Origin of the sequence: Thermoanaerobacter brockii subsp. finnii Ako-1 (assembly GCF_000175295.2) — a bacterium.
GTDB classification, from domain to species: domain Bacteria; phylum Bacillota; class Thermoanaerobacteria; order Thermoanaerobacterales; family Thermoanaerobacteraceae; genus Thermoanaerobacter; species Thermoanaerobacter pseudethanolicus.
Window position 1 is genome coordinate 1 of record NC_014964.1, and the last position, 115,343, is coordinate 115,343.

Annotated in this window: 128 protein-coding genes, 3 tRNA genes, 1 riboswitch and 2 other annotated features (1 of these 134 running past the window's edge); of the genes, 113 read left to right on the plus strand and 18 right to left on the minus strand. The window is 34.6% G+C overall.

Annotated features, from left to right (window positions below; translation table 11 throughout):
• The first annotated feature begins 85 nt into the window (after window positions 1-85).
• The 6 genes from dnaA to THEBR_RS00030 all read left to right on the plus strand — a co-directional run bounded on the left by dnaA (window position 86) and on the right by THEBR_RS00030 (window position 6,631).
• Complete coding sequence (gene dnaA / locus THEBR_RS00005) at window positions 86-1,417, plus strand: chromosomal replication initiator protein DnaA (RefSeq protein ID WP_009052052.1); 1,332 nt, start codon at window positions 86-88, stop codon at window positions 1,415-1,417.
• Between the two features lie 235 nt (window positions 1,418-1,652).
• Window positions 1,653-2,765, plus strand: coding sequence for a DNA polymerase III subunit beta (dnaN, locus tag THEBR_RS00010; protein ID WP_003867408.1), 1,113 nt, complete (start codon window positions 1,653-1,655; stop codon window positions 2,763-2,765).
• A 20-nt stretch (window positions 2,766-2,785) separates the two neighbouring features.
• Window positions 2,786-2,992: a S4 domain-containing protein YaaA gene (yaaA, locus tag THEBR_RS00015; RefSeq protein WP_003867407.1), complete on the plus strand. Its 207-nt coding sequence runs from the start codon at window positions 2,786-2,788 to the stop codon at window positions 2,990-2,992.
• A 10-nt stretch (window positions 2,993-3,002) separates the two neighbouring features.
• The gene (gene recF, locus THEBR_RS00020; protein WP_012268802.1) at window positions 3,003-4,091 is read left to right on the plus strand and encodes a DNA replication/repair protein RecF; all 1,089 of its coding nucleotides are present in this window, start codon (window positions 3,003-3,005) and stop codon (window positions 4,089-4,091) included.
• Window positions 4,092-4,102: 11 nt separating this feature from the next.
• A complete protein-coding gene (remB, locus tag THEBR_RS00025; protein ID WP_003867405.1) occupies window positions 4,103-4,360 on the plus strand; it encodes an extracellular matrix regulator RemB in 258 nt (85 codons plus the stop codon).
• A 12-nt stretch (window positions 4,361-4,372) separates the two neighbouring features.
• Window positions 4,373-6,631 carry a glycoside hydrolase family 31 protein gene (locus THEBR_RS00030; RefSeq protein WP_012268803.1) on the plus strand — a complete coding sequence of 753 codons (2,259 nt, stop codon included), beginning with the start codon at window positions 4,373-4,375 and terminating at the stop codon, window positions 6,629-6,631.
• A gap of 17 nt (window positions 6,632-6,648) precedes the next feature.
• On the opposite strand, the gene THEBR_RS00035 is transcribed toward THEBR_RS00030, so the two are convergent.
• The 3 genes from THEBR_RS00035 to THEBR_RS11955 are packed head-to-tail and all read right to left on the minus strand — an operon-like array spanning window position 6,649 to window position 8,871.
• Window positions 6,649-7,380, minus strand: coding sequence for a type 1 glutamine amidotransferase (locus tag THEBR_RS00035; protein ID WP_003867403.1), 732 nt, complete (start codon window positions 7,378-7,380; stop codon window positions 6,649-6,651).
• Window positions 7,377-8,732: a Mur ligase family protein gene (locus tag THEBR_RS00040; RefSeq protein ID WP_003867402.1), complete on the minus strand. Its 1,356-nt coding sequence runs from the start codon at window positions 8,730-8,732 to the stop codon at window positions 7,377-7,379. Before THEBR_RS00040 ends, THEBR_RS00035 begins: the two co-directional genes overlap by 4 nt.
• 13 nt (window positions 8,733-8,745) lie before the next feature.
• Window positions 8,746-8,871: a hypothetical protein gene (locus tag THEBR_RS11955; RefSeq protein ID WP_012268804.1), complete on the minus strand. Its 126-nt coding sequence runs from the start codon at window positions 8,869-8,871 to the stop codon at window positions 8,746-8,748.
• Window positions 8,872-9,105: 234 nt separating this feature from the next.
• On the opposite strand from THEBR_RS11955, the gene gyrB reads away from it, so the two are divergent.
• Window positions 9,106-11,007 (plus strand): DNA topoisomerase (ATP-hydrolyzing) subunit B, encoded by a 1,902-nt coding sequence (gene gyrB / locus THEBR_RS00045; protein ID WP_003867401.1) that lies wholly within the window; start codon window positions 9,106-9,108, stop codon window positions 11,005-11,007.
• Between the two features lie 14 nt (window positions 11,008-11,021).
• The gene (gene gyrA, locus THEBR_RS00050) at window positions 11,022-13,445 is read left to right on the plus strand and encodes a DNA gyrase subunit A (RefSeq protein ID WP_003867400.1); all 2,424 of its coding nucleotides are present in this window, start codon (window positions 11,022-11,024) and stop codon (window positions 13,443-13,445) included.
• Between the two features lie 25 nt (window positions 13,446-13,470).
• Here gyrA and namA read toward each other — a convergent pair whose 3' ends face one another.
• A complete protein-coding gene (gene namA, locus THEBR_RS00055) occupies window positions 13,471-14,484 on the minus strand; it encodes an NADPH dehydrogenase NamA (RefSeq protein WP_012268805.1) in 1,014 nt (337 codons plus the stop codon).
• Window positions 14,485-14,759: 275 nt separating this feature from the next.
• Window positions 14,760-14,998: a binding site (T-box leader), on the plus strand.
• A 38-nt stretch (window positions 14,999-15,036) separates the two neighbouring features.
• Between namA and ilvN the strand changes: the two genes are divergently transcribed.
• The 12 genes from ilvN (at window position 15,037) to ribH (ending at window position 27,569) form a co-directional block, all read left to right on the plus strand.
• Window positions 15,037-15,540: an acetolactate synthase small subunit gene (gene ilvN, locus THEBR_RS00060; protein ID WP_028986061.1), complete on the plus strand. Its 504-nt coding sequence runs from the start codon at window positions 15,037-15,039 to the stop codon at window positions 15,538-15,540.
• A complete protein-coding gene (gene ilvC, locus THEBR_RS00065; RefSeq protein WP_003869982.1) occupies window positions 15,540-16,535 on the plus strand; it encodes a ketol-acid reductoisomerase in 996 nt (331 codons plus the stop codon). The genes ilvN and ilvC overlap by 1 nt, the downstream gene beginning before the upstream one ends.
• Window positions 16,536-16,554: 19 nt before the next feature.
• Window positions 16,555-17,751 carry a 2-isopropylmalate synthase gene (locus tag THEBR_RS00070; RefSeq protein ID WP_004399490.1) on the plus strand — a complete coding sequence of 399 codons (1,197 nt, stop codon included), beginning with the start codon at window positions 16,555-16,557 and terminating at the stop codon, window positions 17,749-17,751.
• Window positions 17,742-18,995, plus strand: coding sequence for a 3-isopropylmalate dehydratase large subunit (gene leuC, locus THEBR_RS00075; RefSeq protein ID WP_003867394.1), 1,254 nt, complete (start codon window positions 17,742-17,744; stop codon window positions 18,993-18,995). Before THEBR_RS00070 ends, leuC begins: the two co-directional genes overlap by 10 nt.
• Before the next feature lie 2 nt (window positions 18,996-18,997).
• Window positions 18,998-19,480: a 3-isopropylmalate dehydratase small subunit gene (gene leuD / locus THEBR_RS00080; RefSeq protein WP_003867393.1), complete on the plus strand. Its 483-nt coding sequence runs from the start codon at window positions 18,998-19,000 to the stop codon at window positions 19,478-19,480.
• A 2-nt stretch (window positions 19,481-19,482) separates the two neighbouring features.
• Entirely contained in the window at window positions 19,483-20,550 is a 1,068-nt protein-coding gene (leuB, locus tag THEBR_RS00085) for a 3-isopropylmalate dehydrogenase (RefSeq protein ID WP_003867392.1), read from the plus strand.
• A 5-nt stretch (window positions 20,551-20,555) separates the two neighbouring features.
• Window positions 20,556-22,226, plus strand: coding sequence for a dihydroxy-acid dehydratase (ilvD, locus tag THEBR_RS00090; RefSeq protein WP_041589940.1), 1,671 nt, complete (start codon window positions 20,556-20,558; stop codon window positions 22,224-22,226).
• The gene (gene ilvB / locus THEBR_RS00095) at window positions 22,223-23,887 is read left to right on the plus strand and encodes a biosynthetic-type acetolactate synthase large subunit (RefSeq protein ID WP_012268808.1); all 1,665 of its coding nucleotides are present in this window, start codon (window positions 22,223-22,225) and stop codon (window positions 23,885-23,887) included. Before ilvD ends, ilvB begins: the two co-directional genes overlap by 4 nt.
• Window positions 23,885-23,999, plus strand: a riboswitch (FMN riboswitch). Its footprint overlaps the gene before it by 3 nt.
• Window positions 24,000-24,082: 83 nt before the next feature.
• Window positions 24,083-25,165, plus strand: a complete 1,083-nt coding sequence (gene ribD, locus THEBR_RS00100; RefSeq protein ID WP_012268809.1) for a bifunctional diaminohydroxyphosphoribosylaminopyrimidine deaminase/5-amino-6-(5-phosphoribosylamino)uracil reductase RibD — start codon at window positions 24,083-24,085, stop codon at window positions 25,163-25,165.
• Window positions 25,166-25,175: 10 nt separating this feature from the next.
• The gene (locus THEBR_RS00105) at window positions 25,176-25,799 is read left to right on the plus strand and encodes a riboflavin synthase (protein ID WP_003867388.1); all 624 of its coding nucleotides are present in this window, start codon (window positions 25,176-25,178) and stop codon (window positions 25,797-25,799) included.
• Between the two features lie 37 nt (window positions 25,800-25,836).
• Window positions 25,837-27,027 carry a bifunctional 3,4-dihydroxy-2-butanone-4-phosphate synthase/GTP cyclohydrolase II gene (locus THEBR_RS00110; protein ID WP_003867387.1) on the plus strand — a complete coding sequence of 397 codons (1,191 nt, stop codon included), beginning with the start codon at window positions 25,837-25,839 and terminating at the stop codon, window positions 27,025-27,027.
• 77 nt (window positions 27,028-27,104) lie between these two features.
• Window positions 27,105-27,569 carry a 6,7-dimethyl-8-ribityllumazine synthase gene (ribH, locus tag THEBR_RS00115; RefSeq protein WP_012268810.1) on the plus strand — a complete coding sequence of 155 codons (465 nt, stop codon included), beginning with the start codon at window positions 27,105-27,107 and terminating at the stop codon, window positions 27,567-27,569.
• A gap of 17 nt (window positions 27,570-27,586) precedes the next feature.
• Here ribH and ytvI read toward each other — a convergent pair whose 3' ends face one another.
• From ytvI to THEBR_RS12190, 3 genes are all read right to left on the minus strand, one after another.
• Window positions 27,587-28,651, minus strand: coding sequence for a sporulation integral membrane protein YtvI (gene ytvI, locus THEBR_RS00120; RefSeq protein WP_013570754.1), 1,065 nt, complete (start codon window positions 28,649-28,651; stop codon window positions 27,587-27,589).
• A 147-nt stretch (window positions 28,652-28,798) separates the two neighbouring features.
• Complete coding sequence (locus THEBR_RS00125; protein ID WP_232195923.1) at window positions 28,799-30,184, minus strand: IS200/IS605 family accessory protein TnpB-related protein; 1,386 nt, start codon at window positions 30,182-30,184, stop codon at window positions 28,799-28,801.
• A 307-nt stretch (window positions 30,185-30,491) separates the two neighbouring features.
• Window positions 30,492-30,662, minus strand: a complete 171-nt coding sequence (locus tag THEBR_RS12190) for a hypothetical protein (protein ID WP_003867384.1) — start codon at window positions 30,660-30,662, stop codon at window positions 30,492-30,494.
• 137 nt (window positions 30,663-30,799) lie between these two features.
• Here THEBR_RS12190 and lepB point away from each other — a divergent pair, with 137 nt between their 5' ends.
• The 5 genes from lepB (at window position 30,800) to THEBR_RS00150 (ending at window position 33,438) form a co-directional block, all read left to right on the plus strand.
• Window positions 30,800-31,330, plus strand: coding sequence for a signal peptidase I (gene lepB, locus THEBR_RS00130; protein WP_009052034.1), 531 nt, complete (start codon window positions 30,800-30,802; stop codon window positions 31,328-31,330).
• A gap of 48 nt (window positions 31,331-31,378) precedes the next feature.
• Window positions 31,379-31,569, plus strand: a binding site (T-box leader).
• Window positions 31,570-31,605: 36 nt separating this feature from the next.
• On the plus strand, window positions 31,606-32,877 hold the full coding sequence (gene serS, locus THEBR_RS00135; protein ID WP_009052033.1) for a serine--tRNA ligase: 1,272 nt from the start codon (window positions 31,606-31,608) through the stop codon (window positions 32,875-32,877).
• Between the two features lie 82 nt (window positions 32,878-32,959).
• Window positions 32,960-33,049, plus strand: a tRNA-Ser gene (locus THEBR_RS00140).
• A 33-nt stretch (window positions 33,050-33,082) separates the two neighbouring features.
• Window positions 33,083-33,176, plus strand: a tRNA-Ser gene (locus THEBR_RS00145).
• Between the two features lie 185 nt (window positions 33,177-33,361).
• A tRNA-Arg gene (locus tag THEBR_RS00150) sits at window positions 33,362-33,438 on the plus strand.
• A gap of 84 nt (window positions 33,439-33,522) precedes the next feature.
• On the opposite strand, the gene THEBR_RS00155 is transcribed toward THEBR_RS00150, so the two are convergent.
• The 4 genes from THEBR_RS00155 to THEBR_RS00170 all read right to left on the minus strand — a co-directional run bounded on the left by THEBR_RS00155 (window position 33,523) and on the right by THEBR_RS00170 (window position 36,251).
• A complete protein-coding gene (locus tag THEBR_RS00155; RefSeq protein ID WP_012268812.1) occupies window positions 33,523-34,644 on the minus strand; it encodes a site-specific integrase in 1,122 nt (373 codons plus the stop codon).
• A gap of 63 nt (window positions 34,645-34,707) precedes the next feature.
• Window positions 34,708-35,475 carry a phospholipase D family protein gene (locus THEBR_RS00160; protein ID WP_012268813.1) on the minus strand — a complete coding sequence of 256 codons (768 nt, stop codon included), beginning with the start codon at window positions 35,473-35,475 and terminating at the stop codon, window positions 34,708-34,710.
• 27 nt (window positions 35,476-35,502) lie between these two features.
• Complete coding sequence (locus THEBR_RS00165; RefSeq protein WP_013570755.1) at window positions 35,503-35,856, minus strand: hypothetical protein; 354 nt, start codon at window positions 35,854-35,856, stop codon at window positions 35,503-35,505.
• A gap of 5 nt (window positions 35,857-35,861) precedes the next feature.
• Window positions 35,862-36,251 carry a helix-turn-helix domain-containing protein gene (locus THEBR_RS00170; protein ID WP_012268814.1) on the minus strand — a complete coding sequence of 130 codons (390 nt, stop codon included), beginning with the start codon at window positions 36,249-36,251 and terminating at the stop codon, window positions 35,862-35,864.
• A 151-nt stretch (window positions 36,252-36,402) separates the two neighbouring features.
• On the opposite strand from THEBR_RS00170, the gene THEBR_RS00175 reads away from it, so the two are divergent.
• The 5 genes from THEBR_RS00175 to THEBR_RS00185 all read left to right on the plus strand — a co-directional run bounded on the left by THEBR_RS00175 (window position 36,403) and on the right by THEBR_RS00185 (window position 37,772).
• Complete coding sequence (locus tag THEBR_RS00175; protein ID WP_012268815.1) at window positions 36,403-36,612, plus strand: helix-turn-helix transcriptional regulator; 210 nt, start codon at window positions 36,403-36,405, stop codon at window positions 36,610-36,612.
• A gap of 85 nt (window positions 36,613-36,697) precedes the next feature.
• A complete protein-coding gene (locus THEBR_RS00180) occupies window positions 36,698-37,027 on the plus strand; it encodes a helix-turn-helix domain-containing protein (protein ID WP_012268816.1) in 330 nt (109 codons plus the stop codon).
• A complete protein-coding gene (locus tag THEBR_RS12570) occupies window positions 37,027-37,155 on the plus strand; it encodes a hypothetical protein (protein WP_013570756.1) in 129 nt (42 codons plus the stop codon). The genes THEBR_RS00180 and THEBR_RS12570 overlap by 1 nt, the downstream gene beginning before the upstream one ends.
• 66 nt (window positions 37,156-37,221) lie before the next feature.
• Window positions 37,222-37,386, plus strand: a complete 165-nt coding sequence (locus THEBR_RS12195) for a hypothetical protein (protein WP_012268817.1) — start codon at window positions 37,222-37,224, stop codon at window positions 37,384-37,386.
• Between the two features lie 44 nt (window positions 37,387-37,430).
• A complete protein-coding gene (locus THEBR_RS00185) occupies window positions 37,431-37,772 on the plus strand; it encodes a hypothetical protein (protein ID WP_012268818.1) in 342 nt (113 codons plus the stop codon).
• On the opposite strand, the gene THEBR_RS00190 is transcribed toward THEBR_RS00185, so the two are convergent.
• Complete coding sequence (locus THEBR_RS00190; protein WP_012268819.1) at window positions 37,756-38,499, minus strand: hypothetical protein; 744 nt, start codon at window positions 38,497-38,499, stop codon at window positions 37,756-37,758. The genes THEBR_RS00185 and THEBR_RS00190 overlap by 17 nt on opposite strands.
• A 189-nt stretch (window positions 38,500-38,688) precedes the next feature.
• On the opposite strand from THEBR_RS00190, the gene THEBR_RS00195 reads away from it, so the two are divergent.
• The 38 genes from THEBR_RS00195 (at window position 38,689) to THEBR_RS00380 (ending at window position 66,879) form a co-directional block, all read left to right on the plus strand.
• Window positions 38,689-39,057: a hypothetical protein gene (locus THEBR_RS00195; protein ID WP_012268820.1), complete on the plus strand. Its 369-nt coding sequence runs from the start codon at window positions 38,689-38,691 to the stop codon at window positions 39,055-39,057.
• 182 nt (window positions 39,058-39,239) lie between these two features.
• A complete protein-coding gene (locus THEBR_RS00200) occupies window positions 39,240-40,244 on the plus strand; it encodes a helix-turn-helix domain-containing protein (protein WP_012268821.1) in 1,005 nt (334 codons plus the stop codon).
• 46 nt (window positions 40,245-40,290) lie between these two features.
• The gene (locus THEBR_RS00205) at window positions 40,291-40,569 is read left to right on the plus strand and encodes a hypothetical protein (protein ID WP_012268822.1); all 279 of its coding nucleotides are present in this window, start codon (window positions 40,291-40,293) and stop codon (window positions 40,567-40,569) included.
• Window positions 40,570-40,586: 17 nt separating this feature from the next.
• Window positions 40,587-41,273 (plus strand): HD-GYP domain-containing protein, encoded by a 687-nt coding sequence (locus THEBR_RS00210; RefSeq protein ID WP_012268823.1) that lies wholly within the window; start codon window positions 40,587-40,589, stop codon window positions 41,271-41,273.
• Window positions 41,270-41,527: a UPF0175 family protein gene (locus THEBR_RS00215; protein ID WP_012268824.1), complete on the plus strand. Its 258-nt coding sequence runs from the start codon at window positions 41,270-41,272 to the stop codon at window positions 41,525-41,527. Before THEBR_RS00210 ends, THEBR_RS00215 begins: the two co-directional genes overlap by 4 nt.
• On the plus strand, window positions 41,520-41,987 hold the full coding sequence (locus tag THEBR_RS00220; RefSeq protein WP_012268825.1) for a PIN domain-containing protein: 468 nt from the start codon (window positions 41,520-41,522) through the stop codon (window positions 41,985-41,987). The genes THEBR_RS00215 and THEBR_RS00220 overlap by 8 nt, the downstream gene beginning before the upstream one ends.
• Before the next feature lie 59 nt (window positions 41,988-42,046).
• Window positions 42,047-43,084 (plus strand): ParM/StbA family protein, encoded by a 1,038-nt coding sequence (locus tag THEBR_RS00225; protein ID WP_012268826.1) that lies wholly within the window; start codon window positions 42,047-42,049, stop codon window positions 43,082-43,084.
• Window positions 43,081-43,263, plus strand: a complete 183-nt coding sequence (locus THEBR_RS00230) for a hypothetical protein (protein ID WP_013570758.1) — start codon at window positions 43,081-43,083, stop codon at window positions 43,261-43,263. The genes THEBR_RS00225 and THEBR_RS00230 overlap by 4 nt, the downstream gene beginning before the upstream one ends.
• 2 nt (window positions 43,264-43,265) lie before the next feature.
• Complete coding sequence (locus tag THEBR_RS00235; protein ID WP_012268827.1) at window positions 43,266-43,535, plus strand: hypothetical protein; 270 nt, start codon at window positions 43,266-43,268, stop codon at window positions 43,533-43,535.
• Between the two features lie 300 nt (window positions 43,536-43,835).
• Window positions 43,836-44,123 (plus strand): hypothetical protein, encoded by a 288-nt coding sequence (locus THEBR_RS00240; RefSeq protein ID WP_012268828.1) that lies wholly within the window; start codon window positions 43,836-43,838, stop codon window positions 44,121-44,123.
• A 23-nt stretch (window positions 44,124-44,146) separates the two neighbouring features.
• Window positions 44,147-44,476, plus strand: a complete 330-nt coding sequence (locus THEBR_RS00245; protein ID WP_012268829.1) for a hypothetical protein — start codon at window positions 44,147-44,149, stop codon at window positions 44,474-44,476.
• A gap of 46 nt (window positions 44,477-44,522) precedes the next feature.
• Complete coding sequence (locus tag THEBR_RS00250) at window positions 44,523-45,167, plus strand: DUF6710 family protein (RefSeq protein ID WP_012268830.1); 645 nt, start codon at window positions 44,523-44,525, stop codon at window positions 45,165-45,167.
• Window positions 45,168-45,622: 455 nt separating this feature from the next.
• Window positions 45,623-47,035, plus strand: a complete 1,413-nt coding sequence (gene ltrA, locus THEBR_RS00255) for a group II intron reverse transcriptase/maturase (protein ID WP_012268831.1) — start codon at window positions 45,623-45,625, stop codon at window positions 47,033-47,035.
• 320 nt (window positions 47,036-47,355) lie between these two features.
• Window positions 47,356-47,724 carry a hypothetical protein gene (locus THEBR_RS00260; protein ID WP_012268832.1) on the plus strand — a complete coding sequence of 123 codons (369 nt, stop codon included), beginning with the start codon at window positions 47,356-47,358 and terminating at the stop codon, window positions 47,722-47,724.
• Window positions 47,721-48,902 (plus strand): MobP3 family relaxase, encoded by a 1,182-nt coding sequence (gene mobP3 / locus THEBR_RS00265; RefSeq protein WP_013570759.1) that lies wholly within the window; start codon window positions 47,721-47,723, stop codon window positions 48,900-48,902. Before THEBR_RS00260 ends, mobP3 begins: the two co-directional genes overlap by 4 nt.
• Entirely contained in the window at window positions 48,892-50,724 is a 1,833-nt protein-coding gene (locus tag THEBR_RS00270) for a VirD4-like conjugal transfer protein, CD1115 family (protein WP_012268834.1), read from the plus strand. The genes mobP3 and THEBR_RS00270 overlap by 11 nt, the downstream gene beginning before the upstream one ends.
• Window positions 50,725-50,736: 12 nt before the next feature.
• Window positions 50,737-50,979, plus strand: coding sequence for a hypothetical protein (locus THEBR_RS00275; protein ID WP_012268835.1), 243 nt, complete (start codon window positions 50,737-50,739; stop codon window positions 50,977-50,979).
• Window positions 50,980-51,020: 41 nt separating this feature from the next.
• Window positions 51,021-51,878: a conjugal transfer protein TrbL family protein gene (locus THEBR_RS00280; RefSeq protein WP_012268836.1), complete on the plus strand. Its 858-nt coding sequence runs from the start codon at window positions 51,021-51,023 to the stop codon at window positions 51,876-51,878.
• A gap of 5 nt (window positions 51,879-51,883) precedes the next feature.
• Window positions 51,884-52,162, plus strand: coding sequence for a PrgI family mobile element protein (locus THEBR_RS00285; RefSeq protein WP_012268837.1), 279 nt, complete (start codon window positions 51,884-51,886; stop codon window positions 52,160-52,162).
• Between the two features lie 103 nt (window positions 52,163-52,265).
• Window positions 52,266-52,847 (plus strand): DUF6431 domain-containing protein, encoded by a 582-nt coding sequence (locus tag THEBR_RS00290; RefSeq protein ID WP_013570760.1) that lies wholly within the window; start codon window positions 52,266-52,268, stop codon window positions 52,845-52,847.
• 136 nt (window positions 52,848-52,983) lie between these two features.
• Window positions 52,984-54,309 carry an IS481 family transposase gene (locus THEBR_RS00295; protein ID WP_012268839.1) on the plus strand — a complete coding sequence of 442 codons (1,326 nt, stop codon included), beginning with the start codon at window positions 52,984-52,986 and terminating at the stop codon, window positions 54,307-54,309.
• A 16-nt stretch (window positions 54,310-54,325) separates the two neighbouring features.
• Window positions 54,326-55,126, plus strand: a complete 801-nt coding sequence (locus THEBR_RS00300) for an ExeA family protein (RefSeq protein ID WP_012268840.1) — start codon at window positions 54,326-54,328, stop codon at window positions 55,124-55,126.
• 272 nt (window positions 55,127-55,398) lie between these two features.
• The gene (locus THEBR_RS00305) at window positions 55,399-56,025 is read left to right on the plus strand and encodes a TraC-like domain-containing protein (RefSeq protein ID WP_012268841.1); all 627 of its coding nucleotides are present in this window, start codon (window positions 55,399-55,401) and stop codon (window positions 56,023-56,025) included.
• A 14-nt stretch (window positions 56,026-56,039) separates the two neighbouring features.
• On the plus strand, window positions 56,040-57,824 hold the full coding sequence (locus THEBR_RS00310) for a VirB4 family type IV secretion system protein (RefSeq protein ID WP_012268842.1): 1,785 nt from the start codon (window positions 56,040-56,042) through the stop codon (window positions 57,822-57,824).
• A complete protein-coding gene (locus THEBR_RS00315; RefSeq protein WP_012268843.1) occupies window positions 57,824-58,768 on the plus strand; it encodes a M23 family metallopeptidase in 945 nt (314 codons plus the stop codon). The genes THEBR_RS00310 and THEBR_RS00315 overlap by 1 nt, the downstream gene beginning before the upstream one ends.
• A gap of 14 nt (window positions 58,769-58,782) precedes the next feature.
• Window positions 58,783-59,364 carry a hypothetical protein gene (locus THEBR_RS00320; RefSeq protein WP_012268844.1) on the plus strand — a complete coding sequence of 194 codons (582 nt, stop codon included), beginning with the start codon at window positions 58,783-58,785 and terminating at the stop codon, window positions 59,362-59,364.
• Window positions 59,348-59,890, plus strand: a complete 543-nt coding sequence (locus tag THEBR_RS00325; protein ID WP_012268845.1) for an SAF domain-containing protein — start codon at window positions 59,348-59,350, stop codon at window positions 59,888-59,890. The genes THEBR_RS00320 and THEBR_RS00325 overlap by 17 nt, the downstream gene beginning before the upstream one ends.
• 5 nt (window positions 59,891-59,895) lie before the next feature.
• Entirely contained in the window at window positions 59,896-60,612 is a 717-nt protein-coding gene (locus THEBR_RS00330) for a CpaE/TadZ family protein (RefSeq protein ID WP_009052202.1), read from the plus strand.
• The gene (locus THEBR_RS00335) at window positions 60,581-61,738 is read left to right on the plus strand and encodes a TadA family conjugal transfer-associated ATPase (RefSeq protein ID WP_009052203.1); all 1,158 of its coding nucleotides are present in this window, start codon (window positions 60,581-60,583) and stop codon (window positions 61,736-61,738) included. The genes THEBR_RS00330 and THEBR_RS00335 overlap by 32 nt, the downstream gene beginning before the upstream one ends.
• Window position 61,739: 1 nt before the next feature.
• The gene (locus THEBR_RS00340; protein WP_012268623.1) at window positions 61,740-62,645 is read left to right on the plus strand and encodes a type II secretion system F family protein; all 906 of its coding nucleotides are present in this window, start codon (window positions 61,740-61,742) and stop codon (window positions 62,643-62,645) included.
• A complete protein-coding gene (locus THEBR_RS00345; RefSeq protein WP_012269798.1) occupies window positions 62,642-63,367 on the plus strand; it encodes a type II secretion system F family protein in 726 nt (241 codons plus the stop codon). Before THEBR_RS00340 ends, THEBR_RS00345 begins: the two co-directional genes overlap by 4 nt.
• Before the next feature lie 56 nt (window positions 63,368-63,423).
• On the plus strand, window positions 63,424-63,645 hold the full coding sequence (locus THEBR_RS00350) for a hypothetical protein (RefSeq protein ID WP_012268847.1): 222 nt from the start codon (window positions 63,424-63,426) through the stop codon (window positions 63,643-63,645).
• 16 nt (window positions 63,646-63,661) lie between these two features.
• Entirely contained in the window at window positions 63,662-64,045 is a 384-nt protein-coding gene (locus THEBR_RS00355; RefSeq protein WP_244261807.1) for a TadE/TadG family type IV pilus assembly protein, read from the plus strand.
• A complete protein-coding gene (locus THEBR_RS00360) occupies window positions 64,042-64,449 on the plus strand; it encodes a hypothetical protein (protein WP_009052208.1) in 408 nt (135 codons plus the stop codon). Before THEBR_RS00355 ends, THEBR_RS00360 begins: the two co-directional genes overlap by 4 nt.
• Window positions 64,449-65,267, plus strand: a complete 819-nt coding sequence (locus THEBR_RS00365) for a CpaE/TadZ family protein (RefSeq protein ID WP_009052209.1) — start codon at window positions 64,449-64,451, stop codon at window positions 65,265-65,267. Before THEBR_RS00360 ends, THEBR_RS00365 begins: the two co-directional genes overlap by 1 nt.
• 389 nt (window positions 65,268-65,656) lie before the next feature.
• Entirely contained in the window at window positions 65,657-65,845 is a 189-nt protein-coding gene (locus tag THEBR_RS00370; RefSeq protein WP_244261808.1) for a hypothetical protein, read from the plus strand.
• A gap of 85 nt (window positions 65,846-65,930) precedes the next feature.
• Window positions 65,931-66,284, plus strand: a complete 354-nt coding sequence (locus tag THEBR_RS00375) for a type II toxin-antitoxin system MqsR family toxin (protein ID WP_012268849.1) — start codon at window positions 65,931-65,933, stop codon at window positions 66,282-66,284.
• Between the two features lie 13 nt (window positions 66,285-66,297).
• Window positions 66,298-66,879: a type II toxin-antitoxin system MqsA family antitoxin gene (locus tag THEBR_RS00380; RefSeq protein ID WP_012268850.1), complete on the plus strand. Its 582-nt coding sequence runs from the start codon at window positions 66,298-66,300 to the stop codon at window positions 66,877-66,879.
• Between the two features lie 137 nt (window positions 66,880-67,016).
• Here THEBR_RS00380 and THEBR_RS12280 read toward each other — a convergent pair whose 3' ends face one another.
• Window positions 67,017-67,445, minus strand: coding sequence for a hypothetical protein (locus THEBR_RS12280; RefSeq protein ID WP_208855423.1), 429 nt, complete (start codon window positions 67,443-67,445; stop codon window positions 67,017-67,019).
• A 272-nt stretch (window positions 67,446-67,717) separates the two neighbouring features.
• Between THEBR_RS12280 and THEBR_RS00390 the strand changes: the two genes are divergently transcribed.
• The 19 genes from THEBR_RS00390 to THEBR_RS11960 all read left to right on the plus strand — a co-directional run bounded on the left by THEBR_RS00390 (window position 67,718) and on the right by THEBR_RS11960 (window position 85,481).
• Window positions 67,718-70,987, plus strand: coding sequence for a peptidoglycan-binding domain-containing protein (locus THEBR_RS00390; RefSeq protein WP_012268852.1), 3,270 nt, complete (start codon window positions 67,718-67,720; stop codon window positions 70,985-70,987).
• Entirely contained in the window at window positions 70,984-71,370 is a 387-nt protein-coding gene (locus THEBR_RS00395) for a prepilin peptidase (RefSeq protein ID WP_012268853.1), read from the plus strand. The genes THEBR_RS00390 and THEBR_RS00395 overlap by 4 nt, the downstream gene beginning before the upstream one ends.
• A gap of 29 nt (window positions 71,371-71,399) precedes the next feature.
• A complete protein-coding gene (locus THEBR_RS00400) occupies window positions 71,400-71,918 on the plus strand; it encodes an HD-GYP domain-containing protein (RefSeq protein WP_009052214.1) in 519 nt (172 codons plus the stop codon).
• The gene (locus tag THEBR_RS00405; protein WP_009052215.1) at window positions 71,911-72,939 is read left to right on the plus strand and encodes a ParM/StbA family protein; all 1,029 of its coding nucleotides are present in this window, start codon (window positions 71,911-71,913) and stop codon (window positions 72,937-72,939) included. The genes THEBR_RS00400 and THEBR_RS00405 overlap by 8 nt, the downstream gene beginning before the upstream one ends.
• Window positions 72,940-72,952: 13 nt before the next feature.
• Window positions 72,953-73,129 (plus strand): hypothetical protein, encoded by a 177-nt coding sequence (locus THEBR_RS12200; protein WP_009052216.1) that lies wholly within the window; start codon window positions 72,953-72,955, stop codon window positions 73,127-73,129.
• 268 nt (window positions 73,130-73,397) lie between these two features.
• Window positions 73,398-73,706 carry a hypothetical protein gene (locus THEBR_RS00415; protein ID WP_009052217.1) on the plus strand — a complete coding sequence of 103 codons (309 nt, stop codon included), beginning with the start codon at window positions 73,398-73,400 and terminating at the stop codon, window positions 73,704-73,706.
• Window positions 73,707-73,925: 219 nt separating this feature from the next.
• Entirely contained in the window at window positions 73,926-74,774 is an 849-nt protein-coding gene (locus THEBR_RS00420) for a radical SAM protein (protein WP_009052218.1), read from the plus strand.
• 121 nt (window positions 74,775-74,895) lie between these two features.
• Window positions 74,896-75,981, plus strand: coding sequence for a three-Cys-motif partner protein TcmP (gene tcmP / locus THEBR_RS00425; RefSeq protein ID WP_012268854.1), 1,086 nt, complete (start codon window positions 74,896-74,898; stop codon window positions 75,979-75,981).
• Window positions 75,982-76,465: 484 nt separating this feature from the next.
• Complete coding sequence (locus tag THEBR_RS00430; RefSeq protein WP_012268855.1) at window positions 76,466-77,089, plus strand: replication-relaxation family protein; 624 nt, start codon at window positions 76,466-76,468, stop codon at window positions 77,087-77,089.
• Window positions 77,058-78,734, plus strand: coding sequence for a type IV secretory system conjugative DNA transfer family protein (locus tag THEBR_RS00435; RefSeq protein ID WP_012268856.1), 1,677 nt, complete (start codon window positions 77,058-77,060; stop codon window positions 78,732-78,734). Before THEBR_RS00430 ends, THEBR_RS00435 begins: the two co-directional genes overlap by 32 nt.
• Before the next feature lie 1,122 nt (window positions 78,735-79,856).
• Window positions 79,857-80,105 carry a type II toxin-antitoxin system toxin DhiT gene (dhiT, locus tag THEBR_RS00440; protein WP_012268857.1) on the plus strand — a complete coding sequence of 83 codons (249 nt, stop codon included), beginning with the start codon at window positions 79,857-79,859 and terminating at the stop codon, window positions 80,103-80,105.
• Window positions 80,106-80,111: 6 nt separating this feature from the next.
• Window positions 80,112-80,366, plus strand: a complete 255-nt coding sequence (locus THEBR_RS00445) for a DUF2442 domain-containing protein (RefSeq protein WP_012268858.1) — start codon at window positions 80,112-80,114, stop codon at window positions 80,364-80,366.
• Between the two features lie 506 nt (window positions 80,367-80,872).
• Window positions 80,873-81,718: a hypothetical protein gene (locus THEBR_RS00450; RefSeq protein WP_013570764.1), complete on the plus strand. Its 846-nt coding sequence runs from the start codon at window positions 80,873-80,875 to the stop codon at window positions 81,716-81,718.
• A 108-nt stretch (window positions 81,719-81,826) separates the two neighbouring features.
• Entirely contained in the window at window positions 81,827-82,030 is a 204-nt protein-coding gene (locus THEBR_RS00455; RefSeq protein ID WP_003867852.1) for a helix-turn-helix domain-containing protein, read from the plus strand.
• A gap of 220 nt (window positions 82,031-82,250) precedes the next feature.
• Complete coding sequence (locus THEBR_RS00460) at window positions 82,251-82,460, plus strand: hypothetical protein (protein ID WP_013570765.1); 210 nt, start codon at window positions 82,251-82,253, stop codon at window positions 82,458-82,460.
• A gap of 23 nt (window positions 82,461-82,483) precedes the next feature.
• The gene (locus tag THEBR_RS00465; protein WP_012268860.1) at window positions 82,484-83,095 is read left to right on the plus strand and encodes a CHC2 zinc finger domain-containing protein; all 612 of its coding nucleotides are present in this window, start codon (window positions 82,484-82,486) and stop codon (window positions 83,093-83,095) included.
• Entirely contained in the window at window positions 83,071-84,453 is a 1,383-nt protein-coding gene (locus THEBR_RS00470) for a helix-turn-helix domain-containing protein (protein WP_012268861.1), read from the plus strand. Before THEBR_RS00465 ends, THEBR_RS00470 begins: the two co-directional genes overlap by 25 nt.
• 253 nt (window positions 84,454-84,706) lie before the next feature.
• On the plus strand, window positions 84,707-85,126 hold the full coding sequence (locus THEBR_RS00475) for a hypothetical protein (protein ID WP_012268862.1): 420 nt from the start codon (window positions 84,707-84,709) through the stop codon (window positions 85,124-85,126).
• A 199-nt stretch (window positions 85,127-85,325) separates the two neighbouring features.
• The gene (locus THEBR_RS11960) at window positions 85,326-85,481 is read left to right on the plus strand and encodes a hypothetical protein (protein ID WP_013570766.1); all 156 of its coding nucleotides are present in this window, start codon (window positions 85,326-85,328) and stop codon (window positions 85,479-85,481) included.
• Window positions 85,482-86,082: 601 nt separating this feature from the next.
• On the opposite strand, the gene THEBR_RS00485 is transcribed toward THEBR_RS11960, so the two are convergent.
• Window positions 86,083-86,253, minus strand: a complete 171-nt coding sequence (locus THEBR_RS00485) for a helix-turn-helix domain-containing protein (RefSeq protein WP_003867858.1) — start codon at window positions 86,251-86,253, stop codon at window positions 86,083-86,085.
• Window positions 86,254-86,493: 240 nt separating this feature from the next.
• Between THEBR_RS00485 and THEBR_RS00490 the strand changes: the two genes are divergently transcribed.
• From THEBR_RS00490 to THEBR_RS00520, 7 genes are all read left to right on the plus strand, one after another.
• Window positions 86,494-86,856, plus strand: a complete 363-nt coding sequence (locus THEBR_RS00490) for a DUF6075 family protein (protein ID WP_012268864.1) — start codon at window positions 86,494-86,496, stop codon at window positions 86,854-86,856.
• 133 nt (window positions 86,857-86,989) lie between these two features.
• Complete coding sequence (locus tag THEBR_RS00495; protein WP_012268865.1) at window positions 86,990-88,201, plus strand: tyrosine-type recombinase/integrase; 1,212 nt, start codon at window positions 86,990-86,992, stop codon at window positions 88,199-88,201.
• Window positions 88,202-88,831: 630 nt separating this feature from the next.
• Window positions 88,832-89,053 carry a DUF3006 domain-containing protein gene (locus THEBR_RS00500; protein ID WP_003867861.1) on the plus strand — a complete coding sequence of 74 codons (222 nt, stop codon included), beginning with the start codon at window positions 88,832-88,834 and terminating at the stop codon, window positions 89,051-89,053.
• A 50-nt stretch (window positions 89,054-89,103) separates the two neighbouring features.
• On the plus strand, window positions 89,104-90,060 hold the full coding sequence (locus tag THEBR_RS00505) for a ComEC/Rec2 family competence protein (RefSeq protein WP_003867862.1): 957 nt from the start codon (window positions 89,104-89,106) through the stop codon (window positions 90,058-90,060).
• An 86-nt stretch (window positions 90,061-90,146) separates the two neighbouring features.
• Complete coding sequence (locus THEBR_RS00510; RefSeq protein ID WP_012268866.1) at window positions 90,147-91,394, plus strand: DUF1015 domain-containing protein; 1,248 nt, start codon at window positions 90,147-90,149, stop codon at window positions 91,392-91,394.
• A gap of 452 nt (window positions 91,395-91,846) precedes the next feature.
• Complete coding sequence (gene ltrA / locus THEBR_RS00515; RefSeq protein ID WP_012268867.1) at window positions 91,847-93,259, plus strand: group II intron reverse transcriptase/maturase; 1,413 nt, start codon at window positions 91,847-91,849, stop codon at window positions 93,257-93,259.
• A gap of 156 nt (window positions 93,260-93,415) precedes the next feature.
• Complete coding sequence (locus tag THEBR_RS00520; RefSeq protein WP_009052096.1) at window positions 93,416-94,858, plus strand: M1 family metallopeptidase; 1,443 nt, start codon at window positions 93,416-93,418, stop codon at window positions 94,856-94,858.
• Here the strand turns inward: THEBR_RS00520 and THEBR_RS00525 are convergent.
• Both THEBR_RS00525 and THEBR_RS00530 read right to left on the minus strand, forming a co-directional pair.
• Window positions 94,855-95,838 (minus strand): ATP-binding protein, encoded by a 984-nt coding sequence (locus tag THEBR_RS00525; RefSeq protein ID WP_012268868.1) that lies wholly within the window; start codon window positions 95,836-95,838, stop codon window positions 94,855-94,857. The two genes, THEBR_RS00520 and THEBR_RS00525, sit on opposite strands and share 4 nt — an antisense overlap.
• Entirely contained in the window at window positions 95,831-96,805 is a 975-nt protein-coding gene (locus THEBR_RS00530) for a DnaD domain protein (protein ID WP_003867867.1), read from the minus strand. The genes THEBR_RS00525 and THEBR_RS00530 overlap by 8 nt, the downstream gene beginning before the upstream one ends.
• A gap of 237 nt (window positions 96,806-97,042) precedes the next feature.
• Between THEBR_RS00530 and THEBR_RS00535 the strand changes: the two genes are divergently transcribed.
• From THEBR_RS00535 to rlmH, 6 genes are all read left to right on the plus strand, one after another.
• Window positions 97,043-98,401: a peptidoglycan DD-metalloendopeptidase family protein gene (locus THEBR_RS00535; RefSeq protein ID WP_009052097.1), complete on the plus strand. Its 1,359-nt coding sequence runs from the start codon at window positions 97,043-97,045 to the stop codon at window positions 98,399-98,401.
• Between the two features lie 177 nt (window positions 98,402-98,578).
• Window positions 98,579-99,385 (plus strand): peptidase MA family metallohydrolase, encoded by an 807-nt coding sequence (locus tag THEBR_RS00540; RefSeq protein WP_003867869.1) that lies wholly within the window; start codon window positions 98,579-98,581, stop codon window positions 99,383-99,385.
• Between the two features lie 145 nt (window positions 99,386-99,530).
• Entirely contained in the window at window positions 99,531-100,784 is a 1,254-nt protein-coding gene (locus THEBR_RS00545; RefSeq protein ID WP_012268869.1) for a UDP-N-acetylglucosamine 1-carboxyvinyltransferase, read from the plus strand.
• 65 nt (window positions 100,785-100,849) lie between these two features.
• Window positions 100,850-101,953: a S1C family serine protease gene (locus THEBR_RS00550; RefSeq protein ID WP_012268870.1), complete on the plus strand. Its 1,104-nt coding sequence runs from the start codon at window positions 100,850-100,852 to the stop codon at window positions 101,951-101,953.
• Window positions 101,954-101,963: 10 nt separating this feature from the next.
• Window positions 101,964-102,131, plus strand: a complete 168-nt coding sequence (locus tag THEBR_RS11670; RefSeq protein WP_003870754.1) for a CxxH/CxxC protein — start codon at window positions 101,964-101,966, stop codon at window positions 102,129-102,131.
• A 17-nt stretch (window positions 102,132-102,148) separates the two neighbouring features.
• Complete coding sequence (rlmH, locus tag THEBR_RS00555) at window positions 102,149-102,616, plus strand: 23S rRNA (pseudouridine(1915)-N(3))-methyltransferase RlmH (RefSeq protein ID WP_012268871.1); 468 nt, start codon at window positions 102,149-102,151, stop codon at window positions 102,614-102,616.
• Here rlmH and THEBR_RS00560 read toward each other — a convergent pair.
• A complete protein-coding gene (locus tag THEBR_RS00560; RefSeq protein WP_009052100.1) occupies window positions 102,607-103,008 on the minus strand; it encodes a 23S rRNA (pseudouridine(1915)-N(3))-methyltransferase RlmH in 402 nt (133 codons plus the stop codon). The two genes, rlmH and THEBR_RS00560, sit on opposite strands and share 10 nt — an antisense overlap.
• Before the next feature lie 131 nt (window positions 103,009-103,139).
• On the opposite strand from THEBR_RS00560, the gene tyrS reads away from it, so the two are divergent.
• The 5 genes from tyrS (at window position 103,140) to THEBR_RS00580 (ending at window position 106,654) form a co-directional block, all read left to right on the plus strand.
• Window positions 103,140-104,360 carry a tyrosine--tRNA ligase gene (tyrS, locus tag THEBR_RS00565; protein ID WP_012268872.1) on the plus strand — a complete coding sequence of 407 codons (1,221 nt, stop codon included), beginning with the start codon at window positions 103,140-103,142 and terminating at the stop codon, window positions 104,358-104,360.
• Window positions 104,361-104,374: 14 nt separating this feature from the next.
• A complete protein-coding gene (locus THEBR_RS12315) occupies window positions 104,375-104,617 on the plus strand; it encodes a hypothetical protein (protein ID WP_012268873.1) in 243 nt (80 codons plus the stop codon).
• Window positions 104,618-104,623: 6 nt separating this feature from the next.
• Window positions 104,624-104,803 (plus strand): hypothetical protein, encoded by a 180-nt coding sequence (locus THEBR_RS12320; RefSeq protein ID WP_012268874.1) that lies wholly within the window; start codon window positions 104,624-104,626, stop codon window positions 104,801-104,803.
• Window positions 104,804-104,865: 62 nt separating this feature from the next.
• On the plus strand, window positions 104,866-105,684 hold the full coding sequence (locus THEBR_RS00575; protein ID WP_012268875.1) for a 5'-methylthioadenosine/S-adenosylhomocysteine nucleosidase family protein: 819 nt from the start codon (window positions 104,866-104,868) through the stop codon (window positions 105,682-105,684).
• Window positions 105,656-106,654 (plus strand): SPL family radical SAM protein, encoded by a 999-nt coding sequence (locus THEBR_RS00580; protein WP_012268876.1) that lies wholly within the window; start codon window positions 105,656-105,658, stop codon window positions 106,652-106,654. Before THEBR_RS00575 ends, THEBR_RS00580 begins: the two co-directional genes overlap by 29 nt.
• 198 nt (window positions 106,655-106,852) lie before the next feature.
• On the opposite strand, the gene THEBR_RS00585 is transcribed toward THEBR_RS00580, so the two are convergent.
• Window positions 106,853-108,091 (minus strand): IS110 family RNA-guided transposase, encoded by a 1,239-nt coding sequence (locus THEBR_RS00585; RefSeq protein ID WP_172632708.1) that lies wholly within the window; start codon window positions 108,089-108,091, stop codon window positions 106,853-106,855.
• A gap of 667 nt (window positions 108,092-108,758) precedes the next feature.
• Between THEBR_RS00585 and THEBR_RS00590 the strand changes: the two genes are divergently transcribed.
• The 8 genes from THEBR_RS00590 to cas6 all read left to right on the plus strand — a co-directional run.
• Entirely contained in the window at window positions 108,759-109,343 is a 585-nt protein-coding gene (locus THEBR_RS00590) for a glutaredoxin domain-containing protein (RefSeq protein WP_003867878.1), read from the plus strand.
• Between the two features lie 93 nt (window positions 109,344-109,436).
• Window positions 109,437-109,721 (plus strand): co-chaperone GroES, encoded by a 285-nt coding sequence (locus THEBR_RS00595; protein ID WP_003868733.1) that lies wholly within the window; start codon window positions 109,437-109,439, stop codon window positions 109,719-109,721.
• A gap of 187 nt (window positions 109,722-109,908) precedes the next feature.
• Window positions 109,909-110,655 carry a Fe-S cluster assembly ATPase SufC gene (gene sufC, locus THEBR_RS00600; RefSeq protein ID WP_012268877.1) on the plus strand — a complete coding sequence of 249 codons (747 nt, stop codon included), beginning with the start codon at window positions 109,909-109,911 and terminating at the stop codon, window positions 110,653-110,655.
• A 19-nt stretch (window positions 110,656-110,674) separates the two neighbouring features.
• Complete coding sequence (sufB, locus tag THEBR_RS00605) at window positions 110,675-112,078, plus strand: Fe-S cluster assembly protein SufB (RefSeq protein WP_012268878.1); 1,404 nt, start codon at window positions 110,675-110,677, stop codon at window positions 112,076-112,078.
• A gap of 10 nt (window positions 112,079-112,088) precedes the next feature.
• Window positions 112,089-113,138 (plus strand): Fe-S cluster assembly protein SufD, encoded by a 1,050-nt coding sequence (gene sufD / locus THEBR_RS00610; protein WP_012268879.1) that lies wholly within the window; start codon window positions 112,089-112,091, stop codon window positions 113,136-113,138.
• Window positions 113,135-114,364 carry a cysteine desulfurase gene (locus THEBR_RS00615; protein WP_012268880.1) on the plus strand — a complete coding sequence of 410 codons (1,230 nt, stop codon included), beginning with the start codon at window positions 113,135-113,137 and terminating at the stop codon, window positions 114,362-114,364. Before sufD ends, THEBR_RS00615 begins: the two co-directional genes overlap by 4 nt.
• Window positions 114,361-114,774: a Fe-S cluster assembly sulfur transfer protein SufU gene (sufU, locus tag THEBR_RS00620; protein WP_003868738.1), complete on the plus strand. Its 414-nt coding sequence runs from the start codon at window positions 114,361-114,363 to the stop codon at window positions 114,772-114,774. The genes THEBR_RS00615 and sufU overlap by 4 nt, the downstream gene beginning before the upstream one ends.
• 188 nt (window positions 114,775-114,962) lie before the next feature.
• Window positions 114,963-115,343 carry the 5' portion of a CRISPR-associated endoribonuclease Cas6 gene (cas6, locus tag THEBR_RS00625; RefSeq protein WP_004399630.1) on the plus strand. 375 nt of this gene lie beyond the right edge of the window, so only the first 381 of its 756 coding nucleotides appear in the window; its start codon is at window positions 114,963-114,965; the stop codon falls past the right edge of the window.

The following is a 115,343-nucleotide window of genomic DNA, read 5'->3' on the forward strand; positions in this document are numbered from 1 at the left end:
ACAACTAAATTATACCGATAATATATTATGCCACCCTTTTAAATAAATTATCCACATTTTATTGATGGGCTTAGGAGGTCATATAATGTATGGAGATCATCGTCAAATATGGGAGAGGATAGTGGAGGTCATAAAAAGCGAGCTTACCCCCACCAGCTACAACACCTGGCTAGTTCACATAAAACCCTTAGCAATTATTGATGATGTGTTATTTTTAAGCACTCCTAATACTTTTACAAAAAATATAATAAATGGAAGATATATAAATATTATCTACGACGCTGCTTCAAAAGCTACAAATAAATTATACGAGATAAAAATATTATCAGAAGACGAAGAAGAATATAGAGAAATCAAAGAATCTATTGAAAAAGAAAACCTAACTGAATCCACTACTCTTTCCACTCTAAATCCAAAATATACTTTTGATACTTTTGTAGTTGGAAACAGCAATAAACTTGCTCACGCTGCATGTCTTGCAGTAGCTCAGGCTCCAGCAAAAGCCTATAATCCTTTATTTATCTATGGAGGAGTAGGTTTAGGCAAAACCCATTTAATGCATGCAATAGGGCACTTTATCAATAAACATCAAAGTGGCTACAAAATAATGTACGTTACGTCAGAAACGTTTACAAACGAGTTAGTTAACTCCATAAAAGACGACAAAAATGAAGAATTTAGAAACAAGTACAGAAATATTGATGTTCTTCTAATAGATGATATTCAATTTATAGCCAAAAAAGAACGAACTCAAGAAGAATTTTTCCATACTTTTAACACCCTTTACGAAGCCAACAAGCAAATAGTTATTTCCAGTGACAGACCACCAAAAGAAATTCCAACTTTAGAAGAAAGGCTAAGGTCAAGGTTTGAGTGGGGTTTAATCGCGGATATACAGCCACCAGATTATGAGACAAGAATTGCAATACTTAAGAAAAAGGCTCAAACAGAAAATCTAAATATACCCGACGAAGTTTTAGCTTATGTGGCAGAAAAAATTCAATCAAATATAAGAGAGTTAGAAGGAGCATTAATAAGAATCGTAGCTTTTTCAAATCTTACAAAAGCCAATATAGACTTAGAATTAGCTAAGCATGCCTTAAAGGAAATTGTATCTAATAAAACGAGAGAAATAACTGTAAAACTCATACAGGAAGAAGTTTGCAAGTACTATAACATAAAACTAGAAGATTTCAGGTCCCGCAAGAGAACAAAAAACATAGCTTATCCGCGACAAATCGCCATGTACTTAGCAAGAGAACTGACAGATTTATCTCTTCCAAAAATAGGAGAAGAATTTGGAAAAGACCATACTACTGTAATACATGCTTATGAAAAAATTTCTAATGAAATAAAACAAGATGAACTTCTCTCAAGGCAGATTGAGGAACTTAAAAAGAGGATAAAAGGTTATTGACATATAAACAGGGATAACCCTGTTTATATGTTTTAAAATTTTTTGTCTGTGAATATTGTTAATAAATTTAACTGTTTACTCAGAAATTATTCACAGACAATTATCGACTTTTTCTCCGCTTCACAAACTATTACTAACAAACTAACATCTTCTATTACTATGACTACTAAATGCTTATCTTATCTATTATATGATTTGACTCAAAAAAATATTCTCAAAAACAGGAGTGAAAAAAATGAAATTTGTGTGTGATAAAAATTCATTATTTGAAGGAGTAAATATTGCAATAAGGGGGGTATCTTCCCGCACTACTCTTCCTATTCTTCAAGGTATAAAAATTTCGGCTTTGAAAGGTCAAGTCAAATTTTCAGGAACTGATCTGGACATAGGAATAGAGTGTCAAATTCCTGCAGTGATAGAAGAAGAGGGAGAAATAGTAGTACCTGCAAAAATTTTCTCAGAATTAGTTCGTAAATTGCCTGAGGGAGATGTAAAAATAGAAAGTGATTCTCAAAACACGGTAAATGTAGTTTGCGATAGTATAAATTTCACTATTGCAGGAAGTGACGCTGTAGAGTTTCCTGAAATCCCTCTAGTATCTAAAGAAAATTCTTTTAAGTTGACGCAAAATATTCTAAAAGACTTAATAAGAAAAACAGTCTTTTGTATTGCCCAGGAGCAAACAAGACCTATTTTGACAGGTGTTCTATTTGAAGTGTTTCAAACTGAAGTTAAAGCAGTAGCTTTAGATGGATTTAGAATGGCTATATATTCTTATCAGAGTGAGGAAAAATTCTTTGACGAGGATATAGAAAAATATTCTATAGTAATTCCAGGTAAAACTTTAGAAGAGATATACAGAATCTTAAAAGATGAGGAAACAGAGATAGAGATATACCACACTGCTAATCAAGTGTTATTCCAAATTGAAAATACAAAGGTAATATCGAGGCTTTTAGAAGGAAGCTTTATAAACTACAATGCTGTTTTACCAAAGGATTATAAGACTGAAGTGGTAGTCAAAAGAGAAGTTTTAACTGAAAGTATTGAAAGAGCTTCACTAATTGCAGAAAGCAAAAATAATTTGATTAAGTTTGAGATTGGTGATAAATTTATTACTGTCTCTTCTAATTCTGAAAAGGGCAAGATGATAGAAAAAATAGAAGTTGATGTAAAAGGAATGTTTCTTGAGATCGCTTTTAACTCAAGATATTTATTAGATTCTTTAAGAGCCATCGATGAAGAAGAAATAACGCTTTATTTCATAAATAGTATAAATCCGTTAATAATAAAACCTATAGGAAGTAAAGATTATCTTTATATGATACTTCCTGTAAAGCTCAATTGAAAATAAGAGGTGTTTTTTAAATGATAGAAGTGCCTATAGAGACGGAATATATTACCTTAGGGCAATTTTTAAAGTATATGAAAATATGTCAAACTGGAGGACAAGCAAAGCAATTTATTTTAGAAGGAAAAGTTAAAGTAAATGGCGCAATAGAATTAAAAAGAGGTAAAAAACTTCACAAAAATGATATAATTGAGGTAGATGGTAAAACTTATATCATAAAGTGAGGAATTTAACTTGTATGTGAAGGAGCTATTTGTCGACAATTTTAGAAATTTACAAAAGCAAAAAATAGAATTTTGCGAAGGAATAAATATATTTTATGGTTTAAATGCACAAGGAAAGAGCAATTTATTAGAAAGTATTAGGCTTTTAAGTATGGGAAGGTCTTTTAGAGGGAGCAAAACGACAGAACTAATAAAATTTGGAGAAGATTATTTTTATGTAAAAGCAATAATTTGTCAAGAAAATAACGATAAAAAAATAGAATTTGGATACAAGAAAAATGAAAATAAAGTCATTAAAGTAAATGGCAATAAAATAAAGTCGACTTCCGAACTTTTAGGTCAACTTTTGACAGTCATTTTTTCTCCTGAAGATTTAAACATAATAAAAGAAGGACCTTCCCATCGCAGAAAATATCTGGATTCTTGTATATCTGTTGTTGAAAAGAATTATCTTTATAACCTCATGCAATATAACAAAATACTAATGAATAGAAATAAACTATTAAAGAGCATAAAAGAAGGGAAAAGTAAAAGTATACTAGAAATTTTTGATGACCAATTAGTAGAATACGGGGCAAAAATAATTGTGATGAGACAAAATTATTTAAAAAACGTAGAAATTAATATAAAAAAATTTTTACTTGAAATTTCCAATGAGACAGCAGAAATTGTCTACCTAAATAGTGTAGGACTTAAAGATGCTTCAGATGAAGAAATAGTTAAAAAAAGATTAAAAGAAAAACTATCAAAGAATATAGATGTGGATTTAAGGTATTTTACAACACAAGTTGGGCCTCATAGGGAAGATTTTAAAATTATTATAAACGGCTATGATTCAAGAGTATATTCTTCTCAAGGTCAACAGCGAACAGCGGCTTTATGCCTTAAATTATCAGAGTTTGAAATTTTAAAAAAGGAGACTAGTGAAAAACCAGTACTGCTTTTAGATGACGTAATGTCAGAATTAGATGAAAATAGAAAAAAATATGTCCTAGAAAGATTAAAAGGTTTTCAGACTTTTATAACCCATACTACAAAAAGATATTTAAAAGGAGATTGTTATTTTAAGATATCTAATGGGGTTGTTATTAAAGAATAGGGGGTCAAAAAATGTATGTCCATTTAGGCGGCAACGTGGTAGTTCCTGACAAAGACATTATAGCTATTTTTGACATGAGTGTTGTAACTACTTCGGAGGCTACTGTGCAATTTTTAAAAATAGCGGAAGAAGAAGGATTTGTGGTCAGAATTTCTGACGAAAAGCCAAAGTCTTTTATAATCACAGAAAGGGATAAGAGGAGTATTATTTATTTATCACCAATTTCTGCTTTTACCCTTATAAGAAGGACACAAAAAATAGAGGATTAGGGAGGTATTAAATTGTATCAAAAAACATCAGAAGGAATTGTTGTGAGAAATGAAGGAAAGAAGTTAGAGCTTAGAGTATTAGGTGATAAAATTATTAACGTTTTTGTAAGTGATAAAGAGGAAAAAAGAAAGGATACAATTGCGATAGAAAGGAAAGAATACGATATTCCTGAGTTCAGTGTAAGAAAAGAATTAGAAAGTATATTAATTGAAACTGATTCTTTAAAAGTAAAAATAAATAAAAATGACCTTTCTGTGAGTTTCTTAGATAAAAATGAAAATATAATTAATGAGGATTACAATGGAGGAGTAAAATTTAGTGAAACAGATGTTAGATGCTATAAAAAGTTAAGAGAAGACCATTTTTACGGTTTTGGAGAAAAAGCAGGATATCTCGACAAAAAAGGCGAAAGGTTAGAGATGTGGAATACAGATGAATTTATGACTCACAACCAGACTACAAAACTTTTATATGAGTCTTACCCTTTTTTCATAGGAATGAACGATTATCACACTTATGGAATATTTTTAGACAATAGCTTTAGGTCTTTTTTTGATATGGGACAGGAAAGCCAAGAATACTATTATTTTGGGGCCTATGGAGGTCAAATGAATTATTACTTTATTTATGGAGAAGACATAAAAGAGGTTGTAGAGGATTATACATATCTCACTGGAAGGATAAATCTTCCACCTTTATGGGCATTGGGAAATCAGCAGAGCAGGTACAGCTATACTCCACAAGAGAGAGTACTGGAGATTGCAAAAACTTTTAGAGAAAAAGATATTCCTTGTGACGTGATATATCTCGATATAGATTACATGGAAGGATATAGAGTTTTCACATGGAATAAAGATACATTTAAAAATTATAAGGAAATGCTAAAGCAGCTTAAAGAAATGGGATTTAAAGTAGTGACGATTGTAGATCCAGGAGTTAAGAGGGATTACGACTACCATGTTTACAGAGAAGGAATTGAGGAGGATTATTTTGTAAAGGATAAGTATGGTATAACCTATGTTGGAAAAGTATGGCCAGGGGAAGCTTGTTTTCCTGACTTTTTACAAGAAGAAGTGAGATATTGGTGGGGAGAAAAGCACAGAGAATTTATAAAGGATGGAATTGATGGTATATGGAATGATATGAATGAGCCAGCTGTGTTTGAAACTCCTACTAAAACTATGCCAGAGGATAATATTCATATTTTAGATGGAGAAAAGGTACTTCACAAAGAAGCCCATAACGTTTATGCTAATTATATGGCTATGGCCACAAGAGATGGTTTACTAAGGATAAGACCTAATGAAAGGCCTTTTGTGTTGACAAGAGCTGCTTTTTCAGGAATACAAAGGTATGCGGCAATGTGGACAGGAGACAACAGAAGCTTGTACGAACACCTTCTTATGATGATGCCTATGTTGATAAATATTGGGCTTTCTGGACAACCGTTTGCAGGAGCCGATGTAGGGGGATTTGAGGGAGATTGTCACGAAGAACTTTTTATAAGGTGGATAGAGGCAGCTACCTTTACTCCCTTTTTAAGAGTGCATTCTGCAATAGGTACTAAAGACCAAGAGCCATGGTCTTTCGGAAAAAGGTGTGAGGATATATCGCGAAAGTACATAAAAATGAGATATGAGATTTTACCTTACTTATACGATTTGTTTTACATCGCCTCCCAAAAAGGTTATCCTATAATGAGGCCATTGGTTTTTGAGTATCAAGAAGATGAAAATACTCATAAAATATACGATGAATTTCTGTTAGGAGATAATTTATTGGTTGCGCCTATATACTTACCTTCTAAAGAAAAAAGAGAAGTGTATTTGCCAAAAGGAATATGGTATGATTACTGGACTGGAAAAGAATTTAAAGGAGAAAGCTATTATCTTGTGGATGCTCCTATAGATATAATACCTCTTTTTGTAAAAGAAGGAGGAATATTATTAAAGCGTGAGCCTCAGTCCTTTGTAGAAGAAAAGGAAATAAAAGAGATAATAGTGGAAATTTATAGAGGAGAAGAAGGGCATTATCTCCATTATGAAGACGATGGAAAGTCCTTTGATTATACTAAAGGGGTTTATAACCTCTTCGATATAAGTTTTTGTTATAAAGAAGGAAGGATGGATATAAAATTTGATAAAATTCACTTTGGCTATGACAAAGGAGTTAAAAAGTATAAATTTATATTTAAAAATTTTGGTGATATTAAAGAGATTAAGATAAATGGTGAAAAAGTTGGGAAGGAAAATTGTGAAATTGAATTATAAAATAGAGGCAAAAGCCTCTATTTTTTTACAAATCTTTCTATTAAAGATTGTTTAGCTTGTTGTTCTAAGGAGTCATCCAAAGGAGTTAATTCTACTTTTCCATATTTTCTCTTTAAAGCAGTTTCAATTAAAATATCTGCAAATTCAGGATTTTTAGGAAGTACTGGGCCATGGAGATATGTTCCATACACATTTTTATAAATACATCCTTCTGTTTTATCTTCTCCGTTATTTCCACTTCCAATTATTATTTTCCCTAAAGGATTAGATTTTCCGAGATAGGTTTTTCCAGAATGATTTTCAAAGCCCACCATTTTAAAGTTTTTTTCATTTATATTTGCTTCAATTACCACATTTCCTATCATCCTTTTGGTACCCGCGACAGTCCACACGTCTAATACACCAACTCCTTTTAGTTTATCACCTTTTGAGGTTTGATAATAATTTCCTAAAAGTTGGTATCCGCCGCATATACCTAATACTGTCAAACCGTCTTCAATAGCTGCTTTGAGATTTTTACCCTTTTTAATTGTCAAGTCATCGCTTACAATTTTTTGTTCCCTATCAGATCCGCCTCCTAAAAAAAGTATATCTATATCAGCAAAATTCGTGTTGGAATCTACTGTAATTGGTTTTACTTTGGTTTCAATGTTTCGCCATTCACATCTTCTTTTTAATGTCAAAATATTTCCTAAGTCCCCGTATAAATTTAATAAGTCTGGATACATATGGCCAATGACAAGTTTCATTTTTTGTCCTCCTGTGAGTTTAAGTATTTATTTACATCATAAAGGGAAGTGTAATTTGGAAGTACTGCTATTAATTCTTCCTTAGTTAGTTCAGATATTGTATCAAGAGCTTTATCTATAGAGTTTATGACTTTTATTTTATTAATATCAAAGTTTGCATATTTCAGTCTTACTGCCATGTCCTCAGCTCTTAAACCAGAAGTTATTATATAATTTACCTTTGTTTTTGATAAAAAGTCTTCTAAGTTTACGTCCCACAACCAAGATACATCTCTTCCATCTGCGTAGTTATCATTTATAGAGATTAAAAGGTTTAGAGGTTTATTAAATTGAGATAGCATATTTAAAGTGCTTTCAAAACCGATGGGGTTTTTAATTAAATTTATTATCGCTTTTTTGTTTTTTATTTTAGTTTTTTGTAATCTTCCTTCTATTGGCCAATAGCTTTCTGTTGCTTTTAATATAGTGTTAAAGTCTATGTTCAACAAAATGCCAGCAGATATAGCTGCTAATAAATTATACACATTGTATAAGCCTATTAATCTACTTTTAACTGTAAAAATTTTATCTTTATAGTATAGATTAAAATTTATTCCATCTTCATTTAAAAATATATTAGTAGCTTTAAAATGAGAATTTGGACGTTTTTTGCCACAATTGGGGCAGTAATAGTCTCCCAGTTGCCCGTAATATATTCTTCTATATTCATATTTGTGGCCACAAATTGGACAGTATTTTTGTTCAAAAGAAGAGGAGTTAATTCCTTCAATGTTGTCTTCAATTCCATAGTAAAAGACTTTCGATTTTATCTCATCTCCTATTGAAGCTGTAAAAGGTTCATCAGCGTTTAGTAATACTATAGATTCTTGTGGCAGTTTTAATAGAGCTTTTTTTACTTTTTCTACTGTTGTATCTAATTCTCCATATCTGTCTAATTGGTCTCTAAAAAAGTTAGTTATTATTACTATATTAGGTTTTATATCTTCTATTACAATTGGCATGTTTGCTTCATCTATTTCAAAAACGGCTGCATCTTTTATTAAATTTCCTAAAAAATTGCTGTTTTTTATCAAAGTAGTCGCAATTCCAGTTTTCATATTTGCTCCTTCTTTGTTGTGTACAACACTTTTCCCAGAAGTGGTCAAAATATGGGCTATTAATCCGGAAGTTGTAGTTTTGCCATTTGTACCTGTTATTATTACTTTATTATCTTTTATAGGCTCAATTAACTTTTTTATTAATTTAGAATCAGATTTAAGAGCTATTTTTCCAGGTAAAGATGTTCCATCTTTTCCCGTTATTTTACAAGATATATTCACAAGTTTACCTAAGTTGACACTTAAAAATTTCACTCTTTACCACCTTCTAGTAAATTTTATTTCCTATTTTTATTTCTCTTTCTGGTTGAAGCAATACTACATTTCCTTCTTCATCATCTACCCCTAATATTAAAACTTCAGATACGAAGTCTGCAATTTGTTTGGGTGGCAAATTTACTTTTTTAAAAAATCTTCATAAGTAGCCATTGAATTCACCCCAATTTAAGTATATTATATTATAGGTATATTATATTATAGGTATAATTTGTTAAATACATTATACTTCTCGATTTCCCGGGAAATTTTTCAGGAAATAATTATATCCTGTAAATTTTATTTTGAATTGAGCAAATTTCAAAATAATGATAAAATAAAACTGTTGGATAAATTTGCGGAGGTTGTGAATATGGCAAAGGATGAAACTTATACTGCGAGTCAAATACAAATATTAGAGGGTTTAGAAGCGGTAAGAAAAAGGCCAGGAATGTATATAGGTTCTACTGGTAGCAGAGGACTGCATCATTTAGTATACGAGGTAGTCGATAATAGTATAGATGAAGCATTGGCCGGTTATTGCAAAAATATAGTAGTTACTATACACAAAGATAATTCTATAACGGTTGAAGACGACGGAAGGGGTATTCCTACAGATATTCACCCAAAAGTTAGAAAACCAGCTGTAGAAGTAGCTTTAACAATGTTACATGCAGGTGGAAAATTTAATAATGACGCTTACAAAGTTTCTGGAGGATTGCACGGAGTAGGTGTTTCTGTTGTAAATGCATTATCTGAAAAATTAGAAGTTATTGTAAAACAACATGGGAAAATTTATAGGCAAAGATATGAAAGAGGAGTGCCAAAAACTGATTTAGAGGTTATTGGAGAGACAGAAGAGACAGGTACAACTATTACTTTTAAGCCGGATAAGGAGATTTTTGAAGAAACTGTATTCGACTATGATGTATTAGCTCAAAGATTGAGAGAATTAGCATTTTTAAATAAAGGTATAAATATCAAGCTTATAGACGAAAGAGACGGAAAAGAAGAGGTCTTTAATTACGAAGGTGGAATTATATCTTTTGTAAAGTATTTAAATAGAAATAAAGAAGTCCTCCATGAAGAGCCAATATACATGGAAGCGAAAAATAGCGACTATGAAGTAGAGGTTTGCATGCAGTATAATGACAGTTATACTGAAAATATCTTTAGTTTTGCTAATAATATTGATACTAGAGAAGGTGGTACTCATCTAGTAGGCTTTAAAGCAGCTTTGACTAAAGTCATTAATGATTACGCAAGAAAATACGGGATTATAAAAGATAACGAGAAAAATTTACAGGGTGAAGATGTAAGAGAAGGACTTACAGCTATTGTAAGTGTAAAATTAAAAAATCCACAGTTTGAAGGACAGACTAAAACAAAATTAGGAAATTCTGAAATGAGGTCTATTGTAGAAAATGTAGTAACAGAAAAACTCTCGGCTTTTTTAGAAGAAAATCCCTCAGTTGCAAAAGTTATAGTAGAAAAAGCTACTCAAGCAGCAAGGGCAAGGGAAGCTGCGAGAAAAGCCAGAGAGCTTACCAGAAGAAAGTCTGCTCTTGAGAATACTACTTTGCCAGGTAAACTTGCCGACTGCTCGGAGAAAGACCCTTCTAAATGTGAGCTTTTCTTGGTAGAGGGTGACTCTGCAGGAGGTTCTGCTAAATCAGGTAGAAACAGTAGATTCCAAGCGATACTTCCACTCCGAGGAAAAATTTTAAATGTGGAGAAGGCAAGACTTGACAAGATATTGTCTAATGAAGAGATAAGAGCAATGATAACTGCTTTAGGTACTGGCATAGGAGATGAATTTGATATAAGTAAGTTAAGGTACCACAAAGTAGTCATAATGACAGATGCGGACGTAGATGGAAGTCATATTAGGACACTGCTTTTAACATTTTTCTATAGGTTTATGAGACCTTTAATTGAAAATGGAAATGTGTACATTGCTCAACCGCCTTTATATAAAATTACAAAAGGCAAAAAGGTGTATTATGCTTACTCGGATAGAGAATTAGACAGGATTTTAAATGAAATTGGAAGGGAAAATTATACTGTTCAAAGGTATAAAGGTCTTGGAGAAATGAATGCTGACCAGTTATGGGATACAACTATGGATCCAGAGAAGAGGACGATGCTTAAAGTTACATTAGAGGATGCGATAGCTGCAGATGAAATTTTCACCATTTTAATGGGGGACAAAGTCGAACCAAGAAGGGAATTTATAGAAAAGCACGCAAAAACAGTTAGAAATTTAGACATATAAAAGAGGTGAAATAGATGAGTGAAGAAAAAGAGAAGGTAATCCCAGTAGGCATTGAAGATGAAATGAAAAAATCTTATATAGATTATGCGATGAGTGTAATTGTTGGAAGGGCACTGCCAGATGTGAGAGATGGTTTAAAACCAGTTCATAGAAGGATTCTCTATGCTATGAATGAGTTGGGATTAACTCCTGACAAGCCATATAAAAAGAGCGTTGCAGTTGTTGGTGAAGTTTTAGGGAAATACCATCCTCACGGTGATGCGGCTGTTTATGATACTTTAGTGAGACTAGCACAGGATTTTTCAATGAGAGAAACTTTGATAGATGGGCATGGAAATTTTGGAAGCGTAGATGGAGACCCTCCAGCTGCCATGAGGTATACGGAAGCGAGGCTTTCAAAAATTGCACTTGAAATGCTTACAGATATAAATAAAGAAACAGTAGATTTTGTGCCAAACTTTGACGAGACTTTAAAAGAACCAGTTGTGCTTCCTTCTCGATTTCCTAATCTTTTAGTCAACGGTTCTCAAGGCATTGCTGTAGGTATGGCTACCAACATTCCTCCTCACAATTTAGGAGAAGTCATAGATGGAATTGTCGCTTATATAGACAATCCTTATATTTCAGTAGATGAACTGATGAAATATATAAAGGGACCTGACTTTCCTACAGGAGGAATAATTCTAGGAAGAGACGGTATAAAAGAGACTTATGAGACAGGAAGAGGTAAAATTGTCGTTAGGGCAAAGGCAGAAATTGAAGAACACCACGGTAAGACGAGAATCGTAATTACTGAGATTCCTTATATGGTTTTAAAAGCTAAGTTAATTGAAAAAATAGCTGAGTTAGTCCGTGACAAGCACATAGAAGGGATTTCTGATTTAAGAGATGAATCTGATAGGAATGGAATGAAAATTGTAATAGAGCTAAAAAGAGATGTCAATCCAAAGGTAATACTTAATAAACTTTACATGCACACACAAATGCAGCAGACCTTTGGAGCTATAATGTTGGCTCTTGTAGATGGAGAGCCAAAAATATTAAATTTAAAGCAGATTATAGAAAAGTATGTGGACCATCAAGCGGATGTTGTAACGAGAAGAACTAAGTTTGACTTAAGAAAAGCAGAAGAAAGAGCCCATATTTTAGAAGGGTTAAAAATCGCGCTTGACCACATTGATGAAGTGATAAACATAATAAGAAGTTCAAAGACAGAAGCAATTGCTAAACAAAATTTAATGGACAAGTTTGGGTTAAGCGAAAAACAAGCACAAGCGATAGTTGACATGAGATTAGGAAGGTTGACTGGGCTTGAAAGGCAAAAAGTAGAAGATGAGCTTAAAGAGTTAATTGAAAAGATAAAAGAATTAAAGGAAATTTTGGCAGATGAAAGAAAAGTGCTGGAAATAATCAAAAAAGAGCTTTTGGAAATAAAAGATAAATATGCTACTCCGAGAAAGACAAGCATTGTGGCAAAAGAAGAAGAGTTAGATTTAGAGGATTTGGTTCAATTGGAAGATGTCGTAGTGACAATGACTCACTATGGATATATAAAGAGAATGCCTCTTGATACTTATAAGGCTCAAAAACGTGGAGGGAAAGGCATATTAGGTATATCTACAAGAGAAGATGACTTTGTAGAGGATATATTTATCACTACAACTCATGACAGACTGTTGTTCTTTACAAACAAAGGGAAAGTATATAGTTTAAGGACAATAGACATTCCTGAGACAGGAAGACAAGCAAAAGGCACGGCTATTGTCAATCTCATACAGATAGCTCAAGGAGAGAAAGTCACAGCGGTTATTCCTCTTAAAAAGTCAGAAGATATTAAGTATATTGTGATGTGCACTAAAAAAGGCATAATTAAAAAGACTTCTATAGAAGAGTTCAGGTCAATTAAGAGAAATGGTATAATTGCTATCACGTTGGAAGAAAGTGATGAGCTTATAAATGTAAAATTAACAAATGGAGAAAGAGAAATAATAATAGGGACTGCCAGAGGCTATGCTATAAGATTTAATGAAAAAGACATAAGACCTATGGGAAGAGTGGCAAAAGGTGTAATAGCTATTTCCTTGAGAGAAGATGATGAAGTGGTAGAAATGGACCTTGTTCATCCCAATAGCGAAATTTTAGTAGTAACAGAAAATGGATTTGGGAAGAGAACGGACTTAGAGGAATACAGGCTTCAAACAAGAGCAGGAAAGGGAATAATTGCAATAAGGCTTAGCGAAAAGACTGGTAAATTGGTGTCTATACGGTCAGTAAATCCAGAAGATGAATTTATGATAATTTCTGCAAATGGGATTCTTATAAGAATGAAGGTGTCCGATATTTCTAAGATGCACAGAGATACAAGAGGAGTAACCCTTATGAAGCTTGATGATGGTGACAGGGTTGTTTCTACTGCAAGAATAGAAAATGAAGAATAAAAATAAGCCCTCAATTTTTGGGGGCTTATTTTTTAAAAGCTCTTTCATATTGTTTTGGCCAGTCTTCCTTTGAAGTGTAGGTATGCAGAACCCAATAGGGATTTCTTAAAAGTTCTCTTCCAAGTGCAACTAAGTCTGCCCTTTCATTTGAAAGAATTTCTTCTGCAAGCTCTTGTGTCGTTATTAATCCTACCGCAGAAGTTTTTATATTACAGCGCTTTTTAATTGTTTCAGCGTATTTAACTTGATATCCAGGATATAGATTTATATCAACATTTAAAAGTCCTCCACTGCTTACATCAATTAAATCAACTTTGTCTTTTATCATGTTGATATATTCTACCATCATATCTATGTTTATTCCGCCTTCCATGTAATCATCTGCAGATACCCGCACGAAAATAGGTTTATTTTCAGGCCAATTTTTTCTAACTTCATCTATCACTTCAATTAAAAATCTTGCTCTATTTTCAATGCTATTGCCGTATTCATCTTTTCGTTTATTTGAAAGAGGAGAAAGAAATTCGTGGATTAAATAGCCGTGAGCTGCATGTATTTCAACTACATCATAACCTGCTAAGTTAGCCCTTTTAGCAGCTTCCCCAAAAGCTTTTACTATAGATTTTATTTCCTCAACTGATAATTCTCTTGGAAGTTTGTAGCGGTCTCCTGCTTTGATAGGGGAAGGTCCTACGACATCCTCGTAGGATATATTACATTTTCTTCCTGCATGAGCAAGCTGTATTCCCATCACAGCGCCATTTGCTTTACAAATGTCTACAATTTTTTTTAATTCTTTAACTTGTTCATCATTCCATATGCCAAGGTCATGATCAGTTATTCTTCCTCTGCTCTCAACAGCTGTGGCTTCTTGCATAATAAGTCCTACTCCACCAATAGCCCTTGTGGCGTAATGAACTATATGCCAGTCATTTGGCATCCCATCTGTAGAAGCTGAGTACATACACATAGGAGACATCATGATTCTATTTTTTATTGTAATATCCTTTATCTTTAAAGGCATATGTAAAATACTCATAAACACTCTCCCTTCTTGAACTTTCTAATTTTAATCATAATACATATCTTTTTAAAAACCAAATTTGACAAAAATGTTTAAGCTGCATGCGATTAAAGCAATTTTTAATGATAGTTAAAAAAAGAGTAATTTTTTTGGGAGATATTTAAAATTTTTTAGTAAATGTAAACGATAGATTATTGAAAATTTACAAATAATTTAGTTGACTAAAGTAAAAGATGCTGCTAAAATAACAAGTAACTTTATTTGGATTTGTATTTTTAAAATGATAAAGTATAAAAGCGATGAAGGTGAGGGGTATGTGCGTAGGCTTAAGAGAGCCGGTGGTTGGTGCAAACCGGTGCCGAGGCGCATATTAGATCGCTCTGGAGCTGTATAGCTGAACGGCGGTAAGCTTATTAGGCTATACCGGGATTACCCGTTACAGGTCAAGTTGTATAACTTGGTGAGGCTATTGCCGTGAGGTAATAGCGAAAACAGGTGGTACCGCGTGGAGGAAATCCCCGCCCTGTGCTTTCAGGGCGGGGAATGATTTTTATAGGGGGTGATAATTTGCACATTATATCTGTCCTTGTTAACAATCATCCAGGAGTCTTGTCAAGGGTAGTAGGTCTTTTTTCAAGGAGAGGCTATAACATTGAAAGCCTTGCAGTAGGTACGACAGAAAAAGAAGACATCTCAAGGATAACTTTGACAGTGGAAGGAGATGATTATACAGTTACCCAGGTGATAAGGCAACTTAATAAACTTGTAGATGTGTTGAAAGTACAAAACATAGGAGCAAGGGATAATGTTTCTCGAGAATTGCTGTTAGTTAAAGTGGGTTATGATTCAAATACAAGGGATGACATAATGCACATTGTAGATACTTTTAGAGCAAAAGTTATAGATATTTCAATGGACTCATTGATTATAGAAATTACCGGAGATAGTGAAAAGATTAATGCTTTTATAAATCTCATAAGCAAATTTGAAGTAAAAGAGCTGGTAAGAACAGGCCTTGTAGCTTTAGAAAGAGGCAATAAATCATTAAAAGAATATGAGGGGGAATTGTAATGGCAAAGATGTATTATGACAAAGATGCAGATTTAAATTTACTTAAAAACAAAAAAATCGCAATAATAGGTTTTGGAAGTCAGGGTCATGCTCATGCATTAAATTTGAAAGATTCTGGACTTGATGTAGTAGTTGGCCTTTACGAGGGAAGTAAATCAAAAGAAAGAGCAGAAAAAGAGGGGCTGCGAGTTTATACAGTTGAGGAAGCAGCTAAAGTAGCAGATATCATAATGATACTGATACCGGATGAAAAGCAGGCAAAAGTCTATAAAGAAAGCATAGAAAAAAATCTTACAGAAGGTAAAGCTCTCGCCTTTGCTCATGGGTTTAATATTCACTTTAAACAGATTGTTCCTCCAAAAAATGTGGATGTGTTTATGGTAGCTCCAAAAGGACCAGGACACCTTGTAAGAAGGGTATACCAAGAAGGAAAGGGAGTTCCAAATCTTGTAGCAGTGTATCAAGATTACACAGGGAAGGCTTTTGACTTAGCTTTAGCCTATGCAAAGGGAATAGGAGGTACAAGAGCAGGTGTCATTGAGACTACTTTTAAAGAGGAGACAGAAACAGACCTCTTTGGGGAGCAGGCTGTCCTTTGTGGTGGAGTTACTGAACTCATGAAAGCAGGATTTGAAACATTGGTAGAAGCTGGTTATCAGCCAGAAATAGCTTATTTCGAATGTGTGCATGAAATGAAACTTATAGTTGACCTCATATACGAAGGCGGTTTTAGTTATATGAGATATTCTATTTCGGATACTGCAGAATTTGGAGACTATATGACAGGTAAGAGGATAATAACAGAAGAGACTCGAAAAGAGATGAAAAAAGTTTTGTCAGAAATACAATCAGGAAAATTTGCAAAAGAGTGGCTTTTAGAAAATCAGGTAGGAAGACCACAGTACAATGCTATAAAAGATAAAGAGGCAAATCATCTTATTGAAAAAGTCGGCAAAGGTTTGAGAGAAATGATGGCTTGGATTAAAAAAGAATGAATAAGGAGGTAGATAGGCGATGGGGGTCAAAAGAGTCATTGTTTTTGACACTACGTTACGAGATGGTGAGCAGACTCCTGGCGTCAACTTTAACATTAACGATAAATTTGAAATAGCAAAACAGTTGGTATCCTTAGGAGTTGATGTCATAGAAGCAGGATTTCCAGCAGCTTCTAATGGAGATTTTGAAGCAGTTAAAAATATTGCTGATAAATTGAAAGGTGTTACTATTGCTGCAATGGCAAGGTCTGTAAAAGAGGATATAGACAGAGCTAGCAGCGCTTTGAAAAATGCTGAAAGGTCGAGATTACACGTTTTTATCGCAACTTCTGATATACATCTTAAATACAAACTTAAGATGTCAAGAGAAGAAATGCTTGAAAAAGCCGTTGAAATGGTAAAATACGCAAAAGGAAAATTTGATGAGATTCAATTTTCAGCAGAAGACGCTTCAAGGACTGATTGGGATTTCTTAGTAAAAGTTTTTAGTGAGGTAATTGATGCAGGAGCAAATGTAATAAATGTGCCCGATACTGTGGGATATGCGATGCCAAGAGAATTTGGAGAACTCATAAAATACATCAGGAATAATGTTCCCAACATCGATGGAGTAATGATAAGTGCTCATTGTCACAATGATTTAGGAATGGCTGTAGCGAATTCTTTGTCTGCCATAGAAAACGGAGCAACTCAGGTAGAAGTGACTGTAAACGGAATAGGAGAAAGGGCAGGAAATGCAGCTATGGAAGAAGTAGTGATGGCATTAAATACGAGAAAAGATTATTTTGGCCTTGTTCACGGAATAAACACTAAAGAGATATACAATACAAGCAAATTGGTAAGCGAACTTACAGGAATTAAACTCCAACCTAATAAAGCAATTGTAGGTGCTAATGCTTTTAGACATCAAGCGGGAATTCACCAACATGGAGTTATAAACAACAGAGCTACTTATGAAATAATGAAACCAGAGGACATTGGAATAATTCCAGATACTTTTGCATTAGGTAAGCTTTCAGGAAGAAATGCTTTTGAATTGAAAGTCAGACAATTGGGGTACAATAATCTTTCACCAGGAGAATTAAGTGATGCTTTTAGAAGGTTTAAAGATTTGGCAGACAGAAAAAAGGTCATTGTGGATGAGGATATAAGATTTGTTGTTGAAGAGACTTTGGAAGAGTTTAGGAGTTTTAAGGAGGGAGAAGCTTGGGCTTAACATTGACACAAAAGATATTGTCAGCAAAAGTTGGTAGAGAAGTAAAACCAGGGGAGTTAATTGAAGTTGATGTGGATATGGTGTTAGGCAATGACGTCACTGCTCCTGTTGCTATAAAGGAGTTTGAAAAGATAGGCATTGATAGAGTTTTTGACAATACAAAAATTGCCCTTGTTCCTGATCATTTTGTTCCTAATAAAGATATAAAATCGGCGGAGCAAGTGAATATAATGAGAAAATTTGCAAAAAAACATGGAATAGTAAATTTCTTTGAAGTAGGGCAAATGGGAATAGAGCACGCACTTTTACCCGAAAAAGGACTTGTACTTCCTGGGGATGTTGTCATAGGTGCCGATTCTCATACTTGTACCTATGGCGCTCTTACTTGTTTTTCTACAGGAGTTGGAAGCACTGACATGGCGGCAGCGATGGCGACAGGCAAGGCTTGGTTTAAAGTGCCAGAAGCTATAAAATTTGTGTTAAAAGGCAATTTGCAAAAATGGGTAAGCGGAAAAGATGTTATCTTGTATATAATCGGAAAAATAGGAGTTGACGGAGCTTTATACAAATCTATGGAATTTACAGGGAATATAAAAGCTTTGTCAATGGACGATAGATTCACAATCGCCAATATGGCAATAGAAGCAGGGGCTAAAAACGGTATTTTCGATTTTGACGAAATTACCGAAGCATATGTTAAAGGGAGAGCAAAAAGAGAGTATAAGGTATTTGAAAGGGATGTAGATGCTGAGTACAGTGAGGTTTATGAGATAAGTTTGGATGAGATAAGGCCTCAAGTAGCATTTCCTCATTTGCCTGAAAACACCAGAAATATTGATGAGGTTGGAAAAGTAAAAATAGACCAAGTTGTTATTGGTTCTTGTACCAATGGACGCATATCAGACATGGAGATAGCTTATAAGATATTGAAAGGCAAAAAGGTTCATCCTGATGTAAGACTTTTAATTTTTCCCGCAACACAGGAAATATACTTAGAATGTGTTAAAAGAGGTTACATCGAAGAGTTTATAAAAGCAGGTGCGGCAGTATCTACTCCTACTTGTGGACCTTGCCTTGGCGGACATATGGGAATTTTGGCTAAAGGAGAAAGGGCACTGGCTACTACTAATAGAAATTTTGTAGGAAGAATGGGACATCCTGAGAGTGAAGTGTATCTTTCAAGTCCAGCTGTTGCGGCGGCTTCAGCTATTGCAGGATATATCGTAAGTCCAGAGGAGGTATAATGATGCAGGGGAAAGCCATAAAATACGGGGACAATATAGATACAGATGTTATAATACCAGCAAGGTATTTAAACACATCAGACCCACAAGAATTGGCACAGCATTGCATGGAAGATTTAGACAAAGAGTTTAAAAACAAAGTTCAAGAAGGAGATATACTGGTTGTAGGTGAAAATTTTGGTAGTGGTTCTTCTAGAGAGCACGCGCCAATCGCTATTAAAGCATCTGGTATATCCTGTATAATTGCTAAGTCGTTTGCAAGAATTTTTTTCAGAAATGCGATAAATATAGGGCTTCCGATATTAGAATGCAAAGAGGCAGTAGATGGGATTGAAGAAGGTGATATTGTTTTGGTTGATACAGATAATGGAATTATAAAAAATTTAACTAAAGGGACAGAATTTAAAGCTCAACCCTTTCCTGACTTTATAAAAGAAATAATGAAATATGGTGGACTTATAAATTATGTCAGAGAGAAGGTGTGACATTGTTTAAAATTGCAGTGCTGCCTGGAGATGGAATTGGACCTGAGGTCATAGAAGAAGGGTTAAAAGTTTTGTCTGCTATAGAAGACAAGTACAAACTTAAATTTGATGTAAAAAAGTATCCTTTTGGGGGAGAAGCTATAGACAAATATGGCGTTCCCTATCCGGAAGAGACAAAAAATGCATGTCTTTCTAGTGATGCTGTTCTTTTGGGAGCAGTAGGGGGGCCTAAATGGGATGACCTTGAGGGGGATAAAAGGCCAGAAGCGGGTCTTCTGGCTTTAAGAAAAAGCCTAGGGGTTTATGCAAATCTAAGACCTGCTGTTCTTTATCCTCCTTTAAAAGAAGCTTCTCCTTTAAAAAACGAGTTATTACAAGAGGGTTTAGATATTCTTGTGGTAAGAGAACTTACTGGTGGTATTTATTTTGGACCAAGAGGAATAGTTGCTATAGATTATGGCTTTAAGGCTTATGATACAGAAGTGTACCAGACTTCAGAGATAGAAAGGATAGCGGTTATTGCCTTTGAAGCGGCTTTAAAGAGGAAAAAGAAAGTCACTTCTGTAGACAAGGCAAACATTTTAGATTCTTCAAGATTGTGGAGAAAAACGGTAGAAGAAATAAGTAAGAGATATCCTGATGTTGAGTTAAACCATATGTATGTAGATAACTGTGCTATGCAACTAATTAAAAATCCTTCTCAATTTGATGTAATTCTTACTTCCAATATGTTTGGCGATATTTTAAGTGACGAGGCTTCCCAACTTACAGGTTCTATAGGTATGCTTCCTTCTGCTAGCTTAAGAGAAGATAAAGTGGGACTTTATGAACCTATACACGGTTCTGCTCCTGATATTGCTGGAACAAAGAAGGCAAATCCTTTAGCTACAATACTGTCAGTTGCTATGATGTTGGAATATTCTTTTAATCTACTTGATGCTGCTAATGACATAAAGGATGCAGTAAATAAAGTTTTAGAGGCAGGTTATAGGACTTTTGATTTAGGAAAAGGAATAATTTTAAATACCCAACAAATGGGAGATAAAGTGGTGGAGTATATAAAGGGGTGAGGATATTGGTAAGTGATAGCATAAAAAAGGGAGTTGAAAAGGCGCCACATAGGTCACTTTTATATGCTTTAGGCTTGACTTATGAAGAAATAAAAAGGCCGATTATCGGTGTAGCAAATTCAAAAAACGAAATTATACCAGGACATATTCACCTTGATAAAATAGCTGAGGCTGTAAAAGCAGGCATCAGAATGGCAGGAGGAACGCCTATAGAATTTTCCACTATCGGCGTTTGTGATGGTATTGCCATGAACCATAAAGGTATGAAATATTCACTGGGAAGCAGAGAACTTATAGCAGATAGCATTGAAATTATGGCAACAGCACACGGATTTGATGGGCTTGTGCTGATTCCCAATTGCGACAAAATAGTGCCGGGAATGCTTATGGCAGCAGCACGCCTAAATATTCCTGCAATAGTTGTAAGCGGAGGCCCAATGCTTGCAGGAAAGTGTAATGGAGAGGTGTGCGATTTAAGCAGCGTCTTTGAAGCTGTAGGAGCACATAAAATAGGGAAAATCTCAGAGGAAGACCTTTATAAAATAGAACTTAATGCTTGTCCTACTTGTGGGTCCTGTTCAGGAATGTTTACGGCAAATACTATGAATTGCTTGACAGAAGCTTTAGGATTAGGGCTTCCGGGAAATGGCACAATTCCTGCGGTTTATTCTGAAAGAATAAGACTTGCAAAACAAGCTGGAATAAAAATCATGGAGCTTGTAGAGAGAGGAATTAAGCCTTCTTATATAATCACAAAAGAGGCATTCATAAACGCCTTTAGTTTAGACATGGCTTTAGGCGGTTCCACAAATACAATTTTGCATTTAAAGGCTATAGCCCATGAGGCAGGGGTAGAAATATCTCTTGATGAAATAAACGATATAAGCGGGAGAGTGCCTAATTTGTGTAAGTTAAGTCCTGCAGGTAAATACCACATAGAGGACTTGTATTTTGCAGGGGGAGTATCGGCTGTTTTAAAAGAACTGACGAAAGCTAATCTTATAAATACTGAAGCGTTAACAGTTACAGGAAAGACATTAGGAGAGAATATAAAAGACGCGAAAGTTTTAAATCATGATGTGATAAGGCCAATAGACAACCCTTACAGCAGTACTGGAGGTCTTGCGATACTGTACGGGAACATTGCAAGAGAAGGAGCTGTTGTAAAAGCATCTGCTGTAGCAAAAGAGATGTTAAGACACGAAGGGCCAGCAAAGGTGTTTAATTCTGAGGAAGAAGCCATAGCTGCAATATATGGAGGAAAAATACAAAAAGGCGATGTAGTTGTAATAAGGTATGAAGGGCCAAAAGGTGGGCCGGGAATGAGAGAAATGTTAAGTCCTACTTCAGCCCTTGCAGGTATGGGACTTGACAAAGATGTCGCTCTTATAACAGACGGCAGGTTTTCAGGTGCAACAAGAGGGGCTTCAATAGGACATGTATCTCCAGAGGCTATGGAAGGGGGAGAAATAGCGATTATTGAAGATGGGGATATTATTGAAATTGATATTCCCGCAAGAAAAATTAATGTGAAATTAACTGATGAGGAGATTAAAGAAAGAATGAAAAGATGGGTAAGACCTGAACCAAAGATAAAAACTGGTTATATGGCAAGATATGCAGAACAAGTGACTTCTGCAAATACAGGTGCAGTTTTTAAGGGGGGAGGTATATGAAGTTAAAAGGAGCGCAAGTAATTATAGAAGTTTTAAAAGAGATGGGCGTTGATACTATATTTGGCATACCAGGAGGGGCAGTTATTCCCATTTATGATGCTCTTTATGACTCTGATATAAGGCATATTTTAGCTACTCACGAGCAAATGGCAGCCCATATGGCAGATGGCTATGCAAGAGTTACTGGAAGAGTAGGGGTTTGTTTTGCTACCTCTGGCCCTGGTTCTACCAATCTTGTTACGGGTATAGCCAACGCTTATATGGATTCTGTACCTGTTGTGGCGATAACAGGACAGGTGCCTACAAATCTTATAGGAAAGGATGCTTTTCAAGAAGTAGATATAACAGGTATTACAATGCCTATAACTAAACACAACTTTATTGTAAAGTCTCCTGATAAATTAACAGATACTATAAGACAGGCATTTGCAATTGCTAAGAGTGGAAGACCAGGTCCTGTATTAGTAGATATTCCAAAAGATATACAAAACGCCGATATAGAATATGTAAAGGGAATAGGAGATAGTATTGATATAAAAAACGATATCAATGGAGTAGTTTCGCAAAAAGAATTAGACAAAGCTATAGAGCTTATTTTACAAAGTAAAAAACCTGTAATCTTTGCAGGAGGAGGAGTGATTTGGGGAGAAGCATCAAACGAACTCGTAGAATTTGCCGAGAAGACCAATATACCTGTTGCTACTTCTTTGATGGGATTGGGAGCTTTTCCAGAAGACCATCCTTTGTCATTAGGTCTTATTGGTATGCATGGAAGCAGATTTGCGAATTTGGCTGTGTATAAATCAGACCTTGTGATAGCGATAGGGACGAGATTTAGCGACAGAGTTGCTGGCAAAGCAGGAGGACTTGCACCAAATGCTAAAATAATCCATATTGATATTGACCCTGCAGAATTAGGGAAAAATGTAGAAGTAGATGTAGCAATTATAGGTAAAGTAAAAGAAGTTTTAAGACTCTTAATGAATAAACTTTCATTCATTGAAAGAAAGGAATGGTTAGAGGAAATTTCTTTCTTAAAAGAAAAGCACGGATTAAAATACAAAAACGATGAAGTTTTAAGGCCTCAGTGGATAGTAGAAAAAATTCAAGAGCTTTCATACGATGACCTTATAATAGCCACTGAGGTGGGACAAAATCAAATGTGGGCTGCCCAGTTTTATAAATTTAAACAATCCAGGACTTTTGTCACCTCAGGAGGATTAGGGGCAATGGGCTTTGGACTTCCTGCTGCAATAGGAGCGCAAGTAGGAAGGCCAGATAAAAGAGTTGTAAACATTGCAGGTGATGGAAGTCTGAGAATGAATATACATGCCTTAGAAACAGCTGCTGTGTATAATCTTCCGGTTATAACAGTACTACTCAATAACCAAACTTTAGGCATGGTAAGACAATGGCAAAACCTTTTGTATGACAAGAGATTTTCCCACACAGATTTGAACGCAAATTTGAATTTTGCTAAGCTCGCAAACGACTTTGGAGTAGAAGGAATAAGAGTTACAACAAAAGAAGAATTTGAAAAAGCCTTCAAAAAAGCCTATTGCGAAAAAAGACCTTTTATGATAGAATGTATTATAAATAAAGACGAGATGGTGCTTCCATTTATTCCTGCAGGTGGAACTGTTGAAAATACAATTGGATAAAACCTTCGGGGATCGGTGAAATTCCGTACCGGCGGTATAGCCCGCGAGCCTTTTGGCAGACTCGGTGAAATTCCGAGGCCGACAGTTAAAGTCTGGATGGGAGAAGGAGAAATATTCCCCAGGGGATATATTCTCTGGGGTTTTTTAACCCTGAAGGTTTAACCTTCAGGATTTTTTAGTATAGGAGGGATTAAATTGGAAGAATATATGAAAAGGGCTTTAACACTGGCTGAAAAAGGATGGGGACATACAAACCCTAATCCACTTGTGGGTGCTGTAATAGTTAAAAATGGAAAAATAATAGGTGAGGGTTATCATGAATATTTTGGAGGGCCACATGCTGAAGTAAATGCATTAAAAAATGCAGTTGAAGATGTCAAAGGTTCTACTATGTTTGTAACACTTGAACCTTGCAGCCATTATGGCAAAACGCCTCCTTGTGTTGAAGAAATAATTAAATCTGGCATTAAGAGAGTGTATATAGCGATGGAAGACCCAAATCCTAAAGTTAGCGGGAACGGTATAAAAAGGTTAAAAGAGGCGGGAATAGAAGTACATGTGGGGATAATGGAGAAAAAAGCGAGGAAACTCAACGAAATATTTGTTAAATATATTACGACAAAATTTCCATTTGTGATAGTAAAATCTGCTATGAGTATTGATGGTAAGATTGCTTGTTATAATGGAAATTCTAAATGGATTACAAATGAGAAATCAAGAAAATTTGCTCATAAAATAAGAGGACGTGTATCCGCGATTATGGTTGGGGTAAATACAGTAATTAAGGATAACCCAATGCTTACAACAAGGTTGGAGGGGTATAAAAGTCCTGTAAGGATTATTGTGGATAGTAGAGGTAGAATTCCATTTGACTCAAATGTAATAAGAGACAAAACGGCAAAAACGATAATTGCTACAACAGAACTTATGCCAAACAATGTGAGAAAGAAGCTTGAAGATATGGATATTGAAGTTATTATATTAAAGAACGACAATGGAAAAGTACCTTTAAAAGAGCTAATGATAAAACTTGGAGAGAGGGGGATTGATAGTGTATTGATTGAAGGCGGTGGGACATTAAATTGGTCTGCACTTAAAGAGGGAATTGTTGATAAAGTTATGTTTTTTATATCACCTAGAATAATAGGAGGAAAAAATGCTTTAACACCTGTAGAAGGTATAGGCTTTTCGGATATAGGAAATTCAATAGAATTAAAAGATGTGGAGATTGATAGAATAGATGATGATATACTAATAACAGCATATGTAAGAAAGTAGGTTATGGCGTATGTTTACTGGAATTATAGAAGAAACAGGAACTGTTAAAAATATTATACATGGTACTTTTACAAAAATTGTTATAAAATGTAGTAAAGTCCTTGAGGGAACAAAAATAGGTGATAGTATAGCAGTTAACGGTGTATGTTTAACTGTTACTAATATGTCAAACGAAAGTTTTGCAGCTGACGTTATGCCTGAAACCATGAGAGCAAGCAATTTAAAAGATTTAAAAATTGGAAGCATTGTCAATCTTGAAAGAGCACTTCAAGTTGGAAGGAGAATGGGTGGGCATATCGTAACTGGTCATATAGATTGCGTTGGAAAAATCATAGACAAAAGGCAGGAAAAAAATGCTTTTATATTTAAGATAGCTATCAATAAAGAATTTACAAAATACATTGCCCGTAAGGGAAGTATTGCGGTTGATGGTATAAGTTTAACGGTTGTTGAGGATGGATATGATTATTTTACTGTTTCAGTTATTCCACATACAATGCTTAAGACCACATTGGGTTATAAAGGGGTAGGAGATAGTGTAAATATCGAAGTTGATATACTTTCTAAGTATGTAGAAAAACTAATAGGGAAAAAGGATATAAAAGATTTATTAAAAGAAAATGGATTTATATAGATGTTGATGACTTCTCTAAGTTAAGGAGGAAAGACCAATGTTTGATAGGATAGAAGATGCAATAGAAGATATAAAGCAAGGGAAAATGATTATTGTGGTAGATGATGAAAATAGGGAAAATGAAGGCGACTTAGTTATGGCAGCAGAAAAAGTTACAGGAGAACACATTAATTTTATGATAAAATATGGACGGGGTCTTGTATGTGTTCCGATGACAGAAAAGAGACTTAATGAGCTTGGCATTTACCAAATGGTTGAGAATAACACTGACCATAAAGAAACTGCTTTTACTGTATCTGTAGATTATAAAGAATGTACCACTGGTATTTCTGCATTTGAAAGAGCACTGACGGTGAAGAAATTAGTAGATGATAATTCAAAACCAGAAGATTTTACAAAGCCGGGACATATTTTTCCTTTAAGAGCCAAAGATGGTGGTGTATTAGTAAGAGCAGGGCATACAGAAGCGGCTGTAGACCTTGCAGTTCTTGCAGGACTCAAACCCGCTGGAGTAATATGCGAAATCATAAAAGACGATGGAAATATGGCAAGGTTGCCTGACCTTTTGGAGTTTGCAAAAAAATTTGGATTGAGAATTATATCTATTGAAGATTTGATAAAGTACAGAATGAAAAATGAAATACTTGTGAGAAGGGTAGCGCAGGCGAAACTTCCAACTAAGTATGGGAATTTTGAAATTGTTGGATATGAAGAAATATTAACAAGGAAACAGCATGTAGCTTTGATTAAAGGAGATATAAATAAAGAACCTGTACTTGTGAGGATACATTCTGAATGTCTTACAGGGGATATCTTGGGGTCGTTAAGATGTGACTGTGGTGACCAGCTTCATGCGGCAATGGAAAGAATAGGACAGGAAGGAGGAGTACTAGTTTATCTGAGGCAGGAAGGAAGGGGTATAGGACTTTTAAACAAGATTAAAGCGTATCATCTGCAGGATCAAGGGCTTGATACTGTTGAAGCGAATATTAAGCTTGGTTTTCCACCCGATTTAAGAGAATACAGTATAGCTGCACAGATTTTGAAAGATATAGGAGTTAAAAAGATAAGGATTATGACAAATAATCCGCAAAAAATTATGGAATTATCAGACTATGGTCTTGATGTTGTAGAAAGGGTTTCTATAGAAATTTGTCCAAATCATTATAATGAAAAATACCTCAAAACAAAAAAGGAAAGAATGGGACATCTAATTTTGGAAGTGTAAAATGCTACAAAAAAATGAATTAAATGTAATTATTAAGTATATAATGAAAGAATATTAATAAGGAGAGTGTATAGTTTATGAAAATATATGAAGGAAAACTTATAGCAGAAGGAAAGAAATTTGGAATTGTGGTAAGCAGATTCAATGAATTTATAACGAACAAACTTCTCGAAGGGGCACTTGATGCCCTAAAAAGGCATGGTGCTTTAAATGAAGACATTGAAATTGCGTGGGTACCTGGAGCATTTGAAATACCACTTATAGCTAAAAAGATGGCTGAATCTAAAAGATATGATGCAGTAATTGCACTTGGAGCAGTGATAAGAGGAGAGACACCCCATTTTGATTATGTTGCAAATGAGGTATCAAAAGGTATTGCAAAAATATCTCTTGATACAGAAGTTCCAGTTATATTTGGTGTTCTTACCACAGATACAATTGAGCAAGCTATTGTAAGGGCGGGAACAAAAGGTGGCAATAAAGGTTTTGAGGCAGCCGTTACCGCAATAGAGATGGCAAATCTAATGGAGGAAATAAAATAAGGGCAAATGCCCTTATTTTATTTCCAAGGAGGGATAATTTCTGCTCTTTGGAGAGCTTTAAATACTACTACAAATACAGGTCCTATTATAAGTCCTAAAGCACCGAAAAGTTTTGCACCTATAAACATAGATAAAAGCGTAACAAGAGGATGAAGTCCGATACTCTGACCTACAATCTTAGGCTCTATAATTTGTCTTACAACTACCACCAAGCCGTACAGTATTAAAAGATATATCCCTACCATGTAGTTTTTCATTATGATGTTATAAAGCGCCCATGGTACCATGACAGCACCAGAACCTAGTACGGGCAATGCATCTACAATGGTTACAAGAAGACCCAATAGAAATGGGTAGTCAAAACCTATCATTGCAAGGCCTATGGAAACTTCCAAAAAGGTTATAAGCATTATTGTTGCTACTGCTCTAAGGTATCCGAAAAATGTCTTTAAAAGGTTTACCTGAATACTTTTTGCATGCTGTGCCCAATGAGATGGAATCTGCCTTTTTATAAAATCTAGTATAAGCTGTTTATCTTTGCTTATAAAAAAAGTAGCAACAAGTGTTATCAAAGTCATAAAGAAAAAGTTAGGCAATTTTGTTGCAAAATTCAAAAGCCATGTAGCAAGATTTTTTGCAAATAATGATACATAGTTTAAAATCGACTGCATGTTGCTTTCAATAAGGGATGTAATATTTGGGGGCAATGATATGTAATACATTCTTATTCTGTCAACAAGATTTAAAATTATGTCATTAATAGTATTTGCATAATTTGTGCTTATTTCCGCAAGAGAACTTAGTTCATATATAAGTTGTGTTATTGATATTGCAATAAGTGATCCTATCACACCTATTAATATCAAAAGTAAAATAAAGGATGCTAATCCTCTCGGCACCTTTAATTTTTTCTCTAAGAAATTTACACCAGGATCGATTATCACAGCGAGAAGTAAAGCCACTACAAATGGCATCAAGAAAGGAATAATTTTAAATATGATTAAGTAAAATATAATAAAAACAGCAACAATGAGCAGTGTTTTTTTTATTATATCACCGTATCTCAATAGAAAATTATTCACCGTTTTAACCTGGTTACCCAAACTGTACAAAACTGACAGTTTAGGCAGCTGGGGTATTTGTAGTCCGCCCTTCAGGCTTTCCCAGCCCCAGCAGGCGGTTTTTGGAAAAGCCATAGCCCCTGCCCCAAGAAGCAGGAACTTGCGCCCTTACGAGTCTCCCCACTTGCCCTGAATTAATAATTCCTTCAGGACAGAGAAGTCTCTTGGTACTTTCTCAGGGGAGAGTGGTGTCACCACCGCTACCTTGAGAACTTGCCAGAAATCATAGGTACTAAAACTTGTTTCGTACAGAGGTCTTAGCACCCTTTCTGACTCACTCCCAAGGCTTTGTATAAATTTTATTGCTTTGTTTATTTCCATTAAATGCTTTTTCTTTAAATGCTTATTTTTGACTGTATATTTTACATGTTCTTTTAACTCTTCTAATTCCTTTTCAGTCAATGTGTTGAGGAAGTTTACATAGTTATTCGGTATCTTTTCTTCTTTGCCTAATCCTCTTCTTGCTATTACATAGGCTGCTGCTATGTCTTTTGTTGTCATATACTGTGGTGCATATTTTAACATCCCTATTATTGAGGTGTAAGAAGGATTGACTTCTATTACTTCTATCCCTTCTCTTTTTGCTAGTGTTTTTATTTTTGAAAGAAGTGATTTGTAGCTAAAGTTATGTCTTATTCTCCTTGATTTTCTTCCTGAAAAGTCTCCTCTTTTTCCTTTTTCTTTTATGTCCAATTCTTCAATCACAATCGCTTTTCGTTTTTCTTTTGCTATTTTTACTATCTCATGGGCATACTGCCATCTAAAGTATTCTCTTTTGTCTTTATTTCCACTTGATAGCTCTGGCATTGGTATCTTATCATAACTTATTAGATTTCCTTTTTCATCTGTCTCTGCCCATGATATGTTGTCTGGATATGCATTTACATCTATTCCTATGACCCCTTTTTCTTTTGTTATTTTTGTTTCTGGATATTCTTCTTCAATAGAAAAATAGGCGTATATGCTGCCATTTTTGAGTTTTAATTCTACAGAGTAAGGTATGTTTGATTCGGCGATTTCCTGTAGGAGTTCTTCTCTGCTCTTATTCTTTTTATAGCCTGCTTCTATTTTGGCATATATGTATTTTCTTTTTCCCACATTTATCCTTAAAAAAATGCCATTTTCTTTTACTTCTATTCTTGTGTTGAGATTTCCTTTCTTGCTTTTATCTCCTCTTGAATAGAGATTTCCTTTTCTTTTCTCTTGCCATTTTGTTTTTAGCTTTTGATACTCTTTCCCAGTTATATGGCGTTTTTGAAGTTTTTTAAATAAATCTTTCTCTCCAAAAATTACTTTCTTTGGATTATTCCCTAATTCTTTGGAGGATTCTAATACGCTTCTTGCTTTCATTATTGCGTCATCTACGTATCTTGAGTTTAAATTGAAAATTCCCTGAAGGTCTCTTTTTAATGTGTTTCTATCATAGCCTTGTAGAAGCCTTTTGTACGCAAATCTTATACATGATGACCATCTTCTCATTAAATCCAGCACTATTTGTTTGTCTTGTTAAGTTAGGAAAATAAGTTTAGCCTGTATTACTATCATGTTTTTTTGCCCCTTTGTCTTTTTGATGTTCTAACAAGTATTGTCAATCTTCCTTTTTCTTCGATTCATTAATGTAATTTTGTTTATATCGCATAGTTTTAATCTTTTTATGTTTAATAGCACTTATCATCACTTAATTAAAACTATACCGTTTTTTACTTTTTATTTCAACTGTTGATACCTCCTTTCTCTTTATTATAATATGAGAATTAATGAAAGTCTATTGTAAAAATAAAAAATCCGCCGAAACGGATTTTTAAAGGGCGGTTTTTATTTTTGCTATTTCTTTTGACTTTTGGGCGAGCTCCCTTCGCGTTATAATTCCTTTTTCTACTAATAAATCTATTAAAGAAAGTAAAGCCAGCAAGTTTTTGTACTCTGTATCTTTTATTTCTGCCAAATCTAAAAGATATTCTATTTCTCTCATTTTACATCTCTCCCAAATAATTCTTTAATTTTATTATTGACATATATTAGAAAAATATGCATACAAAATAAAAAAATTAGAATTTGTTTGAAGTTTATGCTATAATATCACTGTACTTTTAAGTGAGGAGAGAAAATATGAGCAAAAACATAAAAAAGGAAATATTAAGCTGGATATTTACTATAGCTCTTGCTTTTTTGATTGCACTGTTTATAAGGACTTATGTTTTTGAATTGGTAGATGTACCCACAGGTTCAATGTTAAATACTATTCAAATAAATGATAAATTCATTGTAAACAAGTTTATATACAGGTTTGAACCTGTAAAACGAGGAGATATTGTAGTATTTCGCTTTCCTGACGACCCAAAAGTTAATTTTGTAAAAAGAGTTATTGGCATTGGTGGAGATGTGATTGAAATAAAAAATGGTCAGTTAATAAGAAATGGAAAAGTAGTTAAGGAGCCCTATATAAAAGAACCTATGAAAGGCAATTTTGGACCATATGTCGTCCCACCGGGTCATTATTTTATGTTAGGTGATAATAGAAATGAGTCTATGGACAGTAGATTTTGGCAGCACAAGTATGTATCAAAAGACCAAATTTTGGGCAAAATAGTTTTTAGAATTTGGCCTCCTGATCGAATTGGTTCTATGTCTGGAAAATAGTTATTGAAAGTAGTGTTATAAAGTAGTATAATATTAAAAAACATAATATTGTCGGCAATGAAGGGACGAGTAGTAAGTATAAACTTTTAAGAGAGCTGGTGGTGGGTGCGAACCAGTAAGTTTTACTTATGAATTCCATCCCGGAGCTAAGGTATAATGACCTTCGGGCGACCGTTAAATCATGTGGAGGGCTTATTTAAGCCAAAAGAGGGTGGCAACACGGCATTCCCGTCCCTTTATGGGACGGGAATTATTTTTAAGGGAGGTGTGGTAAAGTGTTAGACGTAAAGAGGATAAGAAATAATCCAGAGGCTGTAAGAATAGCTATAGAGCTTAAAGGAGAAAAAGCAGATATAGATAGGTTTTTAGAATTAGACGAAAAAAGAAGACAAATGCTAGTGGAGTTGGAAACATTAAAAAATCGTAGAAATGTGGAATCAGACAATATTGCAAAACTAAAAAGAGAAGGCAAAGATGCTAGCGATTTGATTGCTGAAATGAAAGAATTATCGGATAAGATTAAAGAAATGGAACAAGAGGTAAAAGAAGTAGAAGAAGAATTAGAGCGAATTTTATGGACAATCCCTAATATACCTCATGAGAGTGTTCCAATTGGCGATAGTGATGAAGATAATGTTGAAATAAGGAGATGGGGAGAACCGAGAAAATTTGACTTTGAACCAAAACCTCATTGGGAAATAGGACAAGAGTTGGATATTTTAGACTTTGAAGCTGCAGCGAGAGTAACAGGCTCAAGGTTTACTTTTTACAAGGGACTTGGAGCTCGTTTGGAAAGAGCGCTTATAAACTTCATGCTGGACTTACACATTGAAAAACATGGCTATACTGAAGTGTTTCCTCCCTTTATGGTACATAGAAGAAGCATGTTTGGCACAGGTCAACTTCCTAAGTTTGAAGAGGATGCTTTTAAAGTTTACGGCACAGACTATTTTTTGATACCTACAGCAGAAGTGCCTGTAACCAATATGTACAGAGATACAATAATAGATGGAGACAAGCTTCCAATATACCACTGTGCTTATAGCGCTTGTTTTAGACAAGAGGCAGGTTCTGCAGGGAGAGATACGAGAGGGCTTATAAGGCAGCACCAGTTTAATAAAGTTGAGCTTGTCAAATTTACAGAGCCAGACAAATCCTATGAAGAGTTAGAAAAAATGACTAGAGATGCTGAAGAAGTATTGCAGGCGTTAGGACTTCCTTACAGAGTAGTGGTCATATGCACAGGAGATTTAGGCTTTACTGCTTCTAAAAAATACGATATAGAAGTGTGGATGCCAAGCTATGGACGATATGTAGAGATATCTTCTTGTAGCAATTGTGAAGACTTTCAAGCAAGAAGAGCTAATATAAAGTATAGGCCTAAAGATGGTGGGAAGGCACAATATGTCCATACTTTAAATGGCTCTGGAGTTGCTGTAGGAAGAACTTTTGCTGCAATATTAGAAAATTATCAACAAGAAGATGGATCTGTTGTAATACCAGAAGTTTTAAGGCCCTACATGAAAGTAGATGTGATAAAGAAATAAATATATTGTTTTCCAATATTATACTATATAAGCATATTGACAATAAAGCTGGGGTATGATATACTTTATATCGTCCCAGCGGGGAGAGGTGTCCGAGTGGTTTAAGGAGCTGGTCTTGAAAACCAGTGACTCCTTCACGGAGCCGTGGGTTCGAATCCCACCCTCTCCGCCAGAAAGTTAATATTTTTTTATAAGCAACCAACGTGGAGAAGTACCCAAGATGGTGAAGGGGCGGTCCTGCTAAGACTGTAGGTCGGGGATAACCCGGCGCGAGGGTTCGAGTCCCTCCTTCTCCGCCATTTTATTATGTGGTTGCTCTATTTTATTATTTTTTATCTTTTCCAAGTATTACTGTTACATCTACATTTGCATCAGGTGAGATATCTTTTTCTACATTGGTTATAAAAGTGTTTTTGCAACTTTTTTAGCTTTTTCTTCATTTGCAAACCTGTTTAAAATGTGCTATTATATATGATAGACTTTTGCGCCCGTAGCTCAGTTGGATAGAGTGTCTGACTACGAATCAGAAGGCCGGGGGTTCGAATCCCTCCGGGCGCACCATTTTGAGAACCTTACAACCTCAATTTGCAAACATTTTGCAAACATCAAAAATTAACTCTCACCTTGTAGGTGAGAGTTGTTTTTTTAAGATAAATTTGACTCTAATTTTCTCAGTGCTTCTCTATCCATTTCTAAATCTACATGAGAGTAAAAATCTGCAGTAGTGCTTATCCGCCCGTGCCTTAATCTTTTAGAGATGATTTTTAAGTCAACTCCAGAGCGCAGCATGAGAGTTGCATGTGTGTGCCTCAGGTCATGAAATCTTATAACCGGTATATCAGACTGTTTCTTAAGAATTTTCCTGAATTTTTTTGTAACATAATCAGGTTCTTTAAATCTACCATCTTCCCAGACACTTATAAAACCTTCGTACTCAGTTATATATTTTTCGCCAAAAATCAGTTTGTTCTGCAGCTGTTTGTTTTTTTCTTGTTTTAAGATTTGAACTAAAAAGTCTGGAATAGATATAATTCCTTTACTTGTTTCTGTTTTTGGTTCTTTAAAGATGAACCGTCCGTCTATTCTCTGTGCTGTCCGCCGCACAGTTATTGTTTGATTTTTAAAGTCTATATCTTCCCACCTTAAACCGCATATTTCACCCAGCCTTAGACCTGTGTACAAAGCAATCATAACATGGATGTATATTGGAGTATCTTTAAAAATTTTCTTTGCTTTTTTTACATGTTCAAAATTCCACGTTACAAATTCCTTTTTGTCTTTTTTAGGTGCTTCTACCAATTCACACGGATTTTTAGCTATATACTGCCATTTAACTGCAAATTTCAAAACCTGATTAAGAAGCCTGTGTACATAGTTAATTGTTGTGTTAGAAAGCTGCTTTTCTTTTAATGAGTTATAGAATTTCTGAATTTCCACGGGTTTTAGCTTCTGGAGTTCTATATGACCTAAATTAGGTATTATGTAATTATCAATAAGAGATTTGTTTGAGACAAGAGTTTTTGGAGCCCACTTAGGTTCGCCGTATATTTTGAGCCATTCATTGATGAACTGCTGTAGGGTTATCTTTGAAGGCTCTATAAATTCGTTTTTTTCAATTTTAGCTATAATTTCTGCTAGCGCTTTTTCAGCCTCTTTTTTTGTTTTAAACCCGCTTATCCACTTCTGCTTTCTTTTCCCATTTTCATCTCTTCCTACATCTACAACAATTGAATATGTAGATCCCCTTTTTCTTATGTGTCCCCTCATAGTAATGCCTCCCTATAGATTTATTGTAAATTTACTATAAAATTGTTTTTTAAGCATTAAAGTTTAATTAATAGGTTCGTTGTAAAGCCTGTGCCCCAAAGATGAAATATCAATTTCATTGATTTGACTATTAGCTATATATTCGAAGTATTCGGAAAGAGCTTTTACTATATTTTCATCGCTTATAGTTATACATGATTCGTAATTTTTAAAAAATCCGGAAGACGTAAAATTTAAAGATCCCAAGAAGGCATATGAATCATCGATTATGTAAAGTTTGTAGTGTAAGAAAATACCATCATCATTTATAAATTTAACAAAGAAAGGGGTATAATACGTGTAGGTATATATTCTGGTAGAAATAATTTTTTTTCTTAGAAATAAAATTATGATTGCGAGTAAAAAATAAATTAATGGAGTCGAAGTAAAAAGATTAATATTTTTAGTACTTAAAAGAACAGCAGAAACTATAATATAGAGAACAAGTATAATAGCTATAGCCATTGTAAAATAATACAGGCTTTTTCGCTTATTTACAGAATCTTCGTCTACATGGCGCTTCTGTAAAATTATCTTTCTCAATAAGTTGGAATTCATAGGGTTATATAAATCACTAATTTTAAATGAAGAAATTAACTTTATATCTTTTACACTTTCTGTTTTTTCTAATAATAAGTCAATTAATTCCCCACTAAAATAAGGAGAAAAAATTTTTATTGACTTTTTTGCGTTTCTAATATAATTTTTTATCCTTTCGCCTGCATTTCTTCCAAGGTAAAGTGAACAACTTACATTGTCACTAATAAAAGGTTTAATATAATTTCCATTCATAGAACCTCCCCTTTTTTTCTACAAAGATTAGATCTTCACTAAATATCTAAACAGTTGTATCGATACTTTATCTGCTTCATCTTCCAATTCTAAATGCTCCATGTTAAGCCCTATAATGTATCCACAACGTGGCATGTCATTCAGTATATGCTGTATCTCATGGAGGAAAGTTTTAACCTGCGTCCCGTAGTTTATATTTCCGTTAAGGAGTAGATGATAGTTTCCTCTCCTGCTTACATATGTAAACCCCAGCACCGTTGAAGGTAAATTAAACACTATGTGAGTTCTTATACCAAATGCATTCATAACTTCATGAAAAGGAATTGTCTCATCTAATAAAGCTTTCATGAGAGAAGTGTTAAGTAAATTGATACTGCTCAATTAAATCATTCCCCCTTATCTTCTTCATCTTCTATAGCCTTTATTATTCGAATTATCTGTTTTATATCCTTAGGAGAAAGCTTCTTGGTCTGCTTAAATAAAAGCTTTAAATCCTCCCTTTCCTTTAATTCTCTCCAAAACTCTAGTAGTTCTGGATCATCAAAAACTGCTTCAGTGATTTCGTCAGCAGGATTATATATATTTGTCCTTCCAAGAAGATAATCGGTAGAAACATTAAAAAAATCAGCTATTTTTTGTAATATGTCCGGAGGAGGAGTTCGTTGACCGCTTTCATAATACCCTACTGCTCTGTCTGAAATACCTAAATATGAAGCCAATTCTTTCTGAGTTATTCCTTTTTTCTTTCTTAGTTCCTTTATTCTCTTACCTAACATATTCCTTTCACCACTTTCTTTTATCTGGATTTATTATAACATAAAGTTCGATTTTTGTATTTAAATGAACAAAAAGTTCTTGACATAGAACTAAATGTTCAGTATAATATAAGCAGACTCAGAACAGTAAGTTCATGCAGGAGGGTTACTAATGAATAAGCTGAAAGAGTTAAGAATAAAATACAAACTTACACAAAAAGAATTAGCAAAGAATCTTGGAGTAACTCCAGACTATATTTCTCAAATTGAACGTGGTAGGATTCCCGGTATGGAAACTGCAATCAAGATTGCGAATTTCTTTAACACCACTGTAGACGAAATTTTTTTAGCAAACAATCGAACTAAAAGTTCGCAACAATAACTTAGAATAAGTTTTTAAACGTAAGCATTATCTGTCCTTATTATACCCTTATTTCTTCCAATTTTACATAAGGAGGTAGAAAATCATGGACAACAGAATAACCATAAAATTTGAAGTTGACATTACGGACGTTATAACTCAAATCATCCAGCTTCTCAATAATGTAGAAAAGAATAAAGAAGAACAAAAGCCTTTATCCCTACTTGATGCTTATACAATAGATGAAGCGGCAAAAGTGCTGGGTGTAAGCAGAAGTTATATGTATGAGCTTGCAAAGCATAAAGACTTCCCCTCACTAAAAGTACACGGCAAGAAAATAATAATTCCTAAAAAAGGCTTAGAAGAATGGATGCAGAAGAAATTTGAAGAAGAAAAAGGCAGCAGTAAAGTAGTAGCAATAGGAGGAAGAAGATAATGTGGATTGAATTTAAGCCAATGAAGAATAAAGATTTGCTTATAAAACTGGCCGAAGCTCTTATGAAAATAGTTCCAATCAGAATAGAAAAAGCCGATGAAGGCTGGAAATTGATGATAAAAACCTAATATATAGGAGAACTATGCCCAAAATACGGAACAAAAAAGTTGCATAAGTTATTGGAGGGGTATTTTGTGGATGTAGAATTAGTAAGAAAATATTATTTTGAAGATAAATTAAAGATTGTGGAAATAGCAAAAATATTAGGAGTTAATAAATCTACAGTTTCAAGAGTTCCGGTGGATTTACCTAGGTCGGTTTATGTACATAAGAATGTTTTGAAACAGTTTAGAGTATAGTGCACTATAATATTAAAAATTTGCAGATTTAGGAGGACAATAAAATGTTAAATAAAATTAGTAATTCTATATGGGACTTTATGATAGCTTTAGTTTCAGTTGGACTTTTTATTTTATCTCATATAATATTTATTCTTGTCGATTACAAGGTGATAATTTCAAATTTATCTTTTATAAAAGGTACAGGATTCTTATTCATTGCATATATAACTATTTCCCTTATTGGAATTTTTACAATTGAACCTGTATCGGAAGCATTTTCTTGTTTGGTGCATAAAATTACTTTAAAAGAGATTGAAACAGTTAATATTACAGATTTTTTAGTATTTTCCGGTTTGTATTTTATAGTACCTTTTGTTATTTTCCTTATTATGAGATTTTTTTAATCTTTACCTCATAAACAGGTCGACGTCTCCATAAGGATTCCGGATGTTTTAGAATATATACAATTGATTGCCATAATGATAGATAAGCAAAAGGTTCTATATACAGGCGATCCCATTTTCTTTGTTTTATAGAAACATTGTATTGATTAGCATAGGTGAGTTTTTCAATTAAATTTTGGATTTTATCTATATATACTTCATGGGTTTTAAAAGTCACTGTCTTTACATTCTTGTTTTTCTGAGTTATTTTCATAATATTTTGTATTGCTAAATTAAAATCTTTGGCCATAATTTGGGAGAAAAATTGATTTTTATTTAAGAAAAGCGTTTTATTTCTTAGTTTATTGTATTTGGATATTTTACTCCTAAATTGTTTTTCATGTTTTTTGATACACAAAAAGGTTATTGGATGGATTGAGGCATTAATTTTATATGAATCTTTTCGGAATAGGCTTCTTTTCATTATAAAGGTTGTTGAAAGATGTATTCTGTTAAAATAAAAGATGGAAGTTATAAAAAATACTATTAAATAAATGCCCTGAATGAAAATGAGCAATACAATTGTAGTATAAAGGTTGTATTGAAAATAGCTTTTAAAAATGAAAAATAAAATTAAGTTGACGACCAAGTAGTTACTCCAATCAACCATCATATTTAATACTGCATAGAGTAAAATAACAAGAAACATTAATAAGGACCAAAAAATTTTAGAACTTTTTTCTTTCATGTCGTTTAGGTCTCCTTTCCATTTAATTTTATTTTATACGTATATATACATCGGCATATATTCTAAAAAATTAAAAATAATGGAAATTTACTATGTAAGAATTACCAAATTAGGACTTGAATTGTCCTTAAAAATATCATAGAATAAAAGCAAAAGCGTAGTGAAAGCAAAATGGACGGAGGCTTTCTTATGAATGAAGATAAAATCCTTTATTTATTAGAAAAAGTTTATACTGAGTTTAGCAATAAATTTGATGAATTTGCTAAAAGATTTGATGCAGTAGAAGAAAGAATATCAGGAGTAGAAGGCAAAATAACGGGAATAGAAGAAAAGATAAAAGTGGTAGAGGAAGAAGTGAAAAAATTAGGAATAAAGATAGATACTGAAATTACCGACAAAGTAAGAGCTTTATTTGATGATAGACAGCTTCTTCACGAAAAGATTGATGAGATAGACGAAAAAATTGATATGCTCCAGCTGGATGTAAATAACCTAACAGTTAAAACATTATATCACGACAACCGCATAAAAGAGTTAAGCAAAAAACTGGGCGTTTAATAAGCCCGGTTTTTTCTATTTTATTGAGTATTTTTATGGAAGGAGATGTTAAAACTTGCATACTCTTTATACTGCCGGTCTAGCAGCCGGTATTTTCTTTGGCATAGTTTTGGGGCTAATAATAGGTTTTATTTTAATAACTTCAAGAGAAAGTAGAAGGTGAATAAAAGGAGGCTGTCTTCATGTCAAATTTTACTGCCAGATTTGGTGAAGTTATCGTCAGAAGTGGAATTGCCAGCATCCCTGATGCTGTTTTTTCTTTCCAAAAAGAACTAGGGCTGTCTGTTGGGGAATGCTGGTTTGTAGCTCAGATACTTCGGTTTAAATGGACGACAGAACTGCCAAGGCCTTCACTAAGAAAAATGGCAGAGTACACCGGAGTTTCCGAGCGTACTCTGCACAATTACAAAAACTCTCTCATAGGAAAAGGGTATCTTCGTGTCATCAGTCGTACCAATGAACGCGGCGGACAAATAGCAAACTATTATGACTTCACAGGCCTTTTCGAAAAAATTATATCACTTCTTGAAGAGAAAGAGCAAGAGACAAACCCATTTGAGGATGCTGTTGAAGAAGAAATTCAAGAGGAGGCAACTGAAAAAATTTCAGACCCCCTCTGCAAAAATTTCAGTGCCCCACTGAAAAATTTTCAGTGCCCCTCTGAAAAAATAACAGAGCCCCCACTGAAAAAATTTCAGACGAAACAGAATAATAATAAAACAGAAAAATATAAAACAGAAGAATATATAAACAACAACCCGCCTAACGGCGGAACAAATTCCCAGCCTTCGGCTGGGGTTGTTGCTGAAATAAATAAACAGTACAAAAAAATCACAGGGAGAGATAAACTCTCCTTTTTTGCTTCCCTTTTAGAAGAGTACTCTGCTGAAAAAGTAATGAACGCTGTAGCTTATTTAGAGAAAGCAATGTCAAGGAATAAAATTGACAACCCGGAAGGCTTTATTGTTTCTGCACTTAAGGAAAATTGGGATACACATCCTTTTGAGCAGGAACAAAAGCTGAAGAAAGAGTTTGCTCCACCTAAGAACTATTTCAACAGCTATACCCAGAGGACTTATGATGTAGAAGAGCTGGAGAGGAAGCTGCTTGAACACAGTATGGGAAAATTTTTATCTAGTAATAACGAATCACTAGAAGATGAAAAAGTGTTATTTGACGATTCGTGATGTAATTTTAGAAGAACCTTTGTAAAAAATTCTCAGAAGGAGGTGAATGCTTACGAAAATCACAACGGAAGAATTTAAAAAGCTTTTAAAAAACAAGGAAAATGAAGACTTTGCAAAGTTTATAAAAACAGCATTGAAGTCTACAGCAAAAAGGGATAAAGTTGGAGATGCTTTTGAACTCGCAAATGAAATCTTAGAGGCTCTAAAAAAACACTTTGGTGAGGAGGCTAAATTTTTAAAAGGTGTATACATTTCAGCTCTAGTTCTGCTTTTACTCCCAGAGTACGAAGAGTATAAAGCCTTTGTAAAACAGCTAAAACATTAATGAGAAGAGGTGTTTTTGTGGAATTTGCACTTCTGGTATTAGATTATGACGGCTACTATAAGCTTGAAATTGCTGGAGGCTACTGTGACGGAAACTGCAGTGTGTGCAGAAAATGCACAAACAACAGAAACATTCTAACACTCATCAAAGAAGAAAATGCAGAGTTTTACCAGAAGTATGTTTTAGACCACCAGACAAGAACTGCTAAGCTGTGCAGAAGAACAGCAGAAGCTCTTTCTCTTGATGAAAGCGAAAAGAGAATTCTCATTCAATCTGCACTGCTGCATGATGTAGGAAAACTCTTAATACCTTTTGGCGCCCTTTCAAAAAATGGTATTCTATCACCCTTTGAAATGCGAATAATACAGCTTCACCCTTCAAAGGGTGCTGAGTGGCTTAGAGAAAGAGGCTTTTCTGAAGAAATTACTGCTGTTATTAAAGCTCATCATGAAAGAGTAGACGGCTCGGGCTACCCTTACGGGCTAAAAGGAGATGAGATACCTTATTTAGCAAAAGTTCTTTCTGTGTGTGATGCTTTTGAAGTGATGATAAGCGGAAGGCACTATAAACTATCTAATAGTATAAGTGAAGCTTTAGATGAGCTTAAAAGAGAAGCAGGTAAGCAGTTTGACGAAAAAGTAGTAATTGCTTTTGCTGAAATGTGGTATAATGAAGTAAAAGAAGAAAAGAAGGTGGTTGTATGAAGATAACAAAGAAAATAGAAATTCCAGCAGAAATACTTTTAAGCCTCAAGAAAAGCGAAGATGAGTTCATAACCGAATTAAAAAGGACAGCAGCAGTTAGGTATTACAAAGAAAAAAAGCTTTCTCTGGGTCAGTGTGCTGTCCTTGCTGAAATGAGCGAAGAAGAGTTTATAAAATACCTCTCAAATTTTGATGCAAGTATCTTTTCTTTCGATAACAAAGAAGAACTTCTGGAGGACATAAAAAATGCGTAAAGTTGTTGCTAATTCTACACCTTTAATAATTCTTTCAAATATTAGTAAAATTGAGATTTTGAAAAAGCTATATGAGACAATATATATACCTTCTGGTGTTTTCGAGGAAGTGAATTTTACTGGAAATTCTAAAAACTATGATTTCATAAAAGTAGTAAATATAAAAAACAAAGAAGCTAAGCAGTTTTTTCCTGTAAGTCTTCATAAAGGTGAAATAGAAGTAATGATTTTGGCAAAGGAAATTAATGCTGATTTATGTATAATAGATGATTACCTTGCAAGAAAACATGCAAAAAATCTAGGATTAACTGTGACAGGTACATTAGGGGTCTTAGTAAAAGCAAAAGAAAAAAATATTTTAAAAGAAGTAAAACCAGTGATGGATGAAATGTTAGAGAAAAAGTTTTATATCGATAAAAAGCTGTACAATGAAATCTTAGAAATTTGTGGAGAAAAGTAAATGCGCCGATTAAGGCGTTTTTTATTTTTGTAAAAAGTTCAAAGGAGGCGGTGTTCAAAATGTTTAAAATAGGGCTTGATTTGGGATATGGATATACCAAGGGGATAAATGAAACAGGAAGAATGGTCCTTTTTCCTTCCCTAGTTGGGAATGCATATCAGAGAAATCTAATAGGGCTGTTTGGTCAGAATCTGAACAACCTTATTGAAAATATGCACGTAGTTTTAAGAAATGGGAAAGAAGAGCAGGAGGAATATTTTATTGGTGATTTAGCAAGAAGAGAAGGGCGAAATGTAAGCTATGCCTTTGATGAGAATAAAATAAATCATCCTAACACAAAAGCGGTCCTAGCCAGTGCCTCAGCACTTCTATTTCCCTCAAATGATGAGCCTGTACACATTGTGTCAGGCCTTCCTTTAGAGCAGTACATCCATCAGAAAGACGAGCTTAGAGATATGCTTAAAAATTTCAAAGCAATTGTTGAGTTTAAAGGATACAACATCTTAAAGATAGTCAAATTCGACAGGGTAACAGTTTTCCCTCAAGCTGCAGGCGCAGTGTACTATGCCATAATGGACGATTTGCAGAAGTACCTCATAAAAGGAAGCTACATAGGGCTTATTGACATAGGCTACAGAACAACAGACTATATAGTTTTTGTTGTCGATGGGAAGCTGTCACTGAGAGAAGACCTTTCGGGTACTTTAGACATAGGCATGTCTCAGCTAAACAATGCTGCTGATAAATTATTTACTCAGAAGACCGGCTCTAAGCTTGATATACCCGAGCTCATTCAGCTTGTGAATGAAGGAAGCATATTTTACAGAGGAAAAGTTTTGAACTTTGAAAAAGAGCTGAATGAGGTAAAGCTTGAGATATCCCGTGTAATACAGGACAGAATAAAGGCTGTATGGGGAAGCAAGCTGGACTTCTTCAACACAATTTTCCTAGCGGGAGGTGGGGCAGTAAGCCTATTTGACAGCTTAAAGAACCTGTATGAAAACACAGTGCTGGTTAAAAATTCTCAGTTTGCCAATGCAAAAGGCTTTCTTAAAGTAGCCGAACTGGAGGAGAAAAAAGAGAGGGATAGGGAATGATAAAAGAAAGGGATCTGGATTACAAGGGCGCATGGGAATTAATGAAGCAGATGGTTGACTACTACACGGGAGAAAAGAAATATCTCACAAGGAGAGAAATAAAGTACATCATACAAGTGTGCGAAAATAAAGATAAGAATATTGTAAAAATTTTAAATGATATTGAAGGAGGAATATAACGATGATAAAAATAACTCTTCCTAAAAAGAAAAGCATGAAAGAAAAAGTTTATGAAATGTGGGATGAGCTGAAGCTTACCGGCCACATGCTTATAGATCAGAAGGATAAAAGCCATGTGGTTACGCTTGAACCTGAAAGAGAAATTTCTATAGAGCTTATTAAAAACAAACTCACAAAAGAAACCGTAGTTGAACAAGTTAAATCAACTTATGATAGCAAAGCTAAAGAAGATATGTTTACAGATGATAATTTAGAAGATATGGACGCTTAATCTTTTTCTTTTTTAAAAATGTATTACAAGTATAATAAAACAATGTTTATACTTTCTAAGCCTTATATTTCAAGCAAAGCAAAGGCTTATTTTTATTTTTGTATTACATCTACTTTTAATAGAATGTTTACACATTCAAATCGTTGAAAAAACTGCTTTTACAAAGCTTTATTTTTAATTTTGTATTACATCTTTAAGCAGTTAAAAATCGGGGTTGTAATACAAATTTACAATTTACCTCCTCTTCCCTACTCTTCTAACTGCTTTTGAAGGTGTAAACATAAATGGGAGTGAAGTAAATTGAAAGTCTACAGCTTCCGCACAAATAAAGAAGATAAGGACATTGAGGAGCTTCTTGAATCATTAAAGGAAGACAAAAGTCAATACATAAAGAATGCTCTGCGCTTCTACAGAGACTTCGGAGCCAAAATAGCAAAAATTGAAGCCACATTAGAAAAATTAGAGCACTCAGGGATACAAGCACAAATACCACCACAAACCTTAGAACATGAACAAGATGCTGGAAGTGAAACTTCCGATGATGAAAGAGTTCTCCTTGAAAGCCTAGAAGATATTTTGTCCCTTTAGATAAACTTACGGGAGGTGTAAAGATGAAGAAACTTTACTCTATTTTGGAACCTTATGACAGCTGGTGGAATGATGAAGGAGAAGAAAAAAATTTAGAGGCAAAAAAGGCTTTGCAGAATTTTTATAAGGAGTTAAAGAAATTAAAGCCTTCCAAAAAGTATGAGAAAAACATAACTCACTTCTCATATATTCCCTACCTCGTTAAAATAAAAAAAGCTCTTGACGAGAGAAAATATATGAGAGCATGTAACGAGATAATTTCACTAATGCATTATGAACCTTTCCTGCAGGGAAGAATTTACTACAACGTCCTTAAGCTTCTAGAAAAGGAGGTGGCACAGGATTCTGCTTAAAAATTTTTTTGAAAAGAAAGTAAAAAAGAAGGGTTTTCTAGACAGAGTGGACCAAGCTTATGAGTTTAAATATGCTCTTGAATTTACTCATCAGGTCTTAAAAAATGAAAAGACAAAAGAGGATAAGATTTTGATATTAGATTTTATGCTTGATGTGATTAGAGAAGATTTAAAATATGACTTTCTTACAGCTATTTTTTACAGGGAAGAATATTTTGAAAAAGGAGTAAGAATACCTCTGCCTTTTCCTTATTCCTATTATGACGAAACGGGAACAAAAAGGTCAATCTATGAAAATGTGGTAGGAATAAAAAAAGTGTACCTAGCCGAAGAATGCATTTTAGTCTTTCCGTGGCACAGAGGAAGGATAAGAGAAAGTATTAAAAACATAGGTAAAAATGAGTTTCAATACGATGAATTTAATCATAAAGCTTTCTATTTCTCCCCTGTAAATATTTGTTTTGTATATAACGGAATGCATTCTACAGCTGCGGGAATTGGGTTCAAAAAAGGTTATATTAAAGCTAATAACTATGATGTCACTAAACTCTTTCCTCATGTACACACTGATGGACTTTACTGGTATAACAGTCACAACAACCAAAAGTTAGAGGAGTTATTTGATTTTCGAATTGGTGTTATCTATGAAATCTCAAAGATAAAACACTATATCGAGAAGGATATTACTTAAAACCACCTTTGCATTATGCAAGGGTGTTTTTCTATGTGCGCCCGGCATGGGCGATAGCTAGGCGGTGAAAGTCCGCTGTGGGCTTGGTAGTGGGAACCACTAGCCAAGAGCAAGGGTGTCCATCGTGAGGTGGAATCTGAAGGAAGCTTAAGGCAAAATCTCGGTCTGATGAACAAGAACCAGATAAGAGGCTGAATTGGGATGGATGAGTTTGCGTAACAAAACGAAGTCCAACACTACCCGAATCCCATACAGTAAATCTGGCAGATATATGAGATGAAAGTTATCGTTCTTACCCGGGGAGGTCTCAAGGATAAGTCACTAAAGTGAACTCTGAAGTGACAACCCATACAGTGATGTATGGTTGAACCTTGAGAAGTCAGCAGAGGTCATAGTACTTATCTAGTCATGAATAGATAAGGAAGGGCCGAACGTTAGGAGGTTTTGGAAATCTTATGGACTCGAAAGATATGCAGAGACTGCAGACAACTCAACAAAGAGGCTATCCGTTGAATAGAGAAATGGAATTTCAAAAGACAACGGAAGTGCATAGTATATCATCGGCGTCAAAAGATAGAAGAAACGATGTACAAAGATATACCAGCAAGATGCTTGAAATGATAGTAGAACGAGGAAACATGAGAGCAGCATACAAGCGCGTTGTTGCAAATAAAGGAAGCCATGGAGTCGATGGGATGGAAGTAGATGAACTTCTACCGTATCTCAAAGAAAACTGGGCAACCATAAAACAACAACTGCTGGAGGGGAAATACAAACCACAACCAGTGCGAAGAGTAGAAATTTCCAAACCAGATGGAGGAGTAAGACTACTAGGAATACCTACAGCACTAGATAGGCTAATACAACAAGCAATAGCCCAAATACTAAATAGAGTCTACAACCATACATTTTCTGATAGCAGTTATGGATTTAGACCAGGACGCAGTGCAAAAGACGCAATAAAAGCCGCAGAAGCATATATAAATGAAGGATATACATGGGTTGTAGATATGGACTTAGAAAAGTTCTTTGACAGAGTAAACCACGACATAATAATGTCCAAACTAGAAAAGCGGATAGGAGACAAAAGAGTACTAAAGTTAATAAGAAGATACTTAGAATCAGGAGTAATGATAAACGGAATCAAAGTATCAACAGAAGAAGGAACACCCCAAGGAGGGCCATTAAGTCCCCTATTAGCAAACATAATGTTGGACGAACTAGACAAAGAACTTGAAAAGAGAGGACACAAATTCTGTCGGTACGCAGATGACTGCAACATATATGTAAAAAGCAGGTCTGCAGGAAACAGAGTAATGAAGAGCATAAAGAAATTCATAGAAAGCAAATTAAAACTAAAAGTCAACGAAGCAAAAAGTGCTGTAGATAGACCATGGAGAAGAAAATTTCTTGGATTTTCATTCTACACAAAAGAAAACGAAGTAAGAATAAGAATCCATGAAAAATCCATCAAAAGGTTTAAGGAAAAAGTAAGAGAAATAACCAATCGGAACAAGGGAATAAGCATGGAAAACAGAATAAAAAGACTAAATCAAATAACAACAGGATGGGTCAACTATTTTGGATTAGCAGACGCGAAAAGCATAATGAAAACCCTTGACGAATGGATAAGGCGAAGACTAAGGGCATGTATATGGAAACAATGGAAGAAGATAAAAACGAAGCATGATAACTTAGTAAAACTAGGAGTAGAAGAACAAAAAGCCTGGGAATACGCCAATACAAGGAAAGGCTACTGGAGAATATCCAATAGCCCAATCCTAAATAAGACTCTTACAAATAAATACTTTGAAAGCATAGGTTATAAGAGTTTATCCCAAAGATATCTAATTGTACACAATTCCTAATGAACCGCCGTATACCGAACGGTACGTACGGTGGTGTGAGAGGACGCTGAATAAAATAATTATTCAGCTCCTACTCGATTTTTCAAAACCTGCTGAGCTTTTATGCTTGTTTTTTATAATGCAGGATAAGGCGGTATGACCGCCGGTATGACACACGTCGGGCAGTGCCCGACGGATACGGAAATTGTAAGGTACGACAAATGGTACGACACTTAACATTTAAGTACGACATACGTCATACCCAAAACTAATATACCCTTATTTTTCAATACTTTTTTGGTCTGACAAAAGTATGACCTTTCAAGGGAGGTGGTGAATTAATGAAAAAAATCACTGTGAAAGTTTCAGACGAAATTTACAGCCTACTCTTGGACCTATCAGCTAGAAGGCAAGAAACAGTATCTTCTATAGTACGAAAGATACTTGAGAAAGGACTAACGCAGGAAGCAGCAGAAAGTGGCATAGATGCCGTCACCGAAGCAGTACGCAAAGCCATGCGGGATGTACTAAGACCTACAGAAGATAGATTAGCTAAGCTCATGGCTAAAGCAGCTGTTGCAGCAGCCACAGCAATGTACATGAATGTGCAAACTATAGCAGATTTAGGCAAACACAATGCTGTTGAAATTTACAATGAAGCAAGGGTTAAAGCAGCCGCTTATCTCAAAGAAAGAGATGATAATGAATGAGCTCTCCTTTTGTAATGAAGATAGCTTTTTATCCTCCAACAGCTAAAAACCAAGCAAGGAACAGTGCCCACGTTCAGTACATTGCAACAAGGCCGGGAGCAGACAAAGGAGAGCTCAGCATAGAAGATGAATTGGAGCCAGACACTCCTGAGTGGCACACAAAGTACATGCACGAAAGGCCTGGAAGCCACGGACTTTTCACTGCTGAGGAGGAAATACCTGACTTGGGAGAAGTTCAAAAGGAGCTTAAAAACCACAATGGCATTGTCTGGAGAATGGTTTTATCTTTGAAAGAAGATGATGCTGTAAGATTGGGCTACACAACAAGAGAGTCATGGGAAAAAGTATTAAGAGCGGCACTTCCTGAAGCTGCAGCAAAAATGGGTATTCCAGAATCAAACCTAAGATGGGCAGCTGCTTTTCATCAGACAAAAGGTCATCCTCATGTGCATGTAATACTATGGGAGAAAGAACCCAAGCGCACTAGAGGAGTGCTCTCACATGGCGAAAGAAAAGACATAAGAAAAATATTTATTCGTGAAATATACGCAAAAGAAAGGCTGGCACTTACAGCAGAAAAATCAGCAGTAAGGGACTTAATAAGGGATACAGCAAGAAGCGACATTGTGAATGTCTTAAGAAAAGTTGAAAGTGCGAGGGTAAAAGTGAGAGCATTAGACGGAGGAAAACCCGGCCTCCCCCCTCCTCTTGACCAAACTACAAGAGATGAGCTTTTAGAAAAGCTAAAAGAGCTATCAAAAATTATGCCTCAAAAAGGACGCATTGCTCTTGCATATATGCCTTCTGAAGTAAAAGAAAAAGCAAAGGAAATTACAGACTGGCTTTTAAAGCAGCCCGGCTTTTCTCAATCTGTTGAAAGATACAAAGACCTTGCCAAAGAGCTGGCCAGCCACTACACCACCAATCCAGAAGTTTTAGAAAAAGCGGCAGAAAAAGCATATGAAGACATACAGAAAAGAGTAGCTCAAATTGTATTAAAAGGCGCAGCAGCGCTTCAGAAAGATCCATCAAAGGTTATAAATACCGTATGGCGCTCAGCATGGAGAGCTCTAGAAAGAGAAAGATTAAGAGCAGAAGCAGAGGCAAGTATTGCAGCTCAAAAAGAAATGGAGAAGAAAAGAAGAATGGCAGAAAGAGGTGAAAGCCGTGAGATTTAGAATTATAGTAGCAGTTCTAATTCTCATGCTTGATTTTTTATTTGCGCCTTTTTTATTAATCTTTCCACTATATGCTAAAGATTACGGCTTTAAAGAAGGACTACCTAAGTGGGAGGCATATATAAAAGAGAGGCCTTTATCAGGAATATCTTTGCTTTTAAAAAAAGAGGATATAAAAACTACATGGCTGTGGCTACAGCCTGCTGTTTTTGCAGCTTTAATTTCTGTACTTTTTCCTATCTATGGAAGGAGAAAAAGAAAAACTGATGAGTTGGGTCTTCCTGAAGCTGCAGGACAAGGACAGCATGGAACTGCAAGGTGGAGAACAGAAAAAGAAATATCAAAAACTTTTACAGTATGGAATACAAACAACAACCCCCCGAAAGGGGGCTTTGTTGTAGGCTTTAATTCTTCTAATTCAAAGGCATGGCTTGATACAGGAGATACTCATGGATTAGTTATAGGTGCAACAAGAAGCGGTAAATCAAGAAGAATAATATTACCAACTATATGGACTCTTGCAAGGGCAGGAGAAAGTATGATTGTATCTGACCCTAAAGGAGAACTGCACAGTTACTCATTTAAATATTTAAAAGAACTTGGATATAAGGTCATACTAATAGATTTAAGAAATCCATACAGAGGGAATCAGTGGAATCCAGTTTTAGAGATAGCTACTAAACTTGAGATTGGTGATTATTCTACTGCAAGTCAGAATGCATGGGATATAGCAAACATAATAACAAATCAACAGCCACATATAGGGGTAGATCCTATATGGCCTCAGTCACAAGAAAGTCTTACTGCTGCTTTAATACTTGCTGTTGCTTCTTCTGCACCACATGAGGCAAAACATTTGGGAAGTGTTTATGAGATACTTCACCGATTAGGTGCAGATGGAGGAGAACTGCTGGATAAATATTTTCGCTCTGTTCCGAGAGAACACCCTGCAGCCTCAGCCTATGGAGTCGCAGCCTTATCAGAAGATAGATTAAGAAGCTCAATATTTACAGGAACAGCAGCACAGCTGAGGCTCTGGAGTGATCCTGCAGTTATATGGCTTACATCTGATCAAGACCATGAATTAGATGCAGTGGGGAAAGAAAAAGCAGCTGTGTTTATAGTCATCCCTGATGAAAGGAGCACACGAAACGTACTGGCTACACTTTATATTTCTCAAGCCTATCAAGCTTTAGTTGACCTTGCAAATAAGAACGGAGGAAGACTTGCGCAAAGAGTAAACTTTGTTTTGGACGAATTTGGAAATCTTCCTCCAATACCTGACTTTGATAAGAAAATCACTGTAGCAGCAGGACGAGGAATGAGGTTTTTGCTGGCTGTTCAGGATATATCACAGATTAAAGCGAAATACAGAGAATTAGCTCAAACAATTACAGGAAACTGTGCTGTCTGGGTGTATATACTAACGACAGATTTAGAAACAGCAAGGATAATAAGTGGAAAAACAGGACAATACACAATAAGAACTGAAAGCTATTCTTCTCAAGTTAAACACACTGACTACAGTCACGGCACAACAGAAGGCCTTACAGGAAGGCCTCTTTTACTTCCTGATGAAGTTTTAAGATGGCCTCAAGACAGAGCACTTATACTTCAGGCAAGGCAGAATCCTGCAATACTTCCACTGCCGGATTTGTCAATGTGGCCAGCTTCTAAGGATTTAATTCCTTCTGCTTTAGAAGAACTTAAAAAGGAGGTGATGTCAGTACCTGTATGGATACCTGAGATTGAATTTTTAGAAGAGGAGAAAAATGAAGAGATAGACAGAACTAATAAAAATTTATTATCAAAATTAAGATAAGGAGGAGATTTTATGCCAACATTAGTTACTGGTGCTTTTAAGCTTTTAAACGATGCTCTTACATGGATTTTATATCTCATTCCTGCTGCTTCAGGCGCAGCTATAGGCTATCACGCTTTGATGAAACAGATGAGTGATGGAGATCCTTCTGTTACTGCGGCTCACAACAGAGCTATAAGAAATGTTTTAATTGCTGGAGCAATAGGAATGAGTGCAGCATCACTTGTTAAAGTTGTTTTAGCTTATTTTAAATAAGAGGACGGATTTTAAACCGTCCTCTTAGGAGGTGATTTTTTTTGTTTAGTGCTATCACAAACATGATTTCAGATGCAGTTACAAACTTTTTTCAGAATTTGCTTGAAAGTTTAGTAAGTATGTTTACTTCATTTTTTGGCGATGAAATGGCAGTTGCTCTTAAAATACTCAATACTCCATATATCACAAATGGGATTAAATTAGCACAGATAATAGCAGGAACATTACTTGCTTTAAAGGTTGCGGCTGAGGCACTAAAGACATATATTCTATACAACTCAGGAGATTCTTCAGCACAGCCTTTAGAACTTGTCAAAAGAACTGCTTTTGCTGCTGCAATGGTTTCAACTTCGCCGTGGTTGGTTACAAAGGTATATACTTTTGGTGCAGATTTAGCAAAAGAAGTAGCAGCTTTGCCTGCTGTTAAGCTTGAAAATCCTGTTTTAAATATAGTTTCAGACATTTCGCAAATGTCAACTGCTTTACTGCTAATTCTTTTAGCAGTAATAGTGATATGGATTTTAATTTTAATTCAAACTGCAATAAGGGCTGTTGAAATTGCTTTTATAGCTGTTTCAGGTCCAATTATGGCAGTGGGACTTACACGGCCAGATGAAGGTGTGTGGTCTGTATGGTGGAGAGAGCTTGTTGTATTGTCACTATCTCAAGCGGTACAGACATTTATGATTAGAGGATTTTTATCTACAATTGCAAATATGTATTTTACGAGTGAGATTTTGAGTAAATTAATGCTTATAGGCTGGCTGTGGGTAGCTTTTAAAACTCCGTCTGTTTTAAGGCAATTTGCATATCACAGCGGAGTTGGAGGTGCAGTTGGACAGGCTGCACAGTCTGCAGGAAGTATGTATATAATGCGCAAGATGATAATGAAAGGGTGATGTAGTTGTATCAGGTACCCAAAAATATTTCTGCAAAGTTTGAGTTTTTTCCGGGATTTGGATGGAAAGAGCTCTTTTTTGTACTTATTGGACTTTCAATAGGTCTATTTGTTTATTTAATATTATCAATTTTTACGAAGTCTATCATAAGGTATTTGATAGTACTTATTTTAACAGGGCTTTCTTACTTTGCAGTTGTTCCCGGTCCAGATGGAAACAGCGTATTTAGTTTAATCAAATACTATCTTGTCATTTCTCAAATTAATTTAGCCCAAAACCGATAAAATTTTTCAGATTAAATAATCTTGTGATAAAATTAATGCTAAAGGAATTTGATAAATTTTTTTCAGATTCCTTTAGCATTAATTTTAATTGGAGAGGTTACTTATGCAAATAATTTTCCATGTTGATAACATTGAAGAATATTTACGAAAGGGCAAAGATTACAATTTCCCTGCCCCGCCAGATAGATGTCCTTATCCCGATTGCAAGTGTAGAGTAAAACTAAAAAAGCACGGGTTTTATTACCGTTACTATTTAGACGGATCCAACTGTATAAAAATAGCCATAAGAAGATATATATGTCCTGTGTGTAAAAGAACTCTTTCCTACCTTCCTGATTTCTGTCTTCCCCATTTTCAGTATTCTTTCAATATGATTGTAAAGTCTTTAAAAGAGACACTTACAAGAGAAAAAACTCTCAGTTCTTTCATAAGTGACTTAAAAAGAAACTTTCCCACCATACTATTTTCAAGACAGCATATATATTTTTACACCAAAAGGATAATGAATAATTTAAGTTTTATCATATACGGATTAAGGCAAATAGACCCTTACATAAAGTTATCTGAGACTGACTCACAAAGAGAGAGGGCCAGAGAGATTTTGGACATAATAAGCATTGTACCACTCTTCTCCCAACGGTTTTATGCTCATTGCCAAAAATCATTTCTGGCCTCTCTCACATAATTTTAGCATTAAATCCGAAAGATTTAAATAAAAATTTTGATTTTTTCTTAGCAACATAACTTTTTCCTTTAATGTCCCCCAGGTATGAGCTAAAATTACGATTAAGAAATCAAAAAAGTGAAGGGGGAACATATAAATGCTTGATGAAAAAGCGAGAGAAGCTATAGCATTAAAGAGATTTTCACTGATAAGTCCGGTGCTAAACGGACAGGTAAAAAATCAGAAAGAATATTTTGATGCTCTTTCCGATAAACCTATTGAGATACCTTATCTTGGAATGAGAAGATATACTCCCAAGACACTTAGAGGGTGGCTATATCAGTATTTAAGAGGCGGTATAGAAGCGTTAAAGCCGGGTTATCGAAGCGACAGAGGCAAATACAGAAAGATAGACTTTGAACTTTCAGAGAGAATAAAGCAAAAGAAGCTTGAACATCCTGAAATGCCAAACAAACTTCTTTATGAGACATTGATAGGAGAGGGAATAATATCACCGGATAAAGTATCCATTTCGACATTCTATAGGTTTTTGAAAAACATTCCTGTAAAATCTTTAGATAAAGAAAAAGAGGGTAAAACAAAGAGGTTTTCCCATGAATACATCAATGAACTGTGGCAAACTGATGTCATGTATGGGCCATATATTAAAGAAGGTAAAACAAAGAGACAAACGTATCTTATTGCATATATAGATGATGCTTCAAGGCTGTGTACCTATGCTCACTTTTACTATACCCAGAATTTTTTAGCTTTAAGAGACTCATTTAAAGAAGCAGTGCTAAGAAGGGGAATACCCAAAATGCTCTACACTGACAATGGAAAGATATATAGAAGCACTCAATTTGAATATATATGTGCATCATTAGGTACATCTCTTATTCATGCTGAGCCCTTTTCACCTCATTCAAAAGGGAAAATAGAAAGATTCTTTCATACGGTGAGAATGAGATTTTTAAGCACAATAGATCCTACATCCATAAAGAGTATAGATGAGCTCAATATGATGTTTTTTAAATGGCTGGAGGATGATTACAACCGAAAAGAACATAGCAGTATTGGCATGAGTCCTTTAGATTTTTTCATGTCTCAAATATCAAGGGTAAATATGTGTGGTGACATAGATATGTTGAATGAATGTTTTCTCATAAGAGTAAATCGTAAAGTAAACAAAGATGCCACACTTAAAGTGGAAAATATACTTTACGAAACAGAAGAAAAGTTTAAAGGTATGCGCTTAGAAGTCAGATATGACCCGCAGTGGCTTAAGGATAATACACCCCTTTTACTTTTTCATGAAGGCAAAAAAGTGGGGGAAGCGTATAAGGTAAATTTTCATGAGAATGCTAAAATTCCTGTAGAATATATCGAAGACAGAAAGGTTGTAAGCGAAAATGAAGATACTGTGGATTTTGCTGCAAAACCTAATCCCCCAGTAATATCCTTTAATGATATCATTGATTAAAAAAGAGGTGTTTACAATGTTTACCCAATATTTTGGAATGAAATTTAATCCATTTTCTAAAGAGATAAGTGTAAATGACCTTTATATAAGTGAAGACATTGCTGAATTAAATGCCAGGCTAAAATATTTACAAGAAACAAGGGGTATAGGACTTATCGTTGGGGAGGCGGGTTCAGGCAAATCTACCGCATTAAGAAGATATGCTGAAAGCCTCAACCGTTCTACATTTAAACCATGTTACTTTGCTCTATCTACACTCACAGTGAGAGAATTCTATCAAGCATTGGCTATGATTTTAGGCGAAACCCCCTCATACAAAAAAGTAACGCTCTTTCACCAGATACAAAGAGCGATAACAGAACTTTACTATAGCCAGAAGATAACTCCTGTCATAATATTAGATGAAATACAACTGGTTTCTAATGATGTTCTTGAAGATTTGAGAATAATATTTAACTTTAATATGGATTCTCAAAACCCGTATATACTGATACTTTCAGGACAACCACACATAAGAAACAAACTAGCCTTGAATGTAAACAGTGCACTAAGGCAAAGAATTTCTATAAAGTATGTAATGCAAGGGCTAAAAAAAGAAGAAATTCAAGATTATATAAAAACAAGAATGAAAATAGCTGGAGTGATGGATGATATATTTACACCATCGGCATATGAAGCAATATATTCTCTAACAAAAGGGCTGCCAAGGATAATAAATAACCTGGTAACGGCTTCTCTTCTCTATGCGTATTCTAAAAGGCTAAGAGAAATAGATGAAGAAGTAATATACCAGGCACAAAATGAAATCAGTTTATGAGAGTAGTAGCTTTCGCTACTCTCATTTTTTATTATACTTCAATTAACCCAAATTGCCAATAACAGATATTAACATATTTTGGCGGTTATGCTCTTAAAAAGTGAAAAAAATTTTTAATCAGGCTGTGATAATTTGAGAAAAAATACTTTTATGCACTTAAAAAATGCCATTATAATTTGAAAATCTTTGGAGATTTAATTTGAGAATTGACACTATCTAAATTGGACTAAAAAGCAAAAAAGATACCTTTATGTGCAGGGAGGCTAGATAAATTGATTGGTGTTTTTAAAAAAGAAAAGACTGTAAAAAAAGATAAGACAAAAATAGAAGAGCAGAAAAGAAAGGCTGTACAGGAATGGATTCCTGTAAAAGATGTTTTTGAAGATTTGATTTTATTAAAAGACGGCCGGTATGTATGTGTTTTAAAAGTTATGCCTTTAAATATAGAGTTAAAGAGTGAAAATGAGAAAAAGAGAATTATACAGGCAGTTCACGAGGCTTTAAACGGACTAAATGATACAATGCAGATATTATCTATTGGAAGACCTGTAGACCTTGATCAATATCTTAATTATCTTCAAGAAAAATCAAGAGAAGAAACAATGAGTGTTAAAAAGAGATTGCTTAATGAGTACTTAAAATACGTCGCTTCTATTGTTACAAGCGGTGAGGCAATAGAAAGACGTTTTTTTGTTATGCTCTCAGGTAAAGAAAAAGAAGAGTTAAAAGCAAAAACCCATGAGCTTTCTAATAACCTTGAAAAGTCTGGCTTAAAAGTAGAATTAGCAGTAGACCAGGACATAATAGACCTTCTTTTTAGCTTCAGTCATCCTTCTCAGGCTGCATTTGAAAGAGCACCAGCGTTTAATGGACCATACTTACCACCTATGTATTCTTAAGTGAGGTGAGAGATGTGAAGAAAAAAGATAATGTAAGTGTGTTAACAGGCTTAGTAGACATGATTTCACCGCAGGCTCTTGAGTTTAACGCAAAGCAGGTCGTATTTAATGACCAGCTTGCAAGAGTTTTAGTCATTGCGGGTTATCCTCCTAAAGTAAATGCTGCATGGCTCTCAAGAATCGCAGGTATGCCGGGAGTGGTATGTTCGGTACACATTGAGCCATCTGACCCTACAGATTTGATAAACAGTTTAAATAAAGCAATTGGCGAGTATGCAGGAAGGCTTGAAATGGGAGGCAATGCCCTCACAATGCAGAGGACAGAGCAGGCTTTGAAAGACGCAGAAGAATTGATGAGAAAAATAGACCAGGAGCAGCAGCAGGTATTTTACGTTACAGTCATCCTTATGGTCCTTGCCCCTAACCAGCAGGAGCTTGATAGAAGAACACGTCAGGTTGAAGCAGCTCTAGCAGCTTCAGGTATGAGGGGCAGAGTCCTTATATTCCGCCAAGAAGAAGGACTTAAAGCAGCAGGGCCCTTCTGCACACTGCCGGATGAGGTTAAAGAAGCAGGAGCAAGGAATATGCCTGCTGAAACTGTTGCTGCTTCATTTCCTTTTACTGCCTCAGGAATAAACGATGGAAGTGGTATTGTTTTGGGAAAAGATAGAGATGGAGGATTGGTTTTAGTTGATATATGGAAGCGTGGTGGAGATAGGACAAATTCCAACTGGACTATTCTTGCAAAGCCTGGAGCAGGAAAGAGCTTTACTGCAAAAATGCTACTCTTAAGGGAGTACATGCAGGGAAGCAGAGTGATAATCATAGACCCAGAAAGAGAGTATAAGGAGATGTGCAGAAAGCTTGGAGGTGTGTGGATTAACTGCACAGGCGGTGAAGGAAAGATAAATCCACTTCAGGTAAGATTAAGGCCTGTTGAGGAGGAAGATGAGGAAAACGCAGTTTTTCAAAGCCCATTAGCTTTACACATACAGACCTTAAGAACTTTCTTCAGTTTATACCTCAGAGACCTTACAGACACAGAAAAAGCAGCTTTGGAGGATGCATTAGTGGAAGTGTATAAGGAAGCAGGAATTACATGGGATACAGATCCAAGAGGTGTTCCAAATGATAAATGGCCTACTGTGAAAGAGCTTTATGAATACTGTGTGAAAAAGGCGGAAGAAAATCCTGAAACCTATGGAAGGCTTTCAGTGCTTTTAAAAAGAGCAGCAGAAGGAGCAGACTCGTACCTTTGGGCAGGCCCAACTGCCGTAGAAGCTGACTCTGATTTTATTGTTTTTGACGTTCATGATTTACAGAATGCAGAAGACCAAGTTAAAAGAGCGCAGTACTTCAATGTCCTTTCTTTTGCATGGAATATACTTGAAAGGGATAGAAGAGAGAGAACTGTTTTGGTTGTGGATGAAGCATGGATGCTTGTTGACCCTCAAACGCCTCAGGCAATAGCATTTTTGAGAGACACATCAAAGAGGATAAGGAAGTACAACGGAAGCTTAATTGTCATAAGCCAGAACGTTATAGACTTTTTAGCACCAGAAGTGCAGAGGTACGGCCAAGCGCTTTTAGACAACCCGACCTACAAGCTTCTTTTAGCTCAAGGAGAAAAAGACTTAGAGGCAATAACAACTCTTATGAACCTTTCTGAAGCAGAGCATGACCTTCTCGTAAATGCAAAAAGAGGAGAAGGTCTTTTTGTTGCGGGCACACAGCGAATTCACATAAAAATTGAGGCAGCACCTTATGAAATGCAGTATTTAACTGGAGGCGGAAACTGATGCATATTTTAAGCAAAATACTTCTGGCTTTTCTGCCGGATGATTTGGAGAGCATTTTTAAATTTGCTCTTCTTTTTATTGTTGTTCCTGCTTTATTGATAGCTCTTCTTTTTGCAGGACCTATTACTGCAGCAGAAAAGATACCATTGATTAATACAGAGCAGGTAAAGATGTATATATACACCGCAAATAAGGTAAGTGACAGCACAAAGAACAAATACAGTCAAAGGATACAAATTGACTGGAGACAGCTTGTTGCTATAGATGCTGTGAGATTTCAGCAGGATTTTAGCAAAGCAAATCCTGCTGAAATAGAAAAACTTGCTAAGATGTTTATTAAAAAAGTAGATGAAGTAGAAGAAATAGAAGGAGAATTTCCAAATCAGGTTGTAAAAAAATATGAGGTATATAAGCTTAGAAGTTTAGATGAAGTTTTAAGTCTTTTAAACTTTTCTACTGCGGAAAAAGAAAAAGTTAAAGAATTTATTGAGTTTGATTTTTCGCTTTTGTTAAATTCAGCAGCAAATTTGCCAGACAATTGGGCAGCAGTAGAGAAAAATTTTAAGTGGCCAGTACCGGGAGTATATAGAATTACTTCAGGTTTTGGTCCGAGAGTTGATCCAGTATATGGGACAATGGGTTTTCATAGTGGAGTAGATATTGCAGCACCTACAGGGAAAATTGTTATAGCTGCAGCTGATGGAGAAGTAGGTTATGCAGGTTGGAATGGAGGCTATGGTAATGTGATTTATATAACACACAATGGAGGTTATGAAACAAGATATGCTCACTTATCAAGAATAGCGGTTAAAAAGTGGCAGAAGGTTAAGGCAGGAGACATTATAGGATACGTTGGCTCTACAGGCAAAAGTACGGGACCGCATTTGCATTTTGAAATAAGGATAAATGGGCAGGCCGTAGATCCACTTGGATTTTATAGATAACAGGAGGTGATTTTTTGCTTATTTCTGTTATTGCTTCTGATGAAATTAAGAACAGTCTTAATGATGTAGGGAATGTCGTTTTTCATTACAATGAGATGTTACAACAGCAAAATATAAAAGATGTTTTTTACTCTTTATCAAGAATTAATACTGATGTACTTATTTTGGACCTTGATTTTGTAAATTCAAAAGATTTTATTACAGTTTTACAAGGATACAGAATAGCAAGACCACATACAAGGATAATTGTCATTATAAATAATAGGGTAGCAGGTGACCAAACAATTGCAACTATAGTGAGTCTTGGAATATATGACATAGTAACAAATAAAGAAGCTGTAAAGGAGGTTGTTTTCTCCCCTCCTGCAACATATACACAGGCTGCAAGATGGCACACAGGAGAGTTCTTAAATTTTGGTGTTCATGACAAAGATAACGAAAAAGGCATTGTAGGAGAAATTAACATTGCTAAAAGACAAATAGAAGGTATAGTTAAATTTTTAGGTGAGAGTTATAACTGCAGAAATTTAAACGAAGGTTTATTAAAAATTGAACAGCTTTTAGTAAAGGAGGTTCTTTATGAGCAGGATTATTAAAATTGCTTTAATAACGGCTGTAGTTTTTGCAGCTTTTATGTTTGTGTTTATGCAGAACATACAGAAAACAGAAAAGGTAGTTGTGGTAGAAAAGGACATACCAGCAGGAACAGTTATTTCGCAGGATGCTGTAAAAGTTACTGATGTACCTGCTTCAGTAGTGAGACCAAATTATGCTAAAAGTTTAGCTGATGTTATAGGAAAAGTTGTGAAAGAAGGAAGAGTACAAGGAGATTTTATTCCTGTTGAAATTTTAACTTCTCAAGATGAAAAATTATTAGAGGCAGGACATGTTATTATGACTATACAAATTGATAAAGTAGAGGCAAAGACACTTCAGTCAGGAGATACAGTTAGTTTTATAGTGTTTGACCAAACAGGGTCAAAGGTGTTAGAAGGTTTTAAAGTAATTTCTGTGTTTTCAGATTCTGATAAAGCTAATTTAATTTTAAATGCAGATTTAAACGCTGCTTCAGAGCTTGCACCGTATATTAAACTTAACTCATTTAAAATTGTAAGAAGGTGATAAAAATGGTTATTACAATATTCAGTCCTAAAGGTGGTGTGGGAAAGACTACACTTACTTTAGCACTTGCAAAAGTGCTAAGTGAAAAGAGTAGAGTATGTGTTTTAGAATGTGATTTTTCTCCCGGTGATTTTGTGTCTTTACTTGATTTAGATAAGGAAAAAAACATAGTTAATGCATGTCTTGGAGACTATAAAGCCTGCATTCAGAGGCCTCAGGGAGAAAAATTTGACGTCATAGTCGGTGGTTTTCCAGACATGCAGGAAAACTTAAAGTATGCGGATATGGAAAAGCTTATTAAAAGTCTTTCAAATGAATATGATTATGTGCTGATAGACTTACAGCCTCAGATTTCTGAGGTTACTGTCGCAGCACTTTTAAAAGCTGACAAAGTTTTGTTTGTAATGGAAGATGATATATCCGCAGTCTCAAGAACAGTTGGAATGTTTGAGTATTTAAGACTGCATGGATTTTTAGATGCAGGCAGGACCTGTGCAGTAGTTAATAAAGTGAGAGGGAAAAAGAAGTACATCACTGCTGTAGACCTAGGGATACCGGTTATTTACCACATCCCCTATCTTCGAAAATTAAATGAGTACAAAGATAAGAAAATGCTGAAGCATGCCAGAAACTTAAAAGATGCTCTTTTTGGAGTAAAAAAAGAAAAATCCTTGTGGAGGAGGCTTGTGAATGGCTTTAAGAGAGTTAAGCAGAAGAATTAATGATGGAGCAGTGGATGTTGAGAAAATGACAGATGAGATAAGGGAAATTATGATGAAGCACCACGGAAAGCCCAACATCAAGGATATACTGAGAGAAGAAGTGAAAGAGTATCTCAAAAAGAAATATCCTTTTGCACTAGATAGACTTATAGAATACACGGAAATGCTCTACTCTTCTCTTTACGGATTGGGAATTATAGAGAAGTACCTTAAGGACCCGGAAGTTACAGACATACATGTGAACGGCACAAAAATAATGTACAAGAAAGCAGGAGTAAAAATAGACGCAGAAGAAGAGTTTCCAAACGAACAGGCTGTGAGGGTTATACAGGACAGAATCCTTGCACCTTTAAATAAATCAATCAACATAGCAAATCCTTCACAGGATGCAGAGCTTTATGACGGCTCTCGTGCTCTTTTAGTTATACCTCCAGAGTCTGATAAGCCTGTCATAATTATCAGAAAGCACAATCTCTTAAATGTACCTTTAAAAGAACTAGTAAAAACTACAATAGGTCTTACGAAAGAAATGCAGGAGTACTTCAAAAAGGCGGTAAAAGACAGAAAAAACATCATAGTTGCAGGAGAAACAGGCGCTGGAAAGACGACTTTTATCAACTCTTTAGGCTTTGAGATTCAGGAAAAGCATGTAGTAGCAGTTTTAGAGGATACAAGAGAGATTAAACTTCATATACCCTATGTCTACTACTTCAAAACGAGAAAAGGAACGGCTGAAGCAAGAAGCGTAACTTACTCTGACATACTCAACGACTGCTTGAGAGCAGACCCTGATAGAATAATTCTCACTGAGATAAGAACACCTGAAAGCGCCTATGAGCTTATCCACGTTTTAAATTCAGGCCACAGAGGCTCTATGACAACAATACATGCAAATTCCTGCTTAGATGCTTTGTTAAGGCTTGAAATGCTAATTCAGGAGTTTAAAAACCTTGACTACAGAATCATAAGAAAGCTCATCTCAAGAGCAGTCGACATTGTCGTGTTTTTGAGGCTTACGGAGGATGAAAAAGGAAATTTAAAAGGCAGAGAGCTTGCTGAAGTTATTGAAATTGAGGGCATAGATGAAAACGGAGACTACATTTTAAAGCATGTGGTAGGTGATTAATGTGGCAGTCTCTTTTTTATTCGGCGCAGCTGTTTTTATGGTGGTAGTTCTTTTGTACAGTATTAGGGAAAATAAAAGGCTCAAACTTAAAAGAAGGCTGGAGAGGCATTTAGTGATATCACAAAAGAATGAGTTTAGTATAGTGGATTTATTTGGTTTAGGAAGCTTTATTGAGAAGTTAGAGAAAAAGCTTAAAAAAAGCGGTATTAAGGTAGATGCAGAGGAAGTGTTTTTGTGGTTTATACTTTTTACTATTGTGATACTTGTATTTTTGAGCTTTAAAGGTTTTACTTTATTAGGTTTTACACTTCCTGTTATGCTTTATTATCTTATAGACTATATTTTAGACTATTTAGGGAGAAGAAAAATAAGAAAAACTGAAGAGCAGTTTAGAGATTTTGTTAAAATGCTAGGAGCATATCTTAAAATGGTACCAAGCTTTGCTGGAGCTTTTATAAAGGCAGCTGAGGAAGCTGAAAATCCTTTAAAAGAGCACACAGACAGAGTTCTAAGGAGATTTCAGTTAGGAGAAGATTTAGAAGAAGCATTAAAAGAATTTAAAAATATAGAAAGCACATATATAAAAGTATGGATTGACAGCATTATTTTTGCAGTGAGGATGAAATCTGATTTATCGAGAGTGTGTGAGAGGACAGCTAAAAAACTTTATGAGAGAATAAAAATGTCAAACAGAATTGCTGCCATGACTGTGCAGGCAAAATCTTTAATGGTTTCTCTGGTAGGCATTATGGCTTTTATGATTGTTTCAACAGTGTCAGTTAGCCCTGATTTTATCAGGACTTTTTCTTCTCCTATAGGGAAATTAGTAATTGCTTATGCTGCTTTGAGCTACTTTATATCAACACTTTATATTCTAAAAAGAATAGACAGGGAGATGGAACTATGAGAAAGATTGTTTCAGAAAAACACCTTCAAAAACTTGGAATAAGACAGGACATGATAGAAAAGTGGGATAAGGAAATTAAAGCAGTCGGAGGAGTGAAAATATTTTTTTTTAAAGCTCATGATGTACTTGAGCTTTTTTCTTTTGGAGTTCTAATTTTGGGAGGCCTTATAGTTTTGTCAGTAGTAGGAACAGTAAACGGGGCAAATATTTTTGCTCTTTTATCTGTAGTTACAGGTTCAATTATTATGTTCTATCAATACTGGAAAAAACCAATAGACAGCTACAGGGAGAGCTTCTATAAAGAAGAAGAGCTCCCTGCTGCTATAGAAATCTTTATAAATGGTTTGGAGGTGGGAATGAATAAAGAAAATATTATCAGCTACATTGTTAGAACTAGAGAGGGGGTGGTAAGAGATTTATTACATGAGGCACAGGTAAGGCTCGACACAGGAAGCTCTTTAAAAGATGCACTCACTTATGCAGCTTCTAAAAGTTTAAATGACCACTTTAAAAGATTTGTAAAAATTATTACAGGAGAATTTGCATCTGAACAAGATATTAAAGAAAATTTAGAAGAACTTTTAGATGAAGTAAGAGAAATAAATTACAATAAAAAGACGGAAAGTGCATCTGTGCTTGACAACAGCTTATTCTTCCCTATTTTCTTAGGGTACTTTATCCCAATTTTAATAATCTTTGCACTGCCTTTTGTTCTGTCTTAAAAGGCTTTTTTAATTTGTTTTAAAAAATAACAAAAATTTCAAGGAGGTAGATTTTAATGATTAGAAATATGTTAATGAAAGTTCAAAACATGGTGAGAAAATTTTTAAAAGACAGAAAGGGTGAGAGTCATCTTTTGTCTGTTATAGGGATGATAGCAATAGTTGTAGGAATACTTGTTGTGGTATCACCTACTATAAGGACAAATGTTTCAAATATGGTTACAAATGCTCTCAATACTGCTTCTGGCTTCTTCTCCAATGCCGTTCAAGGCAAGTGATAAACAAGTGATAAAGATGATAAGAAGATTTTTAAAAGACAACAGGGGAGCTTCGCAGCTTATTTCTACAGCTGCCCTGCTCCCTATCCTCCTTTTTATCATGGCTTCTATAGTTAATATTTCTGTTGTAAGCAACATGCAGACATTGGTCAATGAAGCAGCCTTTGAAGGAGCGAGGATAGGAATAAAGTCAGACACTCCAGAGCAGACTGCTCAGATGGCTGTACTTAATTTTGGGGATGGAATAACTGGATGGAAAATGGGAGACAGGCTTGCTGTTAGTACATCACTAAAAAATGACATGCTCACAGTAGAAGTTAGATATACTTTTTACCTTTTAGGAGGGCAGCAGAAGACTCTTGTGGGAAGAAGCTCTTTAAGGATAGGTGATACGCCGTGAGTATTCTAAAAAGATTTTTTCAGGACAAAAGAGGAGATGCTGTCCTTCTTTTTTTAATTTTCTTAGTCTTTTTATCACTTCTTTTTATGCAGGTAGTCTACTATGTCACAAATGGTATAAGTGCAAGGGAATACCTTGTCAAGGTATGTGATGAAATAGCCTACAATATCTCTTTAAATGCCCTTGATATAAATAGTGCAGAAAAAGGAGAAGTAGTTATTGATATTACAAAAGCTAATAAATACGCAGAAGATACATTTAAAAACTTAAATATACCTACAAAAAATATAATTGTAGAAATAAAAAACAATTACGTTTATGTAACTATTGTTGTCGATGGAAGCTATTACAAAACCACAACTGATTTTGTTATAACAGGAATGGCTAAAGTGAGGGATATATGATGAAGGTATTAATTATATCAAATGATAGGGAATATATTAAAAGAGCAAAAAAAAATTATGTAGATGCTGATGTAGTTTTCTCTACAGAGAGCGCAGAAATTATTGTTAGAAAAAATAGATATGATTTTATTGTAAGTAATATGTTAGGTAAGAAATTTAACAATATAGAAGTAAAAGATATAGAAGAGTATAAAAGTAAAAATTTTATAACTACAAAGCAGGAAGTTATTGCTGTTTATTCTTTCAAAGGTGGGGTAGGGAAAACTACGCTTGTGAAAACACTTTTTGAAAACTTCAATAAAGATGTAAAAGTCCTTATAGTAGATTTGAATTTTCAGGATGGAGGTTCTGATTTAAGTTTTGCTTTGGACCTTCCTGTACTTCCTCATATCGGAATGTGGCTTAGAGAAAGAATAAAAGAGAGTTTTTTTGAAAATTTAATTGAGTATAGTCCAAATGTATTTATACTTCAGTCCCCTCCTAAAGTGAGTCTTGTAAAAGATATTAGCGGAAATGATATTGATACAATTGTGAAATTTGCAAGAAGTAAGTTTGATGTGATAATTTTTGACCTCCCGGATGAATTTAACGAAATTGTTAAGGCTGCGCTTGATAATGCTTCAAAAATAATTGTATTATCTCAAGGTACAAAAGGAGAATTGGCAAGGATGAAGGAGTTTCCTTATGAGTATCTAACACTTTTTATAAAGCCTGAAAAAGGGTTTGGAAAGTATGCAAAAATGCTTAATTTAAAATATGAAATTATTGATAATATTAAAAAAGAGATAGACAGAGTATATGATTTTATATTATTGTAGTAAAATGCAAGAAAAAAATTGCTTATTTTTTGTTCGGACTATTTTTTCTTATCTTCCTTAGCGGTCCGGATTTTTCATTTTCGCTTTGCTCAAAACAAAAATCCGAATTAATAGAGCACCACCGCAGACGGCATACGCCGCAGCGGTCGTGCTTTTTTTATATTTTCGGGTCTTTTCTTGTAAGTATATTTAAAATTTGCCTCCCGCTTTTAAGATTATACGCCTGCTCTGTTTCCGGTTAAGGTGCCTTCGAGCATATCCTCCCTCGCTGCACTCGGTCCGGTATCCCTCGACTCCACCTTGACCTCCAATTCGCAGGCTGTTTTTCCTGTTTACTGCCGGGAGGCAAATTTGATTTTGAATTTTTAGGGAGGTGCTTGTAAGTGAGCATGAAAGAGATGAGAGACAAAGTTATGGAGTTTTTGAGGGAACATTTGGAGATTGATGAGTTTACTTTAGAAGACTGTAATTTTATGCCGGGAGGTGTTTTTGTGAAGGATAGAGAGGGCAAAAGTATGCTGTTTTTTTACGACTTTAAAAAAGATAAAGTGGACTACTGGTTTGGAGATGAAAAATAATTAGAGAATTTTATAAAAAATACTATCAAATGATTGTAAAATTATTTAAGATATGATAAAATATTAAATGAAAGGAGTATATACTATGGCCCAAATTGAGGAAATTAAAAAATTCCTCAATGATGCTAAAGAATTGATGAAAGCAGGTACTTTCGACTTTGTCCCACGAAAGAAAAATATGGATTCAATTAAAGAAGCTGGCCTAACAATTAAACATGTTAAAGAGATTATTATGGATTTAACGTACAAAAATTATTATAGAGGTCCTAGTGTAGATGTAGGCAGTAATAGACAGGGTTCTATATGGGAATTTGGGTATGATATTGAAGGAACGGACTTTTACATAAAACTTAAAATTGAACAAAGGGGAGAAAAAGAATGTTTGGTGTGTCTTTCTTTCCATATAGCAGAATATCCGTTAATTTATCCATATAAATGAGGAGGTGGAAAGTGTGAAAAAGTTTTGCCCTGTTTGCGGGATAGAGCAAGAAACAGAGATAATTGAAAAAGAAGAAGCATCGAACGTCAGAGGAGATGAAATAAAGGCTTTAGCAAGAATAAGGGTATGCAGTGTGTGTGGTGAGGAGCTGTTTGATGAGGAATTAGAGGAAGGAAACATAAAGAGAGTTTACGACATATATAGGGAAAAGCACGGCATACTTTCAACAAAGGAAATAAGAAATATTAGAGAAAATTACGGCTTAAGTCAAAGGGCTTTTGCGAAACTTTTGGGCATAGGCGAAGCTTCTATTGCAAGGTATGAGACCGGAGCTTTACCTGAAAAGTCTTTAAGTAACTTGCTAATGCTCTTAAAAGACCCAAAAAACATGGAAAAACTTCTTGAGAAAAATGAAGATGTTTTAAGCCAGAGAGAAAAAGCAAGACTGATACGGAGGATAGAAGAGATGAAAGAAGAGAGAGAAAATACTCTTAAAATTTCTGAAGAGCTCTATAAATTACTGGAAGAGAAAGCTAAAAGAGAAGGAAAAACTACCGATAAATTTGTTGAAGAGATTTTAATTAAAGTGATTTAAATAGAATGAAGTTGATATAATTTTCCATATATTTTTCTAATTTATGTTATAATTATATTAACGGAAAGGAGATGATTCCATGATAGACATAAAAAGAACAATAGCAATAGTAGGCATAGGCTTATTGGTAGGCTCTGCTACAATAGCAGCGCCGAAATTAATAGAGACATACAAAGAAAAGAAAGCTGCTGCGGTACAGGAACAAGTGCAGGAGCAGAAAGAGACACAACAGCAGCAGCAAGAACAACAAGAACAAATACAACAAGAAGAGCAAAAACAAGAACAAACTCAAGAGGAAGTACAGCAGCAACAACAGGAGCAGGTACAAAATCAAGAACAAGTACAACAGCAGGAACAAAACAACAGCAAGAGCAAAACAAAACAGCAGTAACAAATACAAAAACGACTACAACAACTAATACAACAACTAAGAACAGCACAACTACAAGTACAAAATCAACGACTACAACCAAAACAACAACATCAACAACCACAACGGAAACAACGACACCGACAACTACAACTATAACGTCTAATACAACGTCTAATACGACGTCATCAGGCACTACTACATCATCAGAAAATACAACTTCAAGTGGAACAACTACATCCAGTGGAACAACTTCAAGTAGCGGAAGCAGTTCAAGTGGAAGTAGTTCGGGTAGTGGTAGTTCAAATACTTCAGATGATGGTGTAAAAGAATCTGAATATCATGGACATATACCCGGTCCTCCACCACCGCCATAAATAATAAATAAGGTAAAACTTAATATAGAATAACAGAAAGAGATGTTATCCGCATCTCTTTTTTTATTATTTTTTTGGAGGTGATTTTTCTGTGTCAAAAATTAAAGTAAACAAACGCAAAATAATTGTTTTTACTGTTATAGGAATTTTATTATTAGCCTTTATACTAAAAGGCTTGGCATATATGGATATTATATCTTTCGGTTTCAATCAAAACCGAACGAGATATAATTATGAGATGTACGGTGGAATAGCAGCAACACAGGTCACAAGCACAACAAGGGCTAAGCTGGGATGGTATGTTACTGGCTTAGGGCAAAGCTTAAGCCAGCCTTTGATAATAAGCCCAAAAGAATTAGGTATCAATGCTTCTCAGCCAATAGTTATAGCGTTCAATGGCAATAATTTGTATGCTTATGAAAGTATATCTCCATACTCAAAAAGTTTATACGATTTTAATACAAGCACAAGTCCCTACACATTTACACCCAAAATTGTTCCAAACAGCAATAAAAAATGGGGGCCTTTGCCTGTATATGGGTCTTCCACAGTACCAGCCAATCCATCTGGCAGCCATCCAACCTATTATGTATCACCAAACGGTAACAAGTACATTGCAGCAGGTTCAAAGGATGGATATGTTTTTATATACCAAATAATAAATGGCTCGCCTGTTTTAAAAGTAAGAATCAATACAACAACGGGAGGCGGTACTGATATAGTTTCTGCTCCACTTATGATGAGATGGCAGGGATATAATATTGTGGTGGTAGGAGATGGGAACGGAGGACATGTTTCAATAGGCTATTTTACCGATGATTTTAGCGATGTTGGAATTACAGATATCGCATTAGGCACCACTTATACACGTATAAGCTCATCAGCAGCACCAGTAAACGCAGGAGAAACATCACCTGAAACAGGCTTTATAATCGGTACAACACATGAGCCTAACAAAACCGCAGATGGCTATCTTTACAGAATTAGATTTAGTGATTTATTCAATGTCATTTCATCTTCAACAATATCTTCAAGAACAGACATCTTAAAATTAGGCAGCACAGGAAATGGAGTTAAGATACTTCAAGAAACGCTTAATATTATAGGCTATTCTCTTGTTGAAGATGGACAATTTGGTTCAGGAACTGAAGCAGCAGTCAGAGATTTTCAAAGTAAAAATGGGCTTACGGTAGATGGAATAGTCGGACCACAAACGTGGCAAAAGCTTGGGAGTAAATTAACAAGAACTTATATAAGACCTGTATATCAATGGAACTATGCATGGGGAATAAATATTTCAAAAGCCTATGCTGGTGCAGGCATAGGTATTCCAGCAAGTTTTTCAGTAGACGGCTCAAACGCCTACTTCACTGATGTGCTTGGTGGTATCTACAAAATAAATAATATCTTCAGCAGCACCTTAAATCTTACAGTAAACGGAAACCTTAGGAATACAAACAACCTTGTTAACCATTCCCCAGCTGTAGACGATAGATATTTATACATTCCATATTATTATTCAGATAGTTCAAAACAACACGGAAAAATTGTTGTTTTAGATAAAAATAATTTAAATGTTATAAAACAAATAGATTTTTCTTCCTCCAGTTTAAAATCTCAACTACCTAATTCTCCAAACTATATCGTATATTCTGCTGTTTCTGTCGGAGCAGACAGAATATATGCTAATGTAGGAAATTATTTTGTCACGATCAAAAAATCTGACTGGACAATAGATGGAGATGGAACAATACAATTAAATGCTCCAGCTACAGGAGAAGTTTCTATAGCACACGGTTTAGTTGCAACAGAAACTTCTGATGGAATATACGTATATTACCTTGCGAAAAATGGTATAGATTTGGCAATTACAAACGTAAATCCAATAGGCTATATGGAGCCAAATAAAAATTACACTGTGCAGGTCACAGTAAGTTTAGGTAATAGTTCAACAAGTATTCCTGCAACAGTAGCCTTATATGATGCAGGAAGTTTTAATTTCAATACAGTTATAACCGGAGACCCTGTAAGACTCAATACTGCAAATGCTGTAGCAAGTGCACAAATCACTTTAAGTCCCAACAGTTCTCAAACAGTCAATTTAAGCTTTACAGGGACAAGTTCAGATAGAAACTTAATAGCAGTAGTACAGCCCAATCCACCATCAAATCCAGACTCTTATTTGCAGTACTGGGATTATAATCAAACAAACAATACAAGGCAGTTTACTGCACCTGCAAAAAGGTTGGTGGATTTATATGTCACTAATCTTAATGCAGGAACTTCAAACATGGTAGGAGGGCACACCTACACAGGTTCAGTAGTAGTAGGACTCCAAAATGCTTCTTTTATATCAGGATATCCAGTTACGGGAACATTAAAGATATATGATGCAGCTAATCCATCTTCGCCATTCAAAACTCAAACAGTGTCATTTACAAGCAATACTACACAGACAGTCAGTTTTAACTACACAGGAAAATCGTCTGATATGATACTAGTAGCAGAAATATCATTAGCAAGTGCTGATAAATATTATGAGACTAACCTTTCCAATAATAAGATACAAACACTTGTTAAAGCGAACAATGGAGTGGATTTATATATTGCAAGCATAAATCCGGGAACTACCTATGTAGTCCCTGATGAAACCTACACAGGCTCTGTAACAGTGGGACTGCAGAAAAGCTATGCATTCCCTGTTAATGGTGTTGTAAAAGTTTATGACAAAGCTGATTCTTCTGTGTTTTTAACAAAATCTGTGCAGTTTAACAGTAACTCCACACAGACATTCAGCTTCAGCTATCCTGGAAAAAATACTGACATTACTCTGGTAGCTGAAATACAATTAACAGATACAAATAAATATGATTTAGACTTAAGCAACAACAAAAAGGAAGTTACAGTGCCTTATTCGTCAGAAATGGATAAGCTAAGAGGTACTGTAACAATATCAAAAACACCTCAATATGTGTTTACTAACAAGCACACGAGAGAAGACGGCTCTGTCTGCGATATGACTCTGAACATTTCATACACCTTTAACAAAAAAATCACCAGCATAAGAGCAGTACACGTGATAAACAGGTATCAAAATAAGGGTGTACTTTATGTAGAGCCTTATTCGGTTATAAAAAATATAGGTGACGTTACAGGAAGCGCAGTAATGAAGTTCCAGTATGATAAACCAGGAGATGAGAATTCAACACTGTATATTTACTTCACTGCTGAAGATGGAAAAACAGCCGAAGTACAGCTTAAAATCCCTGTAAATGGCTTTTATGCAGACTCAAAATTTAATCTTCCTGATCCACAGTGGAAAAAGTCAGAGCAAGATAACTGGACGGTGATTTTTAAATGAAAATACTAATCTTACTAATTCTATTTTTTGCAGCTGTAGAAGACATAAAAAAGATGGAGGTAGGATACATCTACCCTGCCTCCATCTTAATTCTTTCTTTTATAAATGTATTATTAAATCCTTATATAAATCTAAATTTTATGCTGCTTAATTCTCTTTTAATATTCATTGTTCTTTTTCTTTTCTGGCTTTTAGGAGGAATAGGCGGAGGGGACGTAAAAATTTTGACTGCTCTGGCTTTCTATGCAGGTTTTAAGATATGGGATATCCTTTTATTTTCTTCTTTAATTTTTCTCCTGTACTCCCTTGCTCTTCGTAAATTCAAAGCAAAGATACCTTTTATGCCTGCCGTTGTTGCTGGAACGCTTTTAAGCTTTTTGTAAATTTTCAATAAAAGAAAGGAGAAGAGCTTTTGGAGGACCTTATAAAACACCAATACAGCGTTGGAGTACTGTGCAGGAATATTGGAATTTACATTGGTCTGCCTTTAAAAGAAATTAAACTTCTTGAGACTGCAGCCTTTTTTCATGATATTGGGAAGTTATTTGTACCAAAAAGTTTGCTTAACAAGAAGGAACCTCTATCAATCGAAGAATTTGAGGTAGTAAAAATGCATTCATTATATGGCGCAGAACTGCTTAGAAAAATTGGATTTGACAGCATTGTGGTTTCTGCAGTAAGACACCACCACGAGAGATACGATGGAAGAGGCTACCCTGATGGCCTCCACGGTGAAAAAATTCCCTTGTGTTCAAGGATAATTGCGGTAGCAGATGCGTTTGATGTTATGACAGCCGGCAGGATATATAAAAAACCCATTTCAAATGATAAAGCAGTTGAAGAGTTAATAAGATGTTCGGTCACACAGTTTGATCCTGAGGTTGTAAAAATTTTTGTAAAGATGTTTAAGGAGGAGGATGCATATGTTTAAGGTTGGTTTGGACCTCGGTTACGGGTATGTAAAAGGAATTAATGAGAAAGGAAAAGAAGTACTATTTCCTTCACTGGTTGGAAATGCGTACGAAAGAGTTTTGAGCGGCTTATTTGGTACAGATAATAATAAAGCAGATAATATGCATGTCGTTATTGTGAATGAGAATAAAGAAGAGTATTTTGTTGGTGAGCTGGCAAGGAGAGAAGGGAAGAATGTTTCGTACGCTTTTGATGAAGATAAGATATACCATCCCAACACGAGGGCACTTCTTACTGCTTCGTGCCTTTTACTGCTGCCAGAAGAGGAAGTGCCGGTGCACATTGTAACCGGTCTTCCGCTGGAGCAGTACATACACAAAAAGGAAGAGTTTAAAAATATGCTGAAAAATTTCAAGGTCATGGCATATTTTAAGGGAGATGAAAAGGTAAAAACAATCAAATTTGAGAAGGTTACTATATTCCCTCAAGCAGCCGGAGCGGTGTACCATGCTGTTATGGCTGACATACAGAAGTATCTTGTAAAGGGAAGCTATATAGGCTTAATCGATATAGGATTCAAGACTACGGATTATATAGTTTTCATGGTTGAAGATAAGCTCATTTTAAGAGAGGATATGTCAGGGACTGTAGAAGTTGGAATGTCTGCTCTTAACAATACAGTGGATAAAATATTCACACAGAGAACTGGAAGCAAAATTGATGTCTCTGAATTGATAAGGCTTATAAGTGACGGGAAAATATTCTATAAAGGAAGGGAACTTGATTTTACAAAAGAGATTGATGCAGTGCGCAGCGAGATTGCAAGGGTAATGAAAGATAAGATAAAGCTGATATGGGGAAGTAAGCTGGACTTCTTCAATACTGTCTTTCTGGCAGGTGGAGGAGCAAAAGAATTAGTGGAATATATGAAGGATTTTTACGAAAAGATAGTATTGGTGAAAAATGCACAGTTTGCAAATGCCAGGGGATTTCTTAAAGTTGCGGAATTAGAGGAGAAAAAAGCAGTTAATGTGCGGTGAAAGAGGGGAGAATATGGGCAAAAGAATAAGAGATGAAGAAGAACTGAACTACAAGAATGTGTGGGAGCTTATGAAACAGATGGTGGATTACTATACCTCAGAGAAAAAATACCTTACAAGGAGGGAGATTAAATATATAATCAGGGTGTGTGAGAGCGGACAGCCTTCAATACCTATAAAAGAGAGATGAAAATGTCCGACATTTTGTGTCCGACATGAGTTTTATGAGATGGGAACAGGTTTTGAAGGATGTAAAAAAGACTTTTGTCCGACATATTACGAGGTTGAATAATTGGTATTTGTCGGACAAAATCATATTTTTGTGCCTCCAAACGCTTAAAAATCAAGACTTTAAAGTGTCAGACAAGGTATGTCAGACAAAAAGCAAATTCGAATCCCCATAATACAGATACCATGAGGGTTTGATTGTGTCAGACATATTCTTTTGAGGTGATACAATGAAAGATAAAAAATACAGCTTTAGAATAAGAGAGAATGATGAAGATATTGAAGAAATACTTTCCAGGCTGAGCTCCAATGAACGCTCCGAGTTTATTAGAAGTGCCATAAGATTTTATGCAGAGTTTAAAAGCAAGCTTGATGATATTGACAACAAGCTGGAAGAAATATTAAAGAAGTTGGAGACAAAATCAGAGAGTTTATCAGTCAGTCCATCAGTCAGCCAATCAAATAATGAAGAGAATCAGAAGACTGATGAAACAGAAAAATTACTTATAGAGAGTGTAATGGATTTATTATCCCTATAGATTAATAGTTATATTAAAAACTTGTAAAAATAAAAAACATAATAAAAGCGTGAGCGAGAAGAAAGATACAGATTTTAGGTCTAAGATATTAACAGATACAGTTTATAGCTTTGTAAAACTAAGTAAGATAAAAAAGCACAAAAAAGTCTAAATTTATGCAGGAAATTAATGATAGATGTCGAAGTTTATTTATAATGGTTTCGAAGGAGTGTATTTTAAATGGATAGAATAACAAGAAAAACATTATTATATAAAACGGGTGTCGAATATGGCGACTATACTATAAATCATGTAGAAGGATGTGCACATGGTTGTAAATTCCCATGTTATGCATATATGTTGGCAAAAAGATTCGGGAGGATAAAATCTTACGAAGAATGGATTAAACCTAAATTAGTTTCTAATTCGTTAGAGATTTTGGATAAAGAATTACCTAAATTGAAAGACAAAATAAATTTTGTACATTTAAGTTTTACAACAGATCCCTTTATGGTGGGGTATCCGGAAGTCACTAATCTATCCTTGGAAATTATTAAAAAACTTAACAGTAATGGTATCAAAGTTACTACATTAACTAAAGGGATCTATCCTGATGAGTTATTAGATAAAAATAGCTATAGTGAATACAATGAATATGGGATTACTTTAGTATCATTAGATGAAAATTTTAAAAAAGAATATGAACCTTATTCTTCTGATTATAAAGACCGAATAGCAAGCTTGAAGAAATTACACAATGCAGGGTTAAAAACTTGGGTTAGCATCGAGCCCTATCCTACACCAAATATTATTAATCAAGATTTGAGAGTAATTCTAAACGAAGTGGCTTTTGTTGATAAAATTGTATTTGGCAGGCTTAATTATAATAAAAAGGTACGAGAGTATTTATGGTATAAGGAATTCTACAATTATTGCAGCGATGTTGTAATAAGATTTTGCGAACAACGTAATATATTGTATCATATAAAAGATGGCACAATAACAGATGATGCTCCATATATATTAAAAGGATATCAAAATGATACACAAGATTTGTTTTTTAAGCATACACAGAGAGCAGTAAAATAAGAGATAATGTAAGCAAAACATGATATTGTCCTTAAAACGAAGAGGATAGTAAATTGAAATAGTCATATATAAAAATTTTAACAAATTATGTTTTTTGAAAGATAAAGGAAGGGAAAATTTCATGTTTTTTAATGAAGTTAAAAGTCAGTCGCTTATTAAAAAAGAGATTGTTGTTAAGTATTTTGATGCATGGGCTAAAATTATGAATAAGCGTAGTGATAGATTGGGTTATATTGATTTATTTTCTGGACCAGGTAATTATGAAGATGGTACAGATTCCACTCCTATAGCTATTATGAAGTTAATTCTTAAAAACAATGATTATAGAAACAAATTTGTAACTGTATTTAATGACAAAAATAAACGCTATATTGGTAAATTAGAATCAGCTATCAGTAATCTTGAAAATATCAAATCTTTAAAATATGAACCTATCTTTCTTAACCTTGAATTGGATATTCAAACAAGTGATATTTTTGCTGCTACTTCAATAATACCAAGTCTTATTTTTATAGATCCCTGGGGTTATAAAGGTGTTACTCAAAAGTTAATTTCTTCATTGACTAAAGATTGGGGCTGCGATGCAATACTTTTCTTCAATTATAATCGTATACGTTCCGGCATAAAAAATCCTAAGGTTGAAGAACACATGATAAGTTTGTTTGGAGAAAAAAGATATTTAAAGTTACGGGAAGAGCTTAATAAAAGCAATTGTCTAGATAAGGAAAGCTTAATTATGAATGAATTTCGTGAGGCCATGAGTGATATAGGTATTGAATATATTCTTACTTTTAGATTTAAAAATGAGGACAAAGAAGATACTAGTCATTACATAGTATTTTTGTCTAAAAACTTTACAGCACATAACATAATGAAAGAAGTTATGGCTTCATTGAGCTCAGATAAAATACATGGTGTTGCAAAATTTGAGTATATCCCTGATAAAGAGAGACAGCTTTCATTAAAGGATTTATACGAAAATCCTTTAGATGAATTAAGAAACGAATTGCTTACACAGTATGCAGGAAAAACAATAACTTTTGAAAGGCTTTTTTATGAGCATAGTAAAAATAAACCTTTCATTAAAAAGAATTACAAGGAGGTACTTACTAGACTTGAAGAAGAAGGAAAGATACTTTGTAACCCTGATAAAAGTCGACGAAAGAAAAATACTTTTAGTGACAAAGTAGTTATAAAATTTTTATAGAGAAATTAGAACATTTTCGAACAAAAAGTCGGAATGGAAATATTAAATTAAGGCCTGTAAGACGGTCTTTTTTATTGTCCGATATATCCAATAGTATATCCAATAGAAGTGCGAAATGATTTGGATACATTATTGGATATGGTTAACGTCCCACCCCTACCTTTTAATTTCTCACCGCGCCTCACCCCGAGGCTGTCGCCTCGCCCTCGCTCTGCTCGGGTTTCGAAGCGAGACCCCGCTCTCTCATCATACTCCGCTAACGCTTCGTATAGAGAGCGGGGTCTCGCTTCTCAAGGGTTCGGCGCGGCTCCTAGATTTGGTAGGGGTGGGACGTTTAAAATAAAAAATACAGAATGCATAAAAAGAAAAACAATACAACGTGAACTTCTCGGCAGATATAAATAACAGTTTTATATAAATAAAAAAGTTATGCTAGCAGGGCAGGAAAACTGTTCTGTTTTTATTTTTTACAGGAGGTGGTTCTATGCAGCTTACAAAAAGAGATTTGGAAATTTTATACTGGATAAATAGAATGAGGTATGTAACTGTAAATCAGGTAGCCAAAAAATTTAAGATAGGCATTTGGTATACATATAAAAGATTGAAAAAGTTGTGCGATGATGAATATTTATATTCCTTACGAATCTTCAGAAACAAGCCAGGGGTTTATATATGCACCAAAAAAGGAGCAGAAATTTCAGGGTCAAATTTATGGGCTCCGAAGCATTATGTTAATTTAGCCAATTACGAGCACGATTTAAAGGTTGTAGATTTAAGCATTGAGCTAGAAAGACAGGGAGAATGGATTTCCATGAGGGAACTGAGGCAGGACAGCAAGACAGACATGATACCGGATGGAGTTTTGATAAAGGATGGTAAAAAAATAGCTGTCGAAGTAGAGCTCACAAAGAAGTCAGAGAGAAATTTAAAGAAGAAAATGGGCTACTACAAAAGAAGTATTGACTACGATGAAATATGGTATTTCGTATCAAGCAGGGTAGTTTATGATGCGGTAGAAAAAGCAGCTAAAGAAATGGATTATGTTAAGATTTTTTATTTGAGCGAGGTGCTTAAGGATGAACAGCAGAGAGCTTACGCAAACAGATAAAATAGCGATACTAGTTATTGGTCTTGTAGGAGCTTTGATGTTTTTACCGGGAATTATTCTTGGATTGATGATATACACTGCTGCTGATAGGTTAAAAAATAAGAAATGGATGGTTTATGCTGCAGTTGCAGCTGCAGTGACACTTGTAATTTTAACTGTAAAGGATTTTAATATGCTGATATTGGATTATTTTAAGCTGATACTTGAGACTTATAAGTCGCTTTTTAATAGCAAGATACCACATAACTTAGACTGGATAGTTTTAATAAAAGTCGGTATCCCTGTTGGATTTACTCTGTCACTAATGATGGAGTTGTATACTGCGGCACAGCCTGAGTGGGTAAAGAAAAAGAAGAAAATAGGGAAAGATAAAGAAAGAAGTTTTAATGAAAGGCTTGTAAAAAAACTGGAGAAGCTGTCACAGCCGGATGACGGAACCCTTATAGGTATTGATGAGGCCGGTAACACAGTGAAAATTACAGACGAGGAGCTTAATGGACACTGCTTGGTGTTAGGGGCTACGGGTGCAGGGAAAACTACTACTCTTATGAATTTTATTGAAAGCGCTGCAAGAAGAGGGATACCTGTGATTATAGTTGACGGGAAAGGTGAAATAGGTTTTGCGGAGAAAGTAAAAAATATGGCAGAAAAATATAATCAGAAGTTTTATCTTTTTTCTATGGTGACACAAGAAGGAAATATGCACTACAATCCTTTGAGAGTTGGAAACTTCACGGAATTAAAAGATAAGCTTATCAGTTTATCTGATTGGACGGAGCCTCACTACAAATTCTTAAGTGAAAGATACCTGCAGTCAGCAATAAGGATTTTACAGAATACAAATAACAGAGTAGATTTGGTTAACATCTCTAAAAAATTAAACTACAATGCTTTATTGGAAGAAGCAAAGAAACTAGTTAGGGAAGGAGAAATGGATAAAAATGAATACGAAGCTTTTTACGATATGATTGACAGCGCAAAAAAAGACATTATTGGCCTTGTGAACAGGCTGGCAGTGTTTTCAGAAAGCGAGATAGGAGAACTGCTTTCTGATACAGAAGATGAAGGTACAATTGACCTTATAAAATGCATAGAAGAAAATGCAGTGGTGTTTTTTAGTTTAGACGCTTTAAGATTTTCAGAATATTCAAGGCTTTTGGGAAGGCTGATAGTAATTGATTTAAAGACAACAGCGGCGAGAATGTTTGAAAGTAACAAAAAGGTGTTTACAATTTTTGATGAGTTTGGAGTGTTTGCAGGGCCTCAGGTTACAGATTTTATAAATAAATCAAGAGCTGCAGGATTTCATGTCATACTATCCACGCAGGAGCTTGCAGATTTAAGAATAGAGGGTAAAATAGAATTAATGGAGCAGATATTGGGCAACACAAATATTAAAATCATACACAGACAGGATGTACCAGTATCAGCTGAGCTTTTATCCTCACTCATAGGTACAAGGGATGATATAACCATCACAATGCAGGTGAATGAAATTTCACCTACTGGAATGGGTACAGTCAAGGAAGAAAAAAGCTTTATTGTGCATCCTGATGAAATAAAGCGGCTTAAAAGAGGAGAAGCTTTTGTGGTTAGAAAATTTCCAGCCTTTTTTGTGGAGAAGGTATTAGTGAGAAAGGTATAAGTCAATAATGGAAAAATAAAAAAGCGAAAATTAAAAAATAAGGGGCAGTTGTGATACCTTTTTCATTTAAGAAGATGAAAACACAAGATTATTGGTATGCTGTTTTACAATAAAATCAATGAATTAACATTTAAAAAGTAATTCAAAAAAGCTAAGGAGATATTGACTTTTGAGAGCTTTTGATATTAAATCTACGTAGGGGGTGGTTTAAATGGCAGAATTTTTGCCCACTCCCTGGGCTGCACTCTGATTCGGGCACTTATCCCGGGGTGCTATGGCCCTTGTGGAGGGAGTAAAAAAAGCCACAAGGTGCGTTCGAATCCGTAGCAGCCCTCAGCGCCGCAATGTAAAGTAAAGTTATACCGGGAACCAGGGTAGATGGAAAGGAACTTCCTCTATCCTGGTGTTTTCATTTTGTGTCAAAAAAATTGAAAAATAAAAATAGTAGTTTTTGTATATAGTGAGTACTGTAGGTTTAAAGAATTTTATCAGATGGGGAAAAAGTAAACAAAGAAATGGCAAAACAAGTGACATAGTTAGATTTATAATCCTTGCAGGGCCTAATTAATAAGGTAATGAAAAATAAAAACTTATAAGAAAGCTTAACCATTTAAAAAGTTTTGATAAAAAAAGAAGGAATTTTAGTGACAGCGGTCCGGATTTTTCATTTTCGCTTTGCTCAAAACAAAAATCCGAATTAATAGAGCACCACCGCAGACGGCATACGCCGCAGCGGTCGTGCTTTTTTGTTTGCCCCGCGTCATAGATTATACGCCTGCTCGCCTAACGGTCAAGGGGCAAGCCCTGACGGGTCGGTGAGCATATCCTCCCTCGCTGGTGCTCGGTCCGGTATCCCTCCCCGACCCCTTGACCTTCGGCTCGCAGGCCGTTTTGTTTTAACTGCCGGGGGCAAACAAGAAACAAACAAAAAATGAGGAGGTGTAAGCACATGGCAAAAGAAAGTAAGCTATAGCAGTATGTTTTAAGAGAATAGTTAAAAATATAACCATATTTTCCTACGCTGTGGTATAATTAATTATGAAGTGAAATTTTTGATGTGTAAAGGACAATTAATTGCTTTTGAATATAAATTATAATAAGACTTAAGGAGAGGATAGTAAAATGCCAGAGATAACAAGGTTTTATGGCATAGTAATTAAAATGTACTTTGGAGATCACTTTCCACCACACTTTCATGCTATATATGGAGAATACATAGGTGTATTTGATATTAATACTCTTAAAATGATTGAAGGAGATTTACCTAGAAGAGCAAGAGAGTTAGTCGTTGAATGGGCTAGCAAATATCAACGTGAACTTCTAGAAATGTGGGAGACTCAGGTATTTCGAAAATTGCCTGGATTGGAGTGATGGAACATGTATAAAGTTGTCAGTGTGAAACCAACAGATGATTATAAACTGCTTGTTACTTTTGATAATGGGATAGTGAAAGAATACGATATGAAACCAAAGCTTAATGAGTGGCAGTTTGAGCTATTGAAAAGCAAAGCTTTTTTCAAAGCAGTAAAAGTTGATCCAGGAGGATATGGTGTAAGTTGGAATAGCGAAATGGATTTGAGTGAATATGAGCTTTGGAAAAATGGTAAAGAAGTTAACCACAGTTTAAATTAAGACGAGTATGTAAAATGGGTAGTTAACTTTTATTAATAAGAACGTCCGATGCAAACATTTTGCTAACGTAAGCTATAAAAACGTGTTTAAATTTAGCGTTATGTAAATAAATGCAAAATGGCGAAAGCCCTCTAAAATAAGGATTTATAGAGTCATTAATTAGCATATTAATTACAAGAAAAGATATTTTATCCAACTTGTAATCAGCAGGTTGAAGGTTCAAGTCCTTTCGCCAGCTCCAGTATTTGAGCAGGTTTAAGGGTATCGATAAAAAGTCGATACCCTTTTTTGATTGCGAGTTGATTGCGAGTTGAAATCTTGAAAAACAGCTACTTTTTAATATACTATATATAGTGTTTAATATAGTTTTAGATGTGTATATATGGTATAATATATTATAAGATTTACTTAGATAAAAAAATAACCCATGGCAAGGACCAAGGATTATACACGACCATATATATTATATCCTGTCCTTGCAGGGAAAAGCAAGGAGGATGTTAGCAATGAATTTAGCATATGGTGAAATGGAACCGCAAGATAACATAATATCAAAAGAAAATGCACGAAATATATTTTTGAATACTATAAAAAAAGAAATGCCAGAAATATTACATACACTTTATAATAACGTTTATTCTATTTATAAGCAATTAATTATAGAGATAGAAGAAGCGAAAAAGGTACAAACAAATTATATTTCAAGATTAAACAAATATAAAAATAAGAAAAATGAATTTACAATACTTGCATGGAATGATAAAGATATAGAGGATGCAATAAACCATTATATTAATGAATTAACAGATGAATTTTATCCAGATTTAATACCACTTAAGGATGAATTAATTAAATGGGCAGAACGATATAATATTAATTGCAGTTGGATATTAGAAACTGCAATTGAAACTATGAGCCATTGGTATCGATTATCGCCATATGTGGGCAGCAAAATTTATGAAGAATGGCAATATAGAGGTGTCGTATTTTGGGGGTTGGATTTACCTTTATTTGAATTCCCGGAAAAATTTAAATGGGATATAGCGTTTGAAACAGAAAAACAATTTAAGGAAAAGGTCCAAGCGAAGTTTAATGAATACCTTAATAAATACATTGAAAAATGTAAAATGGAAGCGCAGGAAAAGAATTATGTAAAAGGCACAGAAAAACGCCAAGTTGAACATTTTGAATGGTTTGTCAGATACCAAGTGCAAGGTTGGTCGAAAGAAAAAATAGCTAGAGAATATCATGTTACAAGGCAAAATGTTAGTAATGCAATTAATGAAATTGCTGATTTAGTAGGTTTAGAACCAAGACCGACAAGCAAAGGGGGAAGACCGAAAAAGGGGTAAATTTTGTGAAACATATAGAATTTACTGGTAAATTATATATGAATTAAAAAAATTGCGTTTTTTGAACACCTTCTATGTTTTATTATGAGCATAGGAGGTGTTTTTATTATGGATAAAAAGTTATTAAGGTTACCGGAGGTAGCAAGAATACTTGACTTGAAGGAGGACAGAGTATACGCCTTGGCAAGGGAAGGACTGTTACCGGTAATACGAATAGGCAGGCAATTAAGAGTAGACCCAGATAAATTACAGGAATGGCTTGATAATGGCGGGCAAGGATATCCCGGCGGTTGGAAAAGGGAGGCTGAATAAGGAATGCTAATAAGTATAATCACTTGTATTATTTGCTTAGTCTTAATCCTACAGGCGTTAAAAGACGTTAAAGCCTTAAAAGAAGATATCGAAAGCCTTGTAATTCGTAAAAAATCATAAGATAGTTACCGTTTTTTTAAGACAAATAGTTAAGGCATATATTTATACCTTTTAAGCATTGTGAAATAAAAAATAGGCACGTAGGAAGGGAGGCATAATTATGCTAACACCTTTGAAGGCAATTAGAAAGAAATGTTTGGAATGTAGCAATTATCAATATAAGGAAGTTGAACTTTGTCCTATAAAAGATTGTCCTTTATATCCTTATAGGTTAGGTAAAAGGCCTTCTACAATCAAAGGAAATGCAAAAAAGCATGAGATAGCTGAGGATGAGTTAAGTATTACTGAAGTCATCGATTTATTAGAATGATATTTTAATCGAAGGTGTTAAAGATGATTAATAGCGCTATCGATAAATTTACTCTAATTAAAGATAGCATTCCTTTAGTGCAGGCTATAGAATATTATGGCCTGCACCCTATTAAAAGGGGGAGGTACCATTGGATTAAGTGTCCATTTCATAATGATAAGAACCCTTCATTGGCAATCTATGAAGAATCCTTTTATTGCTTTGGTTGTGGAGCACATGGAGACGTTATAGATTTTGTAGCGAGATATTTTAACCTTGAACCATTAGAAGCGGTTTATAGGTTAGCGGAGGATTTTAATGTACCTCTTCCTGAAGAGAGGAGATTAACCAAAGAAGAAAAGAAAAAAATACAGCAACGTATACGGCAGAAACAAGAGGAAGATAAACTTTATAATGACTTTTTAAAGGCAGTTGACGAGACTTATGATTATCTATGTGAACTAAACCATTTATACACAAAAATAAAGCAGGCTATTAGCGAGCCTAAAGATATGGAACTAAGTGAATTTGTAGAAGCATGCCATGAGCAGGACCTAATTAATTACTGGTTGGACCTACTTCTTGAGGGAAATATTCAAGATAAACTTTTTGTAGTGGAGGAGGTTAAACAATGGAAACTAAGCAAGAAGTTATAGAAGCAATAAAAAAATTCAAGCAAGAAAGACAATTACCGAATACAGAAAAATTCTTTAATACTATTATACCACAACGACAGAAGGATAATATACAGGAAGAAGAAATAGAGGAAGCTATACCATGGCCAGAGGATTTGCCAGAAGCGGCTTATCATGGGCTTATAGGGGAAATTATAAGAGCCATTGAACCATATACAGAAGCCGACAATGTAGCTTTATTAATGAGCTTTCTTACAACGATAGGTAATTATATAGGCAAAAACATATATACGAAAGTAGCAGCAGATACACATGGTACAAACATTTTCACATTGCTAATAGGTGATACTGCAAAGGCAAGGAAAGGAACCTCTTTAGGACCAGTAAGAGAGGCTTTTAAAAGAATAGATGAGGATTATATAAAGGATAAAAATGTAGAAGGATTAGCCAGCGGTGAAGGACTTATTTGGGCTATAAGAGACCCTATAGTAGAAAAAGTAAAAGACAAAAAGACAGGAGAATTTAAAGAAGAATTAACTGACTTAGGAGTCGAGGATAAAAGGCTTTTAGTTACAGAAAGCGAATTTGCTACTATCCTAAAGAGGATGCAAAGAGAAGGCAACATATTATCACCTATTATTAGGCAAGCATGGGATGGATATAAGATACAGTCCTTAAGCAAAAACAATCCTGCAATTGTAACTGGACCTCATGTATCAATTATTGGCCATATTACAGTAGAAGAGTTAAGGAACCACTTAAGGAACGTAGAATTATTTAACGGATTTGCGAACAGATTTATATGGCAATGTGTAAGAAGAAGCAAACTATTGCCAGAAGGTCCAGTTATACCAGATACAATCTATAACGAAATTATACAAAAGTTAGATGATGTGTTTAGATGGGCAAGAGAAAATAAAGGTGAAATACGTAGAGATGATGAAGCAACAGAATTTTGGAAAGAAGCATATCCAATTTTGACAGAGGATAAAGATGGAGTGATTGGGGCTATTACCAGTAGAGCAGAAGCACAGGTTTTAAGATTATCATTGATTTATGCGATATTAGATAAATCAAAGGTCATAAGAAAGGAGCATATAGAAGGGGCTATTGCAATATGGCAGAGAAGCGAACAATCGATAGAGTTTATTTTTGGCGATAGTTCAGGTGATGAGATACAAGATAGAATATTGGAAGCATTAAAAAGAGGTCCTATGACACAAACAGAGATTTTTGTAAATGTCTTTAATAGAAAAATACCAGCAATAAGAATAAGAGACACTTTGCAGAGACTTTCAGCTAAAGGGTTAATCAGTGGGAAAAGTATACCTACTAAAGGCAGGCCTAAAACAGTATGGGAACTTAATGAACAAAAATAGTATTAGGTAAAAAAGCACAAAAAGGTCAAAAAGGCTTGTAGTAAGGGTTTAATGCTAAAACAAAAAGAAAACAATAAGTAACATTAAGTCAAAAACTTTATATTTGTTAGTATTAGTCCTTTTAATAAAAATCTTTTTGAACCTTTTTGTTTACTTTTTGTAATGGCTACAATGCGTATGGTTAGGCTTTTTGACCTTAATGACCTTTTTGAACGTAATAAAATAAAAAACATTAAGCGAAGGAGGTGTAAAAATGGAAGCTAAATCTTATTGGGAAGATAAGAATATTTTAAATAAAGTTAAAAAAGCATGGGAACAAAAACAAAAATGGGATGAAGATAAAGCTTATAACTACCTTAAAGAAAAAGTAGAAGAATTAGCAAAAAAATATTATGAAAATGGCAGTTATGGAGCTATTACATGGATTGAAAAACATAATCCTACACTTAATCAAAAACATAATGAAGCTATGGAAAAGGTTAATCAAGCCTTTAGGGAAAAGAGTATTAGTAAATTATATGAAGGTGTAGCAGAGCTATATAGTGTATTCGCAGAAATAGAAGAGGCATATAAAAAGGCTAAAGAAATGGCTAAAAAATATGAGGTAGATATTTATACTATCTATTGGGACGAAGAGATAAAGGCATATAAGATAGTTAGTAAAAATTTATAGGGTAGGGGTATAAAGAAATTTTATATAACCTTCTTGAGAACCGGCGGGCATAGTTTAGCGTGCACAAAATTCCCTTTATCTTATAGAAGGGGAATAATACAATAAATACCCCCCTACTTGTTTTTTTGAAGGAAAGGTGAAGACCGAGCGGCTGACATTCAAAGACCTGAGAAAGGTATTTCACACGAGGGGGGCTGAAATGCTAACAAATGCTAACTTAGTAAAACTTAAGGTTTTAAGGGAGTGGAAAGGTCACAGAAGGGTCACAAAAAGGTCACAAAAAAGAGCAGAAGGAGAGCAAAAGAGTAGCAAAAAGGTTGCAAAAGAGATGCAAAAAGGAGTAGAAGAGGTTTAAAAAGAGCGGTAAAACAGCAGCAAAAGAGCAGTAAATTGAGAGAAAAGCGACAAAAAGAAGAGACAAAAAGGCGACAAAAAGGAGAGGAAAAGGGGTAAGGTGTCAAAGTAAATCAAAAAAATGTGTCCTTTATAGGCTTTGTAGTAGGCTATAGATTAAGTTTTGTAAGCTTTGTCATAGAAGCATTTTTTGACTTTTCGGACGCTATAAAAAAGGGCATAATGCAACAAAATGGAACAAAAAAGGCTTTTTTTAAACATGATGGAAGCCTTGTATTTCAAGGCTTTAGCAGTTACAGAAGGTTAAAAAATGTTTACTAACGTTAGCCTTTGAAGGGGCTTTAGAAACTTTACAAAATTTTACGAAATAGAGGTTTTTAAAAACAGCGTAAGGCTTGAAATATAAGGCTTTGAGGAAGTAGGGGGTATAAAATCTTGTATGTTTTCATAGCAGGAACCGGCAAGCGGGGTAGTGAACACATATTCGCAGGTTTTACTGTTTTTTTGGAAAAGGCTAATTTACCACTTTAGAGTAGTATAATTAGACGAAATAGCAATTTAGTATAATAAGTTACAATAAGTCATAATAGATTATAAAACACTTATACGTTTTTGTTTTCATTCAATATCCGATTTAATTCACTTTCAGATATTCGCCATGTATCACCAAGCTTAATAGCTCTAATTTTCCCTTGTTTAATCCATTTATAAATAGTCATAGTATTTAGCTTTAGCTTTTCAGATACTTCTTTTACTGTAAAGTATTCTTCCACGATAATCACCTCTTTTACAATAATAGCACAGGATATAATTTATATCAATAAAAACTAACAAAGTATATTAAAATAAATTGACATGGTCGTTATATTACATTATAATATAACTTAATAAAATATGTTTAAATTTATTAAGTTATATGAGGAAAGTTAAAAGAAGAGTTTCGTACGAAATTCGTACAAAGTAGGAAGAAGAACATTAACCAAATTGATTAAAGTTGAAAGGAGAGAAGATTTATGCCTTCTGAGGTATATGTAAAGCTTGAAATTGAGGAAGACCATTTAAAACGGTTATCTAACCTCTTAGAGAGGGATAAAACACATCTACAGGACAAAGAGAGGATTGCTTTGTTTCATATTCTATCAGGGAAAGATAGTCTCTATCAAAACATTGATAAGATTTACGATTTTAAAGACCACACAATAAAACCAGAATGTTTAGATGATGGCGAATGGACAAATGAAGATAGAAAACTAATTGCATTGGCATTTAATCTTTATAACAACTACAAAATAACACCTTTAGAGGTGTTTTCGGGACTGAGCAAAGATTCCTTTTTATTGGCATTGGCAGGCATTGTAGAAAGGATTTACAGTTGATAAAAGGGGTTGCAATTTTGCAGCTCCCTTCCCTTAAATAACAAAAAGAGGTTAATTCAAGGTGAAGAAGGCTTTAGTATAAAAGATGTGAAACGAGCATTATAAAATAGGTCTATTTCAAGGAGGTTATGTTATGGCAAGACAAAGAGGGTCAGTGAAAGAAATAATTAAGGGAAAGAAGTATAAGATAAGCTTTTATATTGGTACTGATGGTAATGGAAAAAGGAAATACTATATTGAAACAATCGAATGTAAAAACAAAGCAGAAGCACAAAAATATTTAGCCAAAAAAATAGTAGAGTATGATACAGGGACATTGCCAATAGATGAAACTAATATTACGGTTAAGGATTATCTTAAAAAATGGCTTGAGACAAAAAAATCCTCTTTAGCACTCAAAACTTACAACGATTATGAACAAAAGATAAGATTGTATATCAATCCTGCTATTGGGAACTATAAGCTTTTAAAATTAACACCTTTAATAATACAAAATATGTACAATAATATGTTAGAGCAGGGCCTATCAGCAAGAACTATAAGATATACACATACAGTTTTAAATGAAGCATTAAAGCAAGCTATTAAGTGGCAGATGTTAAGATATAACCCGTGTGATGGAACTACATTGCCGAAGCAGGCAAAAAAAGAGATGAAAGTTTTAACGCCAGAACAGGCTAAAAAGTTTTTAGAAGCTTGTGTTTATAACAGATGGGGGATATTATTTGAATTGCTACTTATAAGTGGTATGAGACCAAGTGAAGCCTTAGGCCTTAAATGGGAAGATATAGACTGGAAAAATAATCGTATTGCAGTACAAAGGACTTTGACCAGAGTAAAAAACAATTGGCAATTAAAAGAACCAAAGACACCACAAAGCAGAAGAACAATTCCTTTACCAAGAGAAGTTATGAATGACTTAAAGGAGCATAGGAAACAACAGTCAAAGGAAAAGCTTAAGGCAAAAGAATATATCAATTATGATAAGGATAAGAATAAATTTAAACCAGAAGAATGGGAAGAAAAATTGAAAGACCCAAAGGTATATGTCGATTATGGACTTGTATTTGCTACTGAAACAGGAAGACCTCTTGACCTTGCAAATATTAATTATCAATATTTTAAACCTCTTCTAAAAAACGCAGGATTACCAAATATAAGACTTTATGATTTAAGGCATACATGCGCTACACTTCTTTTATTAGCAGGTGAAAATCCTAAAGTAGTAAGTGAAAGATTGGGACATGCGAATATAACATTAACACTTGATACTTATAGCCATGTTTTACCTACTATGCAGGAAGAGGCTACACAAAAGTTAAAACAAATGCTATTTGGAAGTTAATTTTTTTTGATTGCGAGTTGATTGCGAACTGAAAAAAACTTAATGAATCTCAAGCAATTTAACATAATATTACAAATGGCTGAAATCCTTAATACATGCAGGTTGTAAGGACTTGTAACACCTAAAAGAACATCAACAAAAGTAGCTGTTATGGGACTTGTAATCAGCAGGTTGAAGGTTCAAGTCCTTTCGCCAGCTCCATTTTTTTGTCAAAAGTCAAGGTTTTTAAGTACCTTGCTTTTTTATTTTAGTGTTGGTGACAACAAAATGACAACATCTGATCTTTTCGATCTGTGAAGAGCTTATTTGGTTTTTCAGCTGCTTCTCTTTGTATTTGATTTAGTATCATTTTCGGTGTTTTGGTATCTGGTGCTTCAAATATAGCTCTTACCTTCCATGTATTTTATCTTGACACTATCGGTTTGATGCTTAATAATACTAAAGGTAAATCAATTGTGGTAAGTCTTGTCACCCATAGGCACTAAAATAATTGATAGTACCAATGCTAGTGATAGGAACAGACTAAGTATTCGCTTGTTTCTAAAATTCATTCGATGGAGTAGTAACCGATGGCCTTAAACCTTAACTGGAAATTTTATATACAATGATATTATACGAGAGGTGATAATAATGCCTAAAAAAAATGAAATTTGTGTTATAGATAGATTTGAAGGAGATTGGGCGGTCATAGAATGGAAAGATAAGATTTTTAATTTCCCCCGGGAATTACTTCCTAAGAAGGTAAATGAAGGAGACGTACTGATATTTAATGTGGATGTAGATAAAAGCGAAACAGAAAAGCGCAAAAAGGCTATTGAAGATTTGGCGAAGGACCTATTTAAAGATGAATAAAGATGGATAAATGTTAAAAAGGTGCATAATTTGAAGGAGAGGTTTTAGCTATGTACAAGAAGAGATTACTGTTGCCCTTTATATTAATACTATTTGCATTTATATTGACAAATTATACAATATTTGACAATACCCTTACTCATGAAGTTCAACAGGTTTTACAGGATGAAGGAATAAAAAAACAGCACGAAGCAGTTAAAAAATCCGCAACAGACAGTTTAACAGTAAATTATATAGACGTAGGACAAGGAGACAGTATATTTATACAAACTCCATCAGGCAAGACGATGTTAATAGATGCAGGAACACCTGAAATGGGTAGCAAAGTTATAAAGTACATAAAAAGCCAGGGAATTAATAAAATTGACGTACTTATAGGTACCCACCCTCATAATGACCACATAGGAGGTATAGTGGAGATTATAAAAACCTTCAAAATAGGAAAGTTTTATATGCCTAAAGTAACCACTACAACGAGGACATTTGAAGAAGTTCTAAAGGCAGCAAAATCAAAAGGACTTTCGATAAACGTTGCAAAAACAGGAGTAGTAATTGACCTTGGAGATGGTATAATTGCAAAAATGCTTGCGCCAAATAGTTCCCATTACGAGGACTTAAATAATTATAGTGCGGTAATAAAAATTACGTATGGTAATACCTCTTTTTTGTTTACAGGAGATGCTAGTGAACAATCTGAAAAGGAAATGCTAAGTAAAGGATATAATTTAAAAGCCGACGTCTTAAAAATTGGACATCATGGCAGTTCTTCATCTTCTACTTGGGCATTTTTAAAGGCAGTACATCCTAAATATGCTGTTATATCTTGCGGTAAATACAATGACTATGGTCATCCCCACAAAGAAACAATGAAAAAGCTTAGGTCATTAGGAATAATAGTATATAGAACAGATGAATGTGGGACTGTAATTGCAGTAAGTGATGGCAAAACTATAAATTTTAATGTAGAACCAGGTGATAATTTGTCGGGAAGTGAGATTAAAAGATAATTTACTTTAATACATTGCATTTATAAAGTGATATGATATAATAAAAGCATTGAAACCAGTTGAAATAAATTTTTAGGAGGATTATTATGGCTACAGTAAAACCCTTTAAGGCAATAAGGCCTGTACCAGGATTGGCAGATAAAATAGCGTCCTTGCCTTATGACGTCGTAAATACCGAAGAAGCGAGGAATTTGGCGAAAGATAATCCTTATTCATTTCTTCATGTGGATAGAGCAGAAATAGATTTAGCTCCATCTATAAATCCTTACGATGAAATAGTTTATGAAAAAGCGAGAGAAAATTTTGACAGAATGCTTAAAAAAGGACTGTTAATAAAAGATAATGAGGAGAACTGTTACATCTATAGAGAAATAATGAACGGCAGGAGTCAAGTGGGATTGGTAGCGACTGTTTCGATTGATGAGTATTTAGAAGGAATAATTAAAAAGCATGAGCTTACTCTGCCGGAGAAAGAACAGGATAGAATAAATCACATGGATTACTGTGATGCTCACACGAGTCCAGTTTTTTTAACGTACAAAGCCAATCAAGAGCTTAAAAAGTTGTTAAATAGCTGGATGGAGAGCAAAAATCCTATATATGATTTTACATCAGAGGATGAAATAAGACATACAGTATGGATTATAGATGACAAATCCTTAATAAATAAAATTACTTCTGTTTTTAAGGCAATAGACTATCTTTACATTGCAGATGGACATCATCGGGCTGCTGCTTCTGTAAAAGTAGGCTTAAAGAGGCGAGAACAAAATCCTGATTATAAAGGAGATGAGGAGTTTAACTATTTTTTAGCAGTGTTAGTGCCCCATGATGAAGTTTATATCATGCCTTATAATAGGGTGGTAAAAGATTTAAACGGCTATTCTGAAAGTGAATTTATTGAGAAGATAAAAGAGAAATTTGAAGTAGAGAAATGTAATGAAGGCCAGCCTTTCAATCCTTCGCAAAAGCACACTTTTGGCATGTATCTATCAGGGAAGTGGTACAAACTTACTGCCAAAGGAGGTACTTTTAACCCATCGGATCCGATAGAAAGTTTGGATGTGTCCATCTTACAAAAAAATCTGTTAGATCCTATTTTGGGGATAAAAGATCCGAGAACTGATAAAAGGATTGATTTTGTAGGAGGAATTAGAGGCTTAGAAGAATTAGAAAGAAGAGTTAAGGAAGACATGAAAGTGGCTTTTTCTATGCATCCGACAACAGTTGAAGATTTAATTGCTGTTGCCGATGCGAGAATGATAATGCCTCCTAAGTCTACCTGGTTTGAGCCTAAACTAAGAAGCGGATTATTTATTCATGAATTGAGATAAAAGCACCTTTTCTTTTTTAAGGTGCTTTTTATGTGCGCCCGGCATGGGCGATAGCTAGGCGGTGAAAGTCCGCTGTGGGCTTGGTAGTGGGAACCACTAGCCAAAAGCAAGGGTGTCCATCGTGAGGTGGAATCTGAAGGAAGCTTAAGGCAAAATCTCGGTCTGATGAACAAGAACCAGATAAGAGGCTGAATTGGGATGGATGAGTTTGCGTAACAAAACGAAGTCCAACACTACCCGAATCCCATACAGTAAATCTGGCAGATATATGAGATGAAAGTTATCGTTCTTACCCGGGGAGGTCTCAAGGACAAGTCACTAAAGTGAACTCTGAAGTGACAACCCATACAGTGATGTATGGTTGAACCTTGAGAAGTCAGCAGAGGTCATAGTACTTATCTAGTCATGAATAGATAAGGAAGGGCCGAACGTTAGGAGGTTTTGGAAATCTTATGGACTCGAAAGATATGCAGAGACTGCAGACAACTCAACAAAGAGGCTATCCGTTGAATAGAGAAATGGAATTTCAAAAGACAACGGAAGTGCATAGTATATCATCGGCGTCAAAAGATAGAAGAAACGATGTACAAAGATATACCAGCAAGATGCTTGAAATGATAGTAGAACGAGGAAACATGAGAGCAGCATACAAGCGCGTTGTTGCAAATAAAGGAAGCCATGGAGTCGATGGGATGGAAGTAGATGAACTTCTACCGTATCTCAAAGAAAACTGGGCAACCATAAAACAACAACTGCTGGAGGGGAAATACAAACCACAACCAGTGCGAAGAGTAGAAATTTCCAAACCAGATGGAGGAGTAAGACTACTAGGAATACCTACAGCACTAGATAGGCTAATACAACAAGCAATAGCCCAAATACTAAATAGAGTCTACAACCATACATTTTCTGATAGCAGTTATGGATTTAGACCAGGACGCAGTGCAAAAGACGCAATAAAAGCCGCAGAAGCATATATAAATGAAGGATATACATGGGTTGTAGATATGGACTTAGAAAAGTTCTTTGACAGAGTAAACCACGACATAATAATGTCCAAACTAGAAAAGCGGATAGGAGACAAAAGAGTACTAAAGTTAATAAGAAGATACTTAGAATCAGGAGTAATGATAAACGGAATCAAAGTATCAACAGAAGAAGGAACACCCCAAGGAGGGCCATTAAGTCCCCTATTAGCAAACATAATGTTGGACGAACTAGACAAAGAACTTGAAAAGAGAGGACACAAATTCTGTCGGTACGCAGATGACTGCAACATATATGTAAAAAGCAGGTCTGCAGGAAACAGAGTAATGAAGAGCATAAAGAAATTCATAGAAAGCAAATTAAAATTAAAAATCAATGAAGCAAAAAGTGCTGTAGATAGACCATGGAGAAGAAAATTTCTTGGATTTTCATTCTACACAAAAGAAAACGAAGTAAGAATAAGAATCCATGAAAAATCCATCAAAAGGTTTAAGGAAAAAGTAAGAGAAATAACCAATCGGAACAAGGGAATAAGCATGGAAAACAGAATAAAAAGACTAAATCAAATAACAACAGGATGGGTCAACTATTTTGGATTAGCAGACGCGAAAAGCATAATGAAAACCCTTGACGAATGGATAAGGCGAAGACTAAGGGCATGTATATGGAAACAATGGAAGAAGATAAAAACGAAGCATGATAACCTAGTAAAACTAGGAGTAGAAGAACAAAAAGCCTGGGAATACGCCAATACAAGGAAAGGCTACTGGAGAATATCCAATAGCCCAATCCTAAATAAGACTCTTACAAATAAATACTTTGAAAGCATAGGTTATAAGAGTTTATCCCAAAGATATCTAATTGTACACAATTCCTAATGAACCGCCGTATACCGAACGGTACGTACGGTGGTGTGAGAGGACGCTGAATAAAATAATTATTCAGCTCCTACTCGATTTTTTAAGTGAAAAAGTTCTATTATTTAAAAATTTGTACTAATATATATTGAAGGATAATTTAGGGGAGCTGGTTATATGAAAATAAAACAAAAAGCACTACTAGGTTTAGTTATAATTGTAATTATCGGCTTAGTGCTTTATCTTTTGCCTGAAGAGACTCAACTTACATCTTACACAATTGAAGCAAAATATGATGACCAAAATAAAATAATTTACGCTACTCAAACAGTAAAATACATAAATACCAATGATATCCCCTTAAAAGAAATATACTTTCATCTATATCCAAATGCTTTCAAGACACAAGAGAATTTGCCTTTTACGAAGGAAGAACTCCCTTTTGCCTATCCTAATGGTTTTCAGCCGGGATTTATAGAGATTGAAAAAGTTACTTTTGATAAAGACATTCCAGCTACTTACGAATTGGAAGAACCTAATGAGGAAATTTTAAAAATAAATTTGCCTAAAGAATTAAAAAAAGGAGAAACAATAGAAATCAATATGACCTACAAAGTACAAATTCCACCTTGTAGAAGTAGATTTGGCTATGGGAACAATACTGTACAGATAGGAAATTGGTATCCTATACTCTCTGTATATGATAAAAATGGCTGGAATAATGACCCCTACTACATTTTTGGAGATCCTTTTTATAGTGATATAGCAAATTACAAAGTGAAATTGTCAGTACCTAAAAAAATGATAGTTGCCTCTACTGGAGAGATAAAACAAGAGAAAAACTATGGAGATTCCAAAGAATTAGTTATTGAAGCACAAAAAGTAAGAGATTTTGCTATGGTTTTAAGCACGAAATTTAAGATAGCAGAGCAGCAGGTAGATGGCATAAAAGTTAAATCCTATTATTTTACAGAAGGGTATGGGGATAAAGCTCTTAAATTTGCTGTAGATGCAATTAAGTTTTACAATGATTATATTGGCAAGTATCCTTATAAACAATATTCTGTTGTACAGACTGATTTTTACATGGGAGGCATGGAATATCCTAATCTTGTAATGATATCAAAGGATTTGTATACAAAAGCTAATTTGTTTCATTTAGAATATGTAATTGCTCACGAGACTGCTCATCAGTGGTGGTATGGTGTTGTGGGGAATAATCAAATAAAAGAATCTTGGCTGGATGAGGGATTGACGGAGTACACTACAATTATGTATATAGAAAGGTATTATGGTAAGGCAACAGCTGATGAGATTTATAGACTTGTTATAGAGGGAGAATTTAATAAATTTCTAAATACCAATTCAGATATTTCGTTAGCTAAGACTTTGGCAGATTTTAAAGAGTGGAAGGAGTACACTAATATAGCTTATAACAAAGGAGCAATGGTTTTTTATAATCTGAGGAATCTGATAGGTGACGAAGAATTCAAAAAGGTGCTTCAAAATTATTATGATAAATACAAATATAAAATTGCCACTACGCAAGACCTAATTGACGTAGTGGACAGTGTTACAGGCAAAGATACAGGTGGATTTTTCCAAGAGTGGTTTTATTAAATTATCATTTTTCGCTTTAGCCTTATATCTTCACCGTAGAAATTGAGCAATTTAAAATGGCCAAATATTCGTGAATAAATTCTTTCAGGATAAATTGCCATTATTTCTGATAAAAGTAAATTTGTAGAAATAATAAATTTTTTGCCAAGTAACAATCTTGTATTTAAAATATTAAAAAATTCCTGCAAACTAAAAGCAGTTATAGATTCTGTTCCCAAATCGTCGATTATAAGGAGGTCACATTCTTTTAATAATTCCAAATATTCATTATAGCTACTGCTATCAGCATTAAGCTTGTTTATTCTCAAACCTTCAATTAAATCTGGTGCTGTGCGATATATCACACTTTTACCTCTATCTAATAATTCCTTTGCTATACAATTAGCAAGAAAGGTTTTACCAAGACCTGAGTCACCATAGAAAAAAAGGCTTTCAGCGGTAGTATCAAAATTTTTTATAAAATTAAGAGAAAACTCTACAATATTTTTCATGTTGCTTCTTGGGGAAGGCTTATCACCATAGGGTTTGTCTGAATAATATTCGAAATTAAAATTAGAGAAATTTTCTTTTTTAAGTATTTCGGCTATACTTGATTGTTTATAATAAATATTTATAAGTTTTTGGTCAAAACATTTACATCGCTTTCTATTTACATATCCTGTATCTTTGCATATGTTGCATTCGTATTTAGGTTCTAGATAATCTTCAGGGTATCCATTAGATTCTAAGAGATAAGCCTTCTTCTTTTTTAAATTATTTAACCTCTCTTTTAAAAGATTTAAAAGTTCTCTTCCATTTTCAGGTTCTTTAAAAATTGATTGAGTTATTTCGATTCCTACCTTCTTAATCTCTTCGTCAATTTTTTCAAGTTCAGGAATTTCTTTATAAAGTTTGTTTTTACGATTGAGGGCATCTTTTAAAGCCCTATCTCTTTTCATTTCATATTCTTTAAGGATTTCATGGATGATGTTTTCATTCATTTAATTCACCCCTTGAATGGGCTAAAAGCTTTTTCTCCAAATCTTCTATGTCGTAACTTCTCTGAGAGTAGCTGTTGAAGTAGTTTTTAGGAGCTTTAAAACCTGAGGTAACAGGAGTTTTTTTCTTTGTAGAGGACTTTTTATTTTCTAAATCTTCTACTGTTCTTATACCTTCATTAAACCAGTTGATCAATATTTTATTTATATAAGGGAAACTGGGTTCATTCAATTTAAGAGTACATTCGTTGCAAGCTTTTATTATCACATCTACATCAAAACCTAAATCGTCCATCCAGCGGTCCATCATCTCTTTGTGGGATTCCATTAATTCATCCTCTTTAAGACCCAAAGCATTTAAAATCCTTCTATAATTTTGCCATCTTTTGTTTTCTGCTTTTAAGTATTCTTCTACATCTAATGCGGTTTTAAGACCTGCGTCATGCCAGGCTATTGCTACCTTTTCCATATATCTTAAAGAAGTTTTGTTTTTAGAAGCGCAATAACTTACTAACATCGTTATTATTTCCAAGGAAAAGCCGTATTCATCTATCCAGCTTAAATATGTTTCCATTTCTGTAGAGGTTAAAGGCCTTCCCAAAGTCAATTCAATTGCTTCAAACATTTGTTTTACTTGAGGGTCCTGTAAGGACACGCTGTGATTTAAGGTTGGTTGTGGGATAACTGGGAGATATTCAACTGTGTATTCACCATCTATGTATTTTAATTTAACTAGGCCTGATTTTTCCCAATACTTCAAAGCTCTGTCAATTTCTATATCTGACATAAATAATTTATCTGCCAGAGTTTTTAAAGATATTTCGTTGCCATAATAGCAATATTTCAATCCCAAAATATATACTTTGACATATTCGCCTGGGGCATCCAACATGAAATGATTTATAAAATAATTGCTGATGGGAGTACTTCCCCAATCGTCATTTTCGTTTAAAAATCTAAAAACGCTCATCCTCCCCACCTCGAATATATTATAACACAGCGAAATAGCCTCTTCAATTGAAAAGAATTTAACATAATTATCGGAATATTTGAGTATATTGTTAAATTAAATAAGTATATATAGGAATATTAGTTTGAAGTATAACATACAATATAGAAAGATGCTAAAAATTTCATTAATTAAAATTTGGTTTTACAAAAAAGTATGGTATAATTAAAAAAGATTAACAGAAGAAAGGAGAATACTATGGGGAAGGTGGGGGATAAAAGCTATAAGTTTTTTCTTGGTTTATTAAAGACTTACAAGAACAATATTATAGCTTTTGTGGTAGCACTGTCCATAGGTCTTTCTTTTATTGTATATGAAGAAGGATTTGCCTACAAGATAACAGTAGATGGTGAAACTATTGGAATTACCAAGAATATAGATGAGGTAAAAAGTTTTATAGAAGAATTACATAAAAAAGAAAAGCAAAAGACAGGAACGGATATAGTTTTAAATCAGCAAATAAAATTTGAAAGGGTAAGAGTATCAAATAAAGAGTTGACAGATGTACATAAAATTTATGCTAATTTGGAAAATGCTATGAGTTTTAGCTGCAAAGCTGCTGCCATAATAGTAGATGGCAAGTTTGTGACTGCGTTAAAAAATGAAGAAGAGGCAAATAAGGTTCTTGAAATGTTAAAGAATAAATACGCAAGGGATTCTGATAGAACATATTTTAAAGAGGATGTCAAAATTGAAGAAAAGTACATACCTCCAAAATATTTAGTAAGCTTTGAGGAAGCGTTAAAAATATTGCAACAACCTGTAAAAAAAGCTGTTACATACACTGTAAAAGAAAACGATAGTTTGTGGTCTATTGCAAGAGCTCACGACATGTACATTGATGATATTTTAAAATTAAATCCTGGCCTTACAGAAAATTTAAAACCAGGACAAGTAATATATTTATCTTCTGCTGTACCTAATGTCACGGTTGTTACTGAAAAGAGAATAGTTTACAAAGAGAAAATACCTTTTGAGACAAAGCTTACTAAAGATGACAAATTGTATACCAATCAGTCTAAAGTGTTAGTAGAAGGTAAAAAAGGCTTGAAAGAGGTAACTGCTGTTGTTGTAAGTTACAATGGCGTTGAGGTTTCAAAAGAGGTAAAGAGTGAAAATATACTTGAAAAGCCTATCAACAAAATAGTTGCAGTAGGTTCAAGAAGAATATCTTATGTTGCTACAGGGTCTTTTAATTATCCTGCGAGAGGTACAATAACCTCAAGATTTGGACAAAGGTGGGGAAGGTTTCACACAGGAGTTGATATAGCGGCACCACAAGGTTCGCCTATTTATGCTGCGGATGGAGGTACTGTTATATTTTCAGGTTGGGAGAGTGGATATGGCTATTTAGTCAAAATTGACCATCACAATGGTTATGTTACTTATTACGGACATGCTAGTAAGCTCCTTGTTAAGAAAGGCGATAAAGTGGCGAAAGGACAAAAAATTGCTTTGGTAGGTTCGACAGGTCGTGCTACAGGTCCCCATTTACATTTTGAGGTTAGGAAAAATGGAGTGCCTATTGATCCTATGCCCTTTTTAAATAGAAGATAATTTCGGTAAAAAGCCCAGAATGGGCTTTTTAATTTTTATGGGATTGATATAAAAAAAGATAAGTGTTATAATACTGTTGTTGTTTGCTTTACATAAACCTGTATCACTTCATACATATTGAATCACTAACATATACATACATAAAGAATTTTTTGAATATGTGTGAGGTGATACATTATGAAAAGGAAATTATTTATTTTTATTTTTGTTATTATTTTATTTGTTGGGTTTTATTTTAGTAATAAAATTGAGACAGTGTCTTATACTTTTATAAAAAGTGCAAAAGAGAACATTTTAAAAAATAATGTAAGTAGTTATAAAACCGCTGAGAGTGAGCATTTTATATTAAAATATAGTCCTGAAGACCAAAAATATGTTTCTCTTGTTTTGAAAATTGCAGAAAAACATTATAAAGGAGTAACCAAGGATTTAGGTTATGAACCTAAAAATAAAAGCCTTATTATAATGTATCACGACCCCGAAAAAATGAATAAAGATTTTTCACTTGCTAAAGGAGAAAGCGCAATGGGACTTTATTTAAATGGAGTTATAAGTATACAATCTCCTGAATTATGGATTAGTCCTGGACAAGATTTAGAAAAAGTTTTTGAACACGATGGGCCCATTGTTCATGAGTTTACGCATCTAATTGTAGACAATGTAGCAAAAGGCAATTATCCTGTATGGTTTACTGAAGGAATAGCTCTTCTTGAGGAATATAGAGAAAATGGGTTTATATGGGGAGAAGGTATTGAAGAGGATAAACCTTATTCTTTAGAAGAGCTGACTTATAAGTTTAATCAGTTAGATGAGGTTTTGGCCTATAAAAGATCTTTTGAAATAGTAAAAGCTATTTCTGATAAATATGGAATGCAAAGTATAAGAGATATTTTGAAATACTTGGGTAATGGATTAAGCCTTGAAAATAGTTTCTACAAAGTTACAGGTGAAGATTTGAATCATTTTGTGAATTCATTACAGTAAATCGGGGGAAGGTATATAATACCATCTCCTTTTCTTTCTTTTTAATTGCAAAATACTTGTAAAATATTTTAAATTGTATTAAAGTATATATTGTGATGATATTTGATTTATTTTAATTTAATTTGATTTGAAGGGAAGATTAAAAATGGAAAAGTTTATAATAAAAGGAGGAAAGCCCCTTAAAGGAAGTATACAGATAAGTGGCGCTAAAAACTCTGCTGTTGCAATCCTTCCCGCAGCCCTATTGGCTGATACTCCGAGTGTGATAGATAATTTGCCTGATATAAAAGATATAGAATTATTAGTCCAGATGATACGCCATCTGGGAGGAAAAGTAGAAAAGAAAAAACACGAAGTAGTAATTGCCCCTGAAGGGATTAATTCCTTTTACCCCCCTCGAGATTTAGCAAGCCAGATGAGGGCTTCTTATTATCTTATAGGTGCACTTTTAAGTAGATTTAATGAGGCAGTAATAGCTATGCCAGGTGGGTGTAATATTGGTGTAAGACCTATTGATCAGCATATCAAGGGTTTTGAAGCTTTAGGGGCAAAAACTACCATAGAGCATGGACTTATAAGGATTAAAGCTGATAAGTTGGTAGGGAATCATATATATTTTGATGTAGTAAGCGTAGGTGCTACTATAAATTTGATGTTGGCATCGGTTAAAGCCGAAGGGGTAACAATATTAGAAAACTGTGCAAAAGAGCCCCATGTAGTTGATGTAGCAAACTTTTTAAATGCCATGGGAGCGAATATTAAAGGTGCTGGTACAGATACTATAAAGATAACAGGGGTAGACAAGCTTCACGGATGTCACTATACTATTATTCCTGACCAAATAGAAGCAGGAACTTACATGGTGGCAGCTGCCGCAACAAAAGGTGATGTGTATATAAAAGGAATAATTCCAAATCACTTAGAAGCAATTATTGCAAAACTTGCAGAAATGGGCGTCATTGTTGAGGAATACGATGATGTGATAAGAGTAAGAAGAGAAGGGCCTTTGAAACATGTTGATATAAGGACTTTACCTTATCCTGGTTTTCCAACAGATATGCAACAGCCCTTTGCGGTGCTTTTGGCTTTGGCTGATGGCATAAGTGTCATTACTGAAAATATATATGAAAATAGATTTAAATATTTAAATGAGTTAAAGAAAATGGGAGCGAAAGTAAGAGTAGAAGGAAGGACTGCAATAATTGAAGGCGTAGAGAAATTGACAGGTGCACCTCTTTATGCGACAGACTTAAGAGCAGGTGCAGCGATGGTTATAGCAGGGCTTGCTGCTGAGGGTACGACAGAGGTTATGGAGGTTTATCATATAGATAGAGGTTATGAAGCGATGGAAGTAAAGCTTCAACAATTAGGTGCTGATATAGTAAGGGTAAAAGAGTAAAAAGCTATAAAATTTTGCGTATAATGTGCTGCATAATATCTCATCCTATTTAGTGAGGTGATATTATGCAGCGTCAATTAAAGAGTTTTTTTGCTGTTGCAATTATAACTACTTTGGTTAGCTCTTTGGTATTTGTATATATTGCACCAAAGTATTTATGGGGTAAAGTTATTCCTATACCTTATCCTCCTTCTTCAGGAATAAGAACAGAAGTAGTGATACCAACAAAAGAATCTCCTACAATAGCGGAAGTAGTGGCAAAAAAAGACACTCCTGCTGTTGTGGGAATTACTACTGTAGAATTTCAAAGAGAATATTATTTTATAGAAAAAGCTGTAGAAGGTGTAGGTTCAGGTTTTATTGTTAATCCAAATGGCTATATTATAACAAACAATCATGTTGCTAATGAAAAATCCAAAAATATAAAGGTATATTTAAGCAATGGCAGTATACTTCCGGGTAAAGTTTTATGGACTGACCCTGTTTTAGACCTTTCTATCTTAAAAATTGATGCAAAAGATTTGCCAGTTATACCTTTGGGAGATTCTGACAAGATATCGGTAGGGCAAACCGCAATAGCAATTGGAAATCCTTTAGGTCTTAGGTTTCAAAGGACGGTTACTTCTGGAATAATAAGCGCTTTAAATAGAAGCCTTCCCATTACTGAGGATGGAAAACCGCGAATCATGGAAGACTTGATACAGACAGATGCTTCTATAAATCCAGGGAATAGCGGAGGGCCTTTAGTGGATTCTCAAGGCTATGCAATTGGAATAAATACTGCGAAGGTAACAACTGCTGAAGGATTGGGCTTTGCTATACCTATAAACATTGTAAAGCCTATACTTAAGAAAGTGATAGAAACGGGTACATTTAAAGCACCTTATATTGGCATAGTTGCGTATGATAAAGAAATTGCCAGTTACATTTCCGCAGATGTTTATATATATGAAGGGATATATGTGGCAGATATTGACCCTAAAGGTCCTGCTTATAAAGCTGGCATTAGAAAAGGCTATATTATTTTGGAGATAGATGAAAGACCTGTAAATACTATGACAAGTTTAAAATGTATTATTTATGAAAAAAATCCAGGTGACAAAATAAAAGTTAAGTACCAAACCGTATCGGGAAAGACAGGATATACTACTATAACTCTCGGAGAATAGGAGAGATTTTATGTTTGTTGTGTGTGAAAAGCATTTAGAGGATGCCATTGAAGAATTTGTCGAAGTGTACGAACAACCACCGGATATTTACAAATTGGATGAAGTTTCTTTTACTGATTGGCTGGTACCTCATAAATGTGATTTTTGCGATGAGCCACCTAAATATCTTGTAGTTTAAAAATGAGGGACTTAATAATGAAGATATATATAATAGCTGTTGGAAAAATAAAGGAGAACTATATAAGCGATGGAATAGTTTTTTATTTAAAAAAATTGCGCCCTTATTGTGAAATAGAAATTAAAGAAGTAGAAGAAGAAAAAGCTCCTCAAAATTTAAGTGAAAAAGAAAAAGAGGAGATTTTGCGTAAAGAAGGAGAGAGAATTCTTTCTAAAATAAAAAAAGGAAGCTTTGTTGTTTCTCTTGCTATAGAAGGAAAAGAAATAGACTCATATAAATTTTCCCAATTTATAAAGGCTACTTTTCAATCTGGTTATAGAGAAATGACCTTTGTAATAGGTGGCTCGTTGGGATTGTGGGAAAATATAAAGAAACAATCTCACTTAAATCTTTCTTTTTCTAAAATGACATTTCCTCATCAATTGATGCGGCTCATACTTTTAGAACAGCTTTATTTAGCATTTGATGGTAAAAATCACTTGTGATAAGGTTCATTGTTTAAAATTTTATAAGCGCGATACAACTGTTCAAAAAGAATAGTAGATGCAAGGCCTAAACTCATTTCCATAGGACTTATGCTAATGCTTTCATTTAAGGGAATTTCCTCATTTCCTATGACTATTAATATATCTGTCTTTGCTGAAAGTTCAAGCTCTTTTATTTTTTCTGCTAATTCTTCAGAAGACAGCGATTTTCCTGAAGGTAATATTCCGATTTTATAATATTTGTCTATTTGTTGCTTGGGCAACTGTTGAGGATTTTTGTAGTTTGTAAAGGAAATATTACAAAAGCGGTTTAACCTCTTTTGATATTCTTTTATTGCATCAGAATAAAACTTTTCTATTTTATTACCTGTAGCATAGACTTTATAATTCATCCTATCACTTCTCTTTGTATTTTGTTGATAGTCAATATTATAAAGTGATAAAATTATATTGTCAAAAATATTTGAAAATATGCTTTTCATTTGATACAATATACAAAAATAAAAGCAATGGAGGTATTATCGTGTCTGCACTTGATGTTTTACAAGAAAGAGGATATATTCAGCAAATGACTCATGAAGAGGAAATAAGAGAGCTTTTAGAGAAGGAAAAAATCACATTTTACATAGGTTTTGACCCTACTGCAGACAGTTTGCATGTAGGACATTTTCTTCAAATTATGGTGATGTCTCACATGCAAAAAGCAGGCCACAGGCCTATTGTGTTAATAGGCGGCGGCACAGCCATGGTAGGAGACCCAAGCGGCAGGACTGATATGAGGAAGATGTTAACTAAAGAGGAAATAAATAGAAATGCTGAAGCTTTTAAAAAGCAAATGCAAAGGCTTATCGATTTCTCTGATGGCAAAGCCATCATGGCAAATAATGCTGATTGGCTTTTAAACTTAAATTATATTGAATTTTTGCGAGATATAGGGGTTCACTTCTCTGTAAATAGAATGCTTACAGCAGAATGCTTTAAGTCCCGATTAGAAAGAGGTCTTTCCTTTTTAGAATTTAACTACATGCTGATGCAAGCTTATGATTTTCTTGAATTAAATAAAAGATACAATTGTGTAATGCAAATGGGCGGAGACGATCAATGGTCTAATATTATTGCTGGAATAGAGCTTATACGAAAAAAAGAAGGCAAACAGGCTTATGGTATGACATTTACTTTACTTACAACCAGTGAAGGGAAGAAAATGGGAAAAACACAAAAGGGAGCAGTGTGGCTTGACCCGAATAAGACTTCTCCTTATGAATTCTATCAATACTGGAGAAATATAGCTGATGCGGATGTGGAAAAGGCCCTGGCACTTCTCACTTTCTTGCCTATGGATGAAGTGAGAAGATTAGGGGCATTAAAAGATAAAGAGATAAACGAGGCGAAAAAAATATTGGCATATGAGGTCACGAAACTTATACACGGAGAGGAAGAGGCTATAAAAGCCCAAAAGGCGGCAGAGGCTTTATTTGAAAGTGGTGGAGATTTAGATAATGTGCCTTCTGTTACTGTCTCTTCTGATGTTTTAGGTAAAAAAATTTTAGATGTGCTTTTTGAAGCAAAGATAATACCTTCAAAGAGTGAGGGTAGAAGGCTCGTTCAACAAGGTGGACTGTATATAAACAATGAAAAAGTTGAAAGCATTGATGAATATATAAAAGATGATATGATAAAAGATAATAGCATTTTAATAAGAAAGGGCAAAAAAGAGTATCACAGGCTTGTCATTAAAGAATAAAGGGGGAGCTTTTTGTGTCAAGTGAAGAATTATTAAACCTTGTATTAGAAAGACTTAACAGTATTGACACAGGGCTTGAGAATTTAGAAAACCGCATTGACAGGTTAGAAGTTAAATTTACTGAGTTTGAAAAAAGGATAGACAAATTAGAACAAAGAATGGACAATTTTGTGCAAAGGATGTATAAGTTAGAGCAAAGAATGGATAACTTTGAACATAGGATGGACACTTTTGAACAGAGGTTAGATAGGCTCTAACAAAAAATGGATAAAATTGAAAATATTGTTACAAGTACTTTTGAACAAGTGGCAAGAAACACTGAATCTCTTACGGAGATAAACTTTCAATTTAAGCGCATTGACAAGAAATTTGAGGCTTTAAATAACCATATATTAGAAAGAGAAGCAGATGTGAGGCTTTTATTAGAAAAAGTGGGGTTATAAAAATTTGTGTCAAGAGAGTTCTCTTGACACAAATTTTATATGTTCTTGAAAGAGGTGCTAAGATGGTCTTTATCGCAACCGCTTTATATATTGAGGCAAAACCTCTAATTGAATATTTTGGCTTAAAAAAAGATGTAGAAAATCGATATTTTCAAGTTTTTAAAAATGAAGAAATAACGTTGGTAGTAACAGGAGTGGGCAAAATAAATAGCAGTATAGCTGTTTCTCATGCGGTTACTAAATATTTGTGGGATCCACAAAGCTTTATAATAAACCTTGGTGTATGTGGTTCGAAAGATATTGATGAAAAAATAGGGAACATATACCTTATTAACAAAATTGTAGACAATGAAACTCAGAAAAATTATATACCTGATATCTTGGTAAATCATCCTTTTGAAGAAAGCGATATAGAGACTTTTAACTATATAGTAAAAGAAAAAGGTTTGATGACAGCAAGACTTTGTGATATGGAAGCCAGCGGTTTTTATCAAGCAGCTTCTAAATTTTTTGAAACCCACAGAATTTATATTTTAAAAATTGTTTCTGATAGGACAGATTTCGAGGATGTGTCTAAAGATAAAATTTATGAGTTAATAAAAAACAAGTTAAAGGAAATAGATGAATTTATTAAAATATTGAAAAATAATTTTAAAACCAGGGAAATATTTTCCTTTTATGAAAAAGAAATTATAAATTTTTTTTCACAAAAGCTAAAACTTACGGTAAGTCAAAGGCAAATTTTTTATAAAGCTTGTCTACATTATAAGGTTAGAAAAAGTGAAGGTATAGATTTTTTAAAAAACTTTTATGATGTACAGGTAAATAATAAAGAAGAAAGGAAGAAGGCCTTTGAAAAAATTCTCTCACATTTACGCTGAGAAGGAGGTACTTCCTAATCCTATAACGCAAAATATTTTAAAGAAATTTCCTAAAAGTAAAGTAGTGCTTATTGACAGATATAGTGAGGTTTTCAATAGACCTAATCAAAACTACCTTATACAAAAAGAAAGGCAAAATCTGATATTGGCCAAAAAAAGATATGATTTTATATATAAAGGTTCTAAGCTTTGTGAAGACTTTGGAAATATCAATTTTTACCATACATCAATTATATTCAATTGTGTGTATGATTGTGATTATTGCTATTTACAGGGTATGTACCCTTCAGGACATCTTGTTATTTTTGTGAATATTGAGGACTATTTTAAAGAAGTAGACAAACTGACACAGGAACATAAAGTTTATCTAAGCATATCTTATGAGACAGATTTACTTACTCTAGAATATCTTACAGGTTTTACTAAACAGTGGATCGAATATGCCAAAGGAAATAAAAACCTTGTAATAGAAATACGAACAAAAAGTGCTAATTTTTATTCTGTAGAATTTATCGACATACCCTCTAATGTAATTTTCGCATGGACATTGTTGCCCCAACCGGTCATTGATAAATATGAAAAACTAACACCTTCTCTCAGTAAAAGGATAGAAAGCATAAAAAGAGCGATATCAAAGGGTTTAAAAGTCAGAATTTCTATTGAGCCTGTGATGTATATAGAAGGATTTGAAAAGATATATAAAGGTTTTGTGGAATATGTTTTTTCCAAAATACCTAAAGAAGGCATACAAGATGTCAATATTGGAGCTTTTAGAATGGTAAAGGAGCAAGCTAAAAAAATAGAAAAATTAAAAGAATATTCTCCAATATTTTGCTATGATACGGTTTTGAAAGATGGAATATTTACCTATAAAGAGGCAGAATATTTTGAGGAATTTGTTTATAGAGAAGTAATAAAATATATTGAAAAGGAAAAAGTGTATGTATTAAACAAACTCCCCTCTAACTAAGGGGAGTTTTCATCTGTCATTCTAAAAGCAGGGTGGCTTTTACTCAATTCAATAAGTATTTCGGTAATATGTCAAGAGGGTGGTAAAAAAAATTCAAAAAAAATTTAATAAAATAACCTAAAAAAGGGTATAGCAAAGCTAACCATCACGCAATAAGCTAATGGAAAATAATGTAAAATATGGTTATGGGGTAATATGTTAACTTATACAATCATCTCCTTTCATTATTGGGGATTTATAAAGTTTTTCTTCGCGCAGCAGAGCGAAGACTAACCTTACAGTTTTACGTGCAGTCAATACAAGAGCACGTTTATGCTTGTGAGTTTTGCTTTCTTTAAATTTGCGGGCATAGTATTGTGAGAACTCAGGTAAATACTTCCTGAGCTGGTCAGCTGCTTGAATAAAATAATATCTGAGATACTCATTACCAGTACGCTTGAGATATGTGTCCTCCGCTTTAAAATCAGCAGACTGGTACTCTGACCAATAAAGGCCGGAAAACTTTGCAAGGGCATTATCATTATCAAACCTTGAAATTCCGCCTATCTCAGATATTAAGCCGGCTGCGATGGTTGGGCCAATACCTTTTACTGATGTAAGACAAAGAAATTCATTGTTAAATCCTTTTACCTCATTAATAATGGCTTTTTCTACAGCTTTCTTCTGCTTTTCAAGGGACTGTAGATTGTCAAAGCAAGACTTGATAACAAAGTTTAAAGAATCATCTACAGTAGCATTAATTCTATAAGACTTGCGAACAGCCTCTTGAAGCAATTTAGCTGTAGCTTCTGGATCATCAAAGCGATCTTTACTCTTATCAACCAAAAAGCCGGCAAGTTCATCAAGCGGTCGAGCCGCAATATCATCAAGGGTGAAAAACTCATTAAATATTTCAGTAGCAGTTGCTCCAAAATTATTACTAAAGACTTTATTTTGGCACAAACCGCTAAACTTAAGGAACAAATTGCTGAGTAAATAATTTTTTTCTCTAACAATACTATTAACAATGTGAAAGCGATGGCGAGTAAGCCTCTGGAGAGCAAGATATCTAAAATCTACAGAACAAGATTTAGGGAGTCTACCGAATCTCAGTTTTTCGGCAATAGCAAAGGCATCAATCCAGTCATTTTTAGGTAAATTGCCGAGAGACTTTTTAAAAGCATTAATAATATTTGCATTAAAAGTAGTAATAGAAGGTTGATAAGGCTTAAGAGCAGAATGATCAGCCAAATAATACTGGAGGTGCCAGCCATAGACTGAGGTAGATTCCAAACCAATAAAGACCTTTTGAATATTGTATTTATTACAACACTCCAAGATACGTGATACTATAACATCACAACCATGAGGGTTATTTTCTACAGAAAAACGGGAGGAAGCATCATTACCCTCCTGGTCGAGAATATGAACCTTGACATCATTCAGGCTTACATCCATACCAACAAAAAGCTTATTCAAGATTGTTACACCTCCTTTCAAAAGTGATAAAGTAAGTAAAAGTTAATTTGAGATAACCCTAGCAACCAGATTATGTAGCAACCTCGCAATTAGCTCTTAATATATAAGCCTGAATCCTCTGCTGCCAGGGGCTTATATATGACAAAGCAGATTTCGCGTAAGAAAAGGCAAATCTGGTGTAGGGACCACACTTTAAAGAGCGGTCAAGCCGCATGGAGGACGAAAGCCTGTCCCACATTAACTTTACAGTATAATAATGCTACAAGTTATCTCAAAAGTAAATAATAAGGCCGAAAAAAGATGAGACGGCCGCGCCATGAATCCTGCATATTGCGCAATATTACGGATTCATGGCAATAGATAAGATTTTAGACAAGATGAGAATATTAAAGATTTCCAGTTATAAATGCGCTTTATTAAATTTTTAAGAAGTGAGACAAATTTATTGTCTTTAAAATTAATTATACGAGGAGGATTGTTAAAAATATCTTGATTTTTAAAATAGTTTTCCTTATAATATAAATTGCAACCCAATACTTATGGGGGGTAGCAGTAGTTTATAACAGTTTGTAATAAAAAGGAATTGCAATTTTGCTTATATAAAGTTTTGATTTTGGATAACATAAATATTTAAAGAGGTGATTTGATGTTAGAGTTTATAAAGGATACTCAGCACTTCGAAGAAGTAAAAAATAAAGAAGAATTTTTTATGTTAATGTTTTATTCTAATTCTTCACAAAAGAGTCTTGAAGCTTTAGAGGTCATGAAAAAATTCAGTGAGGACAATCCTAAAGTGCCTGTTTATGTAGTAAATGCTTCTGAGATAAGAGATATTCATCCACAATATGGAATCAAAGTAGTGCCTTCAGTGATACTTTTCAAAGATAAAGAGCCCTGGCAGTTTGTATTTGGACTTCAAAGCAAAGAATATTATGAAAAACTTTTAGTTGTCGCTCCTTCAAAAGCTTCTGATGGGAAAGGTCTAAAGGCTCACAGAGTGACAATTTACACTACTCCCTCTTGTCCCTGGTGTAATGCTACAAAGGCATATTTAAGACAGCATAACATACCTTTTAGAGAGATAGACGTGAGCAAAAATCCAAGTGCGGCAGCAGAATTAGTAAGGCGGAGTGGCCAAAGAGGGGTGCCACAGACGGATATTGATGGTACAATTGTAGTAGGGTTTGATAAAGCTAAGCTTAATAGATTGCTTGGAATTACTGAACAATAAGTTTTTATCCTTGTACCTTTTCTTATAAGTGAGGTATAATAAATAATGTAATAACGGACAGTAAAAAAATAATAAAAGAAAGGGGAAGGATTTATGACAAAAATACAACCTATAAATGGCCATGCACTTATTAAATTGGAAAAAGAGCCTGAAGAGAAAAAGATAGGTGGGGTAATAATTCCCAAGACTGCTGAAGAAAAATTAAATCAAGGAGTAATTGAAGCTCTTGCAGCTGGTGCGTCTGATGAACTTGCTGTAGGGGATAGGGTTATATATAAAGAGTTTTCAGGTACTAAGATAAAACACGAGGGAGAGGAATATCTCATAATTCCAGTAGATGATATACTGGCTAAGTTTGTAGAAGTTGACGAAATATAAGAAGTCGGGGAAATTGAAGTCCCGACTTCTTATATTTTTATAGATAATTATTGACATATGTTTATTAAATGAAAATAATTATCAATTTTGTGTCTTTTTCTATTGATTTGGTTGTTTAGGTGGTGTATAATAGTATTGCTTGAGTATTCCTATTAAAATAGTCGGAATTAAAAAGGAGTTGTAAAAGATGAGGGAAACATTGTTAGAAATAAAGGATTTGCATATAGAAGTTGAGGGCAAATATATCCTTAAAGGGCTTAATTTAACAATAAAAAAAGGAGAAATACATGCAATTATGGGACCCAATGGTGGTGGTAAAAGCACGTTGTGCAATTCCATCATGGGGAATCCTAAATATAAAGTGACTTCAGGGCAGATTTTATTTGAAGGAGAAGATATAACAAATCTAAAAGTTAATGAAAGGGCAAAAAAGGGCATCTTTTTGTCTTTTCAGTACCCTGAAGAAATACCCGGAATAACAGTGGATAATTTTATAAGGACCTCTGTTAATATTGTGACAGGTCAAAATGTGTCGATGCTTCAATTTGCAAAAGAGATGAAAAACACATTAGAGCTTTTAGATATGAATTCCGAGTATAGAAGTAGGTATTTAAATGTCGGTTTTTCTGGAGGTGAAAAGAAAAAAGCTGAGATACTCCAGATGGCTTTTCTAAAACCTAAACTTGTGATGCTGGACGAAATTGATTCCGGTCTTGATATAGATGCCTTAAAAGTTGTAGCAGAAGCGGTCAAAAAGTTAAAGAGTGAAGATATGTCTATTTTAATAGTTACCCACTACAACAGGATATTGGATTACCTTGAGCCAGATGTAATATCTGTTTTAATGGATGGAAAGATTGTAAAAAGCGGTGACAAGGACCTTGCAAAGATTCTTGAAGAAAAGGGTTATGACTTTGTGAGAAATGGCGTGTAACCCATAGGAGGCGAAAAAGATGAAAAAACCAGATATAAAGGAAATAGATTTTAGTATATACGACGTCAAAGACAACGTAAAGTATGAGTATCAGACAGGTAAAGGACTTTCTAAAGAAGTTGTTTTAGAAATATCTGAGCAAAAGAATGAACCTTCTTGGATGAGGGACTTTCGATTAAAAGCCTTGGAGATATATCAAAAAATGCCTATGCCCACATGGGGTGTTGATTTAAGTCAACTTGACATAGATTCTATTATCGCCTATATACGGCCAAGTGCAAAAATGCAAAGGTCGTGGGATGAAGTTCCAGAAGAGATAAGGCGTACTTTTGAAAGGCTGGGGATTCCTGAGGCGGAAAGAAAAGCATTGGCGGGAGTAGGTGCTCAATACGACTCTGAAGTTGTATATCACAATATTAAAGAAAGCCTTACTCAACAAGGTGTCATATTTGAGGACATGGACACTGCAGTAAAAAAATATCCTGACATAATAAAAGAGTACTTTATGACAAAAAACGTGACGCCTTATGACCACAAGTTTGTAGCCCTTCACGCTGCAATATGGAGCGGAGGCACATTTGTTTATGTTCCAGAAGGGGTCAAAGTGGAGGTCCCACTTCAGGCTTATTTTAGAATGAATGCACCAGGAAGCGGACAGTTTGAGCACACTCTCATAATTGCTGACAAAGGCAGTGAAGTTCATTTTATAGAAGGCTGTTCTGCACCACAGTATACTGTTTCAAACTTACATGCAGGTTGTGTAGAACTTTTTGTAAATGAAGGGGCTCGCATAATTTATTCTACTATAGAAAACTGGAGTAAAAATACCTATAATCTAAATACAAAAAGGGCAATTGTCGAAAAAGACGGCATTATAGAGTGGATATCCGGCTCTTTTGGAAGCCACAAGACAATGCTTTATCCTGCTTCTATATTAAAAGGAGAAGGAGCAAAGGCGGAATACACCGGTGTGACTTTTGCTGCAAAAGGGCAGCATTTAGATACAGGTTCAAAAATGATACACTTAGCTCCTCATACTTCTTCAAAGGTTTTAGCAAAGAGTATATCAAAAGATGGTGGAATATCAAGTTATAGAGGACTTCTCAAGATAGGACCTAATGCGGAAGGTGCAAAGGCTTCTGTCCAGTGTGAAGGCTTGATGTTGGACGATATTTCAAGGTCTGACACAATGCCAGTAATAGAAATAGAAAATGACAATGTGGACATTGGTCATGAGGCGAAAGTGGGAAGAATAAGCGATGAACAGATATTCTATCTAATGTCCAGAGGTTTAAGCGAAGACGATGCAAGGGCTATGATTGTAAGAGGTTTTGTTGAGCCTATAGCTAAAGCTTTGCCATTGGAATATGCAGTGGAGATGAATAGGCTAATAAAGCTTGAGTTGGAAGGCGCAATAGGATAGGAGTGAAATTATGTGGAAGAGAGTTAGTATGGAGGAAATACAACAGCCTTCTTATAAAGAATACACTTCAGCAGTAATAAAAAATTTGTCTCATGATACAGTAAAAATAAAAGAGACAAAGAAATTAGCTGGATTGCCGACAGAGATATTGGCTTTGAGGGATAAAGCTTTTGGTATAGAAGGCAAATTTATAAATATGGTAAGAGATTTTTACAATGCGGGTTTTCACATTGAGATTTCTCAAAACAGTAATGTTGAAAAACCTATAGTGATTGATTATATAACAAATGAACAAAATGACACATTGATTGATTATAACATAATTGAAGCGGAAGCTAATTCGCAAGTTACAATCGTTTTTGACTATAATTCAGGTACAAAAGGCTTTCACAATGGCATAACGCAGGTGATTGCAAAAGAAGGTTCTACTGTAAATATAGTAAAAATACAAAGATTGGGAGACGAATTCAACGACTTTGACAATAACCTTGTAATTGTAGGGAAAAATGCTATGGTCAACTGGTCAAATGTTGTGATAGGCTCGAAAGTAAGCGCTTTTGATGTGGCGGTATATCTTGATGAGGTAGGAGGTACCTTTACTTCCAAATCCATTTTTTTAGGTGTGGATAGTCAAAAATATGACATGGCTTATAAAGTATACCACCAAGCTCCTAAAACTACCAGCAGTGTGGACTTAAAAGGAGCCTTAAAAGGAAGTGCAAAGGCTACCTTTATAGGAAATATTGACATTAAAAAAGGTGCAAAAAAGGCAAAAGCTGAAGAAAATGAAACAGTACTTTTATTAGACAAAACTGTAAAATCCGTTGCAATTCCTGCTCTTTACTGCGGAGAAGATGATGTACAGGCAAACCACTCAGCCAGTGCAGGGCAAATAGATGAAGACAAACTATATTATGTGATGAGCAGAGGCTTTAGTTTAGAAGAGGCAAGGCTTTTAATGGTTCAAGCCATATTAAATCCTGTTATAGACTTGATTCCTTATGACCCTGTAAGAGAAATCATCATAAAGGGTCATATAGGAAGGAGGATTATAAAGTGAAAAATATCGACATTGAAAGAATAAAAAAAGACTTTCCTATATTGAGTGTTAAGCCCCATGGAAAAAGGCTTGTATATCTTGACAATGCTGCCACAACTCAAAAGCCAATTGAAGTAATAAAGGCTATGGATAAATATTATGAAGAGCTAAATGCCAATGTGTACAGAAGCCCCCATTATTTAAGTGTACTTTCAACACAAGCCTATGAAGAGGCAAGAGAAAGGGTAAAAAAATTTATAAACGCCAAAAAAGAAGAGTCTATAGTTTTCACAAGAAATACAACAGAGTCTATAAACTTTATAGCCTACACTTGGGGTATGAAGCATATAAACGAAGGAGACGAAATACTACTTACCATAGCTGAACACCACAGTAATATACTCCCATGGCAGATGGTAGCAGAAGCTAAAGGGGCAAAGCTTAAATATGTCTATCTTGATGAAAATTTTAGGCTTTCTATGAAAGATTTCAAAGAAAAAATGTCTGAAAAAGTAAAATTAGTTGCTGTGCAACACATGTCGAATGTTTTGGGAATAATAAATCCTGTGGAGGAGATTACACATATTGCCCACAAATACGGCGCAAAAGTGTTAATAGATGGAGCACAAAGTGTACCTCATATGCCTGTTGATGTACAAAAGATAGATTGTGACTTTTTTGCCTTCTCTGGTCACAAGATGTTAGGACCTATGGGGATTGGGGTTTTATATATAAAAGAAGATTTACTTAAAGAGGTACCGCCATTTTTAAGAGGAGGAGAAATGATAGACGAGGTTTACGAGGACCATTCCACATTTGCACCTTCCCCTCTTAAATTTGAAGCAGGTACTCCTAATATAGAGGGAGCGTATGTGCTTATTTCTGCCATAGATTATATAGAAAAAATTGGGCTTACCAATATATATAAACACGAAGGCGAGCTTTTGGAGTATGGTCTTCAAAAAATGAGAGAATTAGACTTTGTAAAATTGTATGGCCCCAAAGACGCGAAGGAAAGAGGAGGAATAATTTCCTTCAATGTAGAAGGAGTTCATCCTCACGATGTTGCTACAATTCTCGATGAAGAAGGAGTTGCTGTAAGAAGTGGGCATCACTGTTGTCAACCCTTAATGAGATACTTAGGCGTTCCTGCAACTGTAAGAGCAAGCTTTTATCTCTACAACGATTTTGAGGATATTGATGCCCTTGTGGAAGGACTAAAAAAAGTCAGGAAGTGGTTTAAATGAGCGATTTAAATCAGCTTTATTCTGAAGTTATAATGGAACACTATGAAAACTCCCCTCATAGGAGAGAGCTTAAAGATGCTACTCACAAAGAAAGGGGGCACAATCCTCTTTGCGGTGACGACATTACCCTTTATCTAAAAATGAATGGTGACATTATAGAAGACGCATCTTTTACAGGTCATGGATGTGCTATAAGCCAAGCTTCAACCTCTATGATGATAGACCTTATAAAAGGGAAAGACAAAAAAGAGGCCTTAAGGCTTGTTCAAGAATTTATAGACATGATACACAAAAAAGACGTAAACTTAGATGAATTAGGTGATGCCCAAGTACTGCATGGAGTATCTGACTTTCCTGCCCGTGTAAAATGTGCTCTACTGGCTTGGAAGACACTTCAGGAAATTTTATAAAGAGAGAAAAGCTCAAAATGGGCTTTTCTTTTTTGTTTTATGGTTTACTATTTATTAAATAAATTTAGACAAAATCATTAAAAATTTTTTAAAAGTTAAGAAGGAAAAATGGGAATTAATGTAGAATTATATACACGTAAAACCAATATATCCATATCTTCACTGGAATAAATTTATGAGGTGTTATTATGAGAATTACTTTGGAATTTGTGGGAGAAAAAAATTTAGTATTGCCAATTCATTATAATTATATAGTTCAAGGCTTTTTGTATGACCTCATGGGGGACAGTGAGTTTGCAGCTTTTTTACATGATGAAGGGTTTCAATATGAAAAAAGAAAATTTAAATTATTTACTTTTTCAAGAATTGAAGGGGAGTTCAAGATTTTAACAGATTCCAAAGGGCAGAAAAAAATAAGCATAAAACCTCCTTTTAAATTTACTGTTGCCTCTCCTTTAGATGAATTTATATTTGATATTTCAAAAAATGCGTTAAAAAAGGAGTATTGCCATTTTAATGGTCAAAAATTTATTTTGAATTCACTCAATATAGACAATCCTCCTGTTTTT

Excerpts from the sequence above, each read along its gene's own strand:
- dnaA (WP_009052052.1), top strand. The coding sequence starts at position 86 with ATGTATGGAGATCATCGTCAAATATGGGAGAGGATAGTGGAGGTCATA.
- dnaN (WP_003867408.1), top strand. The coding sequence starts at position 1,653 with ATGAAATTTGTGTGTGATAAAAATTCATTATTTGAAGGAGTAAATATT.
- yaaA (WP_003867407.1), top strand. The coding sequence starts at position 2,786 with ATGATAGAAGTGCCTATAGAGACGGAATATATTACCTTAGGGCAATTT.
- remB (WP_003867405.1), top strand. The coding sequence starts at position 4,103 with ATGTATGTCCATTTAGGCGGCAACGTGGTAGTTCCTGACAAAGACATT.
- THEBR_RS00035 (WP_003867403.1), bottom strand. The coding sequence starts at position 7,380 with ATGAAACTTGTCATTGGCCATATGTATCCAGACTTATTAAATTTATAC.
- gyrB (WP_003867401.1), top strand. The coding sequence starts at position 9,106 with ATGGCAAAGGATGAAACTTATACTGCGAGTCAAATACAAATATTAGAG.
- gyrA (WP_003867400.1), top strand. The coding sequence starts at position 11,022 with ATGAGTGAAGAAAAAGAGAAGGTAATCCCAGTAGGCATTGAAGATGAA.
- namA (WP_012268805.1), bottom strand. The coding sequence starts at position 14,484 with ATGAGTATTTTACATATGCCTTTAAAGATAAAGGATATTACAATAAAA.
- ilvC (WP_003869982.1), top strand. The coding sequence starts at position 15,540 with ATGGCAAAGATGTATTATGACAAAGATGCAGATTTAAATTTACTTAAA.
- THEBR_RS00070 (WP_004399490.1), top strand. The coding sequence starts at position 16,555 with ATGGGGGTCAAAAGAGTCATTGTTTTTGACACTACGTTACGAGATGGT.
- leuD (WP_003867393.1), top strand. The coding sequence starts at position 18,998 with ATGCAGGGGAAAGCCATAAAATACGGGGACAATATAGATACAGATGTT.
- ilvB (WP_012268808.1), top strand. The coding sequence starts at position 22,223 with ATGAAGTTAAAAGGAGCGCAAGTAATTATAGAAGTTTTAAAAGAGATG.
- THEBR_RS00105 (WP_003867388.1), top strand. The coding sequence starts at position 25,176 with ATGTTTACTGGAATTATAGAAGAAACAGGAACTGTTAAAAATATTATA.
- THEBR_RS00110 (WP_003867387.1), top strand. The coding sequence starts at position 25,837 with ATGTTTGATAGGATAGAAGATGCAATAGAAGATATAAAGCAAGGGAAA.
- ribH (WP_012268810.1), top strand. The coding sequence starts at position 27,105 with ATGAAAATATATGAAGGAAAACTTATAGCAGAAGGAAAGAAATTTGGA.
- THEBR_RS12190 (WP_003867384.1), bottom strand. The coding sequence starts at position 30,662 with ATGAGAGAAATAGAATATCTTTTAGATTTGGCAGAAATAAAAGATACA.
- lepB (WP_009052034.1), top strand. The coding sequence starts at position 30,800 with ATGAGCAAAAACATAAAAAAGGAAATATTAAGCTGGATATTTACTATA.
- THEBR_RS00155 (WP_012268812.1), bottom strand. The coding sequence starts at position 34,644 with ATGAGGGGACACATAAGAAAAAGGGGATCTACATATTCAATTGTTGTA.
- THEBR_RS00160 (WP_012268813.1), bottom strand. The coding sequence starts at position 35,475 with ATGAATGGAAATTATATTAAACCTTTTATTAGTGACAATGTAAGTTGT.
- THEBR_RS00170 (WP_012268814.1), bottom strand. The coding sequence starts at position 36,251 with ATGTTAGGTAAGAGAATAAAGGAACTAAGAAAGAAAAAAGGAATAACT.
- THEBR_RS00175 (WP_012268815.1), top strand. The coding sequence starts at position 36,403 with ATGAATAAGCTGAAAGAGTTAAGAATAAAATACAAACTTACACAAAAA.
- THEBR_RS00180 (WP_012268816.1), top strand. The coding sequence starts at position 36,698 with ATGGACAACAGAATAACCATAAAATTTGAAGTTGACATTACGGACGTT.
- THEBR_RS12570 (WP_013570756.1), top strand. The coding sequence starts at position 37,027 with ATGTGGATTGAATTTAAGCCAATGAAGAATAAAGATTTGCTTATAAAA.
- THEBR_RS00185 (WP_012268818.1), top strand. The coding sequence starts at position 37,431 with ATGTTAAATAAAATTAGTAATTCTATATGGGACTTTATGATAGCTTTA.
- THEBR_RS00190 (WP_012268819.1), bottom strand. The coding sequence starts at position 38,499 with ATGAAAGAAAAAAGTTCTAAAATTTTTTGGTCCTTATTAATGTTTCTT.
- THEBR_RS00195 (WP_012268820.1), top strand. The coding sequence starts at position 38,689 with ATGAATGAAGATAAAATCCTTTATTTATTAGAAAAAGTTTATACTGAG.
- THEBR_RS00200 (WP_012268821.1), top strand. The coding sequence starts at position 39,240 with ATGTCAAATTTTACTGCCAGATTTGGTGAAGTTATCGTCAGAAGTGGA.
- THEBR_RS00205 (WP_012268822.1), top strand. The coding sequence starts at position 40,291 with ATGCTTACGAAAATCACAACGGAAGAATTTAAAAAGCTTTTAAAAAAC.
- THEBR_RS00215 (WP_012268824.1), top strand. The coding sequence starts at position 41,270 with ATGAAGATAACAAAGAAAATAGAAATTCCAGCAGAAATACTTTTAAGC.
- THEBR_RS00220 (WP_012268825.1), top strand. The coding sequence starts at position 41,520 with ATGCGTAAAGTTGTTGCTAATTCTACACCTTTAATAATTCTTTCAAAT.
- THEBR_RS00225 (WP_012268826.1), top strand. The coding sequence starts at position 42,047 with ATGTTTAAAATAGGGCTTGATTTGGGATATGGATATACCAAGGGGATA.
- THEBR_RS00230 (WP_013570758.1), top strand. The coding sequence starts at position 43,081 with ATGATAAAAGAAAGGGATCTGGATTACAAGGGCGCATGGGAATTAATG.
- THEBR_RS00235 (WP_012268827.1), top strand. The coding sequence starts at position 43,266 with ATGATAAAAATAACTCTTCCTAAAAAGAAAAGCATGAAAGAAAAAGTT.
- THEBR_RS00245 (WP_012268829.1), top strand. The coding sequence starts at position 44,147 with ATGAAGAAACTTTACTCTATTTTGGAACCTTATGACAGCTGGTGGAAT.
- ltrA (WP_012268831.1), top strand. The coding sequence starts at position 45,623 with ATGGACTCGAAAGATATGCAGAGACTGCAGACAACTCAACAAAGAGGC.
- THEBR_RS00260 (WP_012268832.1), top strand. The coding sequence starts at position 47,356 with ATGAAAAAAATCACTGTGAAAGTTTCAGACGAAATTTACAGCCTACTC.
- mobP3 (WP_013570759.1), top strand. The coding sequence starts at position 47,721 with ATGAGCTCTCCTTTTGTAATGAAGATAGCTTTTTATCCTCCAACAGCT.
- THEBR_RS00275 (WP_012268835.1), top strand. The coding sequence starts at position 50,737 with ATGCCAACATTAGTTACTGGTGCTTTTAAGCTTTTAAACGATGCTCTT.
- THEBR_RS00290 (WP_013570760.1), top strand. The coding sequence starts at position 52,266 with ATGCAAATAATTTTCCATGTTGATAACATTGAAGAATATTTACGAAAG.
- THEBR_RS00295 (WP_012268839.1), top strand. The coding sequence starts at position 52,984 with ATGCTTGATGAAAAAGCGAGAGAAGCTATAGCATTAAAGAGATTTTCA.
- THEBR_RS00300 (WP_012268840.1), top strand. The coding sequence starts at position 54,326 with ATGTTTACCCAATATTTTGGAATGAAATTTAATCCATTTTCTAAAGAG.
- THEBR_RS00315 (WP_012268843.1), top strand. The coding sequence starts at position 57,824 with ATGCATATTTTAAGCAAAATACTTCTGGCTTTTCTGCCGGATGATTTG.
- THEBR_RS00325 (WP_012268845.1), top strand. The coding sequence starts at position 59,348 with ATGAGCAGGATTATTAAAATTGCTTTAATAACGGCTGTAGTTTTTGCA.
- THEBR_RS00330 (WP_009052202.1), top strand. The coding sequence starts at position 59,896 with ATGGTTATTACAATATTCAGTCCTAAAGGTGGTGTGGGAAAGACTACA.
- THEBR_RS00335 (WP_009052203.1), top strand. The coding sequence starts at position 60,581 with ATGGCTTTAAGAGAGTTAAGCAGAAGAATTAATGATGGAGCAGTGGAT.
- THEBR_RS00345 (WP_012269798.1), top strand. The coding sequence starts at position 62,642 with ATGAGAAAGATTGTTTCAGAAAAACACCTTCAAAAACTTGGAATAAGA.
- THEBR_RS00350 (WP_012268847.1), top strand. The coding sequence starts at position 63,424 with ATGATTAGAAATATGTTAATGAAAGTTCAAAACATGGTGAGAAAATTT.
- THEBR_RS00355 (WP_244261807.1), top strand. The coding sequence starts at position 63,662 with ATGATAAGAAGATTTTTAAAAGACAACAGGGGAGCTTCGCAGCTTATT.
- THEBR_RS00365 (WP_009052209.1), top strand. The coding sequence starts at position 64,449 with ATGAAGGTATTAATTATATCAAATGATAGGGAATATATTAAAAGAGCA.
- THEBR_RS00370 (WP_244261808.1), top strand. The coding sequence starts at position 65,657 with ATGAAAGAGATGAGAGACAAAGTTATGGAGTTTTTGAGGGAACATTTG.
- THEBR_RS00375 (WP_012268849.1), top strand. The coding sequence starts at position 65,931 with ATGGCCCAAATTGAGGAAATTAAAAAATTCCTCAATGATGCTAAAGAA.
- THEBR_RS00395 (WP_012268853.1), top strand. The coding sequence starts at position 70,984 with ATGAAAATACTAATCTTACTAATTCTATTTTTTGCAGCTGTAGAAGAC.
- THEBR_RS00405 (WP_009052215.1), top strand. The coding sequence starts at position 71,911 with ATGTTTAAGGTTGGTTTGGACCTCGGTTACGGGTATGTAAAAGGAATT.
- THEBR_RS12200 (WP_009052216.1), top strand. The coding sequence starts at position 72,953 with ATGGGCAAAAGAATAAGAGATGAAGAAGAACTGAACTACAAGAATGTG.
- THEBR_RS00415 (WP_009052217.1), top strand. The coding sequence starts at position 73,398 with ATGAAAGATAAAAAATACAGCTTTAGAATAAGAGAGAATGATGAAGAT.
- THEBR_RS00420 (WP_009052218.1), top strand. The coding sequence starts at position 73,926 with ATGGATAGAATAACAAGAAAAACATTATTATATAAAACGGGTGTCGAA.
- tcmP (WP_012268854.1), top strand. The coding sequence starts at position 74,896 with ATGTTTTTTAATGAAGTTAAAAGTCAGTCGCTTATTAAAAAAGAGATT.
- THEBR_RS00430 (WP_012268855.1), top strand. The coding sequence starts at position 76,466 with ATGCAGCTTACAAAAAGAGATTTGGAAATTTTATACTGGATAAATAGA.
- THEBR_RS00435 (WP_012268856.1), top strand. The coding sequence starts at position 77,058 with ATGAACAGCAGAGAGCTTACGCAAACAGATAAAATAGCGATACTAGTT.
- dhiT (WP_012268857.1), top strand. The coding sequence starts at position 79,857 with ATGCCAGAGATAACAAGGTTTTATGGCATAGTAATTAAAATGTACTTT.
- THEBR_RS00445 (WP_012268858.1), top strand. The coding sequence starts at position 80,112 with ATGTATAAAGTTGTCAGTGTGAAACCAACAGATGATTATAAACTGCTT.
- THEBR_RS00450 (WP_013570764.1), top strand. The coding sequence starts at position 80,873 with ATGAATTTAGCATATGGTGAAATGGAACCGCAAGATAACATAATATCA.
- THEBR_RS00455 (WP_003867852.1), top strand. The coding sequence starts at position 81,827 with ATGGATAAAAAGTTATTAAGGTTACCGGAGGTAGCAAGAATACTTGAC.
- THEBR_RS00460 (WP_013570765.1), top strand. The coding sequence starts at position 82,251 with ATGCTAACACCTTTGAAGGCAATTAGAAAGAAATGTTTGGAATGTAGC.
- THEBR_RS00465 (WP_012268860.1), top strand. The coding sequence starts at position 82,484 with ATGATTAATAGCGCTATCGATAAATTTACTCTAATTAAAGATAGCATT.
- THEBR_RS00470 (WP_012268861.1), top strand. The coding sequence starts at position 83,071 with ATGGAAACTAAGCAAGAAGTTATAGAAGCAATAAAAAAATTCAAGCAA.
- THEBR_RS00475 (WP_012268862.1), top strand. The coding sequence starts at position 84,707 with ATGGAAGCTAAATCTTATTGGGAAGATAAGAATATTTTAAATAAAGTT.
- THEBR_RS11960 (WP_013570766.1), top strand. The coding sequence starts at position 85,326 with ATGCTAACAAATGCTAACTTAGTAAAACTTAAGGTTTTAAGGGAGTGG.
- THEBR_RS00490 (WP_012268864.1), top strand. The coding sequence starts at position 86,494 with ATGCCTTCTGAGGTATATGTAAAGCTTGAAATTGAGGAAGACCATTTA.
- THEBR_RS00495 (WP_012268865.1), top strand. The coding sequence starts at position 86,990 with ATGGCAAGACAAAGAGGGTCAGTGAAAGAAATAATTAAGGGAAAGAAG.
- THEBR_RS00500 (WP_003867861.1), top strand. The coding sequence starts at position 88,832 with ATGCCTAAAAAAAATGAAATTTGTGTTATAGATAGATTTGAAGGAGAT.
- THEBR_RS00505 (WP_003867862.1), top strand. The coding sequence starts at position 89,104 with ATGTACAAGAAGAGATTACTGTTGCCCTTTATATTAATACTATTTGCA.
- THEBR_RS00510 (WP_012268866.1), top strand. The coding sequence starts at position 90,147 with ATGGCTACAGTAAAACCCTTTAAGGCAATAAGGCCTGTACCAGGATTG.
- ltrA (WP_012268867.1), top strand. The coding sequence starts at position 91,847 with ATGGACTCGAAAGATATGCAGAGACTGCAGACAACTCAACAAAGAGGC.
- THEBR_RS00520 (WP_009052096.1), top strand. The coding sequence starts at position 93,416 with ATGAAAATAAAACAAAAAGCACTACTAGGTTTAGTTATAATTGTAATT.
- THEBR_RS00525 (WP_012268868.1), bottom strand. The coding sequence starts at position 95,838 with ATGAATGAAAACATCATCCATGAAATCCTTAAAGAATATGAAATGAAA.
- THEBR_RS00530 (WP_003867867.1), bottom strand. The coding sequence starts at position 96,805 with ATGAGCGTTTTTAGATTTTTAAACGAAAATGACGATTGGGGAAGTACT.
- THEBR_RS00535 (WP_009052097.1), top strand. The coding sequence starts at position 97,043 with ATGGGGAAGGTGGGGGATAAAAGCTATAAGTTTTTTCTTGGTTTATTA.
- THEBR_RS00540 (WP_003867869.1), top strand. The coding sequence starts at position 98,579 with ATGAAAAGGAAATTATTTATTTTTATTTTTGTTATTATTTTATTTGTT.
- THEBR_RS00545 (WP_012268869.1), top strand. The coding sequence starts at position 99,531 with ATGGAAAAGTTTATAATAAAAGGAGGAAAGCCCCTTAAAGGAAGTATA.
- THEBR_RS00550 (WP_012268870.1), top strand. The coding sequence starts at position 100,850 with ATGCAGCGTCAATTAAAGAGTTTTTTTGCTGTTGCAATTATAACTACT.
- THEBR_RS11670 (WP_003870754.1), top strand. The coding sequence starts at position 101,964 with ATGTTTGTTGTGTGTGAAAAGCATTTAGAGGATGCCATTGAAGAATTT.
- rlmH (WP_012268871.1), top strand. The coding sequence starts at position 102,149 with ATGAAGATATATATAATAGCTGTTGGAAAAATAAAGGAGAACTATATA.
- THEBR_RS00560 (WP_009052100.1), bottom strand. The coding sequence starts at position 103,008 with ATGAATTATAAAGTCTATGCTACAGGTAATAAAATAGAAAAGTTTTAT.
- THEBR_RS12320 (WP_012268874.1), top strand. The coding sequence starts at position 104,624 with ATGGATAAAATTGAAAATATTGTTACAAGTACTTTTGAACAAGTGGCA.
- THEBR_RS00575 (WP_012268875.1), top strand. The coding sequence starts at position 104,866 with ATGGTCTTTATCGCAACCGCTTTATATATTGAGGCAAAACCTCTAATT.
- THEBR_RS00585 (WP_172632708.1), bottom strand. The coding sequence starts at position 108,091 with ATGGATGTAAGCCTGAATGATGTCAAGGTTCATATTCTCGACCAGGAG.
- THEBR_RS00590 (WP_003867878.1), top strand. The coding sequence starts at position 108,759 with ATGTTAGAGTTTATAAAGGATACTCAGCACTTCGAAGAAGTAAAAAAT.
- THEBR_RS00595 (WP_003868733.1), top strand. The coding sequence starts at position 109,437 with ATGACAAAAATACAACCTATAAATGGCCATGCACTTATTAAATTGGAA.
- sufC (WP_012268877.1), top strand. The coding sequence starts at position 109,909 with ATGAGGGAAACATTGTTAGAAATAAAGGATTTGCATATAGAAGTTGAG.
- sufB (WP_012268878.1), top strand. The coding sequence starts at position 110,675 with ATGAAAAAACCAGATATAAAGGAAATAGATTTTAGTATATACGACGTC.
- sufD (WP_012268879.1), top strand. The coding sequence starts at position 112,089 with ATGTGGAAGAGAGTTAGTATGGAGGAAATACAACAGCCTTCTTATAAA.
- sufU (WP_003868738.1), top strand. The coding sequence starts at position 114,361 with ATGAGCGATTTAAATCAGCTTTATTCTGAAGTTATAATGGAACACTAT.